Origin of the sequence: Flavobacterium praedii, assembly GCF_026810365.1 — a bacterium.
GTDB lineage: Bacteria > Bacteroidota > Bacteroidia > Flavobacteriales > Flavobacteriaceae > Flavobacterium > Flavobacterium praedii.
Window position 1 is genome coordinate 373,014 of sequence record NZ_CP113948.1, and the last position, 115,343, is coordinate 488,356.

Genomic DNA, 115,343 nt, shown 5'->3' on the forward strand with positions numbered 1-115,343 from the left:
GTTCCATGTTATATGGTCTTCTGGGATTTTCCAGTCCCAAATGGTGTCACTAGTGGCTTTTGCGACAATATCATATTTTTCGTTAGATTCTTTTAATTTGTCGTTTGTGCTTTTTAAATGATTATAGATTTCAGCATTTCTTTTGCTGTTTTTGATCAGGATATATCTGAAAAGCAGGCCTGTAATGATTATGAAGAGAATGTCTTTTGCGAAACTAAAAGTGTAACTATCAATAAGCGTGTCGTATCTTTTTGCTAATTTACAGCTAATAATAGCGATAAATAAGGCTGATAAAGTATAAGTTAATGTTATTTGATTGGCTTTGTTTTTCATTAATCAAATATAAAAAATTAAAGTTAAAATTTAAAATATCGGTAAGAAAAATATTTAATTATTTAATGTGTGGTTTTATTTAAGTGCTTAAACGTTAACAAAATGGCAAACTATTGTATAAAGGTTTTTTATATGAAAATAAAGTGTACCTTTGCACCCATTAAAAATCACAGATGGAAGCTATTAGAAACATTGCAATTATTGCCCACGTCGATCACGGTAAAACAACTTTGGTTGATAAAATTATGTATCACTGTCAGTTATTTCGTGACAACGAGAACACAGGTGACCTAATCCTTGATAACAACGACTTAGAGCGTGAAAGAGGTATTACAATTACTTCAAAGAATGTTTCTGTAGTATACAAAGGAACAAAAATCAATATTATTGATACTCCTGGTCACGCCGATTTTGGTGGAGAGGTAGAGCGTGTATTGAATATGGCTGATGGAGTTTGTCTTTTAGTAGATGCTTTTGAAGGGCCTATGCCACAAACTCGTTTTGTATTGCAAAAAGCAATTGACTTAGGTCTTAAACCTTGTGTTGTAATCAATAAAGTTGATAAAGAAAACTGTACTCCTGAAGAAGTTCACGAAAAAGTTTTTGACTTAATGTTTGAATTAGGTGCTCAAGAATGGCAGTTGGATTTTCCAACCGTTTATGGGTCAGCTAAAAATAACTGGATGTCTGATCATTGGGAAAACGTAACAGATAATGTTGAAGCATTGTTGGATATGGTTATTGAAAATGTACCAGCTCCTAAAGTTTCTGAAGGAACTCCACAAATGTTGATTACATCTTTAGATTTCTCTGCATTTACAGGTCGTATCGCTATCGGTCGTCTTGAAAGAGGTGTTTTGAATGAAGGGATGCCAATCTCATTAGTAAAAAGAGACGGTACAATCACTAAATCACGTATTAAAGAATTACATACTTTTGAAGGTCTTGGTCGTAAAAAAGTGCAACAAGTAATTGCTGGAGATATTTGTGCCATTATTGGTGTTGAAGGATTTGAAATTGGTGATACTATTGCTGATTTTGAAAACCCAGAAGCTTTAAAAACTATTGATATTGACGAACCTACAATGAGTATGTTGTTTACAATTAATGACTCTCCTTTCTTTGGGAAAGAGGGTAAATTTGTAACTTCTCGTCATATTAGAGAGCGTTTGACAAAAGAATTAGAGAAAAACTTAGCAATGAAGTTAGGTGAAACTGATTCTGCTGATAAGTTTATGGTTTTTGGTCGTGGTGTACTACACTTGTCTGTTCTTATTGAAACAATGAGAAGAGAAGGTTACGAACTGCAAATTGGTCAACCACAGGTTATTATCAAAGAAATTGATGGTAAAAAATGTGAGCCTATTGAGGAATTGACAATTGATTTACCAGAAAGTCTTTCAGGTAGAGCGGTTGAGTTTGTTACGATGCGTAAAGGTGAAATGTTGAGTATGGAAACCAAAGGGGAGCGTATGATTGTAAAATTTAATATTCCATCACGTGGAATTATTGGATTGCGTAATCAATTGCTTACTGCTACTGCTGGTGAGGCTATTATGGCGCACCGTTTTATAGGATACGAACCTTACAAAGGAGAAATTGCTGGACGTAACAAAGGTTCATTGATTTCTATGGAAAAAGGGAAAGCTATTCCTTATTCTATCGATAAATTGCAAGATCGTGGTAAGTTTTTTGTTGAACCAAATGCCGAAATTTACGAAGGTCAGGTAATTGGAGAAAACTCTCGTGGTGATGATATGTGTGTAAACGTAACTAAAGAGAAAAAACAGTCTAACGTTCGTTCTTCTGGAAATGATGAAAAAGCGAGAATTATTCCTCCGATCATTTTCTCTCTTGAAGAAGCTTTAGAATACATTCAAAAAGATGAGTATGTTGAGGTAACTCCAAAATCGATTCGTTTGAGAAAAATCTTTTTGACAGAAACAGATAGAAAAAGATTTAAAATCTAAAAGATTTAAATTTCAATATTTAAAAATCCCAAATTCCTAAGTGCTGGAATTTGGGATTTTTGTTTTAACCCGTTCTTAATTGGCATTTAAAAGCGACTACTTTTTCTTTAAATTTTTACTCAAATTTCAGCGCACCACCCTGCATAATTTGTTTGTAATTGATTTCTACACCTTCGATTTTCTTTCCGTTAAGGATGATTTTTTTATAAGAGTCCCCATTGCAAATAATTGTCAAAGTTTTATTTTCTGAGAGATGGATGGTCACTTTTTTGACCTGTGGCATTCCAAAAACAAATGCACCTGTAGCTGGATTAACAGGATAAAAACCTAATGTTGTCAAAATATACCAAGCACTCATTTGACCACAATCGTCATTTCCAGTGATTCCGTTTGGTGTGTTATTGTAGAATTGATTATAGATTTGAGTAATTAATTTTTTGCCTTTTTCAGGTTCGTTTGAGAACGCATACAAATAAGATATATGATGGCTGGGTTCATTTCCATGGGCATATTGACCAATCATTCCTTCTTGACCAAGATGTCTGTTGTCTTTTTCTCCATTTAGTGTAAAAAAAGTATTCAGCTGTTTGGTGAACTGTTCTTTTCCCCCTAATAAGTTTGTAACTCCCAGAATATCGTGTTGAGTAGAAGCCCAGGAATATTGCCATGCGTTGGCTTCGGTATAATCTCCAGGATTGTTCATAGGAGAGGTTGGTTTTAAAGGATCGAATGGAGTTCTCCAATGGCCTTGCGTATCTTTCCCTCTCATTAATCCCGTTTCTTTATCAAAAATATTTTTGTAGTAAGAAGCTCTTTTATAATAAGCCTTGGCAATTATTTTATTGCCTAACTTTTCGGCTAATAATGCTACACAGTAGTCGTCATAACTGCTTTCTAGCGTTCTGGAAACGGCTTCATTATCAATCTTATCGAATGGATAATACCCATATTTATTGTATAAATCCCAGTCGTTATTGGGATGGCTTTTAGTAGTTGTTTCAATCATTGCTTGCAAAGCTTCATTGGCATCAAAACCTCTGAACCCTTTGTTGTAAGCATCGGTTATAATCGGAATGGCATGATTGCCAATCATACAATTATTTTCCTGTCCCCAAACCGTCCAAATTGGCAAATAACCAGCCGCTTTGTGATGGAGTAACATGGTATTTATAAACCCATTAACCCGTTCTGGGACAAGTATGGTATACAACGGATTTGCAGCTCTATAGGTATCCCAAAGCGAAAGGGTGGAATAATATTCTCCGTTTGGTGCTGTAGCAATTTTGTCATCTGCCCCTCGGTATTTTCCGTCTACATCGGCAATATTACTGGGTTGAGTAAACAAATGATACATTGAAGTATAAAATATTTGCTTTTGTTTTAAAGAAGCCTCTATTTCAATTTTAGATAAATATTCATTCCATTTGGCTTTGGCATTGGCTGTTGTTTGTGCAAAATCCCAAAGGGGTAATTCCGTTTTTAAATTGTTTTTGGCTCCTTCGATACTTACAGTAGAAAAAGCAATTTTGGCTTGTAGCGTTTTGTTTTTTAACTCAAAATCAAGAATATATCTAGGTGCTTTTTCTTTTGGTTTTTTGGGCAATTCTATTGCATTTGAAAATGGAGTATCAAAAGTGAGTGTGAAAAAGTATTTTCGCTCGACCCAGTTTTTGTTATGGCAATAACCTGAAATGGTTGTTTTGTTTTCAGTGCTAACTTTACTGTCGAGGACCAATGAGTCTGTTAAAAAACGCAATCCGTGTTGAATGTCAACCAATAGTTTCGCTTTGTTTGTAGGGTAAATAAATTGATTGAAAGCGACTCTCTCAGTTGCTGTTAGCTTCACTTTTATACTATCGTTTAATATAACCGAATACAAACCAGGACTGGCTTTTTCAGTTTTTTTATTATAACTCGTTTTGAAATTTTCGGTTTTGTTTTCTACAAAAGGAAGTAACAGCACATCCCCTAAATCATTAATTCCCGTTCCGCTCAAATGGGTTTGCGAAAATCCAAGGATTTCAGGATTCTTATATTGATAGCCTGAGGTGTAATCCCAACCTATATCAACATTGTCTGGACTGGGCTGTACCATTCCAAAGGGTAAACAAGCACCAGGAAAAGTATGGCCTGTTCCATCAGTCCCTATAAAAGGATTGACAAATTGGGTAAAGTCTTTGACTTCTTCTTTGTTAGAGCAACTCTCCAAGGAAAATAATAGTAGGAATAGAAAGAGTCCTAGTTTTTTCATCTTTTACTTTTTTAATAAAAATAACAATGGAATATCCAATCGTTTTGCCCAAGCTACTTCCGAATGGTTTTCTCCAGGGAAGAATTTGGTCTGCCAGTTTTTATTGGTAAAACCTTTCGCTTTCATTACAATATCTACTTTTTCTTGTAAAGGTTTATACATCGCATCAAGGGTTTGATCTCCGTAATCAAAATATATTTTATGGTCTTTTGGATTGGGAAGATTTGCATTTAGATAATTCACAAAAGCATCTGGAATAGGATTGTTCGCAACAGTAAAAGTTCCAGGCCAGTGCGTTGATAAACAAGCAGTACCGCCAAAGACTTTTGGATATTCACAAATGGCGTACATCGAAATTAGTCCACCCATACTGGAACCCGCTATAAATGTGTTCTTTTGATCAGGCTTAGTTGAGAAATTTTTATCAATAAAAGGTTTTAATTCGGTTACTAGAAATTTCAAATACAAATCGGAATAGGGTTGGAACGTTTCTTTGGTTCTACCTGCTTTTTGTAATTGAGCCGTGACCGTATCTTTTTGAATTTGGGTCAAACTTTCAAAAGGTTTTTGTGGAAAATATTCTGGATGGCGTTTTGGTCCGTTATTCCAAATTCCAACAACTATGAATTTTTGAGTTTTGCCTTCAGCGATTAATTTCCCTGCGATTTCATCAACTTCCCAAGCTTGTTTGTTCCAAGTGCTTTCGGCATCATACAATGCTTGACCGTCATTCATGTATAAAACGGCATATTTTTCTTTGTTGGAATATCCGTCAGGTAACCAAATATCGATGTTACGGGCATCAACCAGTTTGGATTGAAAATTTGCAAAGCGTTGTACTTTTCCAGAAGTGACTTTTACTTCTTGTGCGTTGGATAAAAAAGTAAACATAATTGAAAAGAATAGGAATAGGTTTTTGTTCATTTTGATAATTTTTATTTTATTTCAAGAATTAAAGCCGCTTTTGGAGCTATTTCTAAAGAGTTGTTGACTGCTATTTCTGTATTGGTAATGATTTCTTTGGCTTTGAACATATTAGGAATCATTTGTTGGTATTTATTCATATCAAGAGTAACTTTGTCTTTGTTTTTATTCAAGATCACCATCACTTTTTCTTTGTCATTGTATCTAAAATAAACGTAAACATCATTCTTTTCTGGAGCATAATGTGTAAATTTTCCGTTATGAATGACAGTTGCATTTTTTCTCCAATTCAGTAAATTGCTCAAGTATTTTTGAGCTTCTAGTTCTTTGGGTTCCATTCCTTTTCCTGTAACGGCATTCTTAGTATCTCCTGCCCAGCCTCCATAAAAATCAGCTCTTCTTTGACCATCGTTGCCTGATTTTTCATTGGTAAATAATAATTCGGTTCCATAATAAAATTCTGGAATTCCTCTCATTGTGGTGTATAGTGCCATGGCGATTTTCCAGTTATCAAGGTCTTTATTCAACCTAGAATAAATACGATCCATATCGTGATTGTCTGGGAAAATCAATAAATTATTTGGATTTGGATATAGATAATCTTGCCCCATTCCTTTATAGGATTCTTTCCAAGTAGATTCCCAATCATTTTTTGTGGTGAGTGCTTTTACTAAGTTTTCTGTTAAAGCAAAATCCATTAAAGAAGGCAAATAGCATTTATAGCCATCTACATTCACTTTGTCTTTTTGCCAATAGGCCGAAAGCTCGGTTACTGTGGTCATTTCTTCTCCTACTATATTAAAATTAGGATATTCGTCCAAAACAGCTTTGGTCCATTTGCCTAAGAAATCTTTATCAGCATAAGAGAAAGTATCTTCTCTAAAACCAGATAGTCCCGCATATTCTATCCACCAAATAGTGTTTTGAATCAGGAAACTCGCCATAAAAGGATTTCTCTGGTTGAGATCTGGCATGTGTAGGTCAAACCAACCATCTGTATAACCAATTTTATCTTGTTCGGTTGCGTAAGGGTCTAACAAAGTCGATTTGATATGATTGGTACTTGTTTTGGTTTCCTGAAAATTAAGCCAGTCTTTCATCGGTAAGTCTTTGACAAAATAATATTCGGAACCACAATGATTGAGTACTACATCCCAAATTACACCAATGTTTCTTTTTTTTGCTTCAGTCACCAGTCTTTTGAAATCTTCATTAGTACCATATCGGCTGTCAATTTTGTAAAAATCAGTTGCGGCATACCCGTGATAGGAATATTTTGGCATATTGTTTTCTGCAAGCGGTGTGTTCCAAATTTGAGTGTAGCCTAAGCTTTTTATATAATCTAAATTGTTGATGATTCCTTGAATATCACCTCCGTGTCTGCCGCTTTCATCCGAGCGATTGGCTTTTTCTAAGCTTTCGGGAGTATTGTCATTTTTGGGATCTCCATTGGCAAAACGGTCGGGCATGATTAAGAGTATGGCATCTTTTGGAGAGAAACTAGCTCGATTTGCACTATTGTTTTCTCTCGCCAATAATGGAAAATCTTTAGTAATTATAGTTTTGCCCTTTTTCTGGAATTCGATTTTAGCCGTTCCTGCTTTGGTTTGAGGACTTATATCGATAGTGACAAACAAATAATTAGGATTTTCTACCTTTTCGGTTTTTATAATCTTTACTCCTGAATATTTTATTTGAGGTTCTAAATTTTGAATGTCGGTTCCATAAACCAAAAGAGTTATTTGATTGAGTTTCATTCCAACCCACCAATTTCCAGGTTCAATACGTTTGATTTGTGCGTTTAGACTATTGGCTATAATTAAAAATAGGATTGCAAATTTTTTCATTTATTTTGAATTTGTTCGTTGATAATTTGATCTGCTTTATTTTTTTAAATTGTAAATGTTGATTTAAAATATTAGCGATTAGAAAGAAGCCTGTCTTAATACCGTTTGTCCAAAAGGAACTAAAACAACATTTTCTAATTTGTTGGTAGTGGTATTTTTTAAGGTTACGTTGATTTTATCATTCTCAAATTTTGCATTGTTAGCTTCAATGAATTGATATTTGGTATTTTCTATCGGACTATAAGTTACATCATAAAAATCTCCTTTGTATATTTTGCCCTTAAGTTCGTTTGCTTTAATTGGTTTAGCAAAAACTTGTGCGCCATAAGTGAAATATTTTTCTTTATTAGCATCTTCTTTCATTATAATTGAAGCCTTAAACTCAATTTGTACTTGATCTTCTTTGTTGAATTTTCTGTCTAGAACAATAAATCCGTTTTCTAGTGTGAAGTCTTCTTTGGTTTCAACTAATGTTGCCCAATTGGGTTTTCTAATTTTCAGCTTAAAGTTACCGTTTTTTGGATTGTAAATTTTAAATGTAAACTTATTTTTAAAAGGATATTCAGTGATTTCTTCAATTCGAATAGGATTGTTGTCGATTGTTGTTTCAACTTTGTTTGGAGAAAGTAGTGTAGCAACCAATGTATTATTTCCTTCTTTCATCCATGATTTTTCTAAAAAATACGGTGTAATTCTTCCTGCATTTGGATTGCAACAAACGGCTACGTCTTGATGTGCGGGTGAATATTTATAGCGGGTTTGTTTGCGGTCGGGTTCTATTTCACCATTTTTGGTACCCAACATTTCATACGAATTATCGGTTTTGAGATACGCAATACAAGAATGTTTCGGATCACGACTGCCTTGAGCGGCATTGTAGAAAATGGTCTCAATTTCATCTGCGGTTTTTGGTTGACCTTCTTTTTGCATTAATACCGTATAACTATCCAGTAATTCGTGCAAAGAGCAATATTCGTAACCAGTATGTGTTGCATTTGCATTTCTTTCTGCAATCCATTCATCACCAATTGCTCCACCAGTTTGGGTTGTTGCATTTTCAATTCTTTGTATATAAATTGCTAAGGCTTTTTTCAATTCAGGATTATCAGTTGCATAAGTGGCCACAATCAACGGACGTATATGTTCGAAAGTATGAACACCATGAGATTGTAACTTGTAATTTGGATTAAAAATATTGGCTAATTGAACATCTTTTTCGGATTGATACGTTTTGGAGAAATCTAAATACAGAAACAAAGCATAATCCACGTATTTTTTGTCTCCAGTAATTTGATACATTTTGTCTAACACATCTGTAAATGTTAGTCCGTGCGATACACCACCGTTGAATTTTTCACCCGATGAAAAAGGACAAGATGCATTTATAGGATAATTTTGCATCACATTGTTGACTGCTTTGACCAATGCATTCCAAACTTTTTGGTCCTTAGAATATTCATAATAGGCAAGTAGCCCTCTGTACAATGTAGCTTTGGACCAAAGCTCTCCATTTTCGGAATTGAATTTATAACGCAATTCAGGATCGTAAATGCCTAAATAGCCATCAGGATCTTGTGTAGCCAAAATACTGTAAACGTATTTTTTTGCTTTTTCTATTCCCGCTTTATCATCAAGCAGTATAGCATTACGAAGATACCCATCCCACCAATTGGATTGCGTTTCGCTGTTCCACCACATATACTGTTCGCTTCCTTCGGCATCACCTTCTTTTAGATTTCCTAAGTCTTTGTTTTTAGAATGTTTTTGAAGCCTGCCTGTACCATATATTGGATCATTAATTAAATCGGGTACTAGTTGATCCAAATTGCCCACAAATCCATTAAGATCTTTTTGCATTTGTACTTTAATCCAACCATTTGGTTTTATGCTACCAAAAGGTAATATTTGATATTTTTCGGATACTTTTTCTTGAGCATTCATAAAACTAAAGGTAAGTAAGTTGATTATAATTACTAAGTGTTTCATTTTTAAGTTCTTTTATTCAAAATTATTTCATTTTTGTTGGATTTTATAATTCGGAATTATTAATTTATGATACTATACTCAATTAATTTAATTATTTTTATCAGTAAATTGAAAGTATAGTGTATGAAACCCATTTTTGAAGATATAAATTCACATCAAGGCAGTGCTAGTTTTTATGCGTATCGATTTCAAATTCCATTTTTTGAATTTAAATGGCATTATCATCCTGAATATGAATTAACCTATATTATAAAAGGGAATGGATATCGATTGATTGGGAACAGTCATGAGTCTTTTGGAGACGGTGATTTGGTTTTGTCAGGGTCTTATTTACCACATACTTGGGTTGGAAAATCAAATGATTTTGAAGATTTTGAGGCTGTTGTGATACAATTTTCACCTGCTTTTATTGATTCATTTTTAGGATTTGAAGAGAGTATTGCATTAAAGTTGTTATTAGAAAAATCTAAAAAAGGGTTGTTTTTTCCAGCTAAAAATTTGGAATTAAAAGCTGATTTGGTACAATTGGTAGATTCTAATGGTTTTAATCGGATTATTGATTTGATTAAAATTTTGAATCAGTTGACAGTAAGTGAACAAAAAGTATTGTGCTCGAATCCATTTCAAACAGTGAATTCTGCCGAAAGCGAAAATAGAATTAACGTAGTCTGTAATTTTTTGGAAAATCATTTTGCCGAATCGATTACTTTGAAACAAGTTGCAGATTTGATTCCATTGACAGAAAATAATTTTTGTAATTTTTTTAAAAAAGCTACTGGAAAAACCTTTTCAGATTATTTGAATGCTATTCGGATAAACAGGAGCTGTCAATTGCTGTTGCAAACAGATAAGCTTATAAATAGTATTGCTTTTGAATGTGGATTTGAAAATTTAAGTTATTTTAATCGTATTTTTTTGAAGAAAAAAGGGATGACACCAAAGGCATTTAGGAAAATGATATTTGAATAAAACTATTTTGTTGGTTCAGCGGATATTGCATGAGGGATAGGAGTAAGTTACCGAAGTAACACGGATAGCCCGACCGCGTTGCGTAAAGTGGCTGTATAAGCGGCATCCATATTTAGCCACTTTGCGCAATGGGGTCATGCCCAACTATTATTTTACCTTTTTAATGAAAAATGCCCTTTGGCTTCGCGACCATCTTCCAGTTTTATGGTGTACCAATAATCATCTGCAGGCATAGGATTGCCGATGAAAGTTCCATCCCAGCCGTCGCTTGAGGCAAGAACTTGTTTTATCAGTTTTCCATAGCGATCATAAATAATTATTTGTGCTTTCGTGTTTAATGTTTCATTGGCTCCTTTGATGTTCCAATAATCATTGTGACCATCATTGTTTGGAGTGAAAAATTTTGGAATTCCAAGTACTGCTATAGTTTTCTTTACTGTCCCGCATCCATTTTTGTCATGGATATAAAGATCGTGGATTCCAGGCGAAACGTTATCGAAGTAATTGGATTCTTGAAATGGTCCAATGGGCAAATCAATGCTGTATTCATAATTTCCTTGACCAGAAACATTAGCAGTTACGGTGTTGGACTCCGATAAATCTGAAATGGAAACGGCGTCAAGACGTGCAATATCTGAAGCGGTTACGGTTATGGTTCGGGTTCTGTCACAGCCTTTTGGAGTAGAAACAATTACGGTGTATGTTCCTTCTTCGTTGACATCTAAGGTTTCTTTTGTTTCTCCAGGAATGATACTGACGTCTTTTGACCAAACATAGGTGTAATTACTTGCTGGAATATTGCCTAAAAGTCCTGCGTCAAGTGTGACAAAAAAGCTTGGCAAATTGGAGCAAACCAATTTATCATCATTTTTACTGTCATTAATGTCAATATTAGGTTTTGGATTTACTTGAAGCTTTATGTAAGCTCCGAGTCCAAAGCAGGCATTGTCAAAATTACTCTCGACTCTTACCCAAATATATTGTTGGTTGGGAGTAGTATTTCTATAACTGGCAGGGTTTGGAATTGCATTGGTTTCTGCCAAAGCATCGGCTTCGTTGGCATAGTATTTTATAATGTAATTTGTTGTAGGAGCTGGGAGTAAAGCTTGGATATCAGTAGTGACACTGCTAAAATCGAAAGTAGCAATACCGTCTTTATCATCATTAATAGTGTCAATATAATCATCGCAAATTTCAAAATTTCTTTTGAACGTTGGATTGATTTGAGTGGTGGAAACAATTAGGTTCAATTGAGCTACACTAAAGCATCCGTTTGCATTTTCTACTCTAGACCAAATAGTGGTATTGCCAGTTGTAAAAGTAATAGGATTTGAAATAAGTGTTGCAGTATTTTTACTATTTGCTCCCGCCAAAGTGGTATAGTAAGTAAACTTCTCGTTAGCTGAATTTGCCGAAATAAAACTATTTTTCTCGGTTACATTAAAGTTTGAGATCCCATCAGTGTTGTCATCACATTGCACAATGGTTATTGGGGAAGATAAAATGGGTAATGCTAATATTGTTAGAGTCGCTGGTGTGGTTATTAATCCGCAAGCATTGTTTGCTTTACTCAAAAGGGCACGATATTGATAACCGTTCATTGAAGCAGTTGTATTAATGAGTAATGTTGTGGTTGTGGTGCCTGAATAACTTGTATTGTTTGGTAAAGTATTCCAATTGATGCCTCCATCTGTTGATAATTGCCATTTAATGCCATCTGCATTGGATTCTATGCTGAAATTAGCTTTTTGTAATTCGCACGTAGAAAGATTTTCGGGTTGTTTGGTGATTAATATTGGATTGAAAATTATGTAGTTGCCGTTTGGAGTAGTGTAACCGTCAGTTTTTGAGGTAACAAGCCCGTTTGCATTAACAACGACTGGATTGATTCCCAGTTGACCATCAAAATTGGGGTCTGTAAATCCAGCTTCAATAACATCATTACAGGCATCATTGTCGCTGTCTAATTCGGTGTGGTTTTTCATACCATCGCTATCTGTATCTGCAACGGTATATTTTAAAATTCCGCTCTCGGGAGTTGTTTCTAATGCATCTGCTAATCCGTTGTACCCAAAGATTGTTGTGTCTAAAACTCCGTTTTTATTAGCGTCTAAGGCATTACTTCCAGATTCTACTAGATCGTAAATACCATCATTGTCACTATCGAGATCGAGATAATCGGGTACACCATCCAAATCCGAATCAATTGGGTTTGTTATGGGTTCAAAAATGGTATCGAGTCCGTCAAGATTGGTATCGGTATTGGATAATACTTTGGGATTTTTTTGACTTTCTATGGCATCAGGAATTCCATCATTGTCACTATCTAAATCCAATTGATCCGGGATAGTATCTCCATCTGTATCTTTTGGGAGGCAAGTAGCAATAAGTTTGAAAGTTGCTTTATTTCCTGCTGTGTCCAAGAGGTTTTTGTGGGTAATTTTGAATGATTTAGTTTGAAAAGATTGAAATTTGAATGTGCCAGTTCCTGCTGCTAAGGGAGTATTTCCATTTAGACGAAATCGAATTTCGAATGAAGAAAATTGAGTAACACCACTTTCGTAAATGCCATCATAGTTGGTGTCAATCAACAGTTGATTGTTTGGATTCAAAACCGTTACCGTTTTGTCAATATCTGAGTTGATGATGTATTCAGAATCAGTATTTAATAAATCAGTAGTGTTTGCTGTTGAGACATATTCTAAACTTAGATTTATAGGTTTGGCAAAATTCAAATTATACGTTACAGAAAAACCTTTTCCTGCTAAAACTTCTGTAACAAAACTTCCGTCAGTATTTCCTGTAAAAGGGATAGCTGCTGCAGGTGTTGTATTGGTAATTGAACCCAAAAAAGAATTTGAATAGGTTCCTGTTGCCACCACTCCCGAATTTGGATTGGCACTATTTATGTTTTGACTACCATAGGATTCTGTACAATTTAAAATACCGTCATTATCGTAATCGATATCAATATTGTCATTGGCTAAATCATTATCATAGTTAGAAGGACATTCACTCACTGGAATTTTATCGGAGAAAACATCACTTACACAACCCGATATACTTCCTTTAACTTGATAAAAACCAGATTGGCTTGGAGTATAAGAGTTCGTTGTTGCAAAGGGAACTATTAAGTCATCTTTGTACCATTGGAAAGTATCGTAAGAAGATAATGTATTTATTTTTAGTACCACATTTGGAATACAAGAGGAATTACCAACAGCAATTTTATCCGAAACAATTTCCGGTTTCAAATCAAAACCAGAATAATAGCCTCCATAAGTCGCAGCGCCATTAGTTCCAAAATAGGAAACATAAACTTGTTTGGTTGATTTTACGGCAATATTTCCAGATAAATCACTTACCGTATAACGAACAAAAGCAGGGTTTCCTGTAATGGATGTAGGAGATGAAGTAATTGGATTGTTATTTAGTAATACTGTGGCTCCTACTTCTGTAACGATGTTTAAAATTCCATTAAAGGTATTAAAACCAATAGATTCTATTAATGGAATATTGTCAACCGTATTGGGAGTTGAGCAATTGATAGGTGGTACAAAAAACATATTTTGATTGGCTGGAGAATCGGAACCTGCTATGCATTGATAGGCAAATATTTTCTCGCTTGACGTCACGTATAAATTTCCATTACTGAATTGGCTCCCGTCTAAAGCTACATATTCGCCTTGGTTAAGGGTTTTAAATGGAGTTGAAGTACCATTAAGGAAAATTTGAGTATTATTGGAATGAGCAACCAAAATAACTCTTTCTAAATCATCAGTTCCAATTCCTTTTACAAAAACATATTCTTTTCCGGTTTTTTCTAGAGCAACAATTTGATCAAAACCGACATCTCTACCTAGGGGACTCATACCACCACCATTAGGGTTAACCCCCATCTCTGTACTGTTGCTGCCTCCAAACGAACCCGAATTGACAACAACAGGTCTGTCTGAGGTTACAAGGGCTCCAATTATTTTGGAACTATTGGAAACTGAACTTCCATCATAACTGTTTTGCAAAGCGAGTACATAGCTTTCGTTTTTATTCAGTGTTACGGTTATTGGTCCTGAAATTGTAGTGCCGTTCAAAAGTTTAGTGCCATTTTGTAAGTTTGAAAGGGTAATCTTTGTTCCGTTTTCAGTAGCTAGAATAGTAGCAAAATTCAATAATGTTGTGTCAAAAAGCGGATTCAACATTGCACCTAACCTAAACGTTGTTCCCAATGCACTGTTTCCTTTGGAAACCAATCCCCCAGCATGATTGAAACCTCCATTATTATTGATTCCAGCATTTACCCTAGCACTTACATAAATTAAATCTTCCGCTTCTATAATGTATCCTTTGTTAGCAATAATTCCCGTGTTGGTTATTGGGGTGAATAATTGGGTGTCGTCTCCGGAACCAATGCTATAACGATACGGATTGTTACGATTCACTGTACCATTAATAACCCCTCCACCATTTGCAATGATTTTGAAGTTTACATTTACTAAACTTGGTGTTGAGATGTACAAATATTGATCTGCAACCAATCCTTGAGCCGAAATCAAAGGTGGAATATAATGGGTTTTACTAAATTGAGCAAAACCGTTTATGGTAAAAAGTATAATAAATAGGAAGCGTAAAGATCTTTTCATAGGTTTGGTTAATAGCTATATTAAGAATTAGATAGCCAATTCAAAAATAAGTTTAATTTAACAATTCAATATTTTTTTGGTAAATATTTAACTTAGTATGTTTTCTTTAATTTAATAAAAACAACAGCTTTTGTTAGTTTTAAACCAGCAATGTTTTTTAGGGGTAATTGATATTGGATTATCTTTTTAAAGAGAAATGCCCTTTTATGGTTTTTCCATCCTCAAATGTCAGTACAAACCAATAGTCGTCTGATGGCAACTCTTTTCCAATATAAGTTCCGTTCCATCCCGAGCTTGAAGTGTTAAGTTGTTTGAGTATTTTACCATAACGATCAAAAATGCTTATTGATGATTTGGGAAGCATCTCCAAGTTTTTGATTTTCCAGGTATCATTATAGGTATCATTATTTGGGGTAAAAAAACGGGGATAGTCTAAAACATATATTTTATAAGGAGTTGAAATACCACAACCATTTTTGTCTCTAGCCGTTGCCCAATAAATTCCGGGACTTATACCAACAAAAACTGGATTGTCTTGATAAAAATTACCATCCAATGAAAATTCGTAATCTCCATTGCCAGTATATGAAATTGTAATTAAATTGTTTACTCCAGAAAAATCAGCGACGGATACATTTGTTATTGTAGCGATTCCTGAAGGGTTTACAATAAATTTTTTGGTTTTTTGACAGCCTTTTACATTAGTTACAGTAACCGAATATTCACCAGATTTTGAAACGTTTAAGGTATTTGTTGTAGCTCCATTACTCCATAAATAACTCGAAAACCCGCTATCTACTTTTAGGTCTGCATTTGCTCCATCACACAAAGAAACTATTTCGTCTTGAAAATTAGGCGCGTCAAAAGTATTAATAATTAAAGTTTCGGGAATGATTTTGAAACAGTCGGGACCATTTACAATTCGGGCATAAATAATTTGTTGGTTTGGAATGGTATTGGTAAAACTATTCGACAATTTGTTCTTTTGTGCAATGGCATCTGTTTGATTTAGATAATATTCAACGGTCAATCCATTGGGTAATCCACTAATTACCTGAGGTGTTATTTGAGAATTTAAATCAAATTGTGTAATTCCATCTTGATTTGCATCGGTATCACAACTTTCAATAGGACTTTGTGCTGCAATGATGTTATTGGCTATTTTTAAATCTAATTTTGCATAACTAGCACAACCAAAAGCATTAGTTGCTCTTGCATAAAGTGTTTCATTTGGTATTGAGTTATTATAATTTGTTGGGTTTGTTATGGGATTTGTTTCATTTTGAGCATCGGATAGGGTTTTAAAATAGGCAAATTTCACTATTTTGGGATCATTGTTTTTAATAATGCCATCCATTTTAGTTAAATCATAAACAGAAAAACCATCAGTATTATCGTCGCATTGAAAAAGAGTAGCGTCTGTTAATATAATTTGTGGAGCATACTCGATTTTTATTTCATCTTCAGCAAAACAAGAAGGTGAGAAAGTAACTCTGACTTTGTAAGTGCCACCATTAGCAACGGTTAATGTTGGTTTTGTTTCTCCAGTAATTGCTGTAGTAGAGCCATCTTTAAACCATTCATACGTATAATTCGTTGGGAGTTTTGTGTCTATAGTAAAGGTGTCACCAAAACATATTGGGTTACTTGTAGTAGTTGATTGATCCGAGCCAAGGTCAATATTTGCCGAAAAACTTCCTTTTTCTAAAAATATAGCCGAATCATAGAGTCTGTTATCATCGTCGGCAATGACTAGTTTTATGTGATATGTCTTACCGATTATAACATCAGTACTTGCGTTTAATTTTATAATTTGCCCACTATAATTAACTGGACTTGAAGCAGTATTATAACCATTAAAATAGGACTCATTTATGGCAGGGCAACCTTTATGTAATGTATTTTGACTGTCAGTATAATCATTTATTAAAGAATGCACATTTTTTGAAGAAACAGGAGTGGTTGTTCCAGGTAATACGGCTATGTTTTTATAATTGGCTGTGCTTCCTTTTTCTTTAATTAAAAAAGCAAAACCATCTGAATATTCGCAAGGAAAATAGATTTGATATTCGTTGGAAGCAAAAATGTAATTAAAATTTATAGAGGTAGTTAAAGGAATGAAATCAAATTCGAGTGCTGTAGCATTGATACTTTTAATTCCTAGTGCCTGATCCAAATCGAGATCTCCTTTCCAAGAATCGTTACCACCTCCTTGGTCGCTAACAAAAGGTCCTATTGCATTTTTACTTGTTGATGTACACAATAATACACCTTCTGTAAAAGGAAAATTACTTGTGGTTTTGTTAAAATAACCATAACTGTTTTGACCTGAAGTAAAAGTGTCTCCAGTTACACTACTATTTGAGATACTGGCACAACTACTTTTTACCAATACATTCTCAACAAGATCTTGAGCTGATCGGGTATCATCTACAGTGATAACTTGAGCATTCATAATACTCAAGCTACATAAAAAAATAACGAGAATAAGTAATTTTCCAGTATTCATAGCGACAAATATACTATAAATCTCTGTTTTTTAATATTCTATACGAAAGGAATAAGAAAATCATTGTCCAGCAGAATACGATTACAATTGCAGAAAAAGGAACACTATAATCTTTTAGGTTTTCGACTCCCATTTGGGTTCCAATGGATTTAATTATGGATAATCTTGAAATAGGTTCTACTATTAAATTCGACATCGCATTCAACGGGAAAAATTGTGTAATGTACCCAGCGGTTTTACCTTCAGGAAAAATTTGAAAACTCAATATTCCATTTGCAATGGCTTCAATAATATTCCATACTAGTAAAAAACCCAATGCAAAGGCGGATCGTTTTACCAATATTCCTAAGAACAAACAGAAAGAGAAGAATCCAACCAGTTTTACAAAAAAAGCTAGAATATATTCCAAATCTGAAAAAACGATACCAAATTCTGTATAAGACGAAAAGCTATAACCTAAAATTAAGGTCAATATAAATACAAAAACAGTAGAGCAAACAGCAAACATAAGAATGGTAACAAACTTAGAAAGGATAAATTCTTTCTTGCTTAATCCGTCAATTAGGTTTTGTTTTAAAGTGCCATAACTGTATTCGTTGGCCATCATCGAAACGATAACTATTGCCAAAAAGAGTTTTAAAATTGCAGCAGCATAAGTGTTGAAATGCCAGATATAGGGAAAATTAAAGATGCCCATTTCGGCAACTTGAAAATGAATGTTACCAATGTCAAACTTGATAGAAGCTATCAAAGCAATAAATAAAAGTAGTATAAAGTAGGTTAATGTCAGTACACGACTGGCTTTGTTTAACCATATTTTTTGTAATTCTATAGAGAGTAATCGTTTCATTATTAAATTTTAGAGTTTAGTCCCGATAGTTATCGGGATAGATTTAACATTGCAATTGCCATTGAGTTTTTAACAGGTTCCCCCATTTGGGGTTAGGGGGCAGTCAATTCCAAAAATTGCTCTTCCAAGCTATTTTTACGTTTTACCAAATGACTCAAGTAGATATTTTGTGAAAATAAAAACTGATTCAAATCTTTGGATTCTAATTTGGACTTTAAGTAAACCAAAACTTTTCCGTCTGAAATTGTTGTTTTTTCAATAGCAGGATGGGTTTTTAAAACTTGGATTAAATGTTCGATATCGTCAGCTTGCAATTCGAAGAAGCCTTCATTGGCCGAGATTCCATCTACTAAACCTGAATACAGGATTTCGCCTTTTCTTAAAACCAAAACATGAGAACAAACTTTTTCGACTTCGTCTAATAAATGCGAAGCCAATAATATAGTAGTTCCTTTTGAAGCGATTTGTTTGATAATATCCCTAATTTGATGAATCCCTTGCGGATCTAATCCGTTAGTAGGTTCGTCTAAGATTAAAATTTCAGGATCATTTAAAAGGGCCGAAGCTATAGCCAAACGTTGTTTCATTCCTAAAGAAAAAGTACTGAATTTGCTGTCTTTTCTATCGTTTAAACCTACGAGTTCTAGCTTTTCTGGAATTTTAGAATAATTTATGTTTTTTATTTTGCAAACTAATTTCAGGTTTTCCTGAGCGGTCATGTAGGGATAAAAATTAGGTCTTTCTATAATGGCACCTACTTTTTTTAAAGCTTCATGTGTTTGTAGATTACCGCCAAACCAACTGTATTCTCCAGATGTTTTGTTAACTACATTGAGTACAATGCCTAGTGTGGTTGATTTTCCGCTACCATTAGGGCCAAGAATGCCATATACATTGCCTTTTTTTATTTCAAAAGAAACATTTTTTAAGGCTTGAAGACTGCCATAACGTTTGTTGAGGTTATGTATTGAAAGAATTGTTTCCAATTTGGTTTTATTTTTAATTTTTAGTAGGACGAATAAAAATGTTATTTGTTACTGAAAACTAAAAAATAGATTGTAATTTTATAATTGGTGCATCTTTTATTTTTCACTTAAATATATTTTAAAAGTAGAGCCAACACCTTCCGTACTTTCTACTTCAATTTTTCCTCCCATAGCTTCAATTTGGTTTTTGGTAATAAATAGCCCAATTCCTAAAGCGTCATTATTGCCATGAAACGTTTTATACATACCAAAAACTTTTTTTCCGTCTTTTTCTAAATTTATTCCTAAACCATTGTCTTCGAAAGAAATAATAGTGAATGCTCCTTCAATTACATGACTTATTTTTAAAAATGATTTTCGATTTTTGGATTTATATTTAATAGCATTCGATATTAAATTTAATAAAATACTGTCTAAATAAGCTGGTATAACACGAACAACTAGATCATCAGGGATATTATTAATGATTGATATTTTACTTTTTTTGATAGTCAAACTCAATGCATTCTGAGTTTTATCAATTTCTTCTTTTAAAAAAATTTTTGTTTTTTTAACATTCGAATTTTGTTGAATAGATATAATTTCGTTTAGGTACTTGATTGTTTCTTCTAGTTTTTCAGTCGCACCTTTAAACATACTTAGGTATTTTATTTTCTCATTGGGATCTTCTTCATTTTCTATAACATCCATAAGCATTGTCAAATTACTCGAATGGGAACGAATGTTATGAGAGACTATGTGAGAATAATTAAGAAGCCTATTGTTTTGATCAATTGTTAAATCAAGGAGCCGTTTGAGTTCGATTTCTTTTTCTTTTCGAAGTGTTACATCTCTTCCTATTCCAATGAAATTAAGTAAATTATTTTCGCAGTCAAATATTGGGGTAATATTCAATTCAAACCAATATTCTTCTTTTTTTTGGTTGTAATTTAAAATAATGGTATAAAAGCTTTTCTTATTAAGAACGGCTTCTCTCATTTTATTTGTCGTATTTACATCGGTTTTCTTTCCTTTAGACAAATAACCAGGTTTGTGTCCCACTATTTGTTCCATAGTTAGTCCAGTTAAGGATAAATATGCATTATTTGCCCAAACTGTAATTCCGTGAGCGTCTGCTATTAATATGCTATCCGTTGTTTTCGATGCAGCAAGTAAGAGCATTTGCATTCTTTCTTCTGTTTTTTTTCTTTCACTAATATCTCTGAAGAAGGAAACTAAATAGAATTTATTATCAATTTCAAACTTCTTGCCCGAAGCGATTTCTATTGGTATTAAAAGACCATTTTTACTTTTCAAAAAGGTATCTTGAACTTTATAGATACCTTCGTCTGTGTGTTGATGTAGGAAAGTTTTAATTTCGTCTTTGTATTTTTGAGGAAATAGAATTGATTTATGATTTCCTATCAATTCTGCATCACTGTACCCAGAAATATTGTTTAATCTGCAATTGCAATCTGTTATTATCCCATTTGTAGCGTCAATAATTAAGATAGCATCGTTTGTACTTGAAAAAATTGAATATAATTTGTTGATGTTTAGATGAAGCTCATTAATTAAACTTTGCTCTTTTGTGATATCTTGAAGAGTTCCTCTAATATTGATTATCTTATCTTGTTTATACACAATCTGACCAATATTTTCTATAAAGCGTGTGTTGTTATTTGAGGTACGAATTTCAAATGTTTCCTTAAAAGGAATTCCATTTTGAATGGCATTTTCTATTAATTGGTTGATTTTAGTTCTATTTTTTCCTTCACAATAAAAATCAGTAGCATTTTCAATATTAGGAACAAAATCAGGGCCTACTTCATGTATGGATCGAGTAACATCATCCCAATAAATTTCTTGGGTTAATAGGTCGATTTCCCAAAGTCCAATTTTGGCACATTTTGCTGCTTCAATGTAATGTTCTAATTTATTTTTCATAAATTACTATTGCATCCTATTTTTCAAAATTAGATGAATTTATATACTCAAATATAATAAATTTTTTAATAAATTTTATTATTTGTATTGCAAAACTTACTCTTATTCAGTCGTTTAGTTGAATAAAAACTTTTAAATATTAATTGTAGATGACATGATTATTAAAGTTATTCTGGCTATTTGTATTTTTCTTTAGTAAATTATAAAGGAATTTGATAATTCATGTTTGATAATTCATTTATGTTTAAAATAAAAAAAAAATAGCTAGTTCAACTTGAAGCTCCTTTGCTTTTATAATTCTTGAAATTATTTAATGTAAATTTGTAGCAAATATCCATGAAATGAATGAGCAGCCTTTAATGTTTTTTAAAAAACCTTGTTATCCCATCAATAATTCATTGATGAATTATTTGGAACGATTTGATCTTGTTTCAAAGGAGCCTATTATGTACGATGATCTTTTACGATTTTCTGGAGCAATAAGTGTATTTGATAAAAACGATCAAGATACGTTATGGATTAGAGTATATTATAATGAATATGAACGGGAAGAAATTGATTTAAATCTAAAAAAAGTGTATTCCTTATTATATTCTGACGGGAATTTGGATATTTTAAAATTTTTGAATGTCGACGCTATCGATTATTGCACTTTTGGAAATTCTAAGCCATTTCGAATCAAAGTGCGAAATATTTTAAATGATAATTATACTTATTTTTATATCAAAAAAGCGGATGCTTCTAGAGTTTATGGCTTAGAGTTGGAACATCTTTTATCTCCATATAAAATAAATTTCTTAGTTTTTAAAGATACTTTAATCGAAGAACATATCATTGGGATTCCAGGTGATGTTTTTATGAATTCCTTACTAAATAAATGTACCGAAATAGAAAAAGCACAAATTGCCAAAGAATTTGTAAAGTTTAATGAGCGTTGTATGATCCGGTTATTGGGAGATATGCGTTCGTATAATTATGTTGTAATTCCAATTCATGATTTTGATCAAGTCGTTTACAAAATAAGACCAATTGATTTTGACCAACAATGTTATGAGGGTAATTTTAAAGTATATCGTCCTCAATTTTTTAAGGAAAATTATCCTATGGTAAAAATTGTAAAAGACAAACTTCAGGATAGATCTATTGAACAGTATAAAAATGAAGAACGTTCGTCATTGGCCAAACGAATCAATTCTGCCGAAAATAGAATTAAGATTTTAATGAAAATTATGGGTAATGATACCATTTCTACTGAAGAAAATGTAAACAAACTAAAAATGGAATTGTATCATTATACTCATGATATGAGTTTTAAAAACGCAAAATCAATGGGTAATGTTTTAAGTTCTGCTTTTGAATTTGTTACAAGAAACTTCAATACAACAAATGTATTCAGACCAGGATTCTAAATGATTTTCAGGTAAATTATATAGAAGAAAGGTGTTTCCTGTTATAATGATTTAATAAAGTTTCGTTTATTTCTTTTAATTCAGGTGTTAAAAACATTTTTCTGTCCTGTAAATCATTGGTAAGTTCTACCTGACAAATGGTGCACTTGTATTCTTTAAAATGACCAGTTACATTTCTCACAGTCACTATTTTGTGGCCAAATATAGAACAGGAAGTTTTTTTATCTACAAATTTTGACATAAAATTTAAAAAGCTCATTGTGTGGTATTTAAATATTTATGCAAACGTATTGTAAAATGTTATATTGTGCAAATAAAACCGATGAAATGAGTGTTATATTATTGTAAAGTAAGATTATACTTTGTTTGATGTCTGTTTTTTGTTGTTTTTGTGAAATTTTGTTAAAAAAAATCCCCAACTACCTAAGCATTTGGGGATTATAATTTTATTTTTGGTTTGCTTATGATTTCTCTTCTTTGTTGAAATAGACTAAGTAATAATACATTTGTTTTTCTTCATCCCATCCTTTTTCTACAAACTTCTCTGCACTTTCGGGATTAATGAAATCCATTTTTATTTGGATGTGCGTATCAAGATTGATAACATTTTTAATTGACTTTCTGGCATCACTTACCGCTGCATTGGCAATTGGAAAAGAGGTTACGTCCTCGATACTGTATTTTTCGCCTTTATCAACTTTATAATTTTTGAATTCTGGAATCAAATCAGGATTGTCCAAAACTTCATTCAAGAAATTAGTTTCCTCAAATTGATCGTTTTTTGCAAAATAATTCACAGAACGGTTCATGAACATCACCTCTTCTTTTTTGTCTTCAGCAGGGAAAACTACATCTTTGGCAAATCCTTGACAGAATTTCAAGTATTTCTTAGTGATAAAATTTTCATCTTCAAAAGCATCCACAGACAAGAAGTGCTCTAACCAATATCTAGCATCATAACGATTGCTGTCTACTGAAAGGATTTTGTATCCTTCTTCTTTTTTATAATTAAAAATCAAACAGCCTTTATCTAGTTTATTTAAACTTACTCCATGCTGTAAAATCATTTCCAATTGCGTTCCTTTTTCCTCAAACTGTAAAAAATCAGATTGAATTTCACTTTTGAAAATCCCGATAGCATCCACAACGTTATTGTCAATACTTAAATTGGTCAAATACGTTACATATACTTCGCCATTTTTAATATGAGGATGATTCGATTGCTCAAATAAATGTTTGGTTATTTTTTTTGAAGCCTCATGCAAACTACTTGGATTATTGAAAATCTCTGTTGCATATTTAAACATGTCATTGTAGTCTAAATCTACTTCATGCGCAAATTGAAAGTAGTTTTCTTCTTTTTCTTTAAATGGTTTAAAGAAAAATTCTTTCATCAACGGAACAATTTCGTCATTTAGTTTAAATGGTTCTTCCGATAAAAAAAGAGGTTCGTTACGACTCATGTTTCCCACACGGTGTATGGATAGCGTTTCGATGTGCGTGTTGTATAGGTTGATCATTTGTATAAGCCCCTCCCGTCCTCCCCAAAAGGGAGGTGCTAGGCACTGGACAGTTTGTGTTGTTAATTGCTTTTTTGAAATCTCAATTTGGTTCCCCCTTCGGGGGCTAGGGGGCTACTAATTCCAATTCTCCTCAAAACCATAGTCTTCAAAACTATCGTCTCCTTCGAACATGTCTAAATCGTCTTCGTCTAAATCGTCTTCAAATTCGCCATAGATATCGTCGTGCATATCAGCTTCAAAATTTTTCTCGGTAGCTTCATCAGGCATTTCACCATGCGAAAATATAGTTTCAGGATAGGTTTGACCTACAATTTGCTCTTCAATAGCAGCCAATTCTACTAGGAAAGTCCACATGTTGATAAAATCATAAACATATATGATTTTAGTATTTTCTTCGTCTAATAGGTCTGATAATTGATAATCACTCATGATTTTTTGTTCGCCAGGAACATCTCCTGTGTCAAACATGGAAATTTCATCTTCTTGATTCCAAGTTTCATCACATGTATAGAAAGAAGCAACTTCCATTCCGTCAAATCCAAAAGAATTGAAAATAGCATTGTGTAAATCTTCTAAAGTGTCTTCCGCAAGTATTGCTATGTCTCTAAAAATGTCTTCCTCGGCATCTAGAATAACTCTGAATTTATAAACCATAATCGTTGTTTTTATTGAAAGAGCAAATGTAAAGTTTAATTTTAGATTTTATATGTTGATATTTATTGTTTTTTTATTGGTCATATGCAATTTGCATATCATCAATGCTATTTGTTTCAAATTCATTGCGATGCTCATTTCAAATTTTCGAATAGGTATTTGTTGAAAAGATTTTATCAATTTTCGTAAAACTCTATAGGTAAGTCATCTGGGTCGGCGGTGAAGAAAAATTTCTTTTGGGTATATTCATCAATTCGAATATCTTCTGCAATGCAGCCTTGTTCTAGAATGTGTTTTCTTGTTTCTTGAATATTATTTACTTCAAATGCTAAATGTCGTAATCCTGCTGCTTCTGGACTTGTTACTCGTTTTGGAGGATTTGGGAATGAAAATAATTCAAGTATAAAGTTTCCGTTGAGAGCCAAATCCAGTTTATAGGAATCTCGTTCTTCGCGGTAGATTTCTTGAATGATAGTCAATCCTAAAATACCAATATAAAACTGTTTTGATTTTGTATAATCTGTGCATATTAAGGCAATATGGTGTACTTTGTTTAAATGTATCATTTTTGTGCTTTATTGTTGTTAAATTAGTATTTGATAATTTATAAGGTAAATCCAACTCTAAATCCACCCCAACTATGAACTCTTCCTGTTTTAAATTCCTTTGAAAGATCGGTACGATAATATTCGAGGTAGAATGTTTTGGAATGCAAAACGATCCCGAAATTTTTTTGAAAAGTAAATCTTTCCATATTTTGATCCGTAATTACATAAGGACTATTGTTATTAAATAGACCGCCTTGCAAACTGGCATCATATCCAACCGCTGTAATAAGACCTTGCCAATAGCCATAGAGTTGAAATTTATTTTTGTTTTTTAACGAAATAAAAGGGGAATTTATTTTGCCAAAAGTAGTTGTTAAACCTCCAGAAATATTAGTATTCATTGTGCCCAATCGAAGTTTTGCGTTAGAATTTATTGCAAAGTAATTATTTAGCCGAAGCAATTGCTTTTCATGTGCGATTTCATAATTTAATACTACATCATTCTTGATTTGGTATTGCCAACCTAACGGATTTTGCGCTCCAATCCATTTATGAATTACCGTTTGAATTTCTTTTCCTGAAGCAAAGGGACCAATAACGCCAAAACTTAAGGTAGAAGATAAAGTCGTTTTATGGATGGTATCAGTCGAAATTAAAAAAGGTTTAAGCATAATCACTGCAGCATAAGGTCTATTGTTGTAAAGAATTTCATCCCGTTTTAGGCTTGTTGGTGTAAACCCTATTTGTTCAAATGACAGTCCATATTTTTGTTCGCTGTTTTTCAGTTTTAAAAATAACTTATTAATCGGATTTTTTATCAGTTTTGGACTTACCAATTCAAAATCATGTCCTTGGGTATAATAATAATCGGTGTTTGCGAAAAAGTCATTGTCAAAATAATAACGAAAATAATAATTGCTTTTTATTTCTCTAAATGAGGCCGTGTTATCAATTCTTTGGGAAAATGATAGTATCGATAAAAAGAGCAGGAATAAGGTGTAATATTTTTTTGAATCAAAGCAACAGAAAAATAAAATGTTTTTCGAATTTTTAATCCTGTTGAAAATAATGATACTTATTAGATAGACCATGGTGTATAGATCATCGTTCATTAGAATTTATTCTAAAAAGTAATAATACTTCGTTTTTATTTTAGACATTTTACCCAATAGAATTCAAAATCATTTTTTATGGAATATGAAAAGGGGGGCATTTTCTAGTATACCATTGATGCTTACTAATGTGAAATTTCTTTAGTTTATGATTTTTGTATTGAATACAACCAAAGTTACGAATTATAAGTGGTTTTAATATTGATTATCAGTATTATAAAAAAAAAACATTATGTAAATCGCCTTTAATTTTAAATTTTTTGCAAACCATTATTTAAAATTAAAAGCGACTACCATTTTTGATTTCAGAACGGTTAATTTAACTTTCTAAAATTTAATTCTAGATCTATATTATGGAGCTAAAAATTAATATAACCCGTTGGATGAAATTCTAATAAAATAAAAAAATTAACCACATAATACCTATGTGAATAGTAAAACGTCTATTTCTTTCTTTCAAAAACTATAAATTCTATGTTTCTATGTCAATGTCGTTTCCTTAAGGAGCTCTCAGACCAAATTCGTTTAGTTTGTCATTTCGACCAGCGGGAGAAATCACATTTCAGGAACACATAATGTGATTCCTCTTTCGTCGGAATGACAAAACCCACTCTTAAGGAAATGACATTGGTTTCTATGTGGTAAAAAATAATGGCACCCAACGGGTTAATTAATATGGTTAAAGGATTTTATAACCTAATAGAATTCCGATTGAGCTATAATTCGAATTCCAACTTTGATATTCACCTAAAACCCCTTTGCTCAAATTGTATCGTAATTCTATGCCATATCGGCCACTTTTGAAACCGACACCCGTGAATACATTTGTAGAATTGGAAATATCTAGAACCTGACCTGAATATCGAAGATTGGATTTTGAAGTAATTGAAAAAGCGACTCCAGCATCAATAAATAATTGTGATTTATTATTTAAAAACATAAAATAGCGAACACCCAAAGGCAATTCTATAAACTTATAATTTGCTTCAATTGACTGGTTTTTAGTGTTTAATTCGGTTTTTTTATAAGACTGAAAATTAGGGTTTGTAAATAGGGACCATTTGTTTTGGTTAAAAGGAAAAATGTTTTCCACTTCGAAACCAATTGTAAATACTGATTTGGTTTTAAAAGTATAATCCGCCGTACTGCTAATGTTGTTTCCAAAATCAAGAAATGTGGCATTTACTCCAGCAATCACTTTAAAGTTTACACTAGATTGGTCCTTTTTTGATTCAAAGGTTGTTGTTTTGGTTTCTTTGGAAGTATTGAATTTTAAAAATAAATTGATAAGTTCCTGTTTCTTATATGTAATGACTTTAAAATCATTAAGATTTAATTTAGATGATTTTAAATTATTTAGTAATTGCTGTTTGTAAAAGTTATTCTCATTAATCTCTGTAGAACCTTCAGTTTTGTATTCTTTAAAAACTAGCTGTTCTGCGGTTTCATGATTTCCGGTACTCATAAAAAAACGAACTAAGTTTACATCTTGATATTCATAAAGATTTACTTCTCCTTCTACCAAGACTTTTAGCAGCAATGTTTCTTCAGTGTAAATTGGATTTCGATCATAACTCAATTGGTTAATGTCACTTGTAGATCGGTCAATTTTTAATTTAAAACGCTTGTATTTGCTGCTATTACCAATGCTAAATTCCTTAATTTCTGAAATTGATGCTGTTTTTGAAACATCATTTTCATTCCATTTATATTCAATTCCAGTTGGATTTTTATACCAACCTATATTGCGAATCAAACATTCTGTCTTACTATTGTTGTTGTTTGTGAAATAACCACTTTCAAAATTGATTTGAGCAAATATTGGAAAAGAAACCAATAATAATAACAGTACTATTTTTTTCATTGTTAAAAATTAAAATTTATTCTCGAAAATTAGTACTAAAATTTGATAAATTAATCAATTGTAAAATGTTTTTTGAAATTTATCAAAAGAAATTTATTAGAATAAAAATAGTACAGTTGAGCGGAATGAAATAGAAATGGATTTTTTATTATTTTAACCCGTTGGGTGTAATTATTTGCAGTAAAATAAATTGATTAGATATTGGTCAAGATACTGAAATTCAGTATCTTGAAGTCGCCAAACAAACCAATATCTATGTCAAATATAGTAAAAAATTATTTTAGAGTTTTAGAAGTTATAAGTTCTTTGAATTGTAAATTAGAGAATAAATCAGATGTCGGCAGAAAACAAAAAATGTCTGATTTAGAAGTAGTTGCGTTAAGTTTGACGGCTGAATTCATGTCTATTGATAGTGAAAATTCTTTATTTAAAGAGATTAATAAGCAAGAAATACCTAATTTAATTGAGCGAAGTCAGTTCAATAAACGAAGGCGAAAATTGTTTTTCTTTTTAGAAGAAGTAAGAACAAAATTAGCATCTCGGTTTTTAGAATTTGAAGATTATTTCATCGTGGATAGTATGCCGTTGGAGATTTGCAAATTTGCACGTCATAGGAGGATTAAAATCTGTAAAAATGAGTTTGAAACAGCTCCTTCAAAAGGGTTTTGCGCTTCTCAAAACAACTGGTTTTACGGATATAAATTGCATGGAGTTTGTTCTATAAATGGAATTTTCCATTCATTGGATATTACAAAAGCAGAAGTTCATGATGTTCATTTTTTGAAAAATATAAAACAACAAATGTCTGATTGTGTAGTGCTTGGTGATAGAGGGTACTTATCTCAAAGCATTCAATTAGATTTGTTTCAAACGGTTAATATAAAATTAGAAACACCCAAAAGAGCTAATCAAAAAGATTATAAACCACAACCTTATATCTTTAGAAAATCAAGAAAAAGAATTGAAACATTATTTTCACAACTATGCGACCAGTTCAGAATTAGAAACAATTATGCAAAAACTTTTGAAGGATTTAAAACAAGAATTTTAGCAAAAATAACAGCATTAACATTGGTTCAATATGTCAATAAATTCATCTTTGATAGACCAATAAACAATATTAAAAATCAAACAATTTAATTACACCCAACGGGTTATTTTATAAAAAAGGAATTGAGTTTGGTCTGAAAACAAAATTAATACAGAAGTTTTACAACTCATCCTCAATTTTCCGCAACTGGGTCAAAACAATTTCATATTCTTTTTTTTCTGAATGACATTTGTCTCATCAAAATCATTATAAAAAACCATTATGAAAACTTTTTTTTTAATCCTCGTTACTTTATTCAGTTTTACCCTTTTTTCACAAACTATCATTTCTGGTAAAATTGTTAATGAAAAAGGAATCCCAATCGCTGGTGCCAATGTTTATATTGAAGGCAGTTATGATGGTGTTTCTACTTCTGAAAATGGTGCTTTTTCGTTTACTACAACTACTACAGGAAATCAAAATTTGGTTGCAAGCTCGTTAATTTATGAGACTTCCAACACAGCGATAGATGTTTCAAATTTTAAAAATCAAACCATCAAACTCAGGGATAATGTTAATGCACTTGATGCGGTAATAATTACAGCAGGTTCTTTGGATTCAGGGAGTAAAGCTAGAGTTTCGGTTTTAAAACCATTAGATATAGTAACCACAGCCGGTTCTGCAGGAAATATAGTGGCCGCTTTGCAAACGTTGCCTGGAACGCAAACGGTAGGCGAGGACGGAAGATTGTTTGTTCGCGGTGGCGAGGCCAATGAAACTCAAACGTATGTTGATGGCATGCGAGTACCACAGCCTTATGGAGCAACAGCCAATAATCTGCCTACTCGAAGCCGTTTTTCGCCTTTTCTTTTCAGTGGTATTTCGTTTTCTACAGGGGGCTATTCTGCCGAATATGGAGATGCTTTGTCTAGTGTTTTACTTTTGAATACCATAGACGAACCCGATCAAGCCAAAACAGAAATTTCTTTAATGACCGTTGGCGTTGGCGTTGGTAATACACAGAAATGGAAAAAGAGTTCTTTTAGTATCAATACTTCGTATATCAATTTGTCCCCATATCAAGCGCTGATTCCACAAGACGTAGAGTGGAAAAGTGCACCACAAGCATTGTCCGGAGAAATGGTGTACCGATACAATTTTGAAAGAGGAATTTTTAAAATGTATGCCGCTTTTGATGCTTCAAAATTTATAATTAAACAAGAAAATATAAATTCAATTGACAAAATCACTGTCGATTCCAAAAATCAAAATTTATACTTTAATTCCTCGTATAGCGGTTATTTTGGAACCAATTGGAATATTACCGCCGGCTTTAGCTATGGTTATAATCAAGTTAAAACTGCTATAGATTTGGATGATTTGGGAAATGTAGAAAACGCTGTGAATGTGAAGTTGAAATTAAAGAAAAACATCTCAAATCGTTTTAAATTGTCTTTTGGAGCCGATTATTTTATAACAAAATATAACGAGGACTTTACTCAAAATGCAGGAAATACATTTGATTATGGTTATCAAAACACCATTGGGGCTTTATACACAGAAGCTGATATTTTCTTTTCCAAAAAATTGGCAGCCAAAGTAGGAGTTCGCGCTTCCATGAATGATTTGACAAATGACAATTTTATTTCTCCCAGAATTTCGTTTGCTTACAAAATGGCAAAATTTAGCCAGTTGTCCTTTGCGTATGGTGATTTTTCCCAAACGCCAAGTGTCGATTATATCAAGTTTTCGAAGAACAACCAATTTGAAAGCGAAAAAGCGTCTCATTATATCCTGAATTACCAATACAGCAAAGATGGACGCACATTGAGAGCCGAAGCCTATTATAAAGATTACAGTAATTTGGTTCGATTTGATAGCCCTACAATTGCTTATAATTCGATATTTACTAATGATGGAACAGGCTACGCCAAAGGGTTGGATTTGTTTTGGAGAGACGGTAAAACGATTAAGAATTTAGAATATTGGGTTTCCTATTCTTATATCGATACCGAGCGTTTGTACAAAAATTACCCAACACAAGTCACTCCCAATTTTGTTCCCAACAATAGCTTATCAATTGTGACCAAATATTGGATTAATGATTGGAAATCACAAGTAGGTTTCACCAATTCTTTCAGTACCGGCAGACCGTACAACAATCCAAATGAAACGCAATTTATGCACGGTCAAACAAAATCCTACAACGATTTGAGTTTCAACTGGGCTTATTTATTGACTACTCAAAAGATTTTGTATTTCTCGGTTTCCAATGTTTTAGGAGCCAATAATGTGTATGGATATAATTATGCGGTTAAACCAGATATGAATGGAGAATACAGAAGAAGTGCCATCAAACCAGCAGCGGACCGATTTTTCTTTGTCGGTTTCTTTTGGACCATTAGCAAAAATAAAAACGACAATCAGTTGAAGAATTTGTAGAGAAGAGTTTCTAAGTTACTAAGTGTTTAAAGGTTTAATTGTTTAAAAGTTTAAGTGTTGTAGATGAGGTTTTTTTTTATAATTCTTAGAATCTTAGTGACTCAGAAGCTCAGAAACTTCAAAAGAAACAATTCATCCATCAAAATTGACAGTTCAGTATCATTAAATTTTAAAAGCGTGACAATCAATATAAATTTGTTCAAGAATTAAATCAATAACAATAAGAGTTTCAATCACAATTTAATCACAACTAAAAATCAAATACCATGTTAAAAATTATCACCATAATCGCTTTCTTTATTTGTAGTCTAATGTCTGCTCAAAATGTTAATCTTACAGTTGCTGTTTCGGGTTTAAAAAACAATACAGGAATGGTAAAGGTAGGGTTGTACAATTCAGAAGGAACGTTTTTGAAAACAATTTACAAAAGCATTACTTCTGAAATTAAAAATAACATTGCTATAGTAACTTTTGTTGGTATACCAAAAGGAGAATATGGAATATCTACTTATCAAGATGAAAACAGCAATGGTATTTTAGATAAAAATATAATGGGAATACCTTCTGAAGATTTTGCCTGCTCAAACAATGCCAAAGGATTTATGGGACCTCCTGCTTATGAAGATGCCAAATTCAATATCAACAAAGATTTAAAAATAGATATCAAATTCAATAATTAATAATCGTTTAACTCAACAAATAACAGCATTTAGCCTAATACAATATTAAAACAGATAAGTCATGGAAGTTTTTAATTCTTGAATAAAATTAAGTAAAACTGAAAGTTCATTTAAGCAAAATCAATTAGCCTACATTTTTTTAAACTTATATTGACTTTTAACCCCTGTTTGAGAAACTAACTATTTTTATGCTTAAATGACTTATATGTTTGAAATTAAATGTTTGCTTATTTTAGAATATAGTCTTAAAAATTAACCAATTAAAAATTAATCAAAATGAAAAAAATTATCACCACTATCGCATTATTTGTAGCTGTAATAAGTTCAGCTCAAGGGCAATTTGAACAAGGAATGGGAAAAGCTTTTCAACTTTGGAAAGAAGGCAAAAACACAGAAGCTTCTGATATGTTTGAACGTATTGCCGCTGCAGATAAAACCAGTTGGTTGCCTAATTATTATGTGGCACTTGTAAATACAACCAGTTCTTTTGCAATTCAGGATAAAACACAAGTAAATGCATTACTTAACAAAGCTCAGAATGCCTTGGATATCGAAATGATAAAAGACCAAAACAACGCTGAACTGTACATTATGCAGGCCATGATTTACACTGCTTGGGTCGTTGCTGATCCGATGACAAACGGAATGAAATATTCGGCCAAAGTAATGGAAGCTTACGCCAAAGCCAAAGCTTTAGAACCGAATAATCCAAGAGCCGTTTTTGGTGAAGCAGATTATCAGTTAGGAGGTGCAAAATGGACAGGAGTTGATACTAAACCTTTATGTCAAGAAGTTGATAAAGCTATTGGACTTTTTGCTACTTTTAAACCCCAAACACCTTTCTCTCCAAAATGGGGATTGGACAGAGCTTTGGAAGCTCAGAAAAATTGTAAATAATCAGGTTAAATTTATAAAATGGAAAATCAAAGAATACATACATTTTCAGAATTAAGAAGAGGAGCTTTAACTTGTTTGAAAATTGCTTTGATTTTTACTCTAATTTCTACTGTTTTATTTGGAAACGAGTTGAGTTTTGAAAACATTTCTTCCTCCTTTTTGGTGAGTTCAATGTATTCTTTTGGATTGGGATTTGGTAATGGTTTAATAAATATGCTCTTAGATAAAAAATGGGATTGGTTGGAACAAACCAATTTGAGAGTTTTTTTTGGAATCATAGCCACTATTTTATATACCATTCCTGTAGTATTAGGTATTAATTATGTCATTTTTATAGTATTCCAAAAAATACCAGTAAGTCAGTTTTTTAGCGAAAAAATGTTGTGGATTCACCTTTTTTATATCATTTTGTCTCTGGGCGTTTCTGTTTTTATTCATGCTCGAAGTTTTATGCTGAATTGGAAACAAGCCTCAAAATCGGAGGTTATTCATCAAAGAATTATCGCAGGAACGGCCAATGCCAAGTTTGAAACTTTAAAAAACCAAATCGACCCTCACTTTCTTTTCAATAGCTTGAATGTGTTGAGTTCATTGATCGAAGAAAATCCAGAAAATGCACAACGTTTTACCACTTCTTTGTCTAAAATATATCGTTATGTATTGGAACAAAAAGACAAAGAATTGGTTTCGGTTGAAGAAGAATTATCTTTTGCCAAAACCTATATGAATTTGTTGAAAATGCGTTTCGAGAACAGCTTATTTTACGAATTGCCGGAAACAACAATAATTCCAGACGCCAAAGTAGTACCGCTTTCTTTACAATTGTTATTGGAAAACACAGTAAAACACAATGTGGTCAGCGAACAAAGACCATTGCATATTAGAATATTTATTGAAGGCGATTATCTTGCGATTCAAAATGATTTTCAAAAAAAGGAAGTAATTCAAAGTCGTCAAGGCGTAGGCTTGCAAAATATTGTAGATCGGTATGGAATTATTACCAACAGAAAAGTGTTGATTGAACAAAATGAAAAAACGTTTACGGTTAAGATTCCTATTTTAACTAAACAAATTAGTGTAATGGAAACAACTTTAAAATACAACGAGAATGGTGCTTACTATCGAGCCAAAAAGAGAGTAGAAGAATTAAGGGGCTTTTATGGAAATCTGATTTCCTATTGTTGTGTGATCCCAATTTTGATATTTGTAAATCTTACTTATATGCCACAATTTCATTGGTTTTGGTTTTCAGCAGGCGGTTGGGGATTTGGATTAGTGATGCATGCCTTCAAGGTATTTGGGTATAGCAGCAATTGGGAAGAAAGAAAAATACAGGAAATTTTGAGCAAACAAGACAATAAGCAGAGCTGGAAATAGGATTCTATTAAAAATGAAATCGTCAATTATGGAAAATCAATATACAGAAGAGGAACGCTATTTTAAAGCAAGAAAAAGGGTAGAAGAGATAAAAGGATTTTATGGGAATCTAATTTCTTATATTGTTGTAAACTGTTTTTTAATAGTGTTAAATTTAGTAACATCACCTCAGTATTTATGGTTCTTTTGGCCTTTATTATGGTGGGGAATAGGAGTAGTTTTTCACGGTTTAAAAGTGTTTAACTATATGCCTTTCTTTAGCAAAGATTGGGAAGAACGAAAAGTGAAGGAATTCATGGAAAAAGAAGAGCAATCAAAAAGAACATGGGAGTGAGTATTTAAAAATACTAAGACGCTGAGATTTTAAGTTTTTTTAAATCTTAGCGACTTAGTACCCTTGAATCTTAGTCTCTACTTAATAATAAAAACACACAAAATGAGAAGATATAGAAAACAGTTATTTGAAAATTTTCAGGACGAAAATTTTAATCCAGATACAAAATATGAGTTGGCTTATAAAAGAGTAAAAAGAGTCAAAGGGTTTTATATCCACGTATTGGTTTATGTACTTGTAAATACTTTTAATATTGTTTCTACGTACAATAGCAGTGAATTGGGAAGTGAAATCTTTATTAGATGGGAAACTTTTTCGACGGCTTTGTTTTGGGGAATAGGTTTGTTGGCCCATGGATTATCTGTTTTTGGTAGAGATTTATTTTTTGGCTCCGATTGGGAAGAAAAGAAAATAAAGGAGTTTATGGATAAGGATAAAAATCAAAAATGGGAGTGAAAAAGAAGTGTTCAGTGTTCAGTAATTTAGTGTTCAGTGTTCAACTTTCCAGATAACATCTTATCTATATTCTAATTTCTATATTCTAATTTCTAACCTTAAAAAATGACCACAATAATAATAGAAGACGAAAAACCAGCAGCAAGATTGTTGCAGCGCAAACTCGAAAAAATAAATATTTCAGTAGGAGTGATGCTTCATTCTGTTGAAGAAGCTTTGGACTGGTTTTCGAAAAATGAGCATCCTGATTTGATCTTTTTAGACATCCAATTATCGGATGGATTATCCTTTGAAATCTTCGAAAAAATTGACATCAAAAGCGCTGTTATTTTTACAACTGCTTACGATGAATATGCATTAAAAGCTTTCAAATTAAATAGCATCGATTACCTGCTAAAACCTATTGATGAAGATGATTTGGAAGTGTCAGTTTTGAAATTTAAAGATCATTTTCAGATTCCTAAAAATGGAAATGAAACGATGCAATTGGATTTTGAACAAATCCGAAAGATGCTTTCAAACCCTTTTGAAAAAACATTCAAAAAAAGATTTACTGTCAAAATAGGGCAGCATCTGAAAGTGATTTCGACTGATGAAATCGAATGTTTTTTTAGTGAAAATAAAGGCACTTATATTCACACTTTTGACAATAGAAATTATTTAATTGACAGTACTTTAGAAGTTTTGGAACAGGAAATTGATACTGCAGCTTTTTACCGAATCAGTAGAAAATTTATCATTTCACTCCAAGCCATTAAGGAAATTGTAGTGTACAGCAACTCCAGATTAAAGATTATTTTGCCTACATATAAAGAAGATGAGGTAGTTGTAAGTAGAGAAAAGGTGACAGATTTTAAAAATTGGATTGGTTAAAAATAACTTTCTGTAATTATTGAGGTTAGTTGTTTTAAAATACTGAATTTATGTATTTTAGATACTTGTTATAGATTTTGATTATGACGATTTTAAGCCTTGATAAACGCTTTTCTAATGCCTATTAACACAAAAAGAAGCGAAGTGTAAACGATGAAAAACGGAACAATGTATTCTATCCAATTCATAGGTAACATAATGGCCATAATCAACAATTGAAAACCCAATCCATAAACAGAAAGTAACGTCATAAACCAATTTGGGAATGTTTTTACTTTGTAGGCATCTTTGTCCAAACTGTGAATTATTTTATCAAAAACGCCATAAACAATCGTGTAAATCATAAACAAAATATCTACTGATTTTTGACTTTCCCCTGGTAAAGCTCTGGGAGATTTGTTTTCGAAAATTTGACTAGTTCTATCACCACCTGCCGAATTATTTCTCAAAATTACATAGTAATAATTGTATAAAGTACCTTGCAATTGTATGCCAATAAAAGCCAAAAGAGTAAACCCAAAAGTGGTTTTTGAAACATAGCAAATAGTCATCAAAATCAAAAAATTGAGTATAATATCAAACACACTATCGAGGTATCTTCCGGTGTATGATGGGGTGTTTTTGATGCGAGATAATTCACCATCTGCGGCATCAATTATCGATTTTAAAATGATGAAAAATGAGGCAAAAAAATAGTGGTTTTGTAAAATACAAAAGATAGCAATCAGACCAGAAATGCCAAAAAGCAGTGTTACGTGAATGGGTGTAAAACGAGTGTTTTTTAATTGATTGGCAAATATTTTGGCAAGCGGTCTACCGTAATCGGATAAATCAAGGAATTGATTTTGAGCAGCAAGTTTAGACATTTTAATAGATGAAAGAACAGGATGTGACAATATAGTCGGACTACAAAAGTAAGTCTATTTTAAGTATTTGAATCGTAAACAGTAGTTAAAAATAGCAAAATCGCTTTTAGAAACTGAATATTTTCTTTGAAGAAACTGTTTCTAAAAGCGATTTTTAGCTGCAATATCATATGTTATTTGCTCAAACGATGCAAAGTGTAAGTCATTGCTGTTAATAGAAAGAACGCAACAATTTGATGGGTCAAACCAAGCCAAAGCGGTACGCTGTACAGTAATGTAAATACACCCAAAGTAAATTGAAGAAAAACGATTACTACTAATGCGTTTAACCCATTCTTTTGCTGAATTGAAATGTTGAATTTTTTGCTTTTGAAGTATAAAAATAAAATCAACCCCACGACAACATAAGCGAGTGTTCTATGAACCAGTTGCACACCACTTTTACCTTCGGTCAGATTTAATAAAAGTGTTTTTTGTTCGATGAATACACTGTCATGAATGAATTGTCCATCACTCATCATAGGCCAATGGTTGTGAATTAGACCTGCATTTAGTCCCGCAACAAAACCACCATATATAATTTGCAATAGCAAAAAGACTAATGCGAATCGAGCTATTTTTTGCAAAGGAATAATTGCTGCTTTCTTTTCAGGATAGATTAAATCTAGTGCCACCCAAAGGGTATAAGCAAAAGTGATAAAGGCAAAGGTAAGATGCAATGAAAGACGAAAGTGACTTACATCTGGATTGTCTATTAAACCACTCCTAACCATAAACCAACCAAAAAAACCTTGTAAAGCGCCCATTCCTAACAAAACAAAACATTTGTTTAATGTGGCTTTGTCGATTTTCTTTTTAGCTAAGAAATAAAAGAAAGGGATGATAAAAACCAGTCCAATTATTCTTCCAATAAAACGGTGAAACCATTCCCAGAAATAGATAAATTTATAATCTGAAAGTGTAAAATCATTGTGAATATTGATTTTTTGGTATTCTGGAAATTGTTTGTATTGTTTGAATGCTTCTTGCCATTTGGCATCGGTTAGTGGAGGAAGTGTATCGGTAACAAGATGCCAGTCTGTCATCGATAAACCAGAATTGGTCAATCGGGTGATACCACCCACTACAACCATTACAAACACTAAAAAGCAACCAGATAGAAGCCAGATAATTACGGATTTGTTGTTTTTCATTTTTATTTTATTGGAAAATTTTGGGGATTTTGTCTGGTGTCCCAGATGTCTAAGACAACAATTTCATTCGGGGTTATTTTATAAATAATTTCAAAATGACTTACAATTATAAATTTTGTATTTTCTTGAAAAGTTGGTTTTCCAAGTTCAGGAAGTTGGGTGATGATTTTCAAATCACTATTTAAAAGTAAGTTTAGTTTTACACTATAGACTTTTGATTTATTTCTATTATTCCAGTAGTCAAAAATATTTTTCCTTGAATTTCTCAAGCTTCAATAGACCAAATTAATCTTCTAACCATGCTTGGATTTCTTTTTGTGCTTCCTCGTCAGATATGCATTCGCCGTTATTGTATTGTTCTAATGCAAGATTTATTTTTCGTTGTTCTTCTTCTGAAAAAATTCGGACACTTTCAAATTGTAAAACAGGTTCATTAACGGATGAAAGACACTTATCTACTTCATTGTACATTTTACAATTCAATAAAGTATTGATTTTTAATAGTAAATGATGGTCATCAGTCGCCATAATTTGTGCTATCAATTGTGATTTTAATTCGGCTGTATTCATATATAGAAAATATTTAAATTTTGGAGATATGGTATCGCCAGATCTTTATTAGTGTTTGAGACAAACGACGTCATGGCGATTTCATAATTTAAATTTTTATAAAATTAAGAATTTTTTAAATTGTGAAGAGTAAACAAAACTTAAACTTTCTTTAAACCTAATTTTTCTCCGCGCTTTAGTACAAAATCATAAGCAGCTTGATATTCATTCGGAATATCTCCTTCCATTATTGCTTCTTTCACAGCTTCTTTCAGCACTCCAATTTCACGAGAAGGTTTCAAATTGAAGATTGCCATGATTTCTTCTCCAGAAATAGGGGGTTGAAAATTACGCACATGATCGCGTTCTTCGACTTCCACAATTTTCTTGCGAACAATTTCAAAATTACTGTGGTATTTCTTGAATTTATTCGGGTTTTTGGTGGTGATATCAGCCTCACAAAGTGTCATTAAGTTTTCTACATCTTCACCAGCATCAAAAACCAAACGGCGAACTGCAGAGTCAGTAACAAGATCTTGAGCCAAAACAATTGGTCGGGAACTCATAATAACCATTTTTTGAACAAACTTCATTTTGTGGTTTAAGGGCATGTGCAAGCGCTCAAATATTTTTTTGGCCATTTTTCCGCCAAGAAATTCATGTCCGTGGAACGTCCAACCTTGTTTTTTGTTAAAGCGTTTGGTTGGTGCTTTTCCGATATCATGTAACAACGCAGACCAACGTAGCCAGACGTCATCGGTATTGGGACAAATGTTATCCACGACTTCGAGAGTATGGTAAAAATTATTTTTGTGCGTATGACCTTCAATTTCTTCCACTTGGTTTAAAGCAGTCAATTCGGGAAGGATAATATCCAAAAGGCCTGTTTTGAACAATAATAAAAATCCAACGGAAGGTTTATCGGTTGAAAGAATTTTATTCAATTCATCTACGATTCGTTCTCCAGAGATGATTTTGATGCGTTCGGCATTTTTAGTAATGGAATCTAAAGAATCTTTGTCTATTTCAAAACCCAATTGGGTTGCAAATCGAATTCCTCTAAGCATACGCAAAGGATCATCTGAAAAAGTGATGTCTGGTTCGAGAGGCGTTTTTATAATTTTGTTTTCCAAGTCGGAAATACCATTGAAAGGATCAGAGAGAGCACCAAAATTATTGGAATTTAATGATAAAGCCAAAGCATTTATCGTAAAATCTCTGCGATTTTGATCATCTTCTAGAGTTCCGTTTTCTACAACAGGGTTTCTGCTGTCAAGAGTGTAGGACTCTTTTCGGGCGCCCACAAATTCAATTTCGGTATCTTCAAAACGCAACATAGCCGTTCCATAAGTCTTAAAAACTTGAACCTTTGGTTTTTTGGGCAATAATTCAGATACTTTTAAGGCCAATTCGATTCCGCTGCCAACGGCAACAATATCAATGTCTTTTTTAAAATCTCTTTTTAAAAGCAAGTCGCGCACAAAACCGCCAATTACATAGCTTTCTACATTAAGTTCTTGGGAGGCTTTCGAAATAACTTCGAATATTTTATTATTTAAGGCTTCTTTGTAGTTCATATCTTATTTGCCACGAATTCACGAATTAAATTTTGATAATTTTGTTGTTTTCATACGGCACAAATTTTGTTCTTGTTTTTACAAAACAATTCTTTTGTATTCAAGAGATTTATTGTTGAAATTGGCTAAAATTGCTAATTTGTTTGTTGAAACTTTTAAGTAATTAATACATTGTGAAATGTGTTTTGAGTCTAATTTTTCACACGATTTTAACTCTAAAATAATTGTGTCATATATCACAAAATCTGCATAAAACTTATGGTTTAAAATAATGTCTTTATAGTGAACATTATATTCTTTTTCTCTTTCAAAGGGAATGTTATGTTTTTTAAATTCATATTCAATTGCATCTTTGTATACAATCTCTGAAAAACCACCACCTAAATTATTATGAACATCAAATAGAATTCCCATAATTTTAAAACTTTCAGCCTTGTGAATAATTTGTGTCATTAAATTTTTCTATATGTTATAATAAAATTAGTGAATTCGTGGCTAGACTAATTATTTACGAATCACTTTAACCTGAGAATCATTAGTTAATTTAATAATTGTAGATGGTTTACCGGCAATTTTATCGCGGTGCAAATTTACAACATAGTCCACGCCTTTTATAATTTCGGGATTAATTTCTTTAAAACTTTTTGGGGTAGGTTGACCAGAGATATTTGCTGATGTGGAAACCAAAGGTTTTTTCATGCGTTCCATCAATTTGAAACAAAAAGGTTCTTTGACTAGTCGAATGCCCAAGGTATTGTCTGGAGCGATTAAATTGGGAGCCACATTTCGAGGTTTGTCTAAAACTAATGTAGTTGGATTTTCAGAAAAATCCATGATTTGCCAAGCTACTTCTGGAATTTCTTTGAATACATTATAAATCATTTTTTCGCCATTCATTAGGCAAATCATACTTTGTTTTTCGGCTCTTTGTTTGAGTTTGTAAATTTTAGCAACAGCTTCAGGATTTGTTGCATCACATCCAATTCCCCAAACGGTATCAGTAGGATAGAGAATGATTCCACCTTCTTTTATAATTTCGAAAGCGTTGAGTATTTCTTGATTGATGTCCATCGTTTTATATTTTGATTTTAAGGAAAATGAAAATAAAGAGTTTTTAATTGATAAGAATTAAGAATCTATTTTACCCATTTTTTTGTTTTTGAAATCTGAGACGGCTTTTCTTTTGAATTTATAAAATTCAAAAATGTTATATGAATAATTTCTGTTAGTATTTACAGATGATTCGTTGGCCTTCACTAATTTTGATATGTAATCAGGAAATAAGGTTTCCCATTTTGATTTTAAATACAAGGTATTACGAACCAGATAATATATTCTTATAGGAGAACAAAGGTATTTTTCTTTTTTTAAAAGATATAATGTTTTTATAGATCTTCTTTTGATTTTTGCTCCAACAGTATGATTAAAAAATAAATTTTCAAATAAAATACATTTTAACCCATTTTTTTTTGCTGATAAGCAGTAATCAAAATCTACTCCATCAATAAATAAATTTTCATCAAATGCCTCCGTTTTTTTATAATTTCTTAAAACAAGTATTGATGCAGAAGTAATTAGAGCATAATTTTCAGTGTTTTGAATTCGTTTTTCATTTGAACATGATTTTTGTTCCAAATATTCAATACCAAATTGGGCTACACTATCTATATCATAATAATTTGAAACTAGGTTAAAATAATGGTCTAAATTGTCCTCACTAAAAGAAGAATCTTGATCCATTGTTAATAAAAAATCATATCCATCAATAATTGCTTGATTACAAGCTTGATTTAATCTTATAGCTATTCCCTTGTTTTCTTGATCTGAAATATATACTATTTTTTCATTGATTTCTTTTCTGAAAAATGAAAGTGAACTTTTTTCTGTATTGTCATAAACATATAATTTGTCAACTTTAGACAAATAGGTATTGATGTTTTGAAGATCTTTTTCTTTTGGATGATATAAAATGACACAAGCTGCAATTTTCATAAGTATTTATTTAGATTATATAGGAAATTGTATTGTATGAAATAAACATGATTGTAAATTGGTCACTATTTTTAATTATAATTTGCAAATTACATATGATCATTAAAAAACAATATATAACAACTTATGAAAATTAATAGTTTTGAGAATTTCTTAAAATTTCTTCTAAGTCAAAATTAAACTTAGTTTCTTCGTTAATAATTTTGGTTTTATAAAATTCAAATTCCTTTGACTTTTCATCATAATCAAATAAACTCGTTTCTAATAATTTTATAATTTCTTGCTCTTTTTCAGGAGAATAGTCTATTTTATAATTATTTGGAATTGAAACATCTTCAAAAAAGCTTGCACTTCCTCGGGTATTTGTAATAACGATACATCCACAAATTGCTGCTTCTCTCGGAATCCTATCTTTTCCAGGATGGTGACCAAAATCAATATAAATTTTGGATTTTAGCAGTAATTCTTTCACTTCAGTAGGGGTCATGTTTTCTATGGCTACCCATTTTAGATGAGGTGTCTTTTCAATTAATATTTTAGTTATTTCATACCCTTTTTTAGGATTATAGGCAATACTATTTTCTTTGTTAGTTGAGTCAAATTTAATATTTTTCACTTCATCAATAAAAATGTCATTAAGATAGTCTGACAGATGTTTTATATCTGATATATCTTTTGATTTTAAAAAGTGTTCAGCATAAAAGCTTTGGACCCAATGAAAATGTTTTGGTTCTTTTTGAAAATTATATTGATATCTTTTTTCTTTTAAACCTAAAAACCTCTTGACAGAAAAACTAGGTTTTTTATTTGTTTCAAAAAAATTATCAACACTTAGCCACCAAATTACGGTTTGTATGTCTTTATATTTTAAAACTAAATTCGCAAAAGATTCGGGAGTGATTAGAAGATTGGAAAGATTATTTTCAATTTCAAACGAATAAGGAATTTTCATTCCTTTATAGAATTCATGTACGGGATCCTCATCAATTGAAACTGATAAGTAAAACATTTTGGCATTATATCCCAAATGAATTAGTTTGTAAGCTAATTGATGTAATAAATAGGGGCCTCCTGTTGCAAAGTTTCCTGGACATGCAATATAAATAATACTATTTTTTTTGTCTATTTTCATCATATTTCTTAAAGTTAGTTAATGCTGAAGCTATTATTTGATGCATATCATAATATTTATACTCTGCTAGTCTTCCTCCAAAAATCACTTTTGTTTTATCGGCTTTCTTTTTATAGTTTTCATATTTATTTTGATTTTCGGCATTATTTACTGGGTAAAAGGCTTCCTTTTCAGGACACCAACTATCAGGATATTCTCTGGTAATGAGGGTCTTCTTTTGGGTGCCAAATTCAAAATGTTTGTGTTCAATTATTCTTGTAAAAGGAACTTCTGCATCATTGTAGTTTACCACTGCATTTCCTTGAAAATTCTCTTTGTCAATAATTTCGTTTTCAAATCGCAATGAGCGGTATTCAAGTTGACCAAATTCATAATTAAAATATTCATCGATTTTACCTGTATAGACAATATCAGTCGCTAAAGACTCGAAATAAGAGCGATTTTTGAAAAAATCAGTATTTAAGCTAACATCTACATCTTTTAATAATCCATCAATAATTTTATTATAACCACCTATTGGAATTCCTTGGTATTTATCGTTGAAATAATTATTGTCAAAGGTAAATCGAATGGGAAGTCTTTTTATTATAAACGCAGGAAGTTCAGTTGCTTTTCTTCCCCATTGTTTTTCGGTATATTCTTTTATTAAAGTCTCATAAATATCTTTTCCCACAAGTGAAATAGCTTGCTCTTCTAAGTTTTTTGGATCTTCTACACCATATTGCTTAATTTGTTCATCTATTTTTTCTTTCGCTTGATCAGGTGTAATACATCCCCAAATTTGATAAAATGTATTCATATTAAAAGGTAAATTATATAGCTTTCCTTTTGATATAGAAACGGGTGAATTAATATAATTGTTAAAGGAAGTAAATTGGTTTACATAATCCCATATTTTTTTATCATTAGTATGAAAAATGTGTGCACCAAATTTATGAACATTTATTCCGTCAATTTCTTCACAATAAACATTCCCTCCTTGATGTTCGCGTTTATCAATAACTAGACATTTTTTTCCTAATTTAGTTGCTTCATGTGCAAATACAGAGCCAAACAAACCAGATCCAACTATTAAAATGTCATATTTTTTTTTATTTAAGGGCATATGTTATTTTTTAATACAATTTATATTTAATTTTTTTGTTTTTTATTTACAAAATAGTAAAAAATTTATTACAATTTATATTGTAACGAAAGTTGAAATTGCATGTTGTATTTATTGACTTCAAATTGATATTGAAAATTTCTTAATTGGGCAAAATTAAGTTTTGCTTGAATACCTAAATTACCAAATTTTCGATAAGCATAAGTATTTAAAGCTAAATCTACCCATTTGTGATTGTAATCTGTATAGGCATCATAGTAAAAATCCATATTATGAGCAAATCGTTCTATTTCTAAACCCCAAACTTGATCTTGTTTCCAAACGCTAAAATCTAATGTTTGTAAATTACTTCCAGGTCCAATTCCTGATCCTAATACTTGTCCTTCATGAGTATAGCCATGTAATATTGTACCATGTAAATACCAAGCTCCTGCGGGTCTGACTATGCGATCAGCACTTTGTTCCATATGGGTACTTTCAAAATTAACTTTCAAATACTTATTTTTTTCTTTATTAAGCATAAATATTTTATTAAAACCAAAAAGGTAGGATCTAGAATGTTCCGGTGAATCAAAAAAGTCCCAAATTGTAGAGGAATAATCGTTCCATCCACTTTCTCCATAAAATTCAAATTTTGATTCCTTCATTGCCCATCTAAAAAAAAGAGAAGCTAGTTGATCTCTCATTTTGGCATCTTCACCTAGCGCATTCTTTTTTTGAAAAGGAATAAAAATAGGCATATAATCTGAAAAACTATTTCCCATGTCTGTACGATAAACTTGAATAGTACGATTCATGCCTACAAATAACCCAGGTACCCACTTGGGATGGTAATTTATTGAAATACCATTGATATAACGCCAATCATTTGATTTTGCTAATTCAGTATCAATGCCATCTATCATAAATTGTGATTTTGGGCTGCTTAAGCCAGAACCTTCTAATTTGCCACTTATGATTTGTCCTTCAAAACTTCCGACAAAAGTTTCTATAGGTTGTCTTGTATTAAAAGTAAAATGTAAAAACCCTGGAGCGTTATTACTCATTAATAGTGAATTCCTATTTCCAGGTCCCCACCATAAATTCTCTGTTGACAATCCTATTGAAAATTTATTTATTGCAACACTAATAGAACTTTGTCCCCAAAATAATTTATTATAAGTTTTGCCTCCAAATAAAGTTGGCATATCGGTATAATTTAAATAATATGCATTCACATTGCGAACCACACTTTTTTCTGTTGTAGGGAAAATGTCATATTCTGGATTTGAGGCGTATACATATTCTGATTTTAATTGAATACTCAAAATTCCATATTGAGCGAATAATCCTGCGGTAAGTTGTGTTTGATAGCCTTTGGCAGGTATCATAGAACCATCATTCCAACCATAAGGATTAAAAGTATTGTATTGTTGAGTTAGGGTTATTGGCAATACTTTTGTGATAATTTTTGTCGAATTTTTATCAAGTGCTTGCGTAGAGTCTAATTGGACTAATGTTAATGGTCGTAAAGTGTATGAAATCAGAGGATTACCAGTACCTAATAATTGTTCGTTTCTACTTCTTTGTTCAATCATGTCAATAGAACCTACTGAAATATTTTGCGCTAATAGCGTATTACCGATTAATAGTAAAATGACAATTCTTAATTGTAAACACATAGAAGTAGAAGTTTAGCTTGTTTAATTTGCTTAAAAAATAAAATGCAAAGATAGTCTTATATTTAAAATATGATTTTTTTATCATCTTTTTAAATATATACTTGTATTTATAAAATGGGGTTGATCTTTTTATAAAGGAAGCTTAATACTCCTTTTTAATAAATCTTTTCGATAAAGACTTTTTTAAAGTTTTCTTTTATTTCTAAGTGTATCAACAATTGAAGATAAAAAATAATGTATAGGAAACTTCTTTTTGAAACTATTAATAAATGCGTTGTATTCGTTAAAACTTGTTTCAATTAACTGATTAATATCTATTTTAGAAGAGTTGAAAACTAGATATTTCTGGGCTTTATGATACTTTAAATACTTTTTTTTCATTAAATGTCTGTATTCAAAATATGTAGCAGGTTTTTCTAAATCAAGAATAATTCTTTTTAATCTTTTTTTAGATTCGATTTTGTTCATATTCTTCATTCCAACTTGTTGATTTTGATGTATTCTGTACGAAATCAAATTTTCAGTTGAATAATAGAGAGACTCTCTTAAGATCAATAAAGTAGCTATCTTTTCGTCATGCAGAACAATTGGATCTGTGAAAGAAAAAATAAAATCTTTTACTTGCTTTTTAATACATAATGTGGCTCCTGTAACGAAATTGCCATTTTTTGAAATGATGTTAAAATAATCAATTGGTTTTTGGAATTCTTTTTCTAGAAAAAAAACGGAATCCCAAATAGTATGATCAGAAATTAAATGGTCCGAATTGTCTATTAATTCGGCATTAGAAAAAACTCCTTCGGCATTTGGGTTTTTATCAAAAATTGCCAATGTTTTTTCTACTTTGTCTTTTTTCCAAAGATCATCTTGATCTGATAAAAAAATATAATCTCCTTGACAAAGTTCAATTGCTTTTTCAAAATTTTTTGTACAACCTAGATTTATTTCATTTTGATGTAACTTAATTATTGTAGGATATGTTTTTTGAATCTGATTAATTATTTCAATAGTCTTATCATTTGATCCATCATCACAAATGTTGATTTCATCAATGGGCATGGTTTGATTAAAAATACTATTCAATTGTTTTTCAATGTATTTTTCTCCGTTATAAGTACATAAGGCAACTGATAATTTCATAGTTGTTTTTTTTCTTGTAGTATAAATTAGTACCTTTTTTATGACTTGGGTTTACTAATTTATATTTATAGTTAAAAGTAATTTTGCTTTTTATTTATTTTAGTTTTAAAACATGATTTATCCAGTTTTCAACTAAGTACCTTTTTAAAATGGCTTGAGGTATTTTTACATATTCATTTTTAAAAAAATCTAAAGGAATGTGTATGTTTTTTTCGTTAATGATTAGTATGTTATTGGGATTATAAAAATCATAATTTTTGATATCACTATTTGTTGTGATGAGTTTTTTTTCTAAGCTAAGACTTTCAAATACTCTAAATGTGAGTCCTTTTTGTCCTTTTCTATTGATGTCAAGTAGTACTTGAGAATTATTCATATACTCATTTACTTCTGTTAAAGGTATTTGTTCTGATGTATATTCAATATTAGGGTCATTATTTTTTTTTCCTTTATCAAAAACAATAATTTTATAATTGATTTTTTTTTCTTTTAGAATAGAAGTTATTTTCGATATGATTGGGGAGCGTCTATCTTTAGAACTTATATTAAATATTTGGTATTGTGTTTTTTGTTTCGAATTTATTTCAGATGGATAAATCCAATTGGTAATAAATTTTAAATTGTATTTTTTGCAATCTTGTTTTTCAAAAGAATATACTTCGTCAAAACAAGGAATAACACTTTTGATTTTCGGACATCTATAAATGCTATCATTAAAATAAGCAATAGATTTTTTTGTGTATTTTTTAAATTCTAAAATGTTTTTTGGGTCAATAAAATCTCCTTTTACTGTCAAAATCACATCCTGGATTTCATTGTTTTCTCTTAATTTTTCGAGTATTTTCTTGCCGTAATGAATGTTTTTAAGGTTTTTTTTGAATATTGTTTTCAGGAAAAAATTATAATACCGATATAGAATAGTCTTGTATTTGTAGGTGAAAGCATTGAAATTTATGTGATATACGCAATGTCCTTCTTTTTTTAAGGCAGTTACAATATGGCTGTTAAAACCCCAATTATCAAAACTTATAATTGTTATTTTCATTAAAAATTATATAAATTATAGTACATAAATTAAATGCAAATGTAGTTTATAATTCAAAAAGTAGCGATTTATTCGTGTTATAATTGCTTCATTTTAAAAAAACAGAAGAATTTTTGATACCTTTTTTTCGAGTTTTACTATATGTTATTTCTGTAAAGGCTTAGTTCTTAATATGCTTTTCAGTAAGAAATTTAAGTTTTTGTTTATTGATTCGAAGAAATAATTTTCTGAAAACCCTTTAAGGATTTGGATATTGGTGCCCCACTTACTATTAAAAAAAATAAAGTCCAGTTTTTAGGTTTCAAAATACTACTAAAGAAATATTTTATTATTAAAAAGAGCATTACGATTTTATGTCCAAAAAAGCCATAGTGTTTTCGAATAATATACAACAATGAAATTTTTAATTCTTTTTTTATAGCCATTGATTTTGCTGTGCTTGCACCATGTAGATGAATAAATTTAGCTTCAGGAATCAAATAAGCAAATTTTGATTTTTTGGCCAATCTGATGCATAAATCTGTTTCTTCATAATAAAGAAAAATATTGGTATCAAAACCTCCAACTTCATAGAAATCTATTGCTTTAACAAACATAAAACTTCCAGGTATAAAATTTACTTGAGTAGGGGAACTGTATGTTTTTTTTCTTCTAGGATACTTTTTCGGATTGATTAATTCTAGAAAATTACGACCTAAAATTTCTCTTGTTGGTGATGCAAAATGATCAAGTGAAATCATAAAGTCTCCATTTTCTTTGTAAGATTGAGCTCCAGCAATACCAATGTTTTGATTCTTATCTAATTCATTTTTTAGAATTGCTAAACAATCATTCATAAACAGCGTGTCATTGTTTACAAAAGCTAAATATTTTGCATTTGCAAATTGTACACCAAACATATTACCGGCGCCAAAACCATTATTAATAATATTTCTATGTAGTTCAATATTAGAATTATGTAAACTATCACAAAATAATTTCAGGTTAAGATAATCTTCTTTTTCAGAGCAATTATCGGTAATTATGATCTGAAAATTGATTTGTTTTGAAGTATTAGATAGTATTGATTGGATACAATTTATTGTATGTTTACTGGAGTTGTAATTTATTAAAATTATTGAAACATCAAACATAGTATTGAAAGTAGATTTTTGTGTTATTAGAAAGTTTTAATAATTTTAAATTTATTGACATCCTTTTTTTTGGAAAGAAGAATGTTATTGATTTATGCGGTGTAAAAGTAATGAATGTAATTGTGATATTTCATGCAGGAAGGATGTAAATGAATAGAAAAGTAAAGATCACTAATTTTTATATTATTATTTATGGTATAAAAATCAAAGTGAAGAAAGTGTACCTTTGTATCAAATTCATGAAATGGTAAAGGTTAAATTTGAAATTAAATAATAATTATATTTGGCAGAAATAGTGAAGAAATATTTATTGTTTTTTAGATATAATTCTCTTCAAATGAATCGAGTTAATGGTTAAAACGAAGTTGTGATGGGTTCTTAAATTTGAGGTTGTTTAGAAAAATATAGCATGAAAAGATTGTCACTATTATAGAATTTGATAGTAAGAATTTATTGATTCTATTATAAATAATCATCGAGTAAACTTAGTTTTTTTACTTTTACGAATATAATTTTTTCTATCATTATTGTGTTTTTTAGATAACTTTTAAGAATCGAAATTCAGTCAAATAAGCCAATTAATTGCAAACAAAACCATCTACATTTAAAATAAAAAATAGACTGATGAAAACAGCTTTATTGATTTCTACTTATAATTGGCCTGATGCACTAGATTTGGTTTTAAAAAGCATTTTAAATCAAACGACGCTTCCGGATGAAATTTTGATAGCAGATGATGGTTCAAGCAACGAAACCAAAGCGTTGATTGACAGGTTTAGAAACGAAATAAATGTTCCTATTTGTCATGTATGGCAAGAAGATGTTGGTTTTAGAAAATCGAAAATCTTGAATAAAGCTATTTCCCAAACCAACGCAGATTACATTATACAGATTGATGGAGATTGTATTTTGCACAAAAAATTCATTTCTGATCATTTGGATTCTGTTCAAAAAGGTTTCTATTTGTATGGATCCAGAGTTAATATTTTGCCAGAATATGTAGATGAAGTTATAGAAAAGAAAACAACTGATTTTAATTTTTTTTCAAATGAAATTAAAAACAGGTCAAGAAGTTTATCGATATCTTTTTTATCTAAATGGTATAAGCCACATTATGGAATTTCGAAAAAATTTCGGGGATGCAATGTGTCTTTTTGGCGAAAAGATTTGATCGATATTAATGGATATAATGAGGATTTTGAAGGATGGGGTAGAGAAGATTCAGATTTAGTTATTAGAATGGGAAATAATGGTGTGAAAGCCAAAAGACTCCGTTATGCAGGTATTTTATATCATATATTTCATAAGTCAAATTCAAAAAGTAATTTAGAATTGAACAATAAAATTCAAAAAGAAACCATTGATAAAGGTATCATTAAAATCACAAATGGAATCAATCAATATTTAAAGAAGTAACTATTTTAGTTGTAGTATAAGTATAGTTGTAATTAAGAAAAATAAATGCATTTAAAAATAAATCAAAATTTCAAAGACAATATCGATTTTATCAAATCGAGTATTCATAATTTCAAATCTACTGGAAAACTCTTTGGTGACGGTAAAAGAAACAGTATCAAATTATTCGAATTAAATGGAAAGACAATTAATATCAAATCCTTTAAAATTCCTAATTTGATTAATAAAATTGCTTATAAATATTTTAGAAAATCCAAAGCGAGACGTTCATTTGAGTATGCTACCATTTTATTAGAAAAAGGCATAGGAACACCCGAACCAATTGCATATCTAGAAAATTACAATTGGATAGGATTAAAAGATAGTTATTATGCTAGTGAACATCTTGATTGTGATTTGACTTACAGAGAATTGGTCGAAATTCCAAATTTCCCTGATCATGAGAATATTTTAAGACAGTTTACCCAGTTTTCATTTCAATTGCATCAAAGTGGTGTCGAATTTTTGGATCATTCTCCAGGAAATACTTTGATCAAAAAGTCGTTTGAAGGATTTTATGAGTTTTTCTTGGTTGATCTAAATAGAATGACTTTTCATGACCAAATGAATTTTGATCAACGCATGAAAAATCTTTCTCGGTTAACGCCTAAAAAAGGAATGATTGCAACAATGAGTAATGAATATTCAAAATTGTATACAGCAAAAACAGAAAGTGAAATCTTTGAAAAAATGTGGTTTTATACCCAAGAATTTCAAGATAAATTTTCAAGAAAGCAGAGATTAAAAAAGAAACTTAAATTTTGGAAATCTTAGTTTTTCGATTTTAATTTTTTTAATTCCTGAAAACGAACTGAAACACTCAGAGCATTCAAATAGCATAGTATCACTCCTTTTTTTCCATCTAAAATCCCTAATCGGATAAAATATTGATAGACAAATTGATAAAGAGGTCTTATGTAATAATGAAAAAAGTTTGGACTTGTACCTTTTGCAAATTCTTCTTTGGCTTTCATTTTTCCATAAACAATCATTTTTTGTTTATAACTTGTAAAATCAGTGTAAGAATAATGAATAAGTTTGTTTTTTAATTTTCCAATTTCACCTGTCACATTTAATTTTTCATGTACAATTTTTTGTTCAGAGTAGAATGCTTTATTATTTTGAAAAAGTCTAATAATTTTGTCTGTTTGCCAACCACTATAATTTAGTATTGTATTTTCAAACATAAACCTTCGGTAAACATTGTAGGCAGAGAAAGCTTCTTTTTGTTGTATAGTCTGAGTGATTTCCTGCTGTAATTTTGGAGTGAGTCTTTCATCTGCATCGATAAAAAGTATCCAAGGATTTGTTGCTAGACTTATAGCAAAATTTCGTTGCAAGGCATAATTCTCAAATGGATGTTGAACTACTTTTACAGTATCAAAACTTTTTGCAATTGCCAATGTGTTATCAGTACTAAAAGAATCAATTACGATAATTTCGTCAGCAAAAGCAATGTTGTCTATGAGTTCTTTAATATTGTGTTCTTCATTGTAAGTAATGATCAATGCAGTTAGCAAAGGCTTTTTTGTATTGCAGATTTCAATACTTTTTTTTTTATTGTCCGAAAGATTGTTGCTTAAGAAAGCAATCATTTGATTGGTAAATAATTCTGGATAAAAGTTTTTATATAAATCTATAGCTCTTTTTTTAAGTTCTTTTTCGGTAAGGTTTGAAAATAATTCAGGTTTAAAATCATTTAAATGAACAGAATTATGCATGATTCCATCTTCAAATGTCGCCCATATTTTCTTTTCAATCCACGGTGAAAAAAGGATGAATGAAGGTTTGTTTAGAGCTTTTGCCATGTTTATGGCGCCACCATCATTCCCAATAATCAAATCGCATTGATTCATTATGGCAATAAATGATCTTAAACTATCTCCATATAGATTAAAATATATTTTTTCCTGTGTAGAAGGTTTACAGGAATCAAAAACAAATTTGGCATCGTTTAATTGTTTCGGAAAATAATTAAATAAAATGTTTACGTCAAAAGTATCGGCAATTGTATCTACCAGTTTTGCCATATATTCTAATGGGTAAGTTTTTAGTTTTTCACTTCCCAAAAGGCTTATCATAATCGTTTTTCTCTCTTTTTTTAGTTGATTTTTTTCAAAAAGAGATACAGCTTCCTGCTTTTCTTTTTCAGAAACATACAGTTTTGGTAGCGGATCTATTTTTATATTTAAATCAAGAGGATCTAATAAGGAAAGTCGTCTTTCAATGGCCAAGCCCAAATTGGTTTTTGGATAAGGTTCAAAAGGAACGTTATCCGTATATAAAAAGGTTCTGCCTTTCTTTTTATATGAAATTTTTCTTTTAGCGCCACTTAATAAAACAATCAGCCAGCTTTCTAATTTTGAATAGGCGTCTATAACCAAATCATAATGAGTGGCTCGAATTTGAAGTGCAAGTTTTAAAAACGCTGCCTTACTTTTGCGATGTTTTTCTTCAAACAATATTATATTGTCAATGTTTCTATTTCCTTCTAAAACAGGTGTAGTTGATTCATAAACCAGATAATCAATTTGGGCATTAGGATATGCAATTCTTAAGTTATTGCAAATGATTGAACTGATTAGGACATCACCAATCATTTTTTGTTGTATAACTAGAATTTTCATATCTGTAATAGTTAAATTTAATAATGTACAAATTGAATAAAAAAAATGAATCCAATGGGAATTTCAATTTTTAAATAGAAAAACTATTTCTCTAGCGTTAAAGCATCATTCGTAACTCGTTCATAAAAAGTTTGAATATAGGCTTTTAAAAATAGAGACATTTTATTAGCTATTTTTTCATTGGTTTTTAATAAGTTATTTTTCAATAAAATATCTTTCTTCCAATTGTATAAACCAATGGATTGGTTATTGGCAAAAGCCAAATAATAATCACCTTGAATATAGTAATAAGTACCTTGATTGCAGTATACTACAAAATTGTTTTTGGATCTAAAGCTTTTTCCAAAACTTACCATATCTGTTTTTATGTTTAAATAGTCCAAAATACTTGGCATAATATCAATTTGTTGAAAGTTATTTTCATTGACTCCAACAAATTTAGGATCAGATGGGTCAAAAAACAGAATTGGGATTCTAAATCTTCCAAGTATTGTTCTATCTTTTGCTAGTTCTCCTCCAGAAGAAGTATGATCCGATGAAAAGACAAAAAGAGTGTTATTGTACCAACTTTGTTTTTTTGCTGTTTTAAAAAATTGACGTAATGCGAAATCTGTATATCCGATGCTTTCTTGAATTTTTGTGTTTCCTTTTGGAAATTTTCCTTTATATTTTTCGGGTACTTTATAAGGATTATGTGAAGAAATTGTAAAAAGAGAGCTAAAAAAGGGCTGTTTAAAACTACTGAGTTTGTTACAGAAAAACTGCATAAACTCTTCATCATAAATTCCCCATTTCCCATCAAATGATTCTTTTCCTACATATTCATCTTTTCCATAATAGTGATCAAAACCAGCTACTTTAGCATATTGATCAAAATTTTGACTACCATTGAATGCACCATGAAAAAAAGAGGTATTGTATCCTTCTTTTTCTAAAATAATAGGAAGACCATGAATTTTGTTTAACGAAAAACTGGATGAGATAAATGAGTTATTCATTAAACTTGGAATGCTAGATAATATAGAAGGTACGGCATCTATAGAAGCTATACCGTTTGCAAATCCATTTTTGAAATAATAGGATTTTGTGATTAATGAGTCTAAAAAAGGAGTATAACCTCTACCTACATTTTCGTTTCCAAAACTTTCCAAAATAATTACGACTACATTTTTTTTGGTAATTGGTTTGCTAGGATTTAAGTTTATTATTGGGTTATAAATCGAAATTAATTCTTTTTCATTAAAATAATGTGCTTTTTCTATGTCTTCTTTTTTTACTAAAGTTTTTAAAATACAAAAAGGAGTATTTAATATTAAAGCTGAATTCCCAAGTTCTCCATAAACTACTGCATCCACAATTTTAAGTGGTTTTTTGCGAAAACCACCACGAGAAATAAGTAATCCTAAAGCTATTGCAAGAATTAGAAAAGCGTATTGTTTTATTAAATCTTTTTTCTCAAGTTTTTCAATCGAGTTGGTTTGCTTAAAAGTGGGAAGAAAGATCCAAAAAAGCACACTGAAAATAAGGAATAAAACACCTACATACCAAAATTGCATTAGAAAAGAAGGAATCAAACCAAAAATTTCATGTTCCATTCCTTTAGCTGTAATCATACTAAAAGTACTTCGTTTTCCAGTAAATCTATAATAAATAATATCTATGAAATTGGTTGCAATTAATAAAAGGTTTATTGAATAGAATGAAATTTTAAGCCATTTTTGATAATTTGGCGTGTATTTAAAATTTCCTGGAATCAAATGTGCAACTACAAAAATAACATTTAAATAGGCAATTGCGGCCAAATCAAACAGAATTCCACCTTTAATAGTAGTCAAATTAAAATTTTGAAATGACGTGGCATTCATGAAGTAAAATGCTACTCGAGACAATTGATAAATTAGGGTAACTAATAGTAATCGTTTAAGAAGTAGGATGCTGACTTTCTTGTAATTATTCATTTTGGAATTTATTATTTTGAGAACTTGATGTTCAGAGTTATTTTGGGTTATTCTAATGAAAAAAGGTATTTGCTTAATATTTAAATCAATAGCTGTTTTTTTTCTTTAGAATAAGTTAACAATAAGTTTATTTTAATTGAGGTGCAAACTTAATTTAATTTGTTAAGTAAACAAATAAAAAAAAACCAAATACCAATTGATAAATAAATTGGTATTTGGTTTTTAAAATATAAAATATTTTTGTCTAGAATTTAAACCGCTACATCATATTCGCGTAAAGCGTTATTTAATGAAGTTTTTAAATCGGTAGATGGTTTGCGAGTTCCAATAATTAATGCACATGGAACTTGGTACTCTCCAGCAGCGAATTTTTTGGTGTAACTACCAGGAATTACTACAGAACGAGCAGGAACAAAACCTTTTCTTTCTACAGGGGTTTCTCCAGTAACATCAATTATTTTCGTTGAAGCTGTTAAGCACACATTGGCTCCAAGAACGGCCTCTTTCCCTACATGAACACCTTCTACAATAATACAACGAGAACCAATGAATGCTCCATCTTCTATAATTACGGGTGCTGCTTGTAGTGGTTCTAATACACCACCAATTCCAACTCCTCCACTTAAATGTACATCTTTGCCAACTTGAGCACAGCTACCCACAGTTGCCCATGTGTCAACCATTGTTCCTGAATCAACATAAGCACCAATATTTACATAACTAGGCATCATGATTACACCGCTCGAAATATAAGCACCATAACGGGCAGATGCACCAGGAACTACGCGAACTCCTTTTTCAGCATAATCTCTTTTGAGTAACATTTTATCATTGTACTCAAAAATTCCAGCCTCTAAGGTTTCCATTTTTTGAATAGGGAAGTACATAACAACGGCTTTCTTAATCCATTCGTTTACTTGCCAACCTTCGCCCACAGGTTCTGCCACTCTTAAAATTCCTTGATCTAATAAAGAGATAACTTCTCTAATAGCATCAGTTGTTGTTGTTTCTTGAAGTAAAGCACGGTTTTCCCAAGCTTGTTCTATTATGGTCTGTAATGATTTCATTTTTGATAAATTTTTGGCAAAGATACCATTTTTAACTAATAGCAAAAAAGAGTATTTGTATGGAAAATGTTATAGTTATAACTTAATAGCCATTTATTTTGTGAAATTAATTTTAGATTAAAAAGTAATATATTTGTATAATAAATAGGAAAGCCATGGAAACGTTACGATTAGAATTTCAGCCCAATAGTAAAGCCAAAATCTTGGAATTATTAAGTTCCTTTTCTTCGGATGAACTTATTATAGTTCGGGAAGATCCTTTTTTTGATAAAAATAAAAGAAAATTAGACACTGCTTACGCTAAACTCAAAAGCGGTGCTGAAAAATTTTATTCTATTGATGAAGTCGATTCAATTCTGGACAAAACATTTTCAGAATATGACAGTTAATATTTCTTCCGAAAAAGTATTTAAATTTTGGTTGTCAGGAACCCACTTTTTCATATCATCGGAAGAAAAATATTTTTTGATGTGGGTTTCAAATGAATTTCTGAAATTATTGACAGATCAAGTTCGTTACATTTATAAGGATAAACCGCGAGCAGCTTTAAAATTCAGAAAAGATTTGCTTAAAAAATATAAAAAAAGATTTGAAACACCCATTTCATTTTAAAAGATCAATTTATTTTGATGATGAAAATATTAGGGATTATGTTTTTAAGGGATATTCGGTTGTATATGAAATCGACGTAAATCAGAAGGTTATTTATGTTTTCGGATATATCAAACACAAAAACTCACTATAAATGCCAAGAATACTCTCCATAGATTACGGACAAAAACGAACAGGAATAGCTGTTACCGATGAAATGCAAATTATTGCTTCGGGGTTGACAACAATTCCATCAACCACTGCTATTGCTTTTTTGAAAGATTATTTCTCTAAAGAAAAAGTGGAAGCAGTACTCATTGGTGAACCCAAACAAATGAACGGTGAGCCTTCAGAAAGTGCTTCAATAATTAAAGGTTTTGTAACTCATTTTACCAATCATTTTCCGGATATGAAAGTGATTCGAGTTGATGAACGTTTTACATCAAAAATGGCTTTTCAAACAATGATTGACAGTGGTTTGAATAAAAAGCAACGTCAAAATAAAGGATTAATAGACGAGATTTCTGCTACCATTATGCTTCAAGATTATCTAAATCGTAAATAAGTCGTTTTTGATTTTTTAAAAAAAATATTCTCCTATTTTTTAAGCTTTTATTGCGCTAAATTGGCTTTAATAGTAGTTTTAAGATTTTTTTTAGGAGATTCGTATTAATTAAGGTATAACCTTAGGATGAAATTTTTTTAGTCTTCCATTAATTTTTTTGTACTTTTCAAGATACCTTCAGATAAGTTTGTCAGCCAAATTAATTGCTCTATGACCAATTGTGCTTCTTGCATTATTAAAGCAAAAGATTGATCGTTTATTTTATTTCCTTCTTTTAGCTCGCTTTGACGAATGTTTTTTAATTCTATAAACCGATTGGCTAACTCTTCTTTTGAGATATCGTTTGCATCGATAATTTCATTTTCTTTTAAGTAGGAAATGCTTTTTTCTAAATTTTTCAATACTTTTTCAACCACGATCGTAAAAGCTTTTGAGGACGGTGTAGTTGTATGCGATTGAATATAAGTGCCTAATGAAGCAATTGAAGAAAGCAATGAATGATTGAGTTCGGTTAATTTATAAAAAAGTACAATGTTCTTTTGTTTGGATTTTGGTTCCTGAGACATTCTTTGGAAAGAAGCCATTAAGTTCCCAATTTCAATAAAAGCATTCTTTCTAGCCAAACGATAAGATGTTGTTACATCTCCTTTTTTGGTATAATAAATGTAAATCTGGTTCAAATAATCTCGATTGGCGGCTATTGATTTTTCCAAATATTCTGGCGCTTTAATATATTCCCAAGATGGCCATAAAAAATGATTCGCAAAAAATGCTAAAGTTGCTCCAGTCAAAGTATCTAATATTCTAAACTGGATTACATTTACAAAATCTGGGGATAAAATGCCGTGAAGAAATACAATATACATAGTAACAAACGTAGCACTTACGGAGTAATTGGTTTGTGTAAATGAAAAACCAAGCAACATGCAGCTTATCGCTAAAAGGCTTAACACAAAATGATTGGGCATCAGGTATAGGATGCTAAAAGCTGTAATTCCACCTATAATAGTCCCGATAGCTCTTTGTATCGAACGCTGTTTTGTCAACCCATAACCAGGCCTCATAATGATGATGATGGTCATTAAAATCCAATATTCATTTTGAAATGGAAGCAACTTACCTATGATTCCACCCAAAATTAATGTTGTGGTTAATCGTAAGGAGTGTCTGAATATAGTAGACTCAAAACTTATATTTTCTATGAATGTACTTATTGAATAATATTGGGGAGTTAAAAATTTTTCTAAATCTTTATCCTTGCCTTTAAAATCATAAGTATTAGATATAGAAGTAAAAGCTCGTTCAATTATTTTAATTTTTTCAACTTGCTTTTCGGCATATTCAAGCATGGTTTTTAACATCAAGACTCCTTCAGAAGCCTCGGTTTTTCCTAGCTCGTTTTCGTAATTGGTGATTTCATTTTCTAGAGCCAATAAATGCTTAGATAATGAATTTTTAGAAACGTAATTGGTTCTTTTTTCAATATTCTTTGATAATTGCTTTAGCGTTGAAGCGAGCGTGTAAGCTAAATTTTGATAGTTGGATAAAACTTTGGGATGATCCTTAAATTTTTGATGTAATTTGCTATGATCAAAAGAAGTAGATAATGCAAGTTCTAGTATTTCAACTAGCGAAATAAATACAATTAGCATTTTTCGGTTTTGGTTGGAGGAAACTGTATTGATATGCTTATCGATAAGTACTCTTCTAATATTTTGATGAATTATATTTAATTCGACTTGTAAGTGCAATTGTTTTTCAGTTATCTCTTTTTTATCGGCAATACTGTTCCATAAATCTCCTCTTAGTCTTAAGTATTTTGATGTTAATTTGATGCTTTCGGCAACTTGTAATTCGGCATAACGATTGGGACGTACATAATAAAAAAGCAAAGAAATAAATAAATAAAAGAATCCTCCAATTAGTAATAATCCCGAATGTTGTAACATTTCGAGTCCAGTATGTAGGTTAGAAAAAGATAAGGATACTGATAGTAATGCCGAAAAGGATGTAAATGTGGCTCTTTGTCCATAGACAGAAAGCATGGCCAAAATAAATACTAAAATCGAGAAAAAAGGATAGAATATAATAGGAATTGGATAGGTTAGATTAATCAGTAAATTGACTCCAGCTACTAAAAATGCAGTAACGATTATTCCGTTAATTTTATGCTTCAAGCTACTTGGAATATCACTTGGATAGGTTAAAAAAGCACCAAGTGCAATGGCAAACCCAATTTCAAAATGATTAAAATAGGTAAAAACCAAAACAGGAATTACAGCTGAAAGTGTTGCTTTTAAAGCATTTGTAAAATAAATGCTATCTGTAAATTTTTCTATTTTGGCAATCATAAAGTAATATTTGATACAAAGATAAGCGATAAATTGTTTTGAATAGTTTTGAGCATTAGATCCCATAAGCCAATTGCATTATTTTGAATAATTATTTTGCTTAAGTAGCATCTTATATGTAGTTATATATAAATAAGACTGCTGATTTTTGAATATTTTAAGTAATTCTTGACTTTCGTAATATTAATTGCCGATGCTTAAAAAAATAACGGCAGTTTTTTATTTTATTCATCTTGTTAATTTCTGTAAAATTCTACTAATTATCAATTCTTGATTAATCAGTATCTATTTTTTTACTACTTTTGCCAACCTAATTAAATGGATTTTTTCCTTTATTTACACTAGTTATTAATAAAATCAATTCGAATGATATTACCAATTATAGGATATGGTGATCCTGTTTTAAGGAAAATAGGAGAGGAGCTTACTCCAGAATATCCAAATTTAAAGGAAGTTGTCGCGAACATGTACGAAACGATGTACAATGCTTGTGGCGTTGGTCTTGCTGCAGAACAAGTAGGTTTGTCATTGCGTTTATTTGTAGTGGATACTACACCGTTTAGTGATGATGACGATTTGGAAAATAACGAGCAAAAGAAATTAAGCGGATTCAAAAAAACTTTTATCAATGCTAGAATGATAAAAGAAGAAGGTGAGGAATGGGCTTTTAATGAAGGTTGTTTGAGTATTCCAGATGTTAGAGAAGATGTGTTTAGAAAACCTACTATAACATTAGAATATTGCGAAGAAGACTTTGTGATGAAAACAGAAGTTTTTGATGGATTAATTGCTAGAGTAATCCAACACGAATACGATCATATTGAAGGTATTTTGTTTACAGACAAAATTTCATCTTTGAAAAAAAGATTGATTCAGAAAAAATTAAAAAATATCATGGAAGGCAAAACTTTTCAGGATTATAGAATGAAGTTTTTTGCCAAAAAAGGAAGATAAATAAAACACTTTTCTATCGCTCATCTGTAGAGAATTAGTGTATAGAAAATAATGAAATAAGTAAAAAAAATAAAAATGAGTTTAGAGAAAATATTATCCATTTCAGGAAAACCAGGTTTATATGTTTTAAAAGTGCAAACACGTACTGGTTTTGTTGCAGAGTCTTTATTAGACGGAAAAAAAACAACAGTTAGTTTAAAAAGCAATGTGAGTTTATTGTCGGAAATTTCCATTTATACTTATGATGCTGAAAAACCTTTGGCAGAAATCATGCAAAATATTGCTAAAAAAGAAAACAAAGGACAAACTATTTCGCATAAAGAAGATAACGCAAAATTGTTATCATATTTTAGAGAAATTCTGCCAGATTACGATGAAGAAAGAGTCTATGCCTCTGATGTAAAGAAAATTGTAAATTGGTACAATATGCTTCAAGAAAAAGGAATGATTGTTGATGAGGCTCCTGCTGTAGTTGAACAAGAAACTCCAGTTGCAGAAGAAGTAGTGGCTGAAAAAGTAAAAGCTCCTGCTAAAAAAGCAAAAGCTAAAAAAGAGTAAACAGTTATAATTGTGTATATTTATCCTGCTTTGATATTTCTAAGCAGGATTTTTTTATTTAAATTGATCTAAAAGATTAGTATTTTTCCAATTTTTAAAATGCAAAGATGAACAAAGACAATCAATTACAAGCTTTCAAACGTTTATTGGATATCATGGACGAATTGCGTGAAAAATGTCCTTGGGATAAAAAGCAAACTATGCAATCGCTTCGTCATCTTACTATCGAAGAAACCTATGAATTGGGTGATGCTATATTAGATAATGATTTAAATGAAGTAAAAAAAGAATTAGGTGATTTGCTTTTGCATATTGTTTTTTATGCCAAAATAGGTAGTGAAACAAATGATTTTGATATCGCTGATGTGTGCAATGACATTTGTGAAAAACTGATTCATCGTCATCCGCATATTTATGGGGATGTTATAGTCGAAAATGAAGATGAAGTAAAACAGAACTGGGAAAAATTAAAACTCAAAGAAGGTAAAAAATCTGTTCTTGAAGGTGTGCCAAAAAGTTTACCGGCATTAGTAAAAGCAAGTCGAATTCAAGATAAAGTGAAGGGAGTAGGTTTTGATTGGGAAGAATCACACCAGGTTTGGGATAAAGTACAAGAGGAACTACAAGAATTACAAGTAGAAATTGCTGCAGGCGATCAAGATAAAATGGAAGATGAATTTGGAGATGTACTTTTTTCAATGATAAATTATGCGCGATTTCTAAACATTAATCCTGAAGACGCATTAGAAAGAACCAATAAAAAATTCATCAAAAGGTTTCAATATTTAGAAAGTAAAGCTACCGAATTAGGAAAGCCATTGATGGATATGACCCTTGCAGAAATGGATGTATTCTGGAATGAGGCTAAGAAATTATAGCTTTATTAGAATGCAAAAAAAATGGTATTTTAAAAAATTATTCCGCCAATTTTTTTAATTTATTGATATCTTTTAAAACTATTTTTTTTCCTATTAATCCTATTAAACCTAATTTATTAAAATCAGATAATAATCGAATACAACTTTCTGTGGCAGTACCAATCATACTGGCTAATTCATCTCTAGAGAGTTGTATTTTTAAAGTGCCATCCGCATTTGTACCCAAGGTTTCATGTAGATAAATCAAAGTTTCGGCCAATCGCTCTTTTACTGATTTTTGAGCCATATTCACCATGTGTTCATCAGATAATTTCAAGTCGCCACAAATTGTTTTCATCACATTCATTGAAAACTGATTGTTTTTGTCAAAGAAACCCATAACTTCGTTTTTGGGGATAAAGCAAACTTGCATATCTTCTAAAGCAATGGCACTTAAATTAGCAGGCTCATCACTTATCATTGATCGTTGACCCAATAATTCTCCTTTGCTAACTAGTTTGACAATATGATCTTTGCCATTTGGACTTAATTTGGTCATTTTGCAAACACCATCTTTTACGCAAAATATACCATTAACATTTTCTCCTTCTTCAAAAATGTTTTCTCCTTTTTTGATTAATTTAGAAACTTTACAATCGGATAGTTTTATAAGTTCGTCTTTATTTAGTGCTTTCAAAGAACTAAATTCTCTTACGATACATTGTTCACATTTACTCATAATGAAATAGGATTTGCGGCTACAAAGTTATACATTTATATGATAAATATCATTGTTTTTATCATAATCAATTTGTAAAATTTGCACCCGCTTAATTAGTATCATTTTATGGAGAAAAATAACTGTTTTCATTGTGGTTTGGATATAATAAAAGAAGATCAAATTGTGTTCGATAACAAAGAATTTTGTTGCAATGGATGTAAAACGGTTTATGAAATTTTCAGTCTAAATGACATGACCTGTTATTATGATTTTGAAAAATCTCCAGGAGCAACTCCATTAGATATTAAAGGAAAATATGATTTTTTAGACAATGAAAGTATCGTTACAAAATTATTGGAATTTCAAGAAGATTCAACCGCTATTATTTCACTTAGTATTCCTCATATACATTGTAGCTCGTGTATTTGGATTTTGGAAAATTTACAGCGTCTTCAAAAAGGAATAAATACTTCTCAAGTTAATTTCCCAGAAAAAAAGGTTAGAATCAATTACAACCCGAATAGTGTTTCTTTAAAAGATATTGTCTATTTGTTGAGTTCAATTGGTTATGAACCATATATTAGTTTAGAGAATTACGAAGCTGGAAATAACAATATTGATAGAAGTTTAACGTATAAACTTGGAGTTGCTTTCTTTTGTTTTGGAAATATCATGTTACTTTCTTTTCCAGAATATTTTGAGGTAAAAGAATACTGGCTGGATAATTACAGACCATTTTTTAGAGGTTTGATTTTCGCTTTATCTTTGCCTTCTTTCCTATACTCCGCTAGTGGATATTATGTCTCGGCCTACAAAAGTATTAAAACCAAGATGCTTAATATCGACATTCCTATTGCTTTGGGGATTATCGTAATGTTTGTTCGTAGTACTTTTGATATTGTGATGGATTATGGTTCGGGTTTTTTTGATAGTCTAACAGGATTGATATTTTTTATGTTGTTGGGAAAAATGTTTCAAATCAAGACCTATAGTTTCCTTAGTTTCGAAAGAGATTTCAAATCCTATTTTCCAATTGCAATCACTAAAATAAATACGGATTCAAAAGAGGAAAGTATACCAGTTTATGAAATTGAAAAAGGAGATCGTTTATTAATTCGAAATCAAGAATTAATTCCAGTTGATGGAATTCTTATGTCTGATAAAGCAGAAATTGATTATAGTTTTGTAACAGGTGAAGCAATTCCAATCACTAAAAAATCAGGGGATAAAATTTTTGCTGGCGGAAAGCAAATTGGCAAAATTATCGAAATGGAAGTTTTGCAAACCATTTCACAAAGTTATCTGACACAATTGTGGAGTAACGATATTTTTCAGAAAAAAGTAGAACAGAAACACAAAACCATAACAGATAGTATTAGCCGTTATTTTACGCCAATACTTTTGTTAATAGCTTTTTCTGGTTTTGGATATTGGATATTTTTTGATGCCAATACTGCGTTTAATGTTTTTACAGCTGTTTTAATTGTTGCTTGCCCTTGCGCTCTAGCATTAACAGCTCCTTTTACAATGGGAAATATGCTGCGAATTTTTGGGAACAAACATTTTTATCTCAAAAATGCTCTTGTAATTGAGCAATTGGCAAAAGTAGATACAATAGTTTTTGATAAAACAGGTACCATAACAACAAATACAAAATCCAATATTACTTATGAAGGTAAGGAGCTCTCCTCTGAGAATTTAATTGCTATCAAAAACGTACTTCGAGCATCAAATCATCCTTTGAGTCGAATGTTGTATGATTTTTTACCAGATACTAAAAGAATTAAGTTAGACTTTTTTGAAGAGTTTACAGGAAAAGGTATTCAAGCTGCAGTTGAAGGAGTTACTGTTCAATTAGGATCCGCTGATTTTGTTAATGCAAGCAGTAAAGAGGTTATTCAACAGACTACTGTACATATAAAGATTGGAAATGAGTATTACGGAAAATATATATTTAATAATGAATACCGTGAAGGATTGTCTGAACTGTTTACTAAGCTAAGTTCAGAGTATAAAATAAAAGTTTTATCTGGAGACAATGAAGGAGAACAAAGTTTGTTGGAGTCTATATTGCCAAATGGGACTGAGTTGGTTTTTAATCAAAAGCCAGAACAAAAACTGGAGTTTATAAAAGCACTGCAAGAGCAAGGTAAAAACGTTATGATGGTTGGAGATGGGCTTAATGACGCTGGGGCTTTAGCGCAGAGTAATGTTGGGGTTTCAATATCAGAAAATGTCAATGTTTTTTCGCCTGCTTGTGATGCAATTTTGGATGCCAAAGAATTTGAAAAATTGCATTATTTTTTGAAATTATCAGAAAAAGCTATCACGACAATCAAAATGAGTTTTACATTGTCATTATTGTATAATGTTGTTGGACTTTCTTTTGCAATAACAGGAAATCTTTTGCCACTGGTTGCGGCGATTATTATGCCGTTGAGTACCATTACGATAGTGAGTTTTGTAACGTTAATGAGTAATTATTATTCTCGAAAAATAAAATAGTTTAACAGGGAATTATATCTTATTTTTTCATATTTTTAACATATCAGATTAAATATGATAATTGTCATTTTTTATAAAAAGTGATACCTATAATTTTGTTAACTTAATATTAATAATATGAGTGTTATCTATTTGCTTATTGCCGTTAGCATTTTTGTTGCCATTGGTTTTTTTATTGCATTTGTTGTAGCTGTAAAATCAGGGCAATTTGATGATGACTACACCCCTTCTGTGCGAATGCTTTTTGATGATGAATTGATTAAAACTACCCAAAAGAAATCAGAAATTAAAAGTTAAATTACTCTTTAATCTTTTATAAATTTACCAATTTTAAACAACTTTAAAAACAATTATAAATTATGGAAATGGAACAATTTTATTACGACAACAAAATTGTAAAGAAGTTCATTTATGCTACCATACTATTTGGAGTGGTGGGGATGTTAGTAGGTCTGATTTTGGCCACAATGTTCCTTTTTCCAAACATGACCGAAGGTATTTCGTGGTTGAGTTTTGGTAGATTGAGACCTTTACATACTAATGCAGTTATTTTTGCCTTTGTTGGTAATGCAATGTTTGCAGGTGTTTACTATTCGCTTCAACGATTGTTGAAAGCCAGAATGTATAGCGACTTTTTAAGTAACCTTAATTTTTGGGGTTGGCAATTAATTATAGTTGCAGCTGCTATTTCACTTCCGTTGGGGTATACTACTTCAAAAGAGTATGCTGAATTAGAATGGCCAATAGATATAGCTATTGCATTGATATGGGTAGCTTTTGGAATCAATATGATTGGTACCATGTTAAAAAGAAGAGAGCGTCATTTGTATGTTGCTATTTGGTTTTATTTAGCAACATTTATAACAGTTGCTGTATTGCATATTTTTAATAGTTTAGAATTGCCAATTTCTGCTTTAAAAAGTTATTCTGTTTATGCAGGAGTTCAAGATGCTTTAGTACAGTGGTGGTATGGTCATAATGCGGTTGCCTTTTTCTTGACAACACCATTTTTAGGTTTAATGTATTATTTTGTTCCAAAAGTTGCCAATCGTCCTGTGTATTCTTATCGTTTGTCAATCATTCACTTTTGGTCTTTAATATTTTTATATATCTGGGCAGGTCCTCACCATTTATTATATTCTGCTTTACCTACCTGGGCACAAAATTTAGGAGTTGTATTCTCAGTAATGTTGATTGCTCCATCTTGGGGAGGTATGATCAATGGTCTTTTGACATTGAGAGGTGTTTGGGATAAAGTTCGAGAAGAACCTGTATTGAAGTTTTTTGTAGTTGCAATGACCGGTTATGGTATGGCTACTTTTGAAGGGCCAATGCTTTCTCTTAAAAATGTAAATGCAATTGCACACTATACCGATTGGATTATTGCTCACGTTCACGTAGGAGCATTGGCTTGGAATGGTTTTATGGCATTTGGTATTATTTATTGGTTAATCCCAAGGATGACAAAAACAACTTTATATTCTACCAAATTAGCTAATTTTCATTTCTGGATTGGTACATTAGGTATTATATTGTATGCATTACCAATGTATTTAGCAGGTTTCTTACAAGCATCTATGTGGAAACAATTTAATCCTGACGGAACTTTAACGTATGGTAATTTCCTTGAAACGGTTACTCAAATTATGCCAATGTATTGGATGAGAGCTGTTGGAGGAACAATGTATCTTACAGGAATGCTGACATTGGTTTATAATATTATTCAAACCGTACGTGCGGGAGAAGAAGTAGAAGACGAATTGGCAGAAGCTCCAGCTTTACAAAGCATTAGTGCTGGAAGACTTAAAGGAGAGAAATACCATTCTTGGTTGGAAAGAAAACCAATTAAAATGGCAGTGTTTGCAACTATTGCAATCTTAATTGGTGGTATTATTCAAATTGTTCCAACCATTATGGTAAAATCAAATATACCAACTATTTCTAGTGTTAAACCTTATTCTCCTTTAGAATTAGAAGGTCGTGATTTATACATTCGTGAAGGTTGTGTGGGATGTCACTCTCAGTCTGTACGTCCATTCCGTAGTGAAGTAGAACGTTATGGACCTCAATCCAAAGCGGGAGAGTTTGTTTATGATCATCCATTTTTATGGGGTTCAAAAAGAACAGGTCCAGATTTATTAAGAGAAGGTGGAAAATACAATGACAATTGGCATTTTAATCACTTTTGGAGTCCGCAAAGTATATCTGCAGGTTCTATTATGCCTAGCTATAAATGGTTGTTTGACAATAAAGCATTGGATATTTCAATGACAGAAAAGAAAATGAAAGCAATGGTTACACTCGGTGTCCCTTATAGTGATGCTCAAGTAGCTAATGGATTAAAAGATTTAAGAACTCAAGCCATTGCGATAGAAGAAAGTCTAAAAAATGATCCTGACTTTGTAAAAAGTTATGAAGATAGCAAGAAAAAAGCAATTGCTAGAGGTGAGAAATTTGTACCAATGAATGAAAGAGAAATTGTAGCTTTAATCGCTTATATACAAAGATTGGGTACTGATATTAAAGTAAAACAATAATAGAGTAAAGATATGTTTGAACAAATAAAACACAATATGGAAACCATTTCGGGTGTCGAAATTTTTCCAATACTATCGTTACTTATTTTCTTTTCCTTTTTTATCGGATTGGGTATTTGGGTATATTCATATAAAAAAGAGACTATAGACGAAATAAGTCAAATCCCTTTAGAAGATTAAATTGTACAATTTAAAAATAAATAGATAATGAAAAAATTAGTTCCACCTTATATAAGAGTTCTTTTCATCTTTTTCATCGTTCTTGGAGCGATGGAGTATTTTATCGATTCAGGTGATCGTCCTGCTTTTGTTAAATATCCAATGGTTGCCGTCTTTTTGTTTGTGTTTCTTTTCCTTTTGATAGCAATTGAAACTACTTTGACTGCTGTAAATACCATCATGTATCAGTTAATGTCTGATGAGGAGAAAGCAAACAAGGCTTATGAAGATAGTTTAAGTTTAAAAGACAAAAGTTGGTATAAAAACATAATGCAACTTTTGACAAAAACAGTACCTGTTGAAGACGAAAAACAACTATTGATGGATCATGATTATGATGGAATCAAGGAATTAGATAATAATTTACCACCATGGTGGGTATATTTATTTTATGCTTGTATTGTTTTTGCCGCTGTTTATTTAGTTCGTTTTGAAATTTTGGGTGCACCTGACCAAGAAACTGAATTGAAAAATGAAATGGCTCAAGCTAAAACTGAAGTAGCAGAGTATATGAAAACAGCACCAGATTTGATGGACGAGAATTCAGTAACATTATTAACGGATCCTGCAGATTTAGATAAAGGTAAAGCGATTTTTGCAACTAATTGTGTAGCTTGTCATAGAGCTGATGCTGGTGGACAAATTGGACCTAACTTAACAGATGATCATTGGATATTAGGAGGTGGAATAAAAAATTTATTTCATACAATAACAAATGGAGGTCGTGACGGTAAAGGAATGATTGCATGGAAAGGAACTTTAAAACCAAAAGAAATTCAGGCAGTTGCCAGTTACGTTATTTCATTAAAAGGCAGTAATCCAAAAGATCCAAAAGCACCAGATGGTGAAATTTGGGTTGATGATAAAGCTTCAACTAGCGCTCCTGCAGCAGTTCCCGCGACAGATAGTACAAAAGTAAAAATATAAGTATTATAATTTAAAAGCTCTGTCAAAGTTAATAACTTTGACAGAGCTTTTATTCTATTAAATAGGATTATAGTAATTGCAAATTCATTGTAATTACTCAAGTTTCAACACTGATTTTGTAAGTTATTTTTGTTGAAATTGGTTAAAATAGAATTTATGTATTGCATGAAACACTAATTATTTTAATAAAAAAAAACAAAAAATGTCAAGTAATCTAGACGAATCTTTTAGAGACACAATAGGGACAATTGATAAAGAAGGACATAGAAAATATATTTATCCCAAAAAACCTTCTGGTAAGTTTTATGAATATAGAAAATGGGTTAGTTATTTTTTATTAATCATTTTAGTAGCCAATCCGTTTATAAAAATTAATGGCAATCAGTTTATGATGTTCAATGTATTGGAACGTCGTTTTAATATTTTTAGTTTTCCATTTTGGCCTCAGGACTTTTATATTTTTGTTTTGTTTATGGTCATTGGGGTTGTTTTTGTAATTCTTTTTACGGTTATATTTGGGCGTATTTTTTGTGGTTGGATTTGTCCACAAACGATTTTTTTGGAAATGGTTTTTCGTCGAATAGAGTATTGGATTGAAGGCGACAGAGGAGCTCAAATCCGATTGGATAAACAAGAATGGAATAGTGAAAAAATCGGAAAGAAAACCCTCAAATGGTTTGTGTTTCTGGTTATATCATTTATGATAGCCAATGTTTTTTTAGCTTATCTTATAAGTAGCGATGAATTATTTCGTTTAATTAAAGATGGACCTTTGTCTCATTCGAGTACCTTTATTTCCTTATTGATTTTTACAAGCGTTTTTTATTTTGTGTTTGCATGGTTTAGAGAACAGGTTTGTATTATAGCTTGCCCTTATGGAAGATTACAAGGGGTACTGTTAGACAAAAAATCGATAAATGTGGTTTATGACTTTGTTCGTGGTGAAAAAGAGTTAGGAAGAGCCAAATTTAATAAGCAAGAAGATCGTGCAAAGACTGGAAAAGGAGATTGTATTGATTGTAAGCAATGTGTAAACGTATGTCCAACAGGAATTGATATTCGCAATGGCGTACAATTAGAATGTGTCAATTGTACCGCTTGTATTGATGAATGCGATTCTATAATGGAAAGTGTTGGTTTGCCATTAGGACTGATTAGATATGCTTCGGAAGATGAAATAGAAACCAAAGCTAAATTCAAGTTTACCGCTAGAATGAAGGGGTATACTGCTGTATTGGTTATTTTAATTGGAGTGCTAACAGGGTTATTGTTTTTAAGAACCGAGGTTGAAGCTACTATTTTGCGTTTGCCAGGTCAATTATTTCAACACAAAGGGGATAATATTAGTAATATTTATACCTTTAAGATTATAAATAAAACAAATCATGATATTAATGATTTACATTTTGAATTGGTTGGTATAAAAGGTGCTTTAAAAGTTGTTGGAGTTCAAGAGTTAAAAGTTGCCAAACACGGGATGTCAAGTGGTACTTTGTTTATCGAAATCAGTAAATATTTATTGGAAAGTGATAGGACTACTGTAGAAATTGATCTTTATGAGGGTAATAAAAAAATAGAGACTACTCATACTAATTTTTTGAGTCCTCGAAGTTTTGATTAGACTAAACTACTAAGGGGAAATTAGCATGGGTAATAAAAATGTAAAATAGAATTTTAATAAAAAATAGAATGAAAATTAATTGGGGAACTTATATCGTGATTGCTTTTGCTTTGTTCATAAGTTTTATTATGTACTTTGTTGTAAAGGTTCAAACGGATAGTAAGTATGATAATGATTTGGTTGTAGAAGAATATTACAAACATGATGTGCATTTTCAAGACGAAATGGTGCGCATCCAAAAAGCCCATGACTTAAAGGTTAAACCTAGTATTACGGTCAATACCAAAGGGGTTGCAATTGTTTTTCCTGCAGATTTTTCTCCAAAAGAGATAACAGGAACTGTTGCTTTTTATCGCGCTTCTAATAAAAAGTTTGATTTTCAACTCCCACTTGTGTTTAAAGATGCTGCATCAGTGTTTGTTTCTAATGATAAACTTATAGGTGGTGAATGGAACATTAATATGGAATGGAAATATAAAGGGAAATCATATTTGACTAAAGAGAAAGTTTATATAAAAACGCCCTAATCCCAGAATGAAAATTAAATACAGTAATTCAATAATTCAAAATGTGATTTAGAGATTAGAAGATAGTATTTCACTTCATGCCTCTAACATCTTAACTTTTTACCTCAAAATGCTTTATACTGCCTTTTTATTTGGTTTAATCAGTAGTTTTCACTGTATTGGAATGTGTGGTCCTATAGCACTGATGCTGCCTGTTGCCCGAAATAATCCTGCTAAAAAAGTTATTCAAATTAGTATCTATCATTTGGGAAGATTGATGGCTTATGGTAGTATTGGATTGATTTTTGGAATGTTGGGTAAAGGATTCTTTTTGGCTGGTATTCAACAGCAATTATCAATTTTTATCGGAATTGCTATGATTCTTGTCATTCTCATTCCTGAAAAATTATTGTCTAATTATAATTTTTCGAAGCCGGTTTACAAAGTGATTTCTAAAATTAAGCAAAATCTGGGAAGTCATTTTAAGAGTAAAAGTTATAAATCACTTTTTATTATTGGTTTATTAAATGGTTTTTTGCCTTGCGGAATGGTTTATGTAGCCTTGTTTGGAGCAATTGCTATGCAAAGTGCTGGTTTTGGAGTCTTGTATATGTTGCTCTTTGGATTGGGAACTGTACCACTTATGAGTTCTGTGGTTTATATCAACTCGTTACTGACCATTTCTGTACGGAATAAAATTCAAAAAATTGTTCCAATCGTTGGTGTGATAATAGGAATTTTATTTATTCTTAGAGGTTTGGGGCTTGGGATTCCTTATGTCTCGCCTTCAAATATGAATTTATTTATACAAGAAAAAGCCAATTGTCATTAATTGGCTTTTTTTTGATTTTTTTTGGTCTTGAAAAGATAAATTGATCATCGTTTGCACTATTGCGTGAGGGATAGAGCAAGGCGCCATGCGCTCGTGATAGCCCGACCAGATTGTGCAAAGGGGCTGAATAAGGGGTATTGAATATATGCCCCTTTGCACAATGTGGTCACGCCCAAAATATTCTTGATGCAAAATTAATTGCCTTTCTTTAAATTGTCATAGAAAACAATGCGGTATCTGGTGTTTTTCGTTTAAGTCTTAAATCAAATGCCATACAGATGTTTCGAACATATGGTTTCCCTTTTTCGGTAACTTGGATATTTTTATTTCCGATTATCAATAAACCGTCATTTTCCATTTCTTTGAGTTGTATAAGAATTTCTGGAATTTCTGGAAAATAGTTTGCTGAATCTGTCCAAGTGGTTTCAAAATGGCACATTAAGTTCAAAATATGTTTTCTGATGATAAGATCTTCAGATGTTAATAGATGACCTCTATAAACGGGCAGTTTATCCTTTTCTAGCATTTGGTAATAATCTTCTAAATTTTTGACATTTTGAGCAAAACTATACCAACTGTCACTTATGGAGGAAACTCCTAAACCAATCATTAATTGAGTTTTTGAAGAACTATATCCCATGAAGTTTCTATGTAATTCTTTGTTTTTAAAAGATTGGTATAAGCTGTCTGATTTAAGAGCGAAATGATCCATGCCAATTTCGTAGTATTCATTTTCAAAAAGTAACTCTTTCCCAATTTCGTATAATTTTCTTTTGGTATCATCTTTCGGAATGTCTTCATCATTAAATCCACGTTGCCCATTGCCTTTTATCCATGGTACGTGTGCATAACTGTAAAAAGCCAATCGATCGGGTTGAAGGGAATTTGTTTTTTCGATAGTATCGATAATGTCATCAATTTCTTGAAACGGCAAGCCAAAAATGATGTCATGTCCAATTGATGTATAGCCGATTTCTTTTGCCCAAAATGTAACTTTGGCTACATTATGAAAAGGCTGAATTCGATTTATTGCTTTTTGAACTTTTTGAGAGTAGTCTTGAACACCAAAGCTCACTCTTCGAAATCCTAAATCATACAATTTTTGCAAATGCGCATGAGTGGTATTATTCGGGTGGCCTTCAAAACTAAATTCATATCCTTCTGCTTTTTCGGCGAGAGCCAGTATTCCATTAATTAAGTCCTCTAAACTTTTTAACGAGAAGAAAGTCGGGGTTCCACCACCTAGATGAATTTCTTTGATCTTAGGTTTTTTGCCTAAAATTTCGCAATAAAGGGACCATTCTTTTAAAACGGCTTCTATATACGTATTTTCTACGTTGTGATTTTTGGTAATACGTTTATTGCATCCACAAAATGTACATAAGCTTTCGCAAAATGGCAAGTGAATATACAAGCTGATACCTTCATTGTCGTTGCTTTCTTGGAATGATTTTTTTAGAGTTTCTATCCAATTGTCATTAGTAAATCCTGACTCATTCCAATAAGGAACCGTAGGATAACTAGTATAACGTGGCCCGGGAACATTGTATTTTTGAATAAGTGAGGTTTTCATAAAAATCTGTTTTAGATATAAGTCAAAATTAGTGTGACTTTTTAAAGATTAAAATGATATTTATCATGTTAGTTAATAGCTAAATACAAACAAAGAGGTATTGTAGTGCCTCTTTGATGTTTTTTATGATATGGATTTATTGATTAAAGTGACCCATTTTTTAGCTAAAATTTGATCTTCATACAAGCAATTAAAATCGATATAATGGTTTTCGATGTTGTAAATTGGTATCAATTCTTTTTTCATTGTAGTTTTGTAAACTAGTTCAATTTCAATTTTTGAGGTGATATGTGTCTTTTCTTGTTTGTTTTCGATCAAATTACACAAAAGAATATTTTTTAGATCTACAAAATAAGATGTTTCTTCTTTATAACTAAAATCTATAAACAGAAATCCTTTTTTCTTTTGATCTATGGCTAAAATCTTCTTGTTTTGTGTTTCAGTTAATTCAAAATTATAATAATTGTTTTGACTGTGTTGTTTCTTTATTTCTTTTATTTTTGCTCTGTTCACTATGTTGGAACGAAATACTAAAGTTAACGGAATACCTATTAAAACTGTAATTATAAGGCCTATTATGGTTACGGAAGTGTCCATGTTTTTATTTTTTAAAATTATATAATGATTTGTTCACCTGTTTCAATTAGAATCAGGTATAGTAAAAGTTTTTACTTATTAAAACGGAACCATAATATTAAATCACCAAAAATAATGGAATGGGAAGAGTAAAATTGAAACCTTTATGCATCTGTCAATGTCTTGGTCTGATAAAACTATATTAAGATTATTTCCTTTAGAACAGATGAAATATGGAGATACTAAATTGCAGTCATTTATTCCAATACGAATTCTGGTAGTATGACTTTGGTCTACTGAGCCTTTATCAATAGAGGGTTGAATGAAATGTGAAGAACTTAAACTTTCTTTATTAAAAGTAGTGCTATTATCGTTTTGAAAAGAGGGAGTATCGTATTGATTCGCACTGAATGCAAAATTGAACTGGATGAATAGTCCAATTAATACGGTAAATTTCCAGAAAGTTTTCATTTTGCAAATGTAGAGAATTGCTTTTTGATAGGGTTTTAGATTGTGATAAATGTAAGTTAAAGTTATGCGTAGTGATGGCTGTAATGCCACTTTATGTTTCAAGTTTTCTAATTTCTAGCGGTATTAACGGCATAAAAAAAGCCTCATACCATTGTGGTTGAGGCTTATTAATTGTATTTTTAATCAAGTAAATTTTAATCTACTCTTGATTTAAATTTCTTATTTGTTTTAGTTTTTCTTTCCAAACATCTAAACTTTCTTTGTGAATAGCAATGTTTTTTCGAACTTCTAGAACAATTGAATTTTCTTTTTTTGCGTTTCTAGTATTGGTAAAAAATTGAATGTTATTCTCTAATTGGAAAATTTCATTTTGTACTTCTTCGATTTTACGCATTAAGAAAATTTTCTCATTATCGAGTTTTCTAATATCATTGCTTTCTGACAGATGATCCATTCTGTTGGAGAAACGCATCATTTCGGTATCTTTTTTGCTTAGGCTTAATTTTTCGAATAAAGCATCTAGAATTTTATTAAACTTTCCTTCAATATGTCTTCTTGGGAAAGGAACTTTTCCAAAATTTTTCCAAGTTTCAATATGCAATTTGATGGCGTCTAAATCGGTCTTGTGGTCACCAGTTAATTGAAATTCTCTTAATGTATCCAGATAAGTTTTCTTTTTATCAAAAGCTTCAACTTCATCAACGTTTTCAATATTTTTGTGTTCTTTTAATTTATCGAAATAGTGATTACACGCTTCTCTAAATTCATTCCAAATTTTATCAGAATATTTTCTTGGTACATGGCCGATTTTTTTCCACTCTTCTTGAATTTGCTTCATGATAGGAGTAGTAGATGCAAAATCTTCACTTTCTTGTAATTCTTTGGCTTTTTTTACCAAAGCAATTTTTTTGTTTAGATTGTCGTTTTGATCTTTTTTGATATCCTTATAAAAAGAGTTTTTAAAAGTATTAAAATTTCTTACAGCGGTTTTGAATGCAGCCCAAGTAGTTTCATTAACTTCAGAAGGAACTTTACCAGCAGCAAAAAAAGCAGATCTTAATGCTTCAACTTTTTCGATTTGGGCCAACCATTGTGTGTGTGCATTTACTTTTTCGGTAGCTAAAACTTCTATTTTGGCAATGATTTCTTTTTTCTTTTCTAGATTTTCTAATTCAGTACCTCTTAAGTTTTCGAACAAAACTTCACGCTTATCATGCATTTTTTTTGTCAATTCACTAAATTGATTCCAAATTTCATCGCGAAATTCTCTAGATACAGGTCCTATATCTTCTTTCCAAATTCGATGTAAATCTTGCAATTCTCGGAATGCCTTGTTGATGTCTGCTTCGTGTAGCAACTCTTCAACACGAGTTATTATTTTTTGTTTAAGCTCTAAATTATGTTTGAAATCAATATCTCTGGCCTCTCTATCCAAGTGTAAATAATCATAGAAATTTTCTACATGAAAGTGATAGTTGTTCCATACATGATTGTATTTATCTTTTGGAATAGATCCTGCATTTTTCCAACGTTCTCTCAATTCATTAAAATGATTTAAGGTGTCTTTGATGTTGGCTTGAGGATTTATTAATTCTTTTAATTCTTCTACAATTGCCAATCGTGTCTCCAAGTTGGATTTCAAATTGTTTTGAAGACTTTTAAAATGAATATTTTTATTGTCTTTATAGATTGTATAATATTGATCGAACTTAGATTTTAAAGGGAAATGATACTGAAATTCTTCATTAGGGTCTTGATTTTCCTGATTGAATTCTTCTCTTTTTTCTTCGATAAGATGATTGTATTTTGCTAAAAAAGCTTTGCGAATTTCTTCAACATGATCTTTTATAGACATTACTTTTTCATTAGTAACCAAATTTTTCAATTCGTCAACTAATGTTTCCATTGGTAATGATTCATAATCAAGCATCGGAATATCATGGCGATTTTTCAGGGTTTCATCTTCACTTTCTTCCGCATTGGTCTCGGCAATAGCATTTAAAACATTTTGTTTTTCATTAATTGCGTCTTCATTAGTTGTTACTGCTTCAGCATCAGGATATACCGTATTTTCTTCTGCTGCAACATCAGTGATTTCACTTTCTTCAGTTACAGGAGTTTCAGATTGGATTGCTTCTTGCAACTCATTGGCCATTTTTCCGTCTGTCTCATTTTCTTGAAGAGACAGGTTTTCGTTCTTTTCTTCTAACATTTTGTAAATGTTTAAGGTTTCTATTTATTGAATGCGAAAGATAGTAAAGGTGTGTCAAAATTCAAAATAAATCGTTTGATTATAGTCTAATTATTGTGTAATTACTTTTTTTATGGTTGTATTTTGGTTATTTTCTGGTTTTAGGCCTTTTTATTTTATCTTGTTTTGATATTTTTGCTCAATGTGATCATGCAAAAGCCCTCAAATTGGAACTCCAATCTGAGGGCTTTTAGGCTAATTATAATGTGAATCTTTTATTTATTCCAAATCTTCCAGGCTTTTTCGGCCTGAAAAATAAGCATATCCAAGCCATTTTTAATTTGAGCACCATGTGCTTTGGCTTTGCTTAAAAATTGGGTTTCTGCTGGGTTGTATATTAAGTCGTAAGCAATGTGTTTTTCTGTAAAGTATTCATAAGGAATAATCGGAAATAAATCAACTTTTGGACTCGTTCCAACAGGTGTACAATTGATTATTATTTGGTAATTGTCAAATGTTGTTGCGTTGATACGTTGGTAGTCAATACAGTTTTCTTTGGCTTCTCGCGAAACAAAAGTATAAGCAATTTCCAATTGTTCTAAGGCAAAAGCTACCCCTTTTGAGGCGCCTCCAGTACCAAGTATTAAAGCTTTTTTGTGATGCGGCTGTAATAAGGGCTCTAAAGATTTTTTGAAGCCATAAAAATCGGTATTATAGCCTTTTAGTTTTCCTTTTTTGGTGAATTTTATAGTGTTTACTGCTCCAATTTGTGTTGCATTTTTGGATAATTTATCCAAAAATGGAAGTATGGCTTCTTTGTAAGGAATAGTGACATTGAGACCGTTAAGATCTGTGTTATTTTTTCTTAATTCAGTAAAATAATTAATTTCAGGAATATCGAAGTTTTCATAAGTGCAACCTTCAAAATGTTCTTTACTGAATTTATCAGTAAAATATCCTTTTGAAAAAGAATAACTGATATTACGACCTAGTAAACCAAAACGTTTTTTTAAAACTTCAACCATTATTGTTTTTTATGTTTTTCAATATAATTTTGTACCATTTTTTTCTCCCAAACCACAGGGAATAATTCTTGCAATAAAATCATATTTTCTGTATTCAAGCGCAAAGCATTGCTTAAATGGAATTTTGCTTTGATATTTTTTGAAAGCATAAAATTCAATCCAGCCAAACGATATTCAATTTCATTTTCTTCCGGAAAGTACTCAGATGCCTGAAATAAAGTTTGGATGGCGCTTTCAAATTCACCTAAAAATTGAAGAATATCCACCCAAAACAACCAAGTATCTAGTTGGTAGTCACCAAATTCTACTGCTTTTCTGTATCCAAATTCGGCTTCCTCAAAGAAGTTCATTTGTTTGTTTATTGCCGCATATCGCTTCCAGTACATTTTGTTTTGATTGTCTATTGCCAAGGCTTTATTAACAAAAAACAATGCTTTTTGAAAGTTTTTTTGGCGTACATAAAAGTCGGTAATTGCAATCCACCCTTTGTCAAGAAGAGGGTCTTCATGTACGGTTTTATTAAAGTATTTTAATGCCAATACTTTGTTGCCTAGCTTTTCATAGCACTTTCCTATTCGGAGCAAAGCATACGATGTGGCATCATCCAATTCGATGGTGCGGTTATAGCTCTCTATGGCAAGATCATATTTTTTTAGGCGTTCCAAAGCTTTGGCTTTTTCCATAAAAGCACCAAGGAATTCATCATCAATTAATGTGGCATAATCAAAAGCTCTAATGGCATTTTCATGTTCTTTTACACCATAATACAAGCGTCCCAATTGATGCCAAGCAATCTCACTGTATGGATTCTTGTCAATGTATTTGTTTAAATAAACGATGGCGTCTTGATTTTGATCCAAAAATTCAAAACAATACACTACATTGTATAAAGCGGATTGATCTTCAAAATCTTCTTCAAGACATTTGATGAAACTTTCTTTAGCCAATTCGAGATTGTCCATGAATAGATATTCCATACCAATTAAATTGTATACATCAGCATAGTCATCGGTATATTTTAAAGCGATCTTAAGCATTTCAACTGCTTTTTCATGCTGATCTCTTTTGGAGCAAATATTTGCTTTCTGGATGTATATTTCTTCGTTGGTAGGTTCAATTGCATACAACTCGTTCAATAGTTTTTCGGCAATTTCGAGTTTGTCATCATAAATAAGCATTTCTACTTGAACTAATTTTAGGCCGCTGGATCTTGGATGTTGTTCCAGAGCTAGCTTTAAAGCTTTTTTGGCCAATGCAGACTTGCCCATATCGAGATAATGAAGAATGATTTCTTCAAATTCTTCGGAGTCAAAAAAGAGCACTTTGTTGGTTTTCAACATGGACTCAAATTTGGATAGGGATAAGTTATAATCTTCTTCTTCGTTGCTTAATTGCATACTGTGTGTTTTTAAATTATCCTAGATTAAAATTAGGAAAACGTATTGTTGTTATGAGGAAGAAATTTATATGTTGTGAACAATTTAATTAACAGTTTTATAATGCCAATATCAATTTCAATGGCAATTTTTAAATATATTTAAATTTATTTAAAGTTTAAAATCAGCACTCTGCATTCTAAAATCTTAAACCATCTCGTTCATTACTTCAAGAATAATAGCACAACCTTCTCGAATTTCTTCTTCTGAAATGGTTAATGGCGGTGTAATTCGGATGGCACAACCTTCAAAAAGGAGCCAAAATAATATTAATCCTCTATCTTGACATTTTAATATCACTTCATTTGTGATCTCAGCATTGTCAGTCATGGCCGCTAGCATCAAACCTTTTCCTCGTATTTCTTTTATCAAAGGATGTACCAAAAGGGTTCTAAAGAGTTTTTCTTTCTCTAAAGCTTCTTGCATTAGATTGGTTTCAGTTAATTCTTTCAAAGTTGCCAAACAAGCTGACGCAATGACAGGGTGTCCTCCAAAAGTCGTAATGTGTCCTAATTTTGGATTTTCGGTCAATAAATCCATCATGGCTGATGAAGCAGTGAATGCACCCACTGGCATTCCACCACCCATTCCTTTTCCCATAACCACGATATCTGGAACGACATCATAATTCTGGAAACCTAATAATTTTCCTGTTCTCCCAAAGCCGGGTTGAATTTCGTCAAGAATCATCATTGCGCCTACTTCGGTACAACGAGCTCTTACTTTTTTTAGAAAATCATTTTCGGGCTCAATAAAACCAGCTCCTCCCTGAATAGTTTCAAGAATGATTCCAGCGGTTTTTGTTGTTATTTTTAGTAAATCGGCTTCATTGTTAAAGGTAATGAAATCAACATCGGGAAGTAAAGGACGAAAAGCCTGTTTGCGTTCTTCAAAACCCATAACGCTCATTGATCCCATGGTGTTTCCATGATAGGCATTATGGCATGATATAAGCTGGCTTCTTCCTGTAGTTCTTTTGGCAAGTTTTAAAGCTCCTTCGATGCCCTCTGTACCCGAATTGACTAAATATGTTTTGTCTAATGGAGCAGGTAGGAGAGAGGCCATTAATTTGCAATATTCAACAGCTGGGCTTTGCGAATATTCGCCATAAACCATAACATGCGAATATTTGTCCAATTGATCTTTTATGGCATCATTGACTCTCTTGTTTTGATGGCCAAGCGTACAAGCTGAAACTCCCGCCACAAAGTCTAAATATTTTTTGTTGTTGGTATCGTATATATAAGAACCAATTGCATGCGAAACCTCCATACCCAAAGGATAAGGTGAAGTTTGTGCTTGGTATTTAATAAAATCGGGATTCACTTTTTTGAAGATTTAAGGTTTGAAAAGTTTAAATAGTTTAATGAGAGGACTGAATACTGTGACTGACCACTAAAAACTGACCACTGACCACTGCTCACAGATTACTTCTTCGATTTCTTCTTGTCATAATTCAACGTTTCTTTACGAATTTTCATAGGAATATTTTTCTTAGCGCTGTCTTTTATCGTGGCCTCAATAACTTTGAGTTCTTCGGCATTTTCTTCTTCGCTAAAAACATCATCTTTGGATTTTATCCGTTCCTCTCCTCGCCAATTAAGACCCCGAAGCGTTCTCGCATTTTCTGGCAATTCTGATTCTGGATAAATATCACCATCAACTTGATTGAAAAACGTAATAGTTTCTATAGCAGTTTTGTCAAAAAGAATATTTATTTTGCTGCTAACATTTTTGTTGATACCAATAAGTTCGTTGGCGTCATTTCGCATATAATAAATCACTTCGGTGTTTTTTATAATATCCACATCATGCAGTTTTCCATCTTGGAATTTTCCAAATAAATTTTGCCCTTTTACCTGATTGAATCCTGTTCCAATAGTATCTTTAGAGACTATAAAAGTGTTATTGAGTACTTTTAGCGAATCTAGCTTTTGAGTATTATTGTCACCAATTAAGTGCATTAAATCACCTGTAATTTGGCTTTCGCCATTCCATAATATTGGGTTCCCAATTAATTTTGTTAAGGCTGTTTTGGAACTCGAATGAATAGAATCGCATTTTCCACTCATATCTGTTTTGTAAAAGCGAACATTATTAAAGGCTCGAATAATTCGGTTACCTTCTTTGCCTGTTACCATTAGTTTTTTTCCATGAATATAAACGGAGTCATTGTCTACAAAATTTACGGCCAAAGCTCTTTTGGTTACAAACATCGAGTCTTTCTTTTTGTATAATTCGGCATAATGCCCTCGAATAACTCCTCGATTGATGGAGTCCGTTATTTTGACATTTCGTGTAGCAGAGGCAAATTCTTTGTTTCGATCATAATACAGACTATCTCCTTTTATCACCCTATCATCATATCGTATGTAGGATTTGTTTAGAAAATGAGCTAGATTTTTTTTGGTATCATAAAAACCTTTTTCGGTATAAATATAATTGGCTTTACTGGTAATGGTTGAAGGACCAAAAAGATAAGAATGCCCCGAATTACTGTAATAATCCAAATGATTGGATTTGATTTCGTAGGTTTTATTCGTAAGAGTCACAGCAGTCAAAAACTGAAATTTTTTCTGAGCCACATAATACCGTCCAGACTTACTTTTTAGTGTGTTGTCTTTGTTAATTATAGTTCCTTGTGTATTGTAAAATACTTCTTGAGTGTTTCTGTCAAAATTAATAGTGTCTGTTGCTAATGTTGCATCAGGCGAACTCATTACAGGATTACCTGTAGCAAATGCTTTCTTTAATTCGCCACTGTATTCAGCATAGTTACTATTCAAATAAAGTGTGTCTCCTTGTACTAATTGTACATTTCCAAAAGCTTTTAAATAATTTTCTTTTTGAAAAAAATAGGCTTTGTTACAAGTTAAAATTACACCATCATGGCTCACTCTTACATTTCCTGTAAGTAAAAGAGCATCTGGTGCTTTTTGTTGGTCTACATCTGCAAAGTCAGACTGTTCAATTTGAATTTTTTTAGGAGTTTGTGCCATGATTAATTGGGCACAAAGGAATACTAAGCTATAGGTTATGAAATTTAGATATTTCTTCAATGGTTTTAAATTTTTTGTAAATTTATAAAAAAGCAGGCAAACGCTTTATATATTAGGATTTATTTATAAAAGTTTAGCCTTTGAATTATTTAGGCAACTTTGAAAATTATTTATAAACAATGCGAGTTCCTATTACGTTGTAGTCATTTGTAAATCATTTAATCATTTTTAATCAATGGTTTTTTCTACTATTTTTTTTGAAAAAATCATTAAATTTATGGATTGATATTATTTTATAGAATGTCAATTGTATATTTTTAATTTTTTATAATTTAAAGGAAATGATAACGAAAAAAATAGTAATTGCTGGACTAAGTATTATGCTTATAGCAACTGCCTGTAAAACCAAAGATTTAAAAATGAGTGCACAAAAAAAAGAAACCGTTTCGGAAAACAAAGCTGTAGTTTATCAAGTTTTTACTCGGTTATTTGGAAATAAGAACACAACAAATAAGCCTTGGGGGACAATTGAAGAAAATGGAGTCGGTAAATTTAATGATTTTACAGATAAAGCATTACAGGAAATAAAGGGGTTGGGAGTTACTCATATTTGGTATACTGGTGTTCCTCATCATGCAGTTATTCGAGATTATACTTCTATTGGGATTTCTAGTGACGATCCTGAAGTAGTAAAAGGTAGAGCGGGTTCTCCTTATGCTGTAAAAGATTATTACAATGTCAATCCTGATTTGGCTGTCAATCCGGAAAATCGATTGAAAGAGTTTGAAGAATTAATAAAACGTACTCATAATGCAAATCTTAAAGTGATTATTGATATAGTTCCTAATCATATTGCTCGCAAGTATGAAGGGAAAAGTAATCCAAAGGGAGTAAGGGATTTTGGTGCCGATGATGATGTAACTGTTGAATACAAAAGAGATAATAATTTTTATTACATCCCAAATACTCCATTTCAATTGCCAGATGGGGACAAACCTCTGAATGGTGAAAGCAATCCGTTAATAGATGGTAAGTTTGATGAAAATCCAGCGAAATGGACTGGAAATGGTTCTCGTATGGCTAAACCGGATAAAAATGATTGGTATGAAACAGTTAAAGTAAATTATGGAATTCGTCCTGATGGAACCAAAGACTTTCCTGAGTTGCCAGCTGGTTATGATAAAAAATCAAACAAAGAACATTTTGATTTTTGGAAAGACAAAAGTGTTCCTAGTTCATGGATAAAATTTAGAGATATTGCTTTGTATTGGACTGCCAAAGGAGTAGATGGTTTTCGTTATGATATGGCTGAAATGGTTCCTTACGAATTTTGGAGTTACATGAACTCAGCAATCAAAAATGTAAATCCAGATGCTTTCTTAATGGCCGAAGTTTATAATCCGAAAGAATATCGCAATTATATTCATTTGGGTAAAATGGATTATTTGTATGATAAAGTTGAAACATATGATAAATTAAAAGATATTATTCAAGGGAAAACTCCTCCAGACGGGTTATCATATATCCAAAGTGGTCTTGCAGATATTGATGTACACATGTTAAAATTTTTAGATAATCATGATGAACAACGTTTAGCAAGTCCCGAATTTGCAGGTTCTCCCGAAAAAGGTAAGCCAATGATGGTGGTTTCTGCTATGATTACTTCGGCTCCTATTATGATCTATTTTGGCCAAGAAGTAGGAGAGGCGGGAAATGAAAATGGTGGGTTTGGATCTCATTCTAGAACTTCTATTTTTGATTATGTTGGTGTGCCAAATCATCAAAGATGGATGAATGATGGTGCATTTGATGGTGGTAAATTATCTCAAGGAGAAAAAGATTTACGTGATTTCTACAAAAGGTTATTGAATTTTTCTGCCAAAAGCGCTGCAGTGATGGGGCAATTTCAAGATTTACAAGAAGTAAACCGTCAAGCTAATTTGGGATATGATCCAAATCATATTTATTCGTTTGTGCGTTGGTCAGACAGCCAAAAATTAATTGTGCTTACTAATTTTTCTTCTAATAATTCAGGAAGTTTTGAATTGAAAATCCCATCGGATATTATTAGTAAATGGAATTTAAAAGAGGGTAGTTATACTTTAAAAGACCAATTGTATGAAAAAAGTACAATTCAATTGCAGGTTGTAAATGGTGAAGGAAAAGCTTCTGTTAACATTAAACCATTAGAATCTTTTATTTATCAATTATAAAGTTTTTAAACTCAAAAAAAAAGCTGATACTTAAAATATCAGCTTTTTTTTTATTATTACTTTTTGAAAGTAGCTTTGTAATTTTCGTTTACTTTATCCCAATTTACTATATTAAAAAAAGCATCGATATAATTTTTCTTTTTATATTGGTAATCTAAGAAATAAGCATGTTCCCAAAGATCAATTCCTAAAATTGGCGTTCCATGAAATCCAATTACAGGTGCATATGTCATAAGAGGATTGTCCTGATCTTGAGTAGTAGATAATTGTAATATTCCTGTTTTATCGACAACCAACCAAACCCAACCCGAACCAAAATGTTTGTATGCAGTTTCTTTGAAAGAAGTTTTAAAATTCGAAAAAGAACCAAAATCTTTTATAATCTTAGAGGCTAATGTATCTTTAGGTTCTCCGCCAGCTTTTGGTCCAATAGATCTAAAATACAAGCTGTGGTTGTAATATCCTCCCGCATTGTTACGAATCACGGGGTCATTTATGTCTAATTTGTTTAATATTTCTTCTACAGTAAGATTTTCTTTATCTGTTCCCATTACAGCTTTGTTCAAACTATTGGTATAATATAAATAGTTTTTATAATGGGATTCCATAGTCAATGCTGATAATTCAGGAACCAAAGCGTCATATCCAAAAGGAAGCTTTTCCAATTGAAATGAGCCTTCATTTGCTTTTAGATCATTTGGATTGCCAATTGTAACTTTTTCTTGTACCGTTGGCAAAGGAACTTCTACAACTTCAGTTAATTTTTTTTCATTACAAGAAATTAAAACTGAAATAAAAAGCAAATTAGCTAGTATAAAAGTGTTTTTTTTCATGAATATAATACGATTACTTAATTAGGGAATGAATTAATTCTATGTATTGTTTTTTTGCTTCGTCTTGTGTTAGATGACTAATTTGAATCCAAGCATTAGTTTTGAAAGCATTCCTTAAATCAGAATTATCAGAAACGTTAAATTTAGTTTTGTCAAATGTAGCATGCTTGTAAAAGGCATAAAGGCGTAGCTGAACATCTTGTGGTAGAGATGCTTGAGTCATAAAAGAAGCAATTTCAACGGCTTCTTGAAATTGTTTATCTAAATCATTTTCAATCATTAAGATTTCATTGCAATTATTGTTTTCCCTCCAATTGCTTTTTGATTCAATACTACATTAATTGGAGTCCCTAATGGTAAAAAAATATCAACTCTTGATCCAAATTTTATAAATCCAGCATCAGTTCCTTGTACAACTTGCATGCCTTCTTGCGCATAATTTACAATACGTCTGGCCAATGCACCCGCAATTTGACGATACAATATTGCACCAAAAGTTTTGTTTTCAATAACAATGGTAGTTCTTTCGTTCTCTTCACTTGCTTTTGGATGCCAGGCAACTAAGAATTTACCAGGATGATATTTGCTAAATTTTACAATTCCGCTTATAGCATAGCGCGTTACATGTACATTTGTAGGTGACATAAAAATTGATACTTGTAATCTTTTGTCTTTAAAAAATTCTCCCTCATATACTTCTTCTATTACAACTACTTTTCCGTCAACAGGTGCAATAATATGATTTTCATTTATTTCAACAGAACGTTTTGGGTTTCTGAAAAATTGTAAAATGATTACTAACAACAAAAGTGTTACTATTTCAATTGACATTTTAATCCATTCGGTTTGAATGAATTTATCTGATACTAAAAAAACGACAGCAGTAAAAATGGTGCCTAATAAAATACTTTGAGTTCCTTCTTTATGAAACATAATTTAAAATTTGATAAAATAAAAATATTATTGGTGCTACAAAGATAACACTATCTAATCGATCTAAAATGCCTCCATGTCCTGGCATTATGTTTCCGCTGTCCTTTTTTTCTGAAATACGTTTGAATTTAGATTCAACTAGATCTCCAATTGTTCCGAAAATCCCAACAATTAAGGCAATTATGATCCAGATAAAGGTGTTTTTTTCTGGAAGCATTAAAAAGTATTTGGATATAAAATAACTCGCTATTATTGCAAATCCTATTCCGCCCAAAAAGCCTTCGATGGTTTTTTTAGGTGAAATTCGTTCAAATAGTTTGTGTTTTCCGATAGATTTGCCCACTATGTAAGCAAAAGTATCATTTGTCCATATCAAAATAAAAATACTTATAAGTATGTTTGGATTGTATCCTTTTATTCCAAAAGGTATTTTTGTTATTATAATAAATGGAAGAACGATATAACCAATTAAATAAGCAAATTTAGAAAAGGAGTCTACTTTTAAGTTTGTATTGTCAAATAGAAATACTATGCATTTCAATGAAACTATTAGTGATATAATAAGGACTGCCAAATCAAAATTTTTACTGTAACGTAGTAAATAAAATAAACCATCTTGATTTGTTGCTACAGCAATTTTATAAAAAAATAGATAAAATACATTAGCAATTGCAATTGGAATAATTTTGTTTAAGTGTACTAAGTTGCAAAATTCCATTACTGCAATTAATAAAAAAACTCCAAATAGAATAAAAAAAGTTTCTATAGAGTATTGTATTGAAGCTATAAGGAGTAAAATGTAAATAGCTCCTGATATTGATCTTTTTAGTGTTTCGTTCATTTTAAAGATCTTCTAAAAGCAATAAATATAAATTTTTGGCCGAGCTACCATATTGAGTAAAATCTTCCTCTTTCGCTTTTTCAAAATATTTTATTGTAGTAATGTTTGTTGGATATTCAGTCAAGTATTTTTTTCGAATAGCACTTAGTCCATCGCTTTTTCCTTCTACTATTTGACTGGTTTTTGCCAAAATAATTATATTTGATGGCAAATCATTAGGTTTTTTTTGTTTGATTTGGTTGGATGAAAATAAAACAGAACCTTCTTCTGCTACCAAATTTTCACAACTAGATAGAATGAATTTTGGATCTATATTTTTACCATAAGTAAGTTTATTCTCGTCTAGTAAAAAGTATAAATGTGGTTCATAGCATAAAGCTTCACATTCGAACCAATCGTTTTCTTCAAGTATATTTTCAAATTGTTCTTTTACTTCATTTAAATTTTCACAGTATAAAAATTTCCCTCCATTTTTTTTGAAATTATAGATGAATTGTTCGTCCAACGGAGAATTGATATCTGGATTTGGTCTATTTGAATTACTTTCTCTTGCTTCGTCAGAAGAGGGATTATTCGAACCAAATAATTTTTTAAAAAGATTCATAAATTTGTTAATAATCGTTTTGTGTTACTTGAAAACGTTCAAAGATAAAAAAATCTTAATTCAAAACAGGATTTTGAATTAAGATTTTAAAAATTTGTGTTTTTTTGTAAATTTAAGAGACTACTTCACCTAAGTTTTTATCGAAAGTTCTCTTTCCAAAAATGGTTTCTAAATCGTCTTTGAAAATAACTTCTTTTTCGATTAATATAGCTGCAAGTTCTTCAAGTTTGTCTTTATTTTCTTCAAGTATATTAATGGCTCTCTGGTATTGGCTTTCGATAAGGTCTGAAATTTCTTTATCAATTACTCTGGCAGTTTCATCAGAATATGGTTTTGAAAAACTGTATTCACTTTGTCCACTTGAATCATAATAGGTAACGTTACCAATTTTGTCATTTAAACCATAAACGGTTACCATAGCACGAGCTTGTTTCGTTACTTTTTCTAAATCGCTCAAAGCACCTGTTGAAATTCTGTCAAATGTTACTTTTTCAGCAGCCCTTCCTCCCATTGTAGCACACATTTCGTCAAGCATTTGATCCGTACGAACGATTAGACGTTCTTCGGGTAGGTACCAAGCTGCTCCTAAACTTTGGCCACGAGGTACAATTGTAACTTTTATCAATGGTGCTGCATGTTCAAGCATCCAGCTTACAGTGGCATGTCCTGCTTCGTGTATTGCAATTGCTCTTTTTTCTTCTGGAGTGATAATTTTGTTTTTCTTTTCCAATCCACCAACAATACGGTCAACTGCATCTAAGAAATCTTGTTTATCAACTGCGTCTTTATTATGTCTTGCTGCAATTAAAGCCGCTTCGTTACATACATTGGCAATATCTGCGCCAGAAAAACCTGGAGTTTGTTTGGCTAAAAATTCAGTATCAAGTCCTTCAATTTTTTTCAAAGGAGCAAGGTGTACTAAGAATATTTCTGCTCTTTCGCGAATATCGGGTAAATCAACAAAAATTTGTCTATCAAAACGTCCAGCACGCATTAAAGCTTTGTCTAAAACATCGGCTCTATTGGTTGCAGCCAATACAATTACATTTGAATTGGTGCCAAAACCATCCATTTCTGTTAGTAATTGATTAAGGGTATTCTCTCTTTCGTCATTACCGCCAGACATATTACTTTTTCCTCTAGCTCTACCTACTGCATCAATTTCGTCAATAAAAATAATCGCTGGAGATTTTTCTTTTGCTTGTTTAAAAAGGTCGCGAACTCTAGAAGCTCCAACACCTACAAACATTTCAACAAAATCGGATCCTGATAATGAGAAGAAGGGAACCTGAGCTTCGCCAGCAACTGCTTTGGCTAATAATGTTTTTCCTGTACCTGGAGGGCCTACAAGTAATGCACCTTTTGGTATTTTACCTCCTAAATTCGTGTATTTTTCTGGATTTTTCAGGAATTCAACAATTTCTTGTATTTCTTCTTTAGCACCTTCTAATCCTGCAACATCTTTAAAAGTTGTTTTGATATCTGTTTTTTCGTCAAAAAGTTTCGCTTTTGACTTTCCAATATTGAAAATTTGTCCACCACCACCACCTGGGCCGCCTGACATTTTTCGCATGATAAAAATCCATACTCCAATAATTATAATTATTGGTAGCAAGCTTACCAAAAGATCAGTCCAATTGCTTTTTTGTAAAAAATTAAAATCTTTTAATTTTCCTTCAGCAACTGCTTTTTCTAATTTGTTTTGAAAAATTTGGTCGTTTCCTATGTCAAATGTATAATGTGGACCTTTATTGGGTCTTCCTAAAACGTCTTTGGAAATTTTTTTATGTTCTACTTCTTTTAAAGCTTCAGTATTTAAATAAACTTCCGCTTCATTTTTATTGTAAACAATTACTTTCTCAATTTGTCCTTTTTCTAAATAGGAATTAAATTTAGACGAAGTTAATTGAGCGGGTTCTTCAAAACTAGAGCCACCTGTTATAAAACTTATTCCTAAAAACACTAAAAGTATTGCAGTGTAAATTAACCAAGGACTTATTTTAAATTTATTTGAATTTGGATTATTCTCTTTAGCCATTAGAAGATTATTTCTTTAATATTTATTTTCGATTTTGGTGATTTTAGCATCACCCCAAAGACTTTCGATGTTATAATATTCACGAATGTGTTTTTGAAAAACGTGTACTACAATGTGAACATAATCCATCAAAACCCATTCGGCTACATCAGATCCTTCTACATGCCAAGGTTTATCCTTTAAATCCTTTGATACTATTTTTTGAACGGAATTGACAATTGCATTCACTTGTGTGTTTGAGTTACCATTGCAAATAACAAAATAGTCACAAACTGCTGTGTCTATTTCTCTTAAATCTAAAATATCGATGTCATTTCCTTTTACTTCTTCTATCCCTTTAATGATGTTAGCCAATAGAGCATCATTGTTTATAATCTTTTTCGCCATTTAATTTTTTATATAAGTTTGTAAAGTTACCATTTTTTGTGATTAATTTTGAACCTTAACATAATATTAAATTATGTTTTCAAAAAATGATATATATGAAGCTAATCAAACTCGATGCCATAGATTCTACAAATGAATTTCTAAAAGGATTATCTAGTACAGAAGATATACAAAATTTTACTGTTGTAACTGCAGAAAATCAATTGAAAGGGAAAGGCCAAATGGGATCGGTATGGGAATCTGAATTAGGTAAGAATTTAATAATGAGTGTATTGGTTAAGGATTTCTTGAGGGATAATGAATCCTTTTTTAATTTGAATGTTGTTATTTCGCTTTCAGTAATTCGAGCTTTAGAAAAAATAAATATTCCCGAATTGAGTATAAAATGGCCAAACGACATTATGTCAGCTAATAAGAAAATTGGTGGCATATTGATAGAAAACAGCATAAAAGGGGATGGTGTTATAACATCTATTGTTGGACTTGGGCTGAATATAAATCAAGTGCAATTCGATGATTTGCCTAGAGCTTCTTCACTAGCTTTGATTTGTAATTTAAACTTAGACAAAGAAGTTATTTTATTTTCAATAATTGAAGAAATGGAAGCTATGATAGCTGAATATTCCCAAATCGATCTTTTATTATGGGAGGAATATACAAATAAACTCTTTAAAATTGGTGTTCCTGCTGCTTTTACCGATGAAAATGAAGTTAATTTTATGGGAATTATAAAAGGAGTTTCGGATATTGGAAAGCTTCAAATACTATTGGAGGATGATGGTATATTTGAATATAATCTTAAAGAAGTTCAAATGTTGTATTAAGTATTGTTGAATCGGTTAGTCGTTTAATCAACTAACCGATTCAACAAGTGAATTATAGTTTTGTCATGTTATTTGCTAAAGTTTCAATGAATTTACTGATTGGTCCTTTTATCATCATTGCCATCATAGCATTAAATTCTCCATCAAAATCCAATTTAACTGCACTAGATTGCTCAGAAAGACTATCAATGTTAGCTACCAAAGTAAATGGTAATTTATCACTTGCAGCACCTAGAACAATTTTGTTTGGAGCAATTTTTTCTTTCATTTTTAATTTGATTTCAGGCATACCTTTTAATCCAAAAATAAAAGCATCTTCTCCTATAACTTCAAATTTTGCTATATTATCTGGCATTAATTTTTCGAAGTTTTTTACATCACTCAATAAATCAAATAACTCTTGACTTGGTTTCTCAACTGTAACTTTTGGACTTTCTAAGTTCATAATTATATTTAAATTTTGTTATTCTATTTTTTTAAACCCAAAATTTGCAATCTTATTTTCTGCATTTTAAATTTTAAACACTCCAAGTCGAAGGGCTTACATTCCATTCTCTTAATGTTTCTTCTTCTTTTTCTGTAATATAACTCTTAGTAACGGCTAAATTTAATAAATTTTGATAATTACTCAGTGTATATAAATCAATATTGGCATTTTTAAAGTTTTGGTCTGCAACATCAAAACCATAGGTAAATATTGCTGCCATCCCTTTTATTACTGCTCCTGCTTCCCGCAAGCCTTCAACGGCAAGAAGACTACTGTTTCCAGTACTTATTAAATCTTCTATAATTACTACGCTTTGTCCTTTTTGTAAAAAACCTTCTACTTGGTTTTGACGTCCATGTTTTTTTGGTTCTGGTCGTACATATACAAAAGGTAATCCCATACTTTCTGCAACAAGCATTCCAATGCCAATTGCACCAGTAGCTACTCCGGCAATTACATCTGGTTTTCCAAATTGTTTTTCAATGTTTTTTGAAAATTGGTCTCTGACATAATTTCTTATGGCTGGAAACGAGAGGATTAAACGATTATCGCAATAAATAGGCGATTTCCATCCAGAAGCCCATGTAAAAGGATTTCCTGGATTCAATTTAATTGCATTTATTTGCAAAAGCAATTCGGCTGTTTTTTCGGCTGTATCTTTATTAAAAATCATAATACAAATGTATAAAGTTTTTGTTAACGACAAACCACTTTTTTTGACAAATCAAATTTCGAAGGAAACTGATTTTCAACTTTTCTTGCTTGATAGTATTGACATTGAGCAAGTTGTAATAAAAATGTTTCAAAATAAAATTAAGAAAGCTTATCTCTATCATCCTGATGAAAGTGTGATAATGAAAACTTTGAAAGCGAAAATTCCTGTAAATAAAGCTGGAGGAGGGTTGGTTTATAATAAAAAGGGTGAAGTTTTATTTATTTTTAGAAACGGAAAATGGGATTTGCCAAAAGGTGGTTCTCAAAAAGGAGAACTAATAGAGGATGCAGCTACGCGAGAAGTAGAAGAAGAAACTGGTGTAAACGGATTAGTGGTTGGTGAAAAACTACAAAAAACGTATCATGTTTTTAAAAGAAATGGTAAATATAAATTAAAAATCACGCATTGGTTTGTTATGCATACTGATTTTGAAGGTACTCCTGTTGGACAAATTGAAGAAGGAATTGAAAAAGTTGCTTGGCTGAATCCTATTCAAATAAAAGATGCTTTGGAAAATTCTTATGAAAATATCAAGCTATTGTTTGAAGCTGAAAACGGTTCTAATTAGTTGTTAATTAATATAATAATCTGTGAACTGGATATTGTAAATGTGCTTTTTCATAGTATTTGGAATGTTTATACACCCAATCTAGCTTGCTTTCACTGTTTTTTGCAAAAGCGGGTTCCGAATTAACTTTATTTTCTAATTCTGTTTTTAGATTTGGATTTTCTCTTAAAATTTGAGCTGCTAAATCCTCAAAAACATATTCCGAATACCCTTCTTTTTGTTGTAAAATGGTATCAAAAAAATTCCAATTGAAGAAAGAATCAACGGCTTCTGGTTCTAGAGTTTCCAGTAAATATTTAACGGCTTTTTGTTCAGTGGGGAAAATATAATCTCCTTTGGCAAAAGCTATTTTTTCAATAGTTGTCGTTATTTTTGTATTTCTATGAGGATAATGCCCTTCGTAGGCTTGACTTGAAGTTTTATAATCGGCAATTTTATAACTTTCTATGGTTATAATGGTGTCATTCTTCAATTGCGAGTATTTGCAATTATTGTTTTTTAATAAATCAATAACATTCCAATAGCCTTTCGGGATAATATAGGCATTGGGAATCTTTACCTCTTTTACCGATTTGTATTCTTTGATATACGGTACGTTTTTTTGATACGGTTTAGTTCTATCGTAAAACAAACGTTGTCCAGTTGTTACTTCACTTTTTTTAAAGGAAGCTTCAAAACCTGAAAACAAAAAGGTAGTTGCCTTGGAACTGTCAATTTTCCATTCTATTGGGTATGATTTTTTCGGTTGAAATTGTTCTTCGTTTTTGAGTCGCAATTCTTTTATTTTTTTATAGTTCAAATCCGTAAAAGCGATTGTACTTAGCATGTATTCGTAGGTCGCTTTTACACGATCAGCATATTTTTTGAGCATATGGGTCTCAACAACAAACCCTATTGTGTTAAAAAGAGAAGTATAACCTGTTGTGTATCTTGGTGTGTCTGAAAATTGTACAAAACCATTGTCGGGCGTTTCCTCAAATGCATTGACATAAGGAGTTGTTGGAATTTGTTTTTTTTCTAAATCTTTTACAATATAAGGCATCATCTCTGAGTTCATATAATCTCCCAAAACAGTGCCTAATTTATTGTGTTGCGTCATGATGTAGGTTAATTTGTATTGATAATCAGCTCCATTACTCACATGGTTGTCTATAAAAATATCTGGATTTATTTTGTGATAAATGGATACAAAACTCTTTGTGTTTCGAGTGTCCGATTTGATCATATCGCGATTTAAATCATAGTTTCTAGCGTTGCCTCTAAAGCCATATTCTTCTGGTCCTTCTTGATTGACTCTTGAGGTTGAATTTCGATTTAAAGCACCTCCAATATTATAAATGGGTATGGTTACTATAACAGTATTTTGTGGTATTTTTATGCTGCCTAAGGCTAAATCTCTAAATAATTGCATAGTTGCATCAATACCGTCAGGTTCTCCCGCATGGATGCCATTATTGATTAGTAATATTGCTTTGTTTTTTTGAATCGTTTCAAAATTAAATTTTTTATCAGGGTTGAAAGTAATCATATATAAAGGCTCTCCGCTATCTGTAAGTCCCATTTTATCCATTTTTATAGTAGAAAAATCATGTGACAAAACGGTGTAATAAGCAATTGTCTCTTGATAATTAGCCGATTGGTTTCCATTTCCTTTTTCGAATATAGTGCTGTATTTAGTGTTGTTTTGGGCAAATGAAGTAAGGTAGAAAAATAGTATAGTTAAGTTGAGAAATTTCATTTTTGGGGTTTTTAAAATATAAAATCAAATGTAATTAATTTTGATTCATCTGTAAATTAAAAGCAGAAATACTAAAAACTCAAAATTCATAACTCATAATGCATAATTCGTTTTACCTTTGCAAAATGAATAAGAAACACCATTCCAACAATATATTATTGAATTTAGGTATCGAAAGCCTAAACGAAATGCAAGAAGTTGCCCAAGATGTCATTCTAAATGACAATAATGTTTTACTGCTTTCTCCAACGGGTTCTGGAAAAACATTGGCTTTTTTGCTTCCCATTTTCGAAATGTTACAGCCCGAAATTCTATCGGTTCAATGTTTGATTCTAGTTCCTTCTCGTGAATTAGGGTTGCAAATAGAACAAGTATGGAAAAAAATGGGAACCGATTATAAAGTAAATGTTTGCTACGGCGGACATTCTATTGATACTGAAATCAAGAATTTGAGTAATCCGCCAGCTGTTTTAATAGGAACTCCAGGCCGAATTGCCGATCATATTGATAGAGGTACTTTTCGATTGGACAAGATTCAAACTTTAATATTGGATGAATTTGATAAATCCTTGCAGTTGGGTTTTCACGAGCAAATGTCTTTCATTATAGGAAAACTATCTAAGCTTAACAAGCGGGTTTTGGTTTCGGCTACTTCCGATATTGAAATACCAAAATATACTAGAGTTGTTAATCCAACAATTTTGGATTTTATTCCAACCGAAGACGAACAAGAAAGTAACTTAGCTACCAAAATGGTCGTTTCAAAAGAAAAAGATAAATTAGGTAGTTTGTTTAACCTAATTTGTTCTTTAAAATCACAGTCGGCTATTGTTTTTTGTAATCATCGTGATGCGGCAGAACGCATTAGCGACACTTTGAACGAAAAAGGAATTTATGCTACTTATTATCATGGTGGTATGGATCAGGATGAGCGGGAACGATCATTAATTCAATTTCGCAATGGAAGTATGAGTTATTTGATTACTACAGATTTGGCTGCTCGAGGTCTTGATATCCCAGAAATGAAGCATGTTATTCATTATCATTTGCCATTAAAGGAAGATGAATTTACCCATAGAAATGGGCGTACAGCACGTATGCTTGCATCTGGAACCGCGTATGTGATTGTACATGAAAGCGAAAAAAAAATGGATTATTTGGATTATTGTATGGAAATATTGAATGTTGAAAAAACAACTGCATTGCCAAAACCTCCCGAATTTCAAACCATATATATCAGTGGGGGAAAGAAAAATAAATTGAATAAAATTGATATTGTAGGGTTCTTTTCCCAAAAAGGAAAACTTGAAAAAGGAGATTTAGGGTTGATTGAAGTAAAAGATTTTATTTCATTTGCTGCCGTAAAATTTAATAAAGTTAAGGATTTGCTTCATGCTGTTAAAGATGAAAAAATGAAAGGAAAGAAGTTTAAAATTGAAGTAGCCAGAAAGGTTATAAAGAAAGAGGAGGAGAATTAGACATTAGATTTCTGTGCTTTCTAGATTTTTATTGAAAAAATATATAAGTTTTGAGAATCGTTAAGAGTGTTTTTTACTTTTAGCGATTTTTTTATGAATAAAAAATTACTTTAAATACAAATAGTATGCGCTATGATAAAATTTACAAACAAATTATGAAATTTAATGTTGATAAAATGTTTTTATCTAAATAGAGTTAATTTTATTTATTATTAAGTTTGCTGACAAATACTTACCTATTAAAGTATATTAATAAACCCCAAATAAATTATGAAAAAAATTATTGCAATTGCTGTTTTGTTGATTAGTTCTGTTGGCTTTAGTCAAATTAAAGTTGTAGAAACTGTACCAGTTGAAAAATTAGGTAGAATAAATAATGATTTTTATGTTCAAAAAGTAGGTGACGAGTATACCTTTTTTTTCAAAACAACTTCTATTGATTTAGAAGAAATCTCTTTGAAGAATTTTACATTCAAAAATGTAGATAATGCCTATCAAAGTCTTTATGGTATTATTTTAAATGGATTTAACGCTAGTCCTATAAATGATATTAAATTAGAATTGCCTAATAATTTTGTTTGGTTGCATTATATTGTAAGCTCTGATAAAACGACAGTGCAGTTTATGGTTTCAAATAAAGAAGCATCGTCTACCAATGTTTCTGAGTCATTGACTAAAGAGCAAGTTGATAAATTGTTTCAAAAAAGCTAAAAATTAGTGATCAGTGTTCCGTTTTTTAGTGATCACAGAAAAAAATAATCAGGACTCAATTTTTTAGTTAACAGTAAAAAAGTGTCCTAAAAATAAAAAACGTTAACAGCAAATAGCATGCTGTTAACGTTTTTTTTTGATTTAAAGAGATTACTTATCACTCTTTTACTTATCACTTGATTACTATATTTTCTTCACGTATTGTGTGATAATTACAATTTGTTGACCATCTACTTTTCCTTCAATGTATTCTGCATTTTCGTGGTCCAAACGGATGTTGCGTACCGAAGTACCTTGTTTGGCAACCATACTAGATCCTTTTACTTTTAGATCTTTGATTAATACAACAGAATCTCCATGAGTCAAAATAACGCCATTAACATCACGGTGGATGATTTTGTTTTCATCATCTTCTCCTTCTCCTGTTGCTTGTGCCCATGCCAAAGTGTCTTCGTCAAAATACATTTGCTCCAACAATTCTTGTGGCCAACCATTTTTGCGCAAACGGCTTAACATTCTCCAAGCTACAACTTGTACTGGAGTGTGTTCGCTCCACATGCTGTCGTTCAAACATCTCCAGTGGTTTAAATCTTCATGACCTGGATTTTCAATTTGGTCGATACAAGTAGCACAAGCAAAAATACTTTCGTCCAATCCGCCTTTCTTGGTCGGTAATACTTGGTATTCTTTTAAGTTTTCGGTGGCAGCACATAATTCACATTGGGAACCGCTGCGTTTATTTAATTCTCTTTCGAAGCTCATTATAAGGTGTGTGTTATTTTAGGTTGCGAAATTACAGCTAATTAGTAGGTTTCGCAAATTTATGTTTTTCTCTGATATCCGTTTTCCTTAGTCTCTTTTCTATTTTTAATTTTAGAAAATTAGAATCATGAATTTCTCCTATTTTAAAATAGTCTTTTATTTGTATTAATTCAACAACAGAAAAGTCTGAAAACTATTTATGCAATTTAACCCTTACAGCTTCGGGAACCAGCATTTCGTATTCGCCATAGTTTCGGATAACATCTCTCACGATGCTAGAACTGATGTATGAAGTTCGTGCAGCAGTCAATAAAAATACGGTTTCTATTTTGGATAACCGTCTGTTGGTGTGGGCGATTGCTTTTTCGAATTCAAAATCGGCGGGGTTTCGTAGACCTCTAAGTATAAAGTCGGCTTTTACTTTGTGACATAAGTCGATGGTTAAACCTTCGTAAGTGATAACGGTAACTTTGGGTTCATTTTTGAATGTTTCCTCAATGAAACGCTTTCTTTCTTCGAGCGTAAACATGTATTTTTTTTCGGCATTGACCCCAATGGCAATTACAATTTCATCAAAAAGCGAAATGCCTCTGTTGATGATGTCTTCGTGGCCTAAGGTGATCGGGTCAAACGATCCTGGAAATATGGCTTTTTTCATTTTTTTTTAGTTTCTAAGATTCTGAGTTTCTAAGATGCTAAGTTTCTAAAAACTTAGCATCTCAGTGACTTAGTAACTTAATTAAGCGCTAACTCAATTGCATTTGTGAATAAATCTTCCAATGAAATTCCAGCGGCTTTGGCTTGTTGCGGAATCAAACTTTCGGTGGTAAGACCAGGAATGGTGTTCATTTCTAGCATGTGTGGTTCTCCGTCTACAATGATAAATTCGCTACGTGAGAAACCTTTCATTTTGAGTACTTCGTAGGCGCGTTTGGCTATTTCTGCTACTTTTTGAGTCATTTCATCTGAGATTCTCGCAGGTGTAATTTCTTGAGATTTCCCTTCGTATTTGGCTTCGTAATCGAAGAAATCATTCTCGGAAACAATTTCGGTTATAGGTAAAACAGTAATTTTTCCTTTGTAATTGATTACTCCAACAGAAACTTCGGTGCCGTCAAGAAAGCTTTCTATGATGATTTCATTGTCTTCTTTGTAGGCAACTTCGATGGCTATTGGCAATTCGGCAGCGGTTTTTACTTTTGAAATTCCGAAGCTTGATCCTGCTTTGTTGGGTTTTACAAAACATGGGAGACCTAATTTTTCAACAATTTCGTTAGTATTGATGCTATCACCTTTGTTTAGATAATAGGAAGTGGCTGTTTTTATTCCGTATGGTTTTAATACGGATAATAAATCGCGTTTGTTGAAGGTTAATGCGGCTTGGTAATAATCACAAGCGGTTTGTGGAATGTTTAACAATTCAAAATAAGCTTGCATCAGTCCATCTTCGCCTGGTGTTCCGTGAATGGCATTAAAAACACAATCAAAAGTTTGTTTGCTTCCGTTTATGTTTACCGAAAAATCATTTTTATCGATAGGGAATTCGGAATCGTTGGCATCTACATAAACCCATTTTTCTTTGAAAATATGAATGCGAAAGGCATTGTATTTGGTTTTGTCTAAGAATTGATAAACTACGTTTCCGCTAATGAGTGAGATCTTGTATTCGCTGGAATAGCCGCCCATGATGATGGCAATGTTTTTCATATTTTTTTGTTTTTTTTGCCACTAATTTTACAAATTTCACGATTTTTTTGAAAGTGTAATACTGTGATTTTAATTTTTAAATGCTAAATATTGTTTTGAAAATGAATTCCCTAGCCCTGATGGAAGCGGTTTCCTTTTGTGTAAAAAAACTAATTTTTCCTGGCAGAAAAGAGCGACCAAAGGAAGCTCCTTTTATGGCTTTGGAAAAATGTTTTTTTTAGCAAAAGATACAAGCGTACAGCAGGAATAGCTCCTTCCATAAACAATGCTCGGAAGGACAAATACTATTAAACAAAATTATCATTTTTTTTGAAACGAAATAGCTTTATCTTTGCGGGAAATAAAAATATTTATGAGCTTAAAAAAATATCTTACGAGTCGTGTATTTTTTGGACAAGTGGCGATTGCACTTGCTATTATTGCAGTTTTGGCCTATTTGTTTATGCATTGGCTAACATTTACAACCGATCATGGGCATGAAATAACGGTTCCTGATTTGAGAAAACTAACTGAGGAGCAAGTAGAAGATAAGCTAGATGAATTGGATTTGGATTATGAGCTTTTGGATAGTGTCGATTTTAGAGGGGATTTTCCAAAATACAGTGTAGTAGAGCAGGATCCGATGCCCGGGACTAAGGTTAAGGTTGGAAGAAAAGTATATATTAAAATCAATTCTTCTGGGTTTTCGTCTGTTCGAATTCCAGATTTAATTGAAAAAACATATCGTGAAGCAGTACCAACGCTTAAGGCACTGGGACTTGAAGAAGGAACTATTACGTATGTTCCGAATTTAGGAAAAGACATGGTCTTGGAAATGCGTTACAAAGGAAGAAATTTGAAAGTAGGAGACAGAGTCTTGAAAGCATCAAAAATTGATTTGGTTTTGGGCGATGGAAAAGAGAGTTATCAAGAAGAAATAGTGGACAGCACAGCTGTTCCAACAACAGAAACACCAACGAATGAACAACAATAGTGAACCAATAGAGGAATTAGACGAAGAATTATTTGAACATTTTAAGTTTGAGGTTCCCAAAGGTCAAGCGATTTTACGAATAGATAAATACTTGATGGGTTTAATTCAAAATGCCACACGGAATAAAATTCAGAACGCAGCAACAGAAGGCAATATTTTTGTGAATGATGCGCCTGTAAAGTCCAATTATAAAGTAAAACCCTTTGATGTGGTTCAGGTGATGTTGTCTCACCCGCCATTTGAAAATAGGGTGGATCCAGAGGATATTCCGCTTAATGTTGTTTATGAGGATGATACTTTGTTGTTAATCAATAAAGAGCCGGGAATGGTAGTGCATCCAGGGCACGGAAATTATACTGGAACTTTGGTGAATGCGCTTGCATTTCATTTTGAGAATTTACCAATGAACAGTAGCGAACGTCCAGGATTAGTTCACAGAATTGACAAGGATACTTCGGGATTGTTGGTTATTGCCAAAACTGAAGCAGCGATGACGCATCTGGCCAAACAATTTGAGGCTAAAACATCTGAAAGAGAGTATATTGCGTTAGTTTGGGGAAATGTTGCTGCAGAAGAAGGAACGATTGAAGGAAACTTGGCGAGACACTTAAAAGACCGTATGCAAATGGCTGTTTTTGCAGATCCCGAAATAGGGAAACCTGCCATCACTCATTATAAAGTATTAGAACGTTTTGGGTATGTAACCTTGATTTCATGTAAATTGGAAACGGGAAGAACACACCAAATTAGGGCGCATTTAAAGCACATTGGCCATCCACTTTTTAATGATGAACGTTATGGCGGTCACTTGATTTTGAAAGGAACTACGTTTACTAAATACAAACAGTTTATAGAGAATTGTTTCAAAGCTTTACCGCGTCAAGCTTTGCATGCTAAAACGTTGGGTTTTGTACATCCTACTACAGGAGAAATGATGCGTTTTGATACGGAATTGCCTCAGGATTTTCAGGATTGTATAGAGAAATGGAGAGGATATTCAAAATCACATCATGCAGAAGAAGATTAATAAAAACTAAACATAAAAAAAACCTCATTTTTGAGGTTTTTTTTATGACTTTATTTCAAGATTACTTTATTTTCCTTCTTTAATTAATAGTGCTTCTTTTTGAAATTTATAATTTCCTGCATCCTCTTTATTGAATTTGAAAACGATATCATTTTCATCGGTTTCGTCTTTTATTTTAAAGATAATTGCTTTTATGGCAGTTTTTGTTAACCGATCAATATTTTTAATTGGGATGGTAATATTGCCTTTAAAAGTACCTTCGTTTTCTAAAGAAGGTCTTGCATTAATTATTGAATAATCGAGAAATACAATAGTAACATAAATATCTTTGTTTAAAGAGTTTATGATTTTTTCATTTAGGTCAAAAATTAGATTGTAGCTTGTGTTTTTTTTATCATCAGAAAATTTCACATATTTTTCTAAATAAAATTTTAAAGCCCCATATTTATTGGCAGTTAGCGTAGGAAGGCCATTTTCGTAGTTGATATAATATCGAGTTAGATTATCGTCTACTTTTACAGAAGATAATTTTTTGTTTTGTGCAAAAGCGGTTATTGATAGTATTGAAAATAGTGAAATTAGGACAAAGTTCTTCATATAATTTTTTTTAAGATTTTTAATTTTTATTAAATAAATAATACAATCGCAAAAATACGGACAATATTTGTGATAGTTTTCTTAAATTGAGTTAAAAATATAAAAATAGGGTTAAAAAAACACTAAATAAAAAGTAATGTTAAGTTGTTTTTGAATGTAAGAACGTTGTAATTGGATTACAAAAAATTAATTTTTAAAATTATTTTCAAAAGTCTCAAATCGATTTTGCAAGTCCTGTACTACTTGTTTTTTTACAGTAGGATCTTGAATAAAACTAAAGTTGATACTGTTATATACAAATTGTTTGATATCAGTATAGGTGATGGTTTTGTATCTTTTGGCTAATAATACATATTGTTCGGTCATGTTGGTTCGTAATATTCCTGCGTCATCGGTACTAATAACTATGGGTACGCCAAATTCTTTGTATAATAAAATTGGATGACGGTTTTCTTTTACTTTTAAGATGAACTCATTACTGGTCAGGTTGATTTCGATTGGAATACTATTTTTGGCCATATAGCGCATTAAATCATAACTTTTTTCTTCGTATGCCATATCAGCTCCATGTCCTATTCTATTGGCTCCAGCCGTATATACTGCTGCATTGATATGCCAAGTTAATTCTTCGGGACGAACCATTCCTAAGGTAAGTTCACCAGCATGCATTGCATATTTTACTTTTGGAAAGCGACTGTGGCAATATTTGAACATTAGCATGTGTAAACCATAATCTTTCATAGAAGTTTCGCCATCTTCAGGAGAAACTATATTCACTCCTGCCATCAGCGGGCTACTATCGGCAGACATAAAAGCAACTACTAGATTTTTGAATAAATCTACGGGTTCCATGAAACGCAATACAAAATTTTGGTAGCGCATGGTGAATTGATTGTCGTCTATTTTTAGGTCTTTGTGAAGTTTGGCTACGAAGTTTACATTAAAATCAGTGGCGTATTTCTTGGCATTTTTTTGAATGAAAATAGTATATAAGGAATCCAAAGATTGCATAATGGCTTTTTCATTTTTAGCTACCATCATTTTCCTTAAATGAAGGTTGTATTTAGTTAATTCGGATGTGTTTATGGAGCAAGGGATAGTTGATAATTGCGTTTCGATATAGCTTACATTTTCTTTGATGGCTCTGTTTTTTAGCTCCAATAAACCTGCTCCAAAATTGTTTTTTGTAGCGGTTTCAAACTTCATAAAAGATTCAAAAAATAATTTATCCGATGGGTAATCCACATTATTATAATCTTTGACAGACCATTTTTGTATTATTTTTTGTTTGTATATATCTAATTCTCCATTTTTTTGCAAAGTCGAAAATAAAACCCAGTCAGATCCAGTCTGTTTTTCTTGAGAAACAGCCATGGTTTGAGTGTTGAGAAAAAAATCTTCGGTGATAGCGTGGGCTATTAAAGGTTCAGCATAAATAGACCCAGAATAATGGTGGTGTAAGTCGCCTCCTTTGGGCATTTGAGCAAAAAAAGCGGTAAGTTCGGCTTCGTTATTTCTAATTTTTTCAAAATACTGATCTGCCGATTGTGCATATCCTACTTGGAATAGGACGTAAAAAAGAATGGTGAAAAATATCTTCATGGTATAAATTTCGCTCAAATATAATTCAAATTTAATTGAAATAAAAATTGGTAATTCTAAAAAAAAAAAACCATTAAGAAATTAAGATCATTAAGCATTAGTCTAAATGAATTTTAATTTCTTAATAGTTTAAAAAAAAGCAAAATTGAATGTGTAGTTATGTTTGTAAATCAATAATTTAATAATGAAAATTGCTCTAATTATTAAATAAAAGTTTCGTCATTGCTTTCGGTAAAATCCAAATCAGTATAAAATGTTTCTTTCATTTTCCAAAGCGCTAATAAAGAAATTATTGATAGTAATGAGCCAACAATCATTCCTGATTTAAGGATGTCACCGTCTAAAAGATTATCTCTAAAAAAGCTATAAATTAAAATTATTAATGGAAGTGATCCCCGAACAAAATTAGGAACTGTGGTAGTTACAGTTGCTCTGATGTTGGTTCCAAATTGCTCCGCTGCAATGGTAACGAACAAAACCCAATATCCTACTGAAAATCCCATAGTAAAGCATAGAATGTAGAAAGCAGTTGCCGAAATTCCATAAGCATTCAAATAAACAAAAACCATTAAGAGATTGAAAATCAAAAATAAAGCCATTATTTTTTTTCGACTTTTTAGCCATTGGCTTAATAACCCGCTGGCAATATCTCCAAAAACCAAACCGGTGTAACAAAAAGCGATTGCTTTTCCTGCCATGATGGTTTCGGCTTGTTGTACGCCTAGAGCTTTTGCAAATTCTGGTGAAAAAGTAATCAGAACACCTACTAGAAACCAAATTGGAATGCCAATAATAATGCATTGAAGGTATTTTAAAAAACGTTTTTTATGGGTAAATAAAGACAAGAAGTCACCTTTCGTTTCTTTGGTTTGTTGTATCTGCTTGAACATTCCAGATTCGGTAATGCTGATTCTTAAAAATAGCAACAAAATACCTAGGACACCTCCAGCATAATAACACAAACGCCAATCCTGAAAAATTTGATATACCAAATAAGCGGCCACTGCACCAGAAACGCCTACTGAAGCTACAATCATTGTTCCATAACCTCGTTTTTCTTTAGGTAATGATTCGGCTACCAAAGTAATTCCTGCTCCAAGTTCTCCGGCAAGTCCTATTCCTGCAATCAACCTCCAAAATGCATAAGCGTCAACGGTTGTTACCATTCCGTTGGCAATATTAGCTATCGAATAAATTAAAATAGAGCCAAATAAAACGGATATTCTTCCTTTTTTATCACCTAAAATTCCCCAAAGAATACCGCCAAATAACATTCCAAACATTTGCATACTAATGAGGTATTCACCTTGATTTCGGATGGCATCACCTGTAATTCCTAAATCTTTTAAACTGTCTGTACGAACAATTCCAAAAAGTAATAGATCGTAAATGTCAACAAAATAGCCTAGTGCTGCCACAATTACGGCGGCATTGAGAATGGATTTAGAATTTTTTTTTAATGGTGGTATAGTGTTAATCATTAGTATTTGGTCTTTTTGGTATGTGTCAGTAATAGATTAGAATGTGCATTGTTGCTCAAGACAAAAAAAATTTTAAAAGTTCCGAATTAAATTTTTGTAAAAGGAGCCGAATGACTGCTTTGTTTTTGATTATCGATTCAAATATAATTGACTTGATTCTGTTTTGCAACTATTAGGATTTTATGTGTTATTTTTTGAATAAATGGAATCAAAAAATCAGGGTTTGTGGTTTTTTTTCAAGGTTATTGATCTGTTGATTTTATTGATTATAATATTGAATATGCTTCTTTTTTCTCTCAAATAAATTAAATATTTCACTATTTGTTGTTAATTTATTAAAATATTAAAATATTTTTTTTTGAATAATAGAGTTGTAGGAGGTTTTTTTTGTTATGTTTGTTGCAATTAATTTAAGAAATTGAGTTACTCCAAAACTTTATGAATTCTCCATTAATGACTTCAGATGAATCCCTTATTTTATTAAAAGTAGCTTCTGGCAATGAATTTGTGTACTCTCGTCTTGTTGAAAAATATTGGCAAAAAGTGCTGCAACATGCCTTAAGTTTTGTAAAATCGTATCCTGTAGCCGAAGAGTTAACCCAAGATGTATTTATACAAATTTGGGAGAAAAAAGAAAAGTTGTCCGAAGTTAACAGTTTTGATAATTATCTTTTTATTGTAAGTAGAAATTTAATTATAACTCATATTCGTCGAAAATTGGTAGAAACAGAATCTTTTAAGGGAGAAAAAATCCAAGAAATGTTTTTGAAACCAGATGAACAATATGAGTTTAAAGAATTGACTAGTATCATTAATGAAGGTGCCAATCTTTTGGCAGAACCTAGACGTACTATTTTTTTATTAAGCCGTTTAGAGGGAAAAGATGCTGATTTTATTAGTGAAGAACTGGGACTTGCCAAAAGAACCATTCGTTGGCATTTGCTAGAAGCCTTGAACTTCCTAAGAATCTATCTTCACAAGCATTATGGCATTAAAATGTTGTTCTTATTTTGTATAGGGCGATATTTGTTTATTGCTGTTATTTTATGATATTTTTTATACTCTAAATATTTTTTTTACTTTTTTTTAAAATTTTATTCATTTTCATTGCCGCTTTGGTGAAGTATTCTCGTCTTTATATTTGAAGGACAACCTTACAAGGCTTAAATCTTTTCGTTATGTATCAAAAAGAAGTGTTTAAAGAACTTATGTATCAATTTGTTTCAGGTGAAATATCTCTTGAAGGCAAAGCTCAATTATTAAAAATGATTGATGATCCTCAATATGAAGATGATTTAGATTTTATACTTCGTGAAAATTATGAACGTATTGGACCTGTTAAAGCAAATCCAGAATCAACACAACAATTTATCCAATCTCTCACAAAGAAAATAAATACAATAAACGACCAGGTTGCAGAAGAAGCTGATTCTACATTATTTAATTGGAAAAAATTAGTGGTCGCTGCAAGTATTGTTTTGGTTATGGGACTTGGTTATGTTGCATTCAATCGAAATAAAGTTTCAACAGCAATAGCAAATATTGATAAGAATGTTATTATGCCTGGTAGATCAGGTGCAATACTAACTTTGGGAGATGGTTCTCAAATTGTTTTAGATAGTGTTGCCAATGGAGTTCTAGCCAATCAAAGCAATACTGCCGTTGCCAAGAAAGATGGTGAAATAATTTATACAGAAGGAAGTAATGCTCGTGGTGTAATAAATAAAATGATGACTCCAAGAGGAAGACAATTTAAATTAGAATTATCAGATGGCACAAAAGTTTGGCTTAATGCTTCTTCTTCTATTTCATTTCCAACTGCATTTGCCGCCAATGAAAGAAAAGTATCAATAGTAGGAGAAGTTTATTTTGAAGTTGCCAAAGATAAACATAGACCTTTTAAAGTAACAGTTAACGATGTAGAAGTACAGGTTTTGGGGACTCATTTTAATGTTAATGGTTACGATGATGAAGGTGAAATCAAAACTTCGCTTATTGAAGGTAGTATATTAGTGGGCAAAAAAGATCAAAAAGTACTTTTGAAACCAGGTCAGCAAGCCAATATAAAAAAATCAGGTGGCGTTAAGGTAAAAGCCCTTGATAATTTTGATGAAGTATTGGCTTGGAAAAATGGTATGTTCCATTTTGATAATGCAAGTCTCGAAACGGTATTACGCCAAATAAGTCGTTGGTATGATGTAGATGTAGTTATGGATAAAGGAGTTGTTTCTAGAAACTTTGAAGGTGAAATAAATAGAGACCTAGAATTATCACAAGTATTGAAAATTTTAGAAGGAAATAATGTTCACTTTAAAATAGAAGGCAAAATTTTGAAAGTGATGCCATAAAAAAAACAAATCAGGGAAACCTTTTTTTATAAAAAATTTATTTGTGATCCAATAAAAAAGCCAGCAGATGTTGGAAGCATCGCTGGCTTGTTCCTTAGTAAAAAGGAACTATGACTGGAAAAACAGATAAATAGACCAAGCGAGGAAAATTTATTTTTAACCAAAATCATTACAAAAGTATGAAATTATTACCAAAAAGCAAGTCGAGAAATTCTTGGCTAACCCCTAAATTCTGGAAAGTTATGAAATTAACGTCCATATTGATAATTGCCCTTACGCTAAATGTATCGGCAGCAGTATCTTCACAAACAATAACTTTCTCTGGAAAGAATGTAACAGCAAAAAAAGTACTCTCTGTTATTAAAGAACAAACAAATTATGTTTTTTTCTACGATGTTACTATTTTAAAAAATGTAAAACCAATTTCAATTGATGTTAAAAATGCTTCAATCGAAAAAGTATTGCAAGAAGCTTTCAAGGGTGCTCCTGTAAAATGGATTATTCAAGGCAAAACGATTTCTTTAATTCCAAAAATGGATAATTCTGTAAAAAGAACATCAATTGCGCCAGTTAACCGAAAAATTAAAGGTAAAGTTTTCAATGAAAAAGGGGAGTCTTTACCAGGAGCAAATATATTGGCCAAAGGAACAACTATAACAGCATCAACAGAACTTGATGGGACTTTTGAAATTGAAATTCCAGATTATGTGACCGTATTATTGGTTACATATATTGGGTTACAAGATCAAGAAGTTAAAATTGTAAGTGATGAAGATCTAAGAATAGTTTTAAAAGAAGTTGGGCAACAAATGAATGAAGTACTTGTTGTGGGTTACGGATCTCAAAATAGAAGAACAGTAAGTACATCAGTTTCTAAATTAGATAAAAAAGTATTAGAAAATATACCCTATTCTAATGTTACTCAAGCACTACAAGGTAATGTAAGTGGTGTTGTTGTTCGCACGGCTTCAGGACAACCAGGAAAAGCATCAAGTATTATAATTCGTGGTGGTACCTCTATTGATAATCCAGGAGGAGCAACTCCTTTGTATATTGTTGACGGAGTAATACGTTCTCAGATAGATGATATTAACTCAGCCGATATTGCCTCGTTACAAGTATTAAAAGACGCTGCATCAACTTCCATTTATGGTGCACGTGGATCTAATGGTGTTGTTATTATTACAACCTCTACAGGTAAAGTTGGGAAAACAAAAATTTCCTATAGTTATTCGTCTCAATTCAGTCAAATTGCAAAAAAATATGATTTTTTGGGGGGAGAAGACTTCATTCGTTTGTCTCGTTTAGGTGTTAAAAATGCTGCCGATATTATGGGTGGAACACGTCCTAATGCTAGAGATAATCAATTAATAGGAGCAACTCCTTATGGTACGGGTAATAATTTGAATAATAATACACCGTTTGCCACATTATTAAAATCAAGTTTATCCGCACAAACAATTGCTACTTTGCAAGGCGAAGGTTGGCAAGAAATGGTTGATCCTTTGAATACATCGAATACAATTATGTACAAAAGTACCAATTGGAATGATGTTTTGTTTCAAAATGCTTTGACGCAAAATCATAATTTAAATTTTAGTGGTGGTACAGAAAAAGGTCTTTTTGATTTAAGTTTAGGATATTTAAAAGGAGATGGAGTTACTATTTATACCGGTTATGAGAGATTTACCGCAAAGTTGAATGCGTCTTTTAATTTGACTGATAATTTTACTTTAAGTGGTAAAGTTTTATATGCTAAATCGAATAACAATCAAGTGGTAAGTAATAGTGTGGTCTTTAATAGATATTTGGGAAATGCACCTACAACAAAAATTTTATTGGAAGATGGTAGTTTGGCGCCAGGCCAAAATAATATAAACGGAAATCCATTATATCAAATGGGTAAAGTAAAAGGGATTAATGAAAATGAAAAATTACAAATGTCTTTTGATGGAGATTTGAAACTTTCAAAAGATTTAGTTTTTACACCTTCAATGTCTTTATATAGTGAAAATGCTTCTGGAAATGTTTTTCAACAGGCATTTTTGAGCGGAAGTACAGGACTAGTTGACAATACTCGAACAGCTTCTCAAGTAAATAATCGTTTGTTTCAAACACAATTTGAAGGGGTTTTTACGTATACGAAATCGATTGATGCCGTAGGTAATTTTCAAGCAAAATTAGGAGCTTCAAATTACGAAAGAACAATAAAAGCATTTAATGCTTCGGGTAAAGGAAGTCCTTCCGATTTAGCTCAGACTTTAGATTCATCTCCAATTCCAGTTTCCGTTTATGCGAATAATACGAAATTGGTTATGAATGGTGTTTTCGGACGTTTGAATTACGATTATAAAAACAGGTATTTATTTACAGGATCTTTTCGATATGATGGTGCTTCTAGTTTAGGACCAAACAATAAATACGGTTTTTTTCCTGGGATATCTGTAGGATGGAATGCGCATGAAGAAGAATTTTGGAAAGTAATGCCAACAGTGGTTTCATCATTCAAATTGAGAGGAAGTTTTGGTGTTAATGGAAACTTAGGTACTTTGGGTGATTTTCAAGCAGGAGGATTATATGCAGGATCTACAAACGGAATTGCCAATAATTATAATGGTCAATCTGCAATTATTAACTCACAAATCGCAAACCCTGGCCTAAAATGGGAACAATCACAAACTAATAATATTGGTTTTGATTTGGGTATTCACGAAGACAAGATTAGATTAATTGGAGATTTTTATAACAAATTAACGTCGGATCTATTAACCAATTTGACTTTGCCTTCTAATAGTGGATTTTCAACAGTTTTGACTAATCTAGGAGGTTTAAGAAGTAAAGGATTTGAAATGGAATTGGCTACTACGATTTACAATCAAAATGATTTAAAAATTAATGCTGGATTCATTATATCACACAATACGAATGTTATTGAGACCCTTCCTTATAATGGGAATTTAAACAACAGAATTGGTGGAACCCAAATTTGGGATGCTGCCAGTGGATCTTATGTATATGTAGGTGGGTCACAAGAAGGACAAAAAATTGGAGATTTTTATGCTCATAAACAATTATACATTCTTCCTACTCAAGCTGCTGCAGATGCATATAATGCGACAACAAAAGATACTTATGTAACAAAAACAAACGCCGCTGGTGGAAATCCTAATGGAATTAAATTTCCTGGAGATGCTGTTTTTGAAGATACCGATGGCAATAATATTATCGATAGTAGAGACAGAAAATACATGGGGAATATGTTTCCTAAATATGTAGGAGGTATTAATTTTGATGTGAGTTATAAAGGTTTTTCATTAGTGGTTAGAACAGATTATTCATTAGGAGCTACAATATATAATGAAGCCAGAGCTCGTTTTGTTGGTCAATTTCAAGGGAATTATGGTTTACTGGCCGAAAGTTTACAATCTTGGCAAAAAGAAGGAGACATTACTGATGTACCTCGTTACCGTTGGGCTGATCAAACCAATCAAAACAATTTATTTAGATCGGAAGCTAGTGGAGCAGCTTATAACACAAATATGTTTCAAGGAAATAGTCGTTATTATGAAAGTGGAGATTATTTATGTTTAAGAGAAATCACTTTAGGATATACTATTCCAACTTCTTTTGCTAATAAAGTACGATTAGCATCGGCACGTTTTTATGTAACAGGAAGTAATCTTTATTATTTTACTAAATATACAGGTTTAAGTCCTGAAGTTCAAGGTATTGATGGAGGTTCTAGCCAAGGTTTAAATTCAGCTGGAGCTACAGGTACATATCCAGTACCAAGAAACATAATATTTGGATTAAATGTAAGTCTGTAAATTTTAATAATAAACATCATGAAATCGCCATGATATTAAATTCAAAAATTGGTAAGTAGAATGGCGATACCATATTCCTTTAAAAAACAAATATTATCTATTATGAAAAATAAATATATATTATATTCAATCCTATTTGCATGCATCTCACCGCTATTTAATTCTTGTGCAGATGATTTAAACTTAGTATCAGAAAGTGTAATTACTTCAGATGCTTTTTGGAAAACTGAGGATGATGCTAAAGCAGCTGTCAATGGAATGTACATTAATTTTAGAACACAAACCCAACAAAATTATTATTTATTAGGAGGTGCTCGAAGTGCAGAAATTAAAGCTGGGGTTCAATCACCGTTGAATTTAGCGAATTATTACAACAACAATCTTACTGCACAAAATGTAGATGTAGATTGGGGTGGTTTGTATACTGTTGTACAACAGGCTAATTTGATTATAAAGTATGTTCCTACTATTCCGTTTAGTTCAACTACTTTAAATGAGCAAAAACGGTACATGGCTCAGGCGTATACAATGAGGGCTTTGGCTTATTTTATTATGGCGCGTTCTTGGGGTGGTGTTCCAATTGTTACTACACCAACAGAGAATACGAATCAAAATGAGTATATCGTTCCTCGTAACACTTTGGCCGAAACTTTTGCATTTATAAAATCGGATATTGAATTGGCATTGGCTAATTTTCCAGATGCGAACAATAACAAAGTACAATTATCAAAATCAGCTGCATATGCATTAAAAGCGGATGTGAATTTATGGACTGCCAAGCAATTAGGAGGCGGAGATGCAGATTTGAATATAGCGTTGGATGCCATAAATGCAATTGCTGCTGGTCCTGCTTTATTGCCTAATTTTAAAGATGTATTCAGTTATACAGGCAAAGGTAATAATGAAATACTTTTTGCGGTTCGTTATTCATTGACCGATGTTACTTCCAATTTATCGGATAACTGGAACTCTTTTATGTACGTTGGTCCTTCAGATTATCCTGGAGCTACTACTGCAGCTGCTACTGCAATGTTTGGGACACTAGGTTCCGGTTCTGGAAATGCGGGTATTTCTAGAGTACAACCTGATCCATCTCGCTTTAATTTTGCGGCAACCGATGTTAGAAAAGATGCAACTTATTTGACACTTAGAAATACTGCAAATACAGCAGATGTTGTTACTGGATTAATGAAATTTAATGGTACTGTAGATGGTACCCTTAGAAGATTTACCAGTGATATCATTATTTATCGTTGGGCAGATATTTTGTTGATGAAAGCTGAAATCAAAAACGGTTTGGGTCAGGATCCTACTGCAGAGATGAATCAAGTGATGCAAAGAGCAGATGCTACTGCTGTATTTACTAATTCTTCTCAAGCAGCTAATGATGATGTTATTTTAAAAGAGCGTCTAAAAGAACTTGCTTTTGAAGGTAAAGCATGGTGGGATTTAGTTCGTTTTAATAAAACGGCGAATGTTCCATCTATGACAGGGAAACAAGTACTTTTTCCAATATCTCAAAATACAATTAACTACAATCCAAAAGTGACTCAGAATCCTGGGTACTAATTTAGATTAGAATTTTACTGTTAACTGATTGAGTCGAAAATTTAAAAATTTTCGGCTTGGTCAATTAACACCCATAATTTAACGAATAAACATTATGAAATCGCCATGATTCTAAAAATTCAAATTAGAATTAAGAATGGCGATACCATATTCCTTTAAAAAACAAAAAGTATCTACACATGAATATACAACATTTACAAGGACTAATAGCTGCACCATTTACTCCATTTGACAGCAACGGAAAATTAGACGTTAGTTTAATTCCACCCTATTATGCATTTTTAAAACACAACAAAGTTACTGGAGCTTTTATAAATGGATCGACAGGAGAAGGGGTTTCTATAACCCTTGAAGAAAAAAAAGCCATAGCGCAAGCTTGGGCAGATTGCACGAATCACGATGACGATTTCAAAGTAATGGTATTTTTGGGAGGGACTTGTCTTTCTGATTGTATCGATTTAGCCAAACATGCTTATGAAATTGGTTTATATGCTGTTTCGCTTACTTCTCCCTTTTATTTTAAACCAGCCAATGTAGATATGCTCGCTCAGGCTTGTATTATGGTTGGAGAAAGTGTGCCAAATATGCCTTTTTATTACTACCATATTCCAGTTTTGACAGGGGTTAACTTACCAATGTTTGATTTAATTCAAGCCTTAGATGGCAAACTGGACAATTTTGCTGGCATAAAATATACTCATGAAGATTTCATGGATTTTCAGAGTTGCATGAGCTATAAAGACGGAAAATATGATATGCTTTGGGGACGTGACGAAAACATGTTGTCTGCTCTAGTATTGGGAGCCAAGGGAGCGGTTGGAAGTACTTTTAATTATGCGGCACCTTTATATTATGAATTGATTGATGCCTTTAATATCAATGATTTGCTTACCGCTCGTATTTTACAGCAAAAATCAATAAATATGATTCGTTTATTGGGTAAATACGGAGGGATATCTGTAGGGAAAGCCTATATGAAAGTTACGGGATTGAATTTAGGTGAATTTAGATTACCAGTCAAAAATATGAGTTCGGATCAGTTTGAGGATTTCAAAAAGGATGTGGATAGCTTAGATTTTAATAGTTTCAAATCAAATCTGCCAAGCTAGTTTATAAATGAAATCAATAGAAAAGTTATTATTTTTTCTAATTCCTTTATTTTTTATGATGTCAATAACAACAACAGTCAATTCTCAAATAAAAGATTTTAATACCATCGAATGGAAAATTGGTGCGTATTTGCAAAATAATGAAGGAAGCAAGTCTCTTGGCTTTGCTGGAGCCATAAATGGGGTACATAAGAATGTTTTAATTGTGACTGGAGGAGCCAATTTTCCTGATAAAATGCCTTGGGAAGGTGGGGCTAAAAGATATTCTGATGCTATTCATGTATTGCAAAAAAGAGACGCCAATTTTATTTGGAATAAAAAAATAAAAACAAAATTACCAGAACCCATTGCCTATAGTGGAGTTACTTCAACTAATTTGGGAGTTGTTTATGTAGGGGGTGAAAATATAAATGGTCTTTCGAATAAGGCATACATCTTAAAATGGAAACATTCCAGAAATGATGTTGAAATACTTTCATTGCCAGAATTCCCTTTGGCTATGGCCAATATCGCTCTAACCCATATCGGAAATGTGATTTATGCAATAGGAGGAGATGAAGCAAAAAACTCTTCCAATCTTTTTTTTAGTTTGGATTTAAATGTTATAAAACCAGAATGGAAAGCATTACCCAATTTACCCATAGCATTGGCAAATTCGGTAGCTGTGGTTCAAGATACAAATGAAGGTACAGCCATTTTTGTAATTGGAGGAAGAACTAAAACGGCAACAGGTATCAGTGATTTACACAATACTACTTTTGTTTTTAATATCCAAAAACAAGCGTGGAGAAGTGCAGCAGCTATTTCAGACGGAACAAATACCACCAATTTTTCAGCTGGTGCTGCTGTTGCATTAGGAACGCATTCGATATTGATTCTTGGTGGAGATAATGGACTAGTTTTTCATAAAATAGAAACCTATTTATCCCAAATAGCACAATCAAATTCAAAAGAGGAAAAGGAAAGACTTATTGCAGAGAAGAATGTACTGAACACCCAACATCAGGGTTTTTTTAAAGGGATGTTGTTGTATAACACACTATCTGATACTTGGACAAAAGTAGGG

97 protein-coding genes (2 of these 97 cut by a window edge) are annotated in these 115,343 nt (G+C 31.6%); 39 read left to right on the plus strand and 58 right to left on the minus strand.

The window, feature by feature from the left end; translation table 11 throughout:
- A protein-coding gene (locus tag OYT91_RS01705; protein WP_281239248.1) for a PAS domain-containing sensor histidine kinase crosses the window boundary here: on the minus strand, positions 1-333 show its start. 1,377 nt of this gene lie to the left of the window's left edge; only the first 333 of its 1,710 coding nucleotides appear in the window; its start codon is at positions 331-333; its stop codon lies beyond the left edge, outside the window.
- A gap of 173 nt (positions 334-506) precedes the next feature.
- Here OYT91_RS01705 and typA point away from each other — a divergent pair, with 173 nt between their 5' ends.
- A complete protein-coding gene (gene typA / locus OYT91_RS01710; protein WP_269223361.1) occupies positions 507-2,303 on the plus strand; it encodes a translational GTPase TypA in 1,797 nt (598 codons plus the stop codon).
- Between the two features lie 115 nt (positions 2,304-2,418).
- Here typA and OYT91_RS01715 read toward each other — a convergent pair whose 3' ends face one another.
- The 4 genes from OYT91_RS01715 to OYT91_RS01730 all read right to left on the minus strand — a co-directional run bounded on the left by OYT91_RS01715 (position 2,419) and on the right by OYT91_RS01730 (position 9,311).
- The gene (locus OYT91_RS01715; RefSeq protein ID WP_281239249.1) at positions 2,419-4,554 is read right to left on the minus strand and encodes a GH92 family glycosyl hydrolase; all 2,136 of its coding nucleotides are present in this window, start codon (positions 4,552-4,554) and stop codon (positions 2,419-2,421) included.
- A gap of 3 nt (positions 4,555-4,557) precedes the next feature.
- Positions 4,558-5,478 (minus strand): alpha/beta hydrolase, encoded by a 921-nt coding sequence (locus OYT91_RS01720; RefSeq protein WP_281239250.1) that lies wholly within the window; start codon positions 5,476-5,478, stop codon positions 4,558-4,560.
- Positions 5,479-5,489: 11 nt separating this feature from the next.
- Positions 5,490-7,325, minus strand: a complete 1,836-nt coding sequence (locus OYT91_RS01725) for a glycoside hydrolase family 13 protein (RefSeq protein WP_281239251.1) — start codon at positions 7,323-7,325, stop codon at positions 5,490-5,492.
- A gap of 78 nt (positions 7,326-7,403) precedes the next feature.
- Positions 7,404-9,311 (minus strand): beta-L-arabinofuranosidase domain-containing protein, encoded by a 1,908-nt coding sequence (locus OYT91_RS01730; protein WP_281239252.1) that lies wholly within the window; start codon positions 9,309-9,311, stop codon positions 7,404-7,406.
- A gap of 123 nt (positions 9,312-9,434) precedes the next feature.
- Here OYT91_RS01730 and OYT91_RS01735 point away from each other — a divergent pair, with 123 nt between their 5' ends.
- A complete protein-coding gene (locus tag OYT91_RS01735) occupies positions 9,435-10,280 on the plus strand; it encodes an AraC family transcriptional regulator (RefSeq protein WP_281239253.1) in 846 nt (281 codons plus the stop codon).
- A 152-nt stretch (positions 10,281-10,432) separates the two neighbouring features.
- Here the strand turns inward: OYT91_RS01735 and OYT91_RS01740 are convergent, their stop codons facing one another.
- From OYT91_RS01740 to OYT91_RS01760, 5 genes are all read right to left on the minus strand, one after another.
- On the minus strand, positions 10,433-14,920 hold the full coding sequence (locus tag OYT91_RS01740) for an FIDD domain-containing protein (protein WP_281239254.1): 4,488 nt from the start codon (positions 14,918-14,920) through the stop codon (positions 10,433-10,435).
- 178 nt (positions 14,921-15,098) lie between these two features.
- The gene (locus OYT91_RS01745) at positions 15,099-17,429 is read right to left on the minus strand and encodes a choice-of-anchor L domain-containing protein (protein ID WP_281239255.1); all 2,331 of its coding nucleotides are present in this window, start codon (positions 17,427-17,429) and stop codon (positions 15,099-15,101) included.
- A 13-nt stretch (positions 17,430-17,442) separates the two neighbouring features.
- Positions 17,443-18,279 carry an ABC transporter permease gene (locus OYT91_RS01750; protein ID WP_281239256.1) on the minus strand — a complete coding sequence of 279 codons (837 nt, stop codon included), beginning with the start codon at positions 18,277-18,279 and terminating at the stop codon, positions 17,443-17,445.
- 92 nt (positions 18,280-18,371) lie between these two features.
- Complete coding sequence (locus OYT91_RS01755) at positions 18,372-19,265, minus strand: ABC transporter ATP-binding protein (protein WP_281239257.1); 894 nt, start codon at positions 19,263-19,265, stop codon at positions 18,372-18,374.
- 96 nt (positions 19,266-19,361) lie between these two features.
- Positions 19,362-21,191: a PAS domain-containing sensor histidine kinase gene (locus OYT91_RS01760; protein WP_281239258.1), complete on the minus strand. Its 1,830-nt coding sequence runs from the start codon at positions 21,189-21,191 to the stop codon at positions 19,362-19,364.
- A gap of 341 nt (positions 21,192-21,532) precedes the next feature.
- On the opposite strand from OYT91_RS01760, the gene OYT91_RS01765 reads away from it, so the two are divergent.
- Positions 21,533-22,600: a hypothetical protein gene (locus OYT91_RS01765; RefSeq protein WP_281239259.1), complete on the plus strand. Its 1,068-nt coding sequence runs from the start codon at positions 21,533-21,535 to the stop codon at positions 22,598-22,600.
- 16 nt (positions 22,601-22,616) lie between these two features.
- On the opposite strand, the gene OYT91_RS01770 is transcribed toward OYT91_RS01765, so the two are convergent.
- The 6 genes from OYT91_RS01770 to OYT91_RS01795 all read right to left on the minus strand — a co-directional run bounded on the left by OYT91_RS01770 (position 22,617) and on the right by OYT91_RS01795 (position 28,301).
- A complete protein-coding gene (locus tag OYT91_RS01770; protein ID WP_269223345.1) occupies positions 22,617-22,841 on the minus strand; it encodes a DUF1660 family phage protein in 225 nt (74 codons plus the stop codon).
- Positions 22,842-23,061: 220 nt separating this feature from the next.
- Positions 23,062-24,120, minus strand: coding sequence for a nucleoid-associated protein (locus OYT91_RS01775; RefSeq protein WP_269223344.1), 1,059 nt, complete (start codon positions 24,118-24,120; stop codon positions 23,062-23,064).
- Positions 24,121-24,237: 117 nt separating this feature from the next.
- On the minus strand, positions 24,238-24,777 hold the full coding sequence (locus OYT91_RS01780) for an IS1096 element passenger TnpR family protein (protein WP_269223343.1): 540 nt from the start codon (positions 24,775-24,777) through the stop codon (positions 24,238-24,240).
- Between the two features lie 176 nt (positions 24,778-24,953).
- A complete protein-coding gene (gloA2, locus tag OYT91_RS01785) occupies positions 24,954-25,343 on the minus strand; it encodes an SMU1112c/YaeR family gloxylase I-like metalloprotein (RefSeq protein WP_281239260.1) in 390 nt (129 codons plus the stop codon).
- Positions 25,344-25,381: 38 nt separating this feature from the next.
- Entirely contained in the window at positions 25,382-26,437 is a 1,056-nt protein-coding gene (locus tag OYT91_RS01790) for a lipid A deacylase LpxR family protein (protein WP_281239261.1), read from the minus strand.
- A 679-nt stretch (positions 26,438-27,116) separates the two neighbouring features.
- Complete coding sequence (locus tag OYT91_RS01795) at positions 27,117-28,301, minus strand: hypothetical protein (protein ID WP_281239262.1); 1,185 nt, start codon at positions 28,299-28,301, stop codon at positions 27,117-27,119.
- A 255-nt stretch (positions 28,302-28,556) separates the two neighbouring features.
- Between OYT91_RS01795 and OYT91_RS01800 the strand changes: the two genes are divergently transcribed.
- The 8 genes from OYT91_RS01800 (at position 28,557) to OYT91_RS01835 (ending at position 36,390) form a co-directional block, all read left to right on the plus strand.
- On the plus strand, positions 28,557-29,441 hold the full coding sequence (locus tag OYT91_RS01800; RefSeq protein WP_432419415.1) for an IS982 family transposase: 885 nt from the start codon (positions 28,557-28,559) through the stop codon (positions 29,439-29,441).
- Between the two features lie 172 nt (positions 29,442-29,613).
- Positions 29,614-31,773, plus strand: coding sequence for a TonB-dependent receptor (locus OYT91_RS01805; RefSeq protein ID WP_281239263.1), 2,160 nt, complete (start codon positions 29,614-29,616; stop codon positions 31,771-31,773).
- Between the two features lie 266 nt (positions 31,774-32,039).
- The gene (locus OYT91_RS01810) at positions 32,040-32,453 is read left to right on the plus strand and encodes a DUF2141 domain-containing protein (RefSeq protein ID WP_281239264.1); all 414 of its coding nucleotides are present in this window, start codon (positions 32,040-32,042) and stop codon (positions 32,451-32,453) included.
- 276 nt (positions 32,454-32,729) lie between these two features.
- Entirely contained in the window at positions 32,730-33,350 is a 621-nt protein-coding gene (locus tag OYT91_RS01815) for a hypothetical protein (RefSeq protein WP_281239265.1), read from the plus strand.
- 18 nt (positions 33,351-33,368) lie between these two features.
- Positions 33,369-34,727, plus strand: a complete 1,359-nt coding sequence (locus OYT91_RS01820) for a histidine kinase (protein WP_281239266.1) — start codon at positions 33,369-33,371, stop codon at positions 34,725-34,727.
- Positions 34,728-34,755: 28 nt separating this feature from the next.
- On the plus strand, positions 34,756-35,061 hold the full coding sequence (locus tag OYT91_RS01825) for a 2TM domain-containing protein (protein WP_281239267.1): 306 nt from the start codon (positions 34,756-34,758) through the stop codon (positions 35,059-35,061).
- 102 nt (positions 35,062-35,163) lie between these two features.
- Positions 35,164-35,517: a 2TM domain-containing protein gene (locus tag OYT91_RS01830; RefSeq protein WP_281239268.1), complete on the plus strand. Its 354-nt coding sequence runs from the start codon at positions 35,164-35,166 to the stop codon at positions 35,515-35,517.
- A 105-nt stretch (positions 35,518-35,622) separates the two neighbouring features.
- Positions 35,623-36,390, plus strand: coding sequence for a LytR/AlgR family response regulator transcription factor (locus tag OYT91_RS01835; protein WP_281239269.1), 768 nt, complete (start codon positions 35,623-35,625; stop codon positions 36,388-36,390).
- Positions 36,391-36,482: 92 nt separating this feature from the next.
- Here OYT91_RS01835 and OYT91_RS01840 read toward each other — a convergent pair whose 3' ends face one another.
- From OYT91_RS01840 to OYT91_RS01900, 13 genes are all read right to left on the minus strand, one after another.
- Positions 36,483-37,256, minus strand: a complete 774-nt coding sequence (locus tag OYT91_RS01840) for a CDP-alcohol phosphatidyltransferase family protein (protein ID WP_269223330.1) — start codon at positions 37,254-37,256, stop codon at positions 36,483-36,485.
- A 173-nt stretch (positions 37,257-37,429) separates the two neighbouring features.
- Positions 37,430-38,449, minus strand: coding sequence for a COX15/CtaA family protein (locus OYT91_RS01845; RefSeq protein ID WP_281239270.1), 1,020 nt, complete (start codon positions 38,447-38,449; stop codon positions 37,430-37,432).
- Positions 38,450-38,734: 285 nt separating this feature from the next.
- Positions 38,735-39,019 (minus strand): hypothetical protein, encoded by a 285-nt coding sequence (locus OYT91_RS01850; RefSeq protein WP_281239271.1) that lies wholly within the window; start codon positions 39,017-39,019, stop codon positions 38,735-38,737.
- Between the two features lie 140 nt (positions 39,020-39,159).
- Positions 39,160-40,575: a CCA tRNA nucleotidyltransferase gene (locus tag OYT91_RS01855; protein ID WP_281239272.1), complete on the minus strand. Its 1,416-nt coding sequence runs from the start codon at positions 40,573-40,575 to the stop codon at positions 39,160-39,162.
- Positions 40,576-40,653: 78 nt separating this feature from the next.
- Positions 40,654-41,028, minus strand: coding sequence for a GxxExxY protein (locus OYT91_RS01860; protein ID WP_281239273.1), 375 nt, complete (start codon positions 41,026-41,028; stop codon positions 40,654-40,656).
- Positions 41,029-41,079: 51 nt separating this feature from the next.
- Positions 41,080-41,646 carry an L-threonylcarbamoyladenylate synthase gene (locus tag OYT91_RS01865; RefSeq protein ID WP_281239274.1) on the minus strand — a complete coding sequence of 189 codons (567 nt, stop codon included), beginning with the start codon at positions 41,644-41,646 and terminating at the stop codon, positions 41,080-41,082.
- A 57-nt stretch (positions 41,647-41,703) separates the two neighbouring features.
- Complete coding sequence (locus tag OYT91_RS01870; protein WP_281239275.1) at positions 41,704-42,567, minus strand: glycosyltransferase family protein; 864 nt, start codon at positions 42,565-42,567, stop codon at positions 41,704-41,706.
- Between the two features lie 133 nt (positions 42,568-42,700).
- Complete coding sequence (locus tag OYT91_RS01875) at positions 42,701-43,519, minus strand: hypothetical protein (protein WP_281239276.1); 819 nt, start codon at positions 43,517-43,519, stop codon at positions 42,701-42,703.
- Positions 43,520-43,676: 157 nt separating this feature from the next.
- A complete protein-coding gene (gene glf, locus OYT91_RS01880; RefSeq protein WP_281239277.1) occupies positions 43,677-44,804 on the minus strand; it encodes a UDP-galactopyranose mutase in 1,128 nt (375 codons plus the stop codon).
- Positions 44,805-44,872: 68 nt separating this feature from the next.
- Positions 44,873-46,465 (minus strand): capsule assembly Wzi family protein, encoded by a 1,593-nt coding sequence (locus tag OYT91_RS01885; protein ID WP_281239278.1) that lies wholly within the window; start codon positions 46,463-46,465, stop codon positions 44,873-44,875.
- A gap of 183 nt (positions 46,466-46,648) precedes the next feature.
- Positions 46,649-47,605: a glycosyltransferase gene (locus OYT91_RS01890; RefSeq protein ID WP_281239279.1), complete on the minus strand. Its 957-nt coding sequence runs from the start codon at positions 47,603-47,605 to the stop codon at positions 46,649-46,651.
- Positions 47,606-47,699: 94 nt separating this feature from the next.
- Positions 47,700-48,650 carry a WaaS/CpsH family glycosyltransferase gene (locus tag OYT91_RS01895; RefSeq protein WP_281239280.1) on the minus strand — a complete coding sequence of 317 codons (951 nt, stop codon included), beginning with the start codon at positions 48,648-48,650 and terminating at the stop codon, positions 47,700-47,702.
- A gap of 203 nt (positions 48,651-48,853) precedes the next feature.
- Positions 48,854-49,783 (minus strand): glycosyltransferase family 2 protein, encoded by a 930-nt coding sequence (locus tag OYT91_RS01900; protein WP_281239281.1) that lies wholly within the window; start codon positions 49,781-49,783, stop codon positions 48,854-48,856.
- Between the two features lie 624 nt (positions 49,784-50,407).
- On the opposite strand from OYT91_RS01900, the gene OYT91_RS01905 reads away from it, so the two are divergent.
- Together OYT91_RS01905 and OYT91_RS01910 are read left to right on the plus strand one after the other, a co-directional pair.
- On the plus strand, positions 50,408-51,199 hold the full coding sequence (locus tag OYT91_RS01905) for a glycosyltransferase family 2 protein (RefSeq protein WP_281239282.1): 792 nt from the start codon (positions 50,408-50,410) through the stop codon (positions 51,197-51,199).
- Between the two features lie 45 nt (positions 51,200-51,244).
- Positions 51,245-52,012, plus strand: coding sequence for a Kdo domain containing protein (locus tag OYT91_RS01910; protein WP_281239283.1), 768 nt, complete (start codon positions 51,245-51,247; stop codon positions 52,010-52,012).
- On the opposite strand, the gene OYT91_RS17750 is transcribed toward OYT91_RS01910, so the two are convergent.
- From OYT91_RS17750 to OYT91_RS01930, 3 genes are all read right to left on the minus strand, one after another.
- Positions 52,009-53,865 carry a glycosyltransferase gene (locus tag OYT91_RS17750; protein WP_349293184.1) on the minus strand — a complete coding sequence of 619 codons (1,857 nt, stop codon included), beginning with the start codon at positions 53,863-53,865 and terminating at the stop codon, positions 52,009-52,011. The genes OYT91_RS01910 and OYT91_RS17750 overlap by 4 nt on opposite strands.
- 83 nt (positions 53,866-53,948) lie before the next feature.
- The gene (locus OYT91_RS01925; RefSeq protein ID WP_281239284.1) at positions 53,949-55,823 is read right to left on the minus strand and encodes an LTA synthase family protein; all 1,875 of its coding nucleotides are present in this window, start codon (positions 55,821-55,823) and stop codon (positions 53,949-53,951) included.
- 251 nt (positions 55,824-56,074) lie between these two features.
- Positions 56,075-56,890, minus strand: coding sequence for a 2,3,4,5-tetrahydropyridine-2,6-dicarboxylate N-succinyltransferase (locus OYT91_RS01930; protein WP_269223313.1), 816 nt, complete (start codon positions 56,888-56,890; stop codon positions 56,075-56,077).
- Between the two features lie 155 nt (positions 56,891-57,045).
- Here OYT91_RS01930 and OYT91_RS01935 point away from each other — a divergent pair, with 155 nt between their 5' ends.
- Together OYT91_RS01935 and ruvX are read left to right on the plus strand one after the other, a co-directional pair.
- Positions 57,046-57,279, plus strand: a complete 234-nt coding sequence (locus tag OYT91_RS01935; RefSeq protein WP_281239285.1) for a hypothetical protein — start codon at positions 57,046-57,048, stop codon at positions 57,277-57,279.
- Between the two features lie 356 nt (positions 57,280-57,635).
- On the plus strand, positions 57,636-58,046 hold the full coding sequence (gene ruvX, locus OYT91_RS01940; protein WP_269223310.1) for a Holliday junction resolvase RuvX: 411 nt from the start codon (positions 57,636-57,638) through the stop codon (positions 58,044-58,046).
- A 137-nt stretch (positions 58,047-58,183) separates the two neighbouring features.
- On the opposite strand, the gene OYT91_RS01945 is transcribed toward ruvX, so the two are convergent.
- Positions 58,184-60,397 carry an FUSC family protein gene (locus OYT91_RS01945; RefSeq protein WP_281239286.1) on the minus strand — a complete coding sequence of 738 codons (2,214 nt, stop codon included), beginning with the start codon at positions 60,395-60,397 and terminating at the stop codon, positions 58,184-58,186.
- 366 nt (positions 60,398-60,763) lie between these two features.
- Here OYT91_RS01945 and def point away from each other — a divergent pair, with 366 nt between their 5' ends.
- From def to mazG, 3 genes are all read left to right on the plus strand, one after another.
- Positions 60,764-61,351 carry a peptide deformylase gene (gene def, locus OYT91_RS01950; RefSeq protein ID WP_269223308.1) on the plus strand — a complete coding sequence of 196 codons (588 nt, stop codon included), beginning with the start codon at positions 60,764-60,766 and terminating at the stop codon, positions 61,349-61,351.
- Positions 61,352-61,426: 75 nt separating this feature from the next.
- The gene (locus OYT91_RS01955) at positions 61,427-61,909 is read left to right on the plus strand and encodes a DUF5606 family protein (RefSeq protein ID WP_269223307.1); all 483 of its coding nucleotides are present in this window, start codon (positions 61,427-61,429) and stop codon (positions 61,907-61,909) included.
- A gap of 107 nt (positions 61,910-62,016) precedes the next feature.
- Positions 62,017-62,787 (plus strand): nucleoside triphosphate pyrophosphohydrolase, encoded by a 771-nt coding sequence (gene mazG / locus OYT91_RS01960; protein WP_281239287.1) that lies wholly within the window; start codon positions 62,017-62,019, stop codon positions 62,785-62,787.
- Positions 62,788-62,824: 37 nt separating this feature from the next.
- On the opposite strand, the gene OYT91_RS01965 is transcribed toward mazG, so the two are convergent.
- Entirely contained in the window at positions 62,825-63,505 is a 681-nt protein-coding gene (locus tag OYT91_RS01965) for a Crp/Fnr family transcriptional regulator (protein WP_281239288.1), read from the minus strand.
- Positions 63,506-63,613: 108 nt separating this feature from the next.
- On the opposite strand from OYT91_RS01965, the gene OYT91_RS01970 reads away from it, so the two are divergent.
- The 8 genes from OYT91_RS01970 (at position 63,614) to OYT91_RS02005 (ending at position 72,634) form a co-directional block, all read left to right on the plus strand.
- Positions 63,614-65,992, plus strand: a complete 2,379-nt coding sequence (locus OYT91_RS01970; RefSeq protein ID WP_281239289.1) for a heavy metal translocating P-type ATPase metal-binding domain-containing protein — start codon at positions 63,614-63,616, stop codon at positions 65,990-65,992.
- A gap of 117 nt (positions 65,993-66,109) precedes the next feature.
- Positions 66,110-66,289 carry a cbb3-type cytochrome oxidase assembly protein CcoS gene (gene ccoS / locus OYT91_RS01975; protein ID WP_281239290.1) on the plus strand — a complete coding sequence of 60 codons (180 nt, stop codon included), beginning with the start codon at positions 66,110-66,112 and terminating at the stop codon, positions 66,287-66,289.
- A 62-nt stretch (positions 66,290-66,351) separates the two neighbouring features.
- A complete protein-coding gene (gene ccoN, locus OYT91_RS01980; protein ID WP_269223304.1) occupies positions 66,352-68,529 on the plus strand; it encodes a cytochrome-c oxidase, cbb3-type subunit I in 2,178 nt (725 codons plus the stop codon).
- A gap of 12 nt (positions 68,530-68,541) precedes the next feature.
- The gene (locus tag OYT91_RS01985; RefSeq protein ID WP_269223303.1) at positions 68,542-68,709 is read left to right on the plus strand and encodes a CcoQ/FixQ family Cbb3-type cytochrome c oxidase assembly chaperone; all 168 of its coding nucleotides are present in this window, start codon (positions 68,542-68,544) and stop codon (positions 68,707-68,709) included.
- A gap of 27 nt (positions 68,710-68,736) precedes the next feature.
- A complete protein-coding gene (locus OYT91_RS01990) occupies positions 68,737-69,675 on the plus strand; it encodes a cbb3-type cytochrome c oxidase N-terminal domain-containing protein (protein WP_281239291.1) in 939 nt (312 codons plus the stop codon).
- 202 nt (positions 69,676-69,877) lie between these two features.
- Positions 69,878-71,296, plus strand: a complete 1,419-nt coding sequence (ccoG, locus tag OYT91_RS01995; RefSeq protein WP_281239292.1) for a cytochrome c oxidase accessory protein CcoG — start codon at positions 69,878-69,880, stop codon at positions 71,294-71,296.
- A gap of 68 nt (positions 71,297-71,364) precedes the next feature.
- Positions 71,365-71,823, plus strand: coding sequence for a FixH family protein (locus tag OYT91_RS02000; RefSeq protein ID WP_281239293.1), 459 nt, complete (start codon positions 71,365-71,367; stop codon positions 71,821-71,823).
- Positions 71,824-71,932: 109 nt separating this feature from the next.
- Positions 71,933-72,634 (plus strand): sulfite exporter TauE/SafE family protein, encoded by a 702-nt coding sequence (locus OYT91_RS02005; RefSeq protein WP_281239294.1) that lies wholly within the window; start codon positions 71,933-71,935, stop codon positions 72,632-72,634.
- Positions 72,635-72,842: 208 nt separating this feature from the next.
- On the opposite strand, the gene hemN is transcribed toward OYT91_RS02005, so the two are convergent.
- The 8 genes from hemN to OYT91_RS02045 form a co-directional block, all read right to left on the minus strand.
- Positions 72,843-74,207: an oxygen-independent coproporphyrinogen III oxidase gene (gene hemN / locus OYT91_RS02010; protein ID WP_281239295.1), complete on the minus strand. Its 1,365-nt coding sequence runs from the start codon at positions 74,205-74,207 to the stop codon at positions 72,843-72,845.
- 123 nt (positions 74,208-74,330) lie between these two features.
- Positions 74,331-74,804, minus strand: a complete 474-nt coding sequence (locus tag OYT91_RS02015) for a hypothetical protein (RefSeq protein ID WP_281239296.1) — start codon at positions 74,802-74,804, stop codon at positions 74,331-74,333.
- Positions 74,805-74,906: 102 nt separating this feature from the next.
- Complete coding sequence (locus OYT91_RS02020) at positions 74,907-75,254, minus strand: hypothetical protein (protein WP_269223296.1); 348 nt, start codon at positions 75,252-75,254, stop codon at positions 74,907-74,909.
- Positions 75,255-75,453: 199 nt separating this feature from the next.
- The gene (locus OYT91_RS02025) at positions 75,454-77,466 is read right to left on the minus strand and encodes a DUF349 domain-containing protein (RefSeq protein ID WP_269223295.1); all 2,013 of its coding nucleotides are present in this window, start codon (positions 77,464-77,466) and stop codon (positions 75,454-75,456) included.
- Positions 77,467-77,720: 254 nt separating this feature from the next.
- Positions 77,721-78,470, minus strand: a complete 750-nt coding sequence (locus OYT91_RS02030; protein WP_281239297.1) for a shikimate dehydrogenase family protein — start codon at positions 78,468-78,470, stop codon at positions 77,721-77,723.
- Positions 78,470-79,867, minus strand: coding sequence for a tetratricopeptide repeat protein (locus OYT91_RS02035; protein WP_269223294.1), 1,398 nt, complete (start codon positions 79,865-79,867; stop codon positions 78,470-78,472). The genes OYT91_RS02030 and OYT91_RS02035 overlap by 1 nt, the downstream gene beginning before the upstream one ends.
- Before the next feature lie 186 nt (positions 79,868-80,053).
- Positions 80,054-81,232 carry an aspartate aminotransferase family protein gene (locus OYT91_RS02040; RefSeq protein ID WP_269223293.1) on the minus strand — a complete coding sequence of 393 codons (1,179 nt, stop codon included), beginning with the start codon at positions 81,230-81,232 and terminating at the stop codon, positions 80,054-80,056.
- Positions 81,233-81,333: 101 nt separating this feature from the next.
- Positions 81,334-82,905 (minus strand): OstA-like protein, encoded by a 1,572-nt coding sequence (locus tag OYT91_RS02045; protein ID WP_281240356.1) that lies wholly within the window; start codon positions 82,903-82,905, stop codon positions 81,334-81,336.
- Between the two features lie 341 nt (positions 82,906-83,246).
- Here OYT91_RS02045 and OYT91_RS02050 point away from each other — a divergent pair, with 341 nt between their 5' ends.
- The gene (locus OYT91_RS02050) at positions 83,247-85,118 is read left to right on the plus strand and encodes an alpha-amylase family protein (RefSeq protein WP_281239298.1); all 1,872 of its coding nucleotides are present in this window, start codon (positions 83,247-83,249) and stop codon (positions 85,116-85,118) included.
- Between the two features lie 56 nt (positions 85,119-85,174).
- Here OYT91_RS02050 and OYT91_RS02055 read toward each other — a convergent pair whose 3' ends face one another.
- From OYT91_RS02055 to rsfS, 7 genes are all read right to left on the minus strand, one after another.
- Positions 85,175-85,951 (minus strand): superoxide dismutase, encoded by a 777-nt coding sequence (locus tag OYT91_RS02055; protein WP_281239299.1) that lies wholly within the window; start codon positions 85,949-85,951, stop codon positions 85,175-85,177.
- A gap of 13 nt (positions 85,952-85,964) precedes the next feature.
- Complete coding sequence (locus OYT91_RS02060) at positions 85,965-86,231, minus strand: acyl-CoA-binding protein (RefSeq protein ID WP_269223291.1); 267 nt, start codon at positions 86,229-86,231, stop codon at positions 85,965-85,967.
- Positions 86,231-86,884 carry a phosphatidylserine decarboxylase family protein gene (locus OYT91_RS02065; RefSeq protein WP_269223290.1) on the minus strand — a complete coding sequence of 218 codons (654 nt, stop codon included), beginning with the start codon at positions 86,882-86,884 and terminating at the stop codon, positions 86,231-86,233. The genes OYT91_RS02060 and OYT91_RS02065 overlap by 1 nt, the downstream gene beginning before the upstream one ends.
- Positions 86,874-87,725: a phosphatidate cytidylyltransferase gene (locus tag OYT91_RS02070; RefSeq protein WP_269223289.1), complete on the minus strand. Its 852-nt coding sequence runs from the start codon at positions 87,723-87,725 to the stop codon at positions 86,874-86,876. The genes OYT91_RS02065 and OYT91_RS02070 overlap by 11 nt, the downstream gene beginning before the upstream one ends.
- Position 87,726: 1 nt before the next feature.
- Positions 87,727-88,329: an LUD domain-containing protein gene (locus OYT91_RS02075; RefSeq protein ID WP_281239300.1), complete on the minus strand. Its 603-nt coding sequence runs from the start codon at positions 88,327-88,329 to the stop codon at positions 87,727-87,729.
- A gap of 112 nt (positions 88,330-88,441) precedes the next feature.
- A complete protein-coding gene (gene ftsH / locus OYT91_RS02080) occupies positions 88,442-90,367 on the minus strand; it encodes an ATP-dependent zinc metalloprotease FtsH (RefSeq protein ID WP_269223288.1) in 1,926 nt (641 codons plus the stop codon).
- Between the two features lie 15 nt (positions 90,368-90,382).
- Positions 90,383-90,754 (minus strand): ribosome silencing factor, encoded by a 372-nt coding sequence (gene rsfS, locus OYT91_RS02085; protein ID WP_269223287.1) that lies wholly within the window; start codon positions 90,752-90,754, stop codon positions 90,383-90,385.
- A gap of 95 nt (positions 90,755-90,849) precedes the next feature.
- On the opposite strand from rsfS, the gene OYT91_RS02090 reads away from it, so the two are divergent.
- Complete coding sequence (locus tag OYT91_RS02090) at positions 90,850-91,578, plus strand: biotin--[acetyl-CoA-carboxylase] ligase (protein ID WP_281239301.1); 729 nt, start codon at positions 90,850-90,852, stop codon at positions 91,576-91,578.
- A 52-nt stretch (positions 91,579-91,630) separates the two neighbouring features.
- On the opposite strand, the gene OYT91_RS02095 is transcribed toward OYT91_RS02090, so the two are convergent.
- Both OYT91_RS02095 and pyrE read right to left on the minus strand, forming a co-directional pair.
- Complete coding sequence (locus tag OYT91_RS02095) at positions 91,631-92,023, minus strand: SRPBCC family protein (protein WP_269223285.1); 393 nt, start codon at positions 92,021-92,023, stop codon at positions 91,631-91,633.
- Positions 92,024-92,096: 73 nt separating this feature from the next.
- Entirely contained in the window at positions 92,097-92,738 is a 642-nt protein-coding gene (gene pyrE / locus OYT91_RS02100; protein ID WP_269223284.1) for an orotate phosphoribosyltransferase, read from the minus strand.
- Between the two features lie 7 nt (positions 92,739-92,745).
- Here pyrE and OYT91_RS02105 point away from each other — a divergent pair, with 7 nt between their 5' ends.
- Positions 92,746-93,348, plus strand: a complete 603-nt coding sequence (locus OYT91_RS02105) for an NUDIX hydrolase (RefSeq protein ID WP_281239302.1) — start codon at positions 92,746-92,748, stop codon at positions 93,346-93,348.
- A gap of 7 nt (positions 93,349-93,355) precedes the next feature.
- Here OYT91_RS02105 and OYT91_RS02110 read toward each other — a convergent pair whose 3' ends face one another.
- Positions 93,356-95,086 (minus strand): M14 family metallopeptidase, encoded by a 1,731-nt coding sequence (locus tag OYT91_RS02110; protein ID WP_281239303.1) that lies wholly within the window; start codon positions 95,084-95,086, stop codon positions 93,356-93,358.
- A gap of 125 nt (positions 95,087-95,211) precedes the next feature.
- Here OYT91_RS02110 and OYT91_RS02115 point away from each other — a divergent pair, with 125 nt between their 5' ends.
- Positions 95,212-96,564, plus strand: coding sequence for a DEAD/DEAH box helicase (locus OYT91_RS02115; RefSeq protein ID WP_281239304.1), 1,353 nt, complete (start codon positions 95,212-95,214; stop codon positions 96,562-96,564).
- A gap of 270 nt (positions 96,565-96,834) precedes the next feature.
- A complete protein-coding gene (locus OYT91_RS02120) occupies positions 96,835-97,275 on the plus strand; it encodes a hypothetical protein (RefSeq protein ID WP_281239305.1) in 441 nt (146 codons plus the stop codon).
- Positions 97,276-97,458: 183 nt separating this feature from the next.
- Here the strand turns inward: OYT91_RS02120 and OYT91_RS02125 are convergent, their stop codons facing one another.
- From OYT91_RS02125 to OYT91_RS02135, 3 genes are all read right to left on the minus strand, one after another.
- Positions 97,459-98,037 carry a PhnA domain-containing protein gene (locus OYT91_RS02125; protein ID WP_116760686.1) on the minus strand — a complete coding sequence of 193 codons (579 nt, stop codon included), beginning with the start codon at positions 98,035-98,037 and terminating at the stop codon, positions 97,459-97,461.
- A 193-nt stretch (positions 98,038-98,230) separates the two neighbouring features.
- Positions 98,231-98,695, minus strand: a complete 465-nt coding sequence (gene coaD / locus OYT91_RS02130) for a pantetheine-phosphate adenylyltransferase (RefSeq protein WP_281239306.1) — start codon at positions 98,693-98,695, stop codon at positions 98,231-98,233.
- 77 nt (positions 98,696-98,772) lie between these two features.
- Positions 98,773-99,744, minus strand: coding sequence for a D-alanine--D-alanine ligase (locus tag OYT91_RS02135; RefSeq protein ID WP_281239307.1), 972 nt, complete (start codon positions 99,742-99,744; stop codon positions 98,773-98,775).
- A 352-nt stretch (positions 99,745-100,096) separates the two neighbouring features.
- Between OYT91_RS02135 and OYT91_RS02140 the strand changes: the two genes are divergently transcribed.
- Entirely contained in the window at positions 100,097-100,717 is a 621-nt protein-coding gene (locus OYT91_RS02140) for a PASTA domain-containing protein (RefSeq protein ID WP_281239308.1), read from the plus strand.
- Positions 100,704-101,744 carry an RluA family pseudouridine synthase gene (locus tag OYT91_RS02145; RefSeq protein ID WP_281239309.1) on the plus strand — a complete coding sequence of 347 codons (1,041 nt, stop codon included), beginning with the start codon at positions 100,704-100,706 and terminating at the stop codon, positions 101,742-101,744. The genes OYT91_RS02140 and OYT91_RS02145 overlap by 14 nt, the downstream gene beginning before the upstream one ends.
- A 66-nt stretch (positions 101,745-101,810) precedes the next feature.
- Here the strand turns inward: OYT91_RS02145 and OYT91_RS02150 are convergent, their stop codons facing one another.
- From OYT91_RS02150 to OYT91_RS02160, 3 genes are all read right to left on the minus strand, one after another.
- The gene (locus OYT91_RS02150) at positions 101,811-102,341 is read right to left on the minus strand and encodes a hypothetical protein (protein ID WP_281239310.1); all 531 of its coding nucleotides are present in this window, start codon (positions 102,339-102,341) and stop codon (positions 101,811-101,813) included.
- A gap of 186 nt (positions 102,342-102,527) precedes the next feature.
- The gene (locus OYT91_RS02155) at positions 102,528-103,943 is read right to left on the minus strand and encodes an amidohydrolase family protein (RefSeq protein ID WP_281239311.1); all 1,416 of its coding nucleotides are present in this window, start codon (positions 103,941-103,943) and stop codon (positions 102,528-102,530) included.
- A 203-nt stretch (positions 103,944-104,146) separates the two neighbouring features.
- Positions 104,147-105,424, minus strand: coding sequence for an MFS transporter (locus OYT91_RS02160; RefSeq protein WP_281239312.1), 1,278 nt, complete (start codon positions 105,422-105,424; stop codon positions 104,147-104,149).
- Positions 105,425-105,862: 438 nt separating this feature from the next.
- On the opposite strand from OYT91_RS02160, the gene OYT91_RS02165 reads away from it, so the two are divergent.
- From OYT91_RS02165 to OYT91_RS02190, 6 genes are all read left to right on the plus strand, one after another.
- A complete protein-coding gene (locus OYT91_RS02165; RefSeq protein ID WP_281239313.1) occupies positions 105,863-106,474 on the plus strand; it encodes a sigma-70 family RNA polymerase sigma factor in 612 nt (203 codons plus the stop codon).
- A 128-nt stretch (positions 106,475-106,602) separates the two neighbouring features.
- Positions 106,603-107,772: a FecR family protein gene (locus tag OYT91_RS02170; protein ID WP_281239314.1), complete on the plus strand. Its 1,170-nt coding sequence runs from the start codon at positions 106,603-106,605 to the stop codon at positions 107,770-107,772.
- Positions 107,773-108,014: 242 nt separating this feature from the next.
- The gene (locus OYT91_RS02175; RefSeq protein WP_281239315.1) at positions 108,015-111,599 is read left to right on the plus strand and encodes a SusC/RagA family TonB-linked outer membrane protein; all 3,585 of its coding nucleotides are present in this window, start codon (positions 108,015-108,017) and stop codon (positions 111,597-111,599) included.
- Between the two features lie 102 nt (positions 111,600-111,701).
- On the plus strand, positions 111,702-113,168 hold the full coding sequence (locus tag OYT91_RS02180) for a RagB/SusD family nutrient uptake outer membrane protein (RefSeq protein ID WP_281239316.1): 1,467 nt from the start codon (positions 111,702-111,704) through the stop codon (positions 113,166-113,168).
- A 179-nt stretch (positions 113,169-113,347) separates the two neighbouring features.
- Positions 113,348-114,277: a dihydrodipicolinate synthase family protein gene (locus OYT91_RS02185; RefSeq protein WP_281239317.1), complete on the plus strand. Its 930-nt coding sequence runs from the start codon at positions 113,348-113,350 to the stop codon at positions 114,275-114,277.
- 7 nt (positions 114,278-114,284) lie between these two features.
- Positions 114,285-115,343: the 5' portion of a galactose oxidase gene (locus OYT91_RS02190; RefSeq protein ID WP_281239318.1), read on the plus strand. 126 nt of this gene lie beyond the right edge of the window; only the first 1,059 of its 1,185 coding nucleotides appear in the window; its start codon is at positions 114,285-114,287; its stop codon lies beyond the right edge, outside the window.

What these genes read in the sequence shown, in the direction of transcription:
- OYT91_RS01910 (WP_281239283.1), top strand. Translation starts at nt 51,245, where the DNA reads ATGCATTTAAAAATAAATCAAAATTTCAAAGACAATATCGATTTTATC.
- OYT91_RS01895 (WP_281239280.1), bottom strand. Translation starts at nt 48,650, where the DNA reads ATGAAAATAACAATTATAAGTTTTGATAATTGGGGTTTTAACAGCCAT.
- OYT91_RS02070 (WP_269223289.1), bottom strand. Translation starts at nt 87,725, where the DNA reads ATGAACGAAACACTAAAAAGATCAATATCAGGAGCTATTTACATTTTA.
- typA (WP_269223361.1), top strand. Translation starts at nt 507, where the DNA reads ATGGAAGCTATTAGAAACATTGCAATTATTGCCCACGTCGATCACGGT.
- OYT91_RS01990 (WP_281239291.1), top strand. Translation starts at nt 68,737, where the DNA reads ATGAAAAAATTAGTTCCACCTTATATAAGAGTTCTTTTCATCTTTTTC.
- OYT91_RS01820 (WP_281239266.1), top strand. Translation starts at nt 33,369, where the DNA reads ATGGAAAATCAAAGAATACATACATTTTCAGAATTAAGAAGAGGAGCT.
- hemN (WP_281239295.1), bottom strand. Translation starts at nt 74,207, where the DNA reads ATGAAAACCTCACTTATTCAAAAATACAATGTTCCCGGGCCACGTTAT.
- OYT91_RS01885 (WP_281239278.1), bottom strand. Translation starts at nt 46,465, where the DNA reads ATGTGTTTACAATTAAGAATTGTCATTTTACTATTAATCGGTAATACG.
- OYT91_RS02175 (WP_281239315.1), top strand. Translation starts at nt 108,015, where the DNA reads ATGAAATTAACGTCCATATTGATAATTGCCCTTACGCTAAATGTATCG.
- OYT91_RS01835 (WP_281239269.1), top strand. Translation starts at nt 35,623, where the DNA reads ATGACCACAATAATAATAGAAGACGAAAAACCAGCAGCAAGATTGTTG.
- OYT91_RS02005 (WP_281239294.1), top strand. Translation starts at nt 71,933, where the DNA reads ATGCTTTATACTGCCTTTTTATTTGGTTTAATCAGTAGTTTTCACTGT.
- OYT91_RS02065 (WP_269223290.1), bottom strand. Translation starts at nt 86,884, where the DNA reads ATGTTTCATAAAGAAGGAACTCAAAGTATTTTATTAGGCACCATTTTT.
- OYT91_RS02050 (WP_281239298.1), top strand. Translation starts at nt 83,247, where the DNA reads ATGATAACGAAAAAAATAGTAATTGCTGGACTAAGTATTATGCTTATA.
- OYT91_RS02125 (WP_116760686.1), bottom strand. Translation starts at nt 98,037, where the DNA reads ATGAGCTTCGAAAGAGAATTAAATAAACGCAGCGGTTCCCAATGTGAA.
- OYT91_RS02110 (WP_281239303.1), bottom strand. Translation starts at nt 95,086, where the DNA reads ATGAAATTTCTCAACTTAACTATACTATTTTTCTACCTTACTTCATTT.
- rsfS (WP_269223287.1), bottom strand. Translation starts at nt 90,754, where the DNA reads ATGGCGAAAAAGATTATAAACAATGATGCTCTATTGGCTAACATCATT.
- coaD (WP_281239306.1), bottom strand. Translation starts at nt 98,695, where the DNA reads ATGAAAAAAGCCATATTTCCAGGATCGTTTGACCCGATCACCTTAGGC.
- OYT91_RS01795 (WP_281239262.1), bottom strand. Translation starts at nt 28,301, where the DNA reads ATGAAAAAAATAGTACTGTTATTATTATTGGTTTCTTTTCCAATATTT.
- OYT91_RS02165 (WP_281239313.1), top strand. Translation starts at nt 105,863, where the DNA reads ATGAATTCTCCATTAATGACTTCAGATGAATCCCTTATTTTATTAAAA.
- OYT91_RS01865 (WP_281239274.1), bottom strand. Translation starts at nt 41,646, where the DNA reads ATGGACATCAATCAAGAAATACTCAACGCTTTCGAAATTATAAAAGAA.
- ruvX (WP_269223310.1), top strand. Translation starts at nt 57,636, where the DNA reads ATGCCAAGAATACTCTCCATAGATTACGGACAAAAACGAACAGGAATA.
- ccoN (WP_269223304.1), top strand. Translation starts at nt 66,352, where the DNA reads ATGGAAATGGAACAATTTTATTACGACAACAAAATTGTAAAGAAGTTC.
- OYT91_RS02075 (WP_281239300.1), bottom strand. Translation starts at nt 88,329, where the DNA reads ATGAATCTTTTTAAAAAATTATTTGGTTCGAATAATCCCTCTTCTGAC.
- OYT91_RS02170 (WP_281239314.1), top strand. Translation starts at nt 106,603, where the DNA reads ATGTATCAAAAAGAAGTGTTTAAAGAACTTATGTATCAATTTGTTTCA.
- OYT91_RS01900 (WP_281239281.1), bottom strand. Translation starts at nt 49,783, where the DNA reads ATGTTTGATGTTTCAATAATTTTAATAAATTACAACTCCAGTAAACAT.
- OYT91_RS01890 (WP_281239279.1), bottom strand. Translation starts at nt 47,605, where the DNA reads ATGAAATTATCAGTTGCCTTATGTACTTATAACGGAGAAAAATACATT.
- gloA2 (WP_281239260.1), bottom strand. Translation starts at nt 25,343, where the DNA reads ATGATACATTTAAACAAAGTACACCATATTGCCTTAATATGCACAGAT.
- OYT91_RS02055 (WP_281239299.1), bottom strand. Translation starts at nt 85,951, where the DNA reads ATGAAAAAAAACACTTTTATACTAGCTAATTTGCTTTTTATTTCAGTT.
- ccoS (WP_281239290.1), top strand. Translation starts at nt 66,110, where the DNA reads ATGAGTGTTATCTATTTGCTTATTGCCGTTAGCATTTTTGTTGCCATT.
- OYT91_RS01840 (WP_269223330.1), bottom strand. Translation starts at nt 37,256, where the DNA reads ATGTCTAAACTTGCTGCTCAAAATCAATTCCTTGATTTATCCGATTAC.
- OYT91_RS02035 (WP_269223294.1), bottom strand. Translation starts at nt 79,867, where the DNA reads ATGCAATTAAGCAACGAAGAAGAAGATTATAACTTATCCCTATCCAAA.
- OYT91_RS01715 (WP_281239249.1), bottom strand. Translation starts at nt 4,554, where the DNA reads ATGAAAAAACTAGGACTCTTTCTATTCCTACTATTATTTTCCTTGGAG.
- OYT91_RS01815 (WP_281239265.1), top strand. Translation starts at nt 32,730, where the DNA reads ATGAAAAAAATTATCACCACTATCGCATTATTTGTAGCTGTAATAAGT.
- OYT91_RS02000 (WP_281239293.1), top strand. Translation starts at nt 71,365, where the DNA reads ATGAAAATTAATTGGGGAACTTATATCGTGATTGCTTTTGCTTTGTTC.
- OYT91_RS02025 (WP_269223295.1), bottom strand. Translation starts at nt 77,466, where the DNA reads ATGTTAGAAGAAAAGAACGAAAACCTGTCTCTTCAAGAAAATGAGACA.
- OYT91_RS01965 (WP_281239288.1), bottom strand. Translation starts at nt 63,505, where the DNA reads ATGAGTAAATGTGAACAATGTATCGTAAGAGAATTTAGTTCTTTGAAA.
- OYT91_RS01780 (WP_269223343.1), bottom strand. Translation starts at nt 24,777, where the DNA reads ATGGTTTATAAATTCAGAGTTATTCTAGATGCCGAGGAAGACATTTTT.
- OYT91_RS01870 (WP_281239275.1), bottom strand. Translation starts at nt 42,567, where the DNA reads ATGAAAATTGCAGCTTGTGTCATTTTATATCATCCAAAAGAAAAAGAT.
- OYT91_RS02180 (WP_281239316.1), top strand. Translation starts at nt 111,702, where the DNA reads ATGAAAAATAAATATATATTATATTCAATCCTATTTGCATGCATCTCA.
- pyrE (WP_269223284.1), bottom strand. Translation starts at nt 92,738, where the DNA reads ATGATTTTTAATAAAGATACAGCCGAAAAAACAGCCGAATTGCTTTTG.
- OYT91_RS01790 (WP_281239261.1), bottom strand. Translation starts at nt 26,437, where the DNA reads ATGAACGATGATCTATACACCATGGTCTATCTAATAAGTATCATTATT.
- OYT91_RS01930 (WP_269223313.1), bottom strand. Translation starts at nt 56,890, where the DNA reads ATGAAATCATTACAGACCATAATAGAACAAGCTTGGGAAAACCGTGCT.
- OYT91_RS01725 (WP_281239251.1), bottom strand. Translation starts at nt 7,325, where the DNA reads ATGAAAAAATTTGCAATCCTATTTTTAATTATAGCCAATAGTCTAAAC.
- OYT91_RS02020 (WP_269223296.1), bottom strand. Translation starts at nt 75,254, where the DNA reads ATGAAAACTTTCTGGAAATTTACCGTATTAATTGGACTATTCATCCAG.
- OYT91_RS02015 (WP_281239296.1), bottom strand. Translation starts at nt 74,804, where the DNA reads ATGGACACTTCCGTAACCATAATAGGCCTTATAATTACAGTTTTAATA.
- OYT91_RS02135 (WP_281239307.1), bottom strand. Translation starts at nt 99,744, where the DNA reads ATGAAAAACATTGCCATCATCATGGGCGGCTATTCCAGCGAATACAAG.
- OYT91_RS01805 (WP_281239263.1), top strand. Translation starts at nt 29,614, where the DNA reads ATGAAAACTTTTTTTTTAATCCTCGTTACTTTATTCAGTTTTACCCTT.
- OYT91_RS01935 (WP_281239285.1), top strand. Translation starts at nt 57,046, where the DNA reads ATGGAAACGTTACGATTAGAATTTCAGCCCAATAGTAAAGCCAAAATC.
- OYT91_RS01850 (WP_281239271.1), bottom strand. Translation starts at nt 39,019, where the DNA reads ATGAATACAGCCGAATTAAAATCACAATTGATAGCACAAATTATGGCG.
- OYT91_RS01945 (WP_281239286.1), bottom strand. Translation starts at nt 60,397, where the DNA reads ATGATTGCCAAAATAGAAAAATTTACAGATAGCATTTATTTTACAAAT.
- OYT91_RS02105 (WP_281239302.1), top strand. Translation starts at nt 92,746, where the DNA reads ATGTATAAAGTTTTTGTTAACGACAAACCACTTTTTTTGACAAATCAA.
- OYT91_RS01985 (WP_269223303.1), top strand. Translation starts at nt 68,542, where the DNA reads ATGTTTGAACAAATAAAACACAATATGGAAACCATTTCGGGTGTCGAA.
- OYT91_RS02095 (WP_269223285.1), bottom strand. Translation starts at nt 92,023, where the DNA reads ATGAACTTAGAAAGTCCAAAAGTTACAGTTGAGAAACCAAGTCAAGAG.
- OYT91_RS01735 (WP_281239253.1), top strand. Translation starts at nt 9,435, where the DNA reads ATGAAACCCATTTTTGAAGATATAAATTCACATCAAGGCAGTGCTAGT.
- OYT91_RS01830 (WP_281239268.1), top strand. Translation starts at nt 35,164, where the DNA reads ATGAGAAGATATAGAAAACAGTTATTTGAAAATTTTCAGGACGAAAAT.
- OYT91_RS01845 (WP_281239270.1), bottom strand. Translation starts at nt 38,449, where the DNA reads ATGAAAAACAACAAATCCGTAATTATCTGGCTTCTATCTGGTTGCTTT.
- OYT91_RS02030 (WP_281239297.1), bottom strand. Translation starts at nt 78,470, where the DNA reads ATGGTTGAAGTTTTAAAAAAACGTTTTGGTTTACTAGGTCGTAATATC.
- OYT91_RS02090 (WP_281239301.1), top strand. Translation starts at nt 90,850, where the DNA reads ATGAAGCTAATCAAACTCGATGCCATAGATTCTACAAATGAATTTCTA.
- OYT91_RS01955 (WP_269223307.1), top strand. Translation starts at nt 61,427, where the DNA reads ATGAGTTTAGAGAAAATATTATCCATTTCAGGAAAACCAGGTTTATAT.
- OYT91_RS01765 (WP_281239259.1), top strand. Translation starts at nt 21,533, where the DNA reads ATGAATGAGCAGCCTTTAATGTTTTTTAAAAAACCTTGTTATCCCATC.
- OYT91_RS02060 (WP_269223291.1), bottom strand. Translation starts at nt 86,231, where the DNA reads ATGATTGAAAATGATTTAGATAAACAATTTCAAGAAGCCGTTGAAATT.
- OYT91_RS02120 (WP_281239305.1), top strand. Translation starts at nt 96,835, where the DNA reads ATGAAAAAAATTATTGCAATTGCTGTTTTGTTGATTAGTTCTGTTGGC.
- OYT91_RS01825 (WP_281239267.1), top strand. Translation starts at nt 34,756, where the DNA reads ATGGAAAATCAATATACAGAAGAGGAACGCTATTTTAAAGCAAGAAAA.
- OYT91_RS02150 (WP_281239310.1), bottom strand. Translation starts at nt 102,341, where the DNA reads ATGAAGAACTTTGTCCTAATTTCACTATTTTCAATACTATCAATAACC.
- OYT91_RS02145 (WP_281239309.1), top strand. Translation starts at nt 100,704, where the DNA reads ATGAACAACAATAGTGAACCAATAGAGGAATTAGACGAAGAATTATTT.
- OYT91_RS01905 (WP_281239282.1), top strand. Translation starts at nt 50,408, where the DNA reads ATGAAAACAGCTTTATTGATTTCTACTTATAATTGGCCTGATGCACTA.
- OYT91_RS01770 (WP_269223345.1), bottom strand. Translation starts at nt 22,841, where the DNA reads ATGTCAAAATTTGTAGATAAAAAAACTTCCTGTTCTATATTTGGCCAC.
- OYT91_RS01970 (WP_281239289.1), top strand. Translation starts at nt 63,614, where the DNA reads ATGGAGAAAAATAACTGTTTTCATTGTGGTTTGGATATAATAAAAGAA.
- OYT91_RS01860 (WP_281239273.1), bottom strand. Translation starts at nt 41,028, where the DNA reads ATGACACAAATTATTCACAAGGCTGAAAGTTTTAAAATTATGGGAATT.
- OYT91_RS01855 (WP_281239272.1), bottom strand. Translation starts at nt 40,575, where the DNA reads ATGAACTACAAAGAAGCCTTAAATAATAAAATATTCGAAGTTATTTCG.
- OYT91_RS02155 (WP_281239311.1), bottom strand. Translation starts at nt 103,943, where the DNA reads ATGAAGATATTTTTCACCATTCTTTTTTACGTCCTATTCCAAGTAGGA.
- OYT91_RS02140 (WP_281239308.1), top strand. Translation starts at nt 100,097, where the DNA reads ATGAGCTTAAAAAAATATCTTACGAGTCGTGTATTTTTTGGACAAGTG.
- OYT91_RS01810 (WP_281239264.1), top strand. Translation starts at nt 32,040, where the DNA reads ATGTTAAAAATTATCACCATAATCGCTTTCTTTATTTGTAGTCTAATG.
- ftsH (WP_269223288.1), bottom strand. Translation starts at nt 90,367, where the DNA reads ATGGCTAAAGAGAATAATCCAAATTCAAATAAATTTAAAATAAGTCCT.
- OYT91_RS02115 (WP_281239304.1), top strand. Translation starts at nt 95,212, where the DNA reads ATGAATAAGAAACACCATTCCAACAATATATTATTGAATTTAGGTATC.
- OYT91_RS01760 (WP_281239258.1), bottom strand. Translation starts at nt 21,191, where the DNA reads ATGAAAAATAAATTAGAACATTACATTGAAGCAGCAAAATGTGCCAAA.
- OYT91_RS01740 (WP_281239254.1), bottom strand. Translation starts at nt 14,920, where the DNA reads ATGAAAAGATCTTTACGCTTCCTATTTATTATACTTTTTACCATAAAC.
- OYT91_RS02045 (WP_281240356.1), bottom strand. Translation starts at nt 82,905, where the DNA reads ATGGCACAAACTCCTAAAAAAATTCAAATTGAACAGTCTGACTTTGCA.
- OYT91_RS01720 (WP_281239250.1), bottom strand. Translation starts at nt 5,478, where the DNA reads ATGAACAAAAACCTATTCCTATTCTTTTCAATTATGTTTACTTTTTTA.
- OYT91_RS01750 (WP_281239256.1), bottom strand. Translation starts at nt 18,279, where the DNA reads ATGAAACGATTACTCTCTATAGAATTACAAAAAATATGGTTAAACAAA.
- OYT91_RS01800 (WP_432419415.1), top strand. Translation starts at nt 28,557, where the DNA reads ATGTCAAATATAGTAAAAAATTATTTTAGAGTTTTAGAAGTTATAAGT.
- OYT91_RS17750 (WP_349293184.1), bottom strand. Translation starts at nt 53,865, where the DNA reads ATGAAAATTCTAGTTATACAACAAAAAATGATTGGTGATGTCCTAATC.
- def (WP_269223308.1), top strand. Translation starts at nt 60,764, where the DNA reads ATGATATTACCAATTATAGGATATGGTGATCCTGTTTTAAGGAAAATA.
- OYT91_RS01730 (WP_281239252.1), bottom strand. Translation starts at nt 9,311, where the DNA reads ATGAAACACTTAGTAATTATAATCAACTTACTTACCTTTAGTTTTATG.
- ccoG (WP_281239292.1), top strand. Translation starts at nt 69,878, where the DNA reads ATGTCAAGTAATCTAGACGAATCTTTTAGAGACACAATAGGGACAATT.
- mazG (WP_281239287.1), top strand. Translation starts at nt 62,017, where the DNA reads ATGAACAAAGACAATCAATTACAAGCTTTCAAACGTTTATTGGATATC.
- glf (WP_281239277.1), bottom strand. Translation starts at nt 44,804, where the DNA reads ATGCCCTTAAATAAAAAAAAATATGACATTTTAATAGTTGGATCTGGT.
- OYT91_RS01775 (WP_269223344.1), bottom strand. Translation starts at nt 24,120, where the DNA reads ATGATCAACCTATACAACACGCACATCGAAACGCTATCCATACACCGT.
- OYT91_RS01925 (WP_281239284.1), bottom strand. Translation starts at nt 55,823, where the DNA reads ATGAATAATTACAAGAAAGTCAGCATCCTACTTCTTAAACGATTACTA.
- OYT91_RS02160 (WP_281239312.1), bottom strand. Translation starts at nt 105,424, where the DNA reads ATGATTAACACTATACCACCATTAAAAAAAAATTCTAAATCCATTCTC.
- OYT91_RS01875 (WP_281239276.1), bottom strand. Translation starts at nt 43,519, where the DNA reads ATGAAAATTCCTTATTCGTTTGAAATTGAAAATAATCTTTCCAATCTT.
- OYT91_RS02185 (WP_281239317.1), top strand. Translation starts at nt 113,348, where the DNA reads ATGAATATACAACATTTACAAGGACTAATAGCTGCACCATTTACTCCA.
- OYT91_RS01745 (WP_281239255.1), bottom strand. Translation starts at nt 17,429, where the DNA reads ATGAATACTGGAAAATTACTTATTCTCGTTATTTTTTTATGTAGCTTG.